108 protein-coding genes and 1 tRNA gene (2 of these 109 running past the window's edge) are annotated in these 115,343 nt (G+C 67.6%); 48 read left to right on the top strand and 61 right to left on the bottom strand.

The annotated features are described in order from the left end of the window. Positions 1-1,263: the 5' portion of a M36 family metallopeptidase gene (locus tag EV650_RS21720; RefSeq protein ID WP_134120872.1), read on the bottom strand. It extends 1,665 nt beyond the left edge of the window; 1,263 of the gene's 2,928 nt are visible here — the first part of the coding sequence; its start codon is at positions 1,261-1,263; the stop codon falls past the left edge of the window. 201 nt (positions 1,264-1,464) lie between these two features. Further along, the gene (locus tag EV650_RS21725; RefSeq protein WP_134120873.1) at positions 1,465-2,679 is read right to left on the bottom strand and encodes a S53 family peptidase; all 1,215 of its coding nucleotides are present in this window, start codon (positions 2,677-2,679) and stop codon (positions 1,465-1,467) included. Positions 2,680-3,010: 331 nt separating this feature from the next. Between EV650_RS21725 and EV650_RS21730 the strand changes: the two genes are divergently transcribed. From EV650_RS21730 to EV650_RS21750, 5 genes are all read left to right on the top strand, one after another. After that, complete coding sequence (locus EV650_RS21730; protein WP_134120874.1) at positions 3,011-4,309, top strand: ABC transporter substrate-binding protein; 1,299 nt, start codon at positions 3,011-3,013, stop codon at positions 4,307-4,309. Positions 4,310-4,416: 107 nt separating this feature from the next. Then, on the top strand, positions 4,417-5,172 hold the full coding sequence (locus EV650_RS21735; protein ID WP_238174365.1) for a carbohydrate ABC transporter permease: 756 nt from the start codon (positions 4,417-4,419) through the stop codon (positions 5,170-5,172). Beyond that, a complete protein-coding gene (locus tag EV650_RS21740) occupies positions 5,169-5,981 on the top strand; it encodes a carbohydrate ABC transporter permease (RefSeq protein ID WP_134120876.1) in 813 nt (270 codons plus the stop codon). Before EV650_RS21735 ends, EV650_RS21740 begins: the two co-directional genes overlap by 4 nt. After that, entirely contained in the window at positions 5,978-6,607 is a 630-nt protein-coding gene (locus EV650_RS21745; protein ID WP_134120877.1) for a hypothetical protein, read from the top strand. Before EV650_RS21740 ends, EV650_RS21745 begins: the two co-directional genes overlap by 4 nt. Further along, the gene (locus tag EV650_RS21750) at positions 6,591-9,065 is read left to right on the top strand and encodes a GH116 family glycosyl hydrolase (protein WP_134120878.1); all 2,475 of its coding nucleotides are present in this window, start codon (positions 6,591-6,593) and stop codon (positions 9,063-9,065) included. The genes EV650_RS21745 and EV650_RS21750 overlap by 17 nt, the downstream gene beginning before the upstream one ends. Before the next feature lie 107 nt (positions 9,066-9,172). Here EV650_RS21750 and EV650_RS21755 read toward each other — a convergent pair whose 3' ends face one another. Together EV650_RS21755 and adh are read right to left on the bottom strand one after the other, a co-directional pair. Then, positions 9,173-9,550, bottom strand: coding sequence for a DUF779 domain-containing protein (locus tag EV650_RS21755; protein ID WP_134120879.1), 378 nt, complete (start codon positions 9,548-9,550; stop codon positions 9,173-9,175). A gap of 2 nt (positions 9,551-9,552) precedes the next feature. Beyond that, on the bottom strand, positions 9,553-11,076 hold the full coding sequence (gene adh, locus EV650_RS21760; RefSeq protein ID WP_134120880.1) for an aldehyde dehydrogenase: 1,524 nt from the start codon (positions 11,074-11,076) through the stop codon (positions 9,553-9,555). Positions 11,077-11,164: 88 nt separating this feature from the next. Here adh and EV650_RS21765 point away from each other — a divergent pair, with 88 nt between their 5' ends. The 8 genes from EV650_RS21765 to EV650_RS21800 all read left to right on the top strand — a co-directional run bounded on the left by EV650_RS21765 (position 11,165) and on the right by EV650_RS21800 (position 21,033). Then, a complete protein-coding gene (locus EV650_RS21765) occupies positions 11,165-12,616 on the top strand; it encodes a GAF domain-containing protein (protein ID WP_134120881.1) in 1,452 nt (483 codons plus the stop codon). Between the two features lie 61 nt (positions 12,617-12,677). Continuing rightward, positions 12,678-13,610 (top strand): DUF4097 family beta strand repeat-containing protein, encoded by a 933-nt coding sequence (locus EV650_RS21770; RefSeq protein WP_134120882.1) that lies wholly within the window; start codon positions 12,678-12,680, stop codon positions 13,608-13,610. Between the two features lie 32 nt (positions 13,611-13,642). Continuing rightward, the gene (locus EV650_RS21775) at positions 13,643-14,605 is read left to right on the top strand and encodes a DUF4097 family beta strand repeat-containing protein (RefSeq protein ID WP_166678233.1); all 963 of its coding nucleotides are present in this window, start codon (positions 13,643-13,645) and stop codon (positions 14,603-14,605) included. An 81-nt stretch (positions 14,606-14,686) separates the two neighbouring features. Continuing rightward, positions 14,687-16,831, top strand: coding sequence for a (Fe-S)-binding protein (locus EV650_RS21780; protein ID WP_134120884.1), 2,145 nt, complete (start codon positions 14,687-14,689; stop codon positions 16,829-16,831). A gap of 105 nt (positions 16,832-16,936) precedes the next feature. Next, complete coding sequence (locus EV650_RS21785; RefSeq protein ID WP_134120885.1) at positions 16,937-17,719, top strand: SCO4651 family lipoprotein; 783 nt, start codon at positions 16,937-16,939, stop codon at positions 17,717-17,719. 126 nt (positions 17,720-17,845) lie between these two features. After that, a complete protein-coding gene (locus EV650_RS21790) occupies positions 17,846-19,387 on the top strand; it encodes an alkaline phosphatase D family protein (RefSeq protein WP_238174366.1) in 1,542 nt (513 codons plus the stop codon). After that, entirely contained in the window at positions 19,384-20,235 is an 852-nt protein-coding gene (locus EV650_RS21795) for a galactose-binding domain-containing protein (protein ID WP_202874800.1), read from the top strand. Before EV650_RS21790 ends, EV650_RS21795 begins: the two co-directional genes overlap by 4 nt. A gap of 84 nt (positions 20,236-20,319) precedes the next feature. Continuing rightward, complete coding sequence (locus EV650_RS21800) at positions 20,320-21,033, top strand: SDR family NAD(P)-dependent oxidoreductase (RefSeq protein WP_134120887.1); 714 nt, start codon at positions 20,320-20,322, stop codon at positions 21,031-21,033. Between the two features lie 116 nt (positions 21,034-21,149). On the opposite strand, the gene EV650_RS21805 is transcribed toward EV650_RS21800, so the two are convergent. After that, positions 21,150-21,223 (bottom strand) — tRNA-Gly (locus EV650_RS21805). Positions 21,224-21,569: 346 nt separating this feature from the next. On the opposite strand from EV650_RS21805, the gene EV650_RS21810 reads away from it, so the two are divergent. Together EV650_RS21810 and dcd are read left to right on the top strand one after the other, a co-directional pair. Then, positions 21,570-22,010, top strand: coding sequence for a MarR family winged helix-turn-helix transcriptional regulator (locus EV650_RS21810; protein WP_130442776.1), 441 nt, complete (start codon positions 21,570-21,572; stop codon positions 22,008-22,010). Between the two features lie 173 nt (positions 22,011-22,183). Further along, positions 22,184-22,759: a dCTP deaminase gene (gene dcd, locus EV650_RS21815; protein ID WP_134120888.1), complete on the top strand. Its 576-nt coding sequence runs from the start codon at positions 22,184-22,186 to the stop codon at positions 22,757-22,759. A 47-nt stretch (positions 22,760-22,806) separates the two neighbouring features. Here dcd and EV650_RS21820 read toward each other — a convergent pair whose 3' ends face one another. The 4 genes from EV650_RS21820 to EV650_RS21835 all read right to left on the bottom strand — a co-directional run bounded on the left by EV650_RS21820 (position 22,807) and on the right by EV650_RS21835 (position 26,512). Further along, positions 22,807-24,324 carry a hypothetical protein gene (locus EV650_RS21820; RefSeq protein ID WP_134120889.1) on the bottom strand — a complete coding sequence of 506 codons (1,518 nt, stop codon included), beginning with the start codon at positions 24,322-24,324 and terminating at the stop codon, positions 22,807-22,809. A gap of 193 nt (positions 24,325-24,517) precedes the next feature. Then, positions 24,518-24,769 carry a hypothetical protein gene (locus tag EV650_RS21825; protein ID WP_134120890.1) on the bottom strand — a complete coding sequence of 84 codons (252 nt, stop codon included), beginning with the start codon at positions 24,767-24,769 and terminating at the stop codon, positions 24,518-24,520. Positions 24,770-24,917: 148 nt separating this feature from the next. Then, a complete protein-coding gene (locus tag EV650_RS21830) occupies positions 24,918-25,754 on the bottom strand; it encodes a DUF4097 family beta strand repeat-containing protein (protein ID WP_134120891.1) in 837 nt (278 codons plus the stop codon). Further along, positions 25,751-26,512, bottom strand: coding sequence for a hypothetical protein (locus EV650_RS21835; protein WP_134120892.1), 762 nt, complete (start codon positions 26,510-26,512; stop codon positions 25,751-25,753). The genes EV650_RS21830 and EV650_RS21835 overlap by 4 nt, the downstream gene beginning before the upstream one ends. Before the next feature lie 87 nt (positions 26,513-26,599). Between EV650_RS21835 and EV650_RS21840 the strand changes: the two genes are divergently transcribed. Continuing rightward, on the top strand, positions 26,600-27,418 hold the full coding sequence (locus EV650_RS21840; RefSeq protein WP_238174367.1) for an SDR family NAD(P)-dependent oxidoreductase: 819 nt from the start codon (positions 26,600-26,602) through the stop codon (positions 27,416-27,418). Here EV650_RS21840 and EV650_RS21845 read toward each other — a convergent pair. After that, a complete protein-coding gene (locus EV650_RS21845; RefSeq protein ID WP_134120893.1) occupies positions 27,353-28,114 on the bottom strand; it encodes a CPBP family intramembrane glutamic endopeptidase in 762 nt (253 codons plus the stop codon). The genes EV650_RS21840 and EV650_RS21845 overlap by 66 nt on opposite strands. Positions 28,115-28,116: 2 nt before the next feature. Further along, entirely contained in the window at positions 28,117-28,707 is a 591-nt protein-coding gene (locus EV650_RS21850; protein WP_134120894.1) for a TetR/AcrR family transcriptional regulator, read from the bottom strand. Positions 28,708-28,892: 185 nt separating this feature from the next. Here EV650_RS21850 and EV650_RS21855 point away from each other — a divergent pair, with 185 nt between their 5' ends. Next, positions 28,893-30,872, top strand: coding sequence for a DUF8094 domain-containing protein (locus EV650_RS21855; RefSeq protein ID WP_134120895.1), 1,980 nt, complete (start codon positions 28,893-28,895; stop codon positions 30,870-30,872). A gap of 97 nt (positions 30,873-30,969) precedes the next feature. Continuing rightward, positions 30,970-33,462, top strand: a complete 2,493-nt coding sequence (locus EV650_RS21860; RefSeq protein WP_134120896.1) for a polysaccharide lyase family 8 super-sandwich domain-containing protein — start codon at positions 30,970-30,972, stop codon at positions 33,460-33,462. Here EV650_RS21860 and EV650_RS21865 read toward each other — a convergent pair. Both EV650_RS21865 and EV650_RS21870 read right to left on the bottom strand, forming a co-directional pair. Next, positions 33,440-33,916, bottom strand: a complete 477-nt coding sequence (locus tag EV650_RS21865) for a MarR family winged helix-turn-helix transcriptional regulator (RefSeq protein WP_134120897.1) — start codon at positions 33,914-33,916, stop codon at positions 33,440-33,442. The two genes, EV650_RS21860 and EV650_RS21865, sit on opposite strands and share 23 nt — an antisense overlap. Positions 33,917-34,012: 96 nt before the next feature. Beyond that, positions 34,013-34,612, bottom strand: a complete 600-nt coding sequence (locus EV650_RS21870) for a DJ-1/PfpI family protein (RefSeq protein WP_202874807.1) — start codon at positions 34,610-34,612, stop codon at positions 34,013-34,015. Between the two features lie 276 nt (positions 34,613-34,888). Here EV650_RS21870 and EV650_RS21875 point away from each other — a divergent pair, with 276 nt between their 5' ends. Beyond that, the gene (locus EV650_RS21875; protein ID WP_238174368.1) at positions 34,889-35,251 is read left to right on the top strand and encodes a GNAT family N-acetyltransferase; all 363 of its coding nucleotides are present in this window, start codon (positions 34,889-34,891) and stop codon (positions 35,249-35,251) included. On the opposite strand, the gene EV650_RS21880 is transcribed toward EV650_RS21875, so the two are convergent. From EV650_RS21880 to EV650_RS21900, 5 genes are all read right to left on the bottom strand, one after another. Next, positions 35,218-35,760 carry an AAA family ATPase gene (locus EV650_RS21880; RefSeq protein WP_134120900.1) on the bottom strand — a complete coding sequence of 181 codons (543 nt, stop codon included), beginning with the start codon at positions 35,758-35,760 and terminating at the stop codon, positions 35,218-35,220. The genes EV650_RS21875 and EV650_RS21880 overlap by 34 nt on opposite strands. Continuing rightward, positions 35,757-36,938 (bottom strand): MFS transporter, encoded by a 1,182-nt coding sequence (locus EV650_RS21885; RefSeq protein WP_166678234.1) that lies wholly within the window; start codon positions 36,936-36,938, stop codon positions 35,757-35,759. Before EV650_RS21885 ends, EV650_RS21880 begins: the two co-directional genes overlap by 4 nt. Next, positions 36,935-37,942, bottom strand: a complete 1,008-nt coding sequence (locus EV650_RS21890) for a DNA polymerase III subunit beta family protein (protein ID WP_134120902.1) — start codon at positions 37,940-37,942, stop codon at positions 36,935-36,937. The genes EV650_RS21885 and EV650_RS21890 overlap by 4 nt, the downstream gene beginning before the upstream one ends. 91 nt (positions 37,943-38,033) lie before the next feature. Next, the gene (locus EV650_RS21895) at positions 38,034-38,552 is read right to left on the bottom strand and encodes an AAA family ATPase (protein WP_238174369.1); all 519 of its coding nucleotides are present in this window, start codon (positions 38,550-38,552) and stop codon (positions 38,034-38,036) included. Positions 38,553-38,730: 178 nt separating this feature from the next. Then, complete coding sequence (locus EV650_RS21900; RefSeq protein WP_134120903.1) at positions 38,731-39,882, bottom strand: anhydro-N-acetylmuramic acid kinase; 1,152 nt, start codon at positions 39,880-39,882, stop codon at positions 38,731-38,733. A gap of 133 nt (positions 39,883-40,015) precedes the next feature. Here EV650_RS21900 and EV650_RS21905 point away from each other — a divergent pair, with 133 nt between their 5' ends. The 3 genes from EV650_RS21905 (at position 40,016) to EV650_RS21915 (ending at position 42,935) form a co-directional block, all read left to right on the top strand. Next, entirely contained in the window at positions 40,016-40,513 is a 498-nt protein-coding gene (locus tag EV650_RS21905) for a SigE family RNA polymerase sigma factor (RefSeq protein ID WP_134120904.1), read from the top strand. Beyond that, positions 40,510-41,874, top strand: coding sequence for a hypothetical protein (locus EV650_RS21910; protein WP_134120905.1), 1,365 nt, complete (start codon positions 40,510-40,512; stop codon positions 41,872-41,874). The genes EV650_RS21905 and EV650_RS21910 overlap by 4 nt, the downstream gene beginning before the upstream one ends. Positions 41,875-42,020: 146 nt before the next feature. Further along, positions 42,021-42,935 carry an endo-beta-N-acetylglucosaminidase H gene (locus EV650_RS21915; protein WP_134120906.1) on the top strand — a complete coding sequence of 305 codons (915 nt, stop codon included), beginning with the start codon at positions 42,021-42,023 and terminating at the stop codon, positions 42,933-42,935. Here the strand turns inward: EV650_RS21915 and EV650_RS21920 are convergent. After that, the gene (locus tag EV650_RS21920) at positions 42,932-43,447 is read right to left on the bottom strand and encodes a histidine phosphatase family protein (protein ID WP_134120907.1); all 516 of its coding nucleotides are present in this window, start codon (positions 43,445-43,447) and stop codon (positions 42,932-42,934) included. The genes EV650_RS21915 and EV650_RS21920 overlap by 4 nt on opposite strands. 84 nt (positions 43,448-43,531) lie before the next feature. Between EV650_RS21920 and EV650_RS21925 the strand changes: the two genes are divergently transcribed. The 5 genes from EV650_RS21925 to EV650_RS21945 all read left to right on the top strand — a co-directional run bounded on the left by EV650_RS21925 (position 43,532) and on the right by EV650_RS21945 (position 49,657). Beyond that, entirely contained in the window at positions 43,532-45,391 is a 1,860-nt protein-coding gene (locus EV650_RS21925) for an acyl-CoA dehydrogenase (protein WP_134120908.1), read from the top strand. A gap of 268 nt (positions 45,392-45,659) precedes the next feature. Next, complete coding sequence (locus tag EV650_RS40420) at positions 45,660-46,895, top strand: hypothetical protein (protein ID WP_166678235.1); 1,236 nt, start codon at positions 45,660-45,662, stop codon at positions 46,893-46,895. Continuing rightward, positions 46,892-47,536: a hypothetical protein gene (locus tag EV650_RS21935; protein ID WP_134120909.1), complete on the top strand. Its 645-nt coding sequence runs from the start codon at positions 46,892-46,894 to the stop codon at positions 47,534-47,536. The genes EV650_RS40420 and EV650_RS21935 overlap by 4 nt, the downstream gene beginning before the upstream one ends. Continuing rightward, positions 47,533-48,765, top strand: coding sequence for a hypothetical protein (locus tag EV650_RS21940; RefSeq protein ID WP_134120910.1), 1,233 nt, complete (start codon positions 47,533-47,535; stop codon positions 48,763-48,765). The genes EV650_RS21935 and EV650_RS21940 overlap by 4 nt, the downstream gene beginning before the upstream one ends. Positions 48,766-48,856: 91 nt before the next feature. Then, positions 48,857-49,657 (top strand): DUF4097 family beta strand repeat-containing protein, encoded by an 801-nt coding sequence (locus EV650_RS21945; protein WP_238174370.1) that lies wholly within the window; start codon positions 48,857-48,859, stop codon positions 49,655-49,657. Position 49,658: 1 nt separating this feature from the next. On the opposite strand, the gene EV650_RS21950 is transcribed toward EV650_RS21945, so the two are convergent. From EV650_RS21950 to paaN, 12 genes are all read right to left on the bottom strand, one after another. After that, a complete protein-coding gene (locus EV650_RS21950) occupies positions 49,659-49,907 on the bottom strand; it encodes a DUF6458 family protein (RefSeq protein ID WP_134120911.1) in 249 nt (82 codons plus the stop codon). A gap of 60 nt (positions 49,908-49,967) precedes the next feature. Next, entirely contained in the window at positions 49,968-51,746 is a 1,779-nt protein-coding gene (locus EV650_RS21955) for an NHL domain-containing thioredoxin family protein (protein WP_134120912.1), read from the bottom strand. A gap of 55 nt (positions 51,747-51,801) precedes the next feature. Further along, a complete protein-coding gene (locus tag EV650_RS21960) occupies positions 51,802-53,436 on the bottom strand; it encodes a hypothetical protein (protein WP_238174371.1) in 1,635 nt (544 codons plus the stop codon). A gap of 75 nt (positions 53,437-53,511) precedes the next feature. Continuing rightward, complete coding sequence (locus EV650_RS21965; protein WP_134120913.1) at positions 53,512-54,420, bottom strand: carbohydrate ABC transporter permease; 909 nt, start codon at positions 54,418-54,420, stop codon at positions 53,512-53,514. Continuing rightward, positions 54,417-55,316 (bottom strand): carbohydrate ABC transporter permease, encoded by a 900-nt coding sequence (locus EV650_RS21970; RefSeq protein ID WP_134120914.1) that lies wholly within the window; start codon positions 55,314-55,316, stop codon positions 54,417-54,419. Before EV650_RS21970 ends, EV650_RS21965 begins: the two co-directional genes overlap by 4 nt. A 44-nt stretch (positions 55,317-55,360) precedes the next feature. After that, the gene (locus tag EV650_RS21975) at positions 55,361-56,641 is read right to left on the bottom strand and encodes an ABC transporter substrate-binding protein (RefSeq protein WP_134120915.1); all 1,281 of its coding nucleotides are present in this window, start codon (positions 56,639-56,641) and stop codon (positions 55,361-55,363) included. A gap of 217 nt (positions 56,642-56,858) precedes the next feature. Then, complete coding sequence (locus tag EV650_RS21980) at positions 56,859-57,890, bottom strand: zinc-dependent alcohol dehydrogenase family protein (protein WP_134120916.1); 1,032 nt, start codon at positions 57,888-57,890, stop codon at positions 56,859-56,861. 10 nt (positions 57,891-57,900) lie between these two features. Further along, a complete protein-coding gene (locus tag EV650_RS21985) occupies positions 57,901-58,470 on the bottom strand; it encodes a hypothetical protein (RefSeq protein WP_134120917.1) in 570 nt (189 codons plus the stop codon). After that, positions 58,467-59,030, bottom strand: a complete 564-nt coding sequence (locus tag EV650_RS21990; RefSeq protein WP_134120918.1) for a TetR/AcrR family transcriptional regulator — start codon at positions 59,028-59,030, stop codon at positions 58,467-58,469. Before EV650_RS21990 ends, EV650_RS21985 begins: the two co-directional genes overlap by 4 nt. Positions 59,031-59,088: 58 nt before the next feature. Further along, a complete protein-coding gene (locus tag EV650_RS21995) occupies positions 59,089-59,607 on the bottom strand; it encodes a flavin reductase family protein (RefSeq protein WP_134120919.1) in 519 nt (172 codons plus the stop codon). Positions 59,608-59,620: 13 nt separating this feature from the next. After that, a complete protein-coding gene (locus EV650_RS22000; RefSeq protein ID WP_134120920.1) occupies positions 59,621-61,000 on the bottom strand; it encodes a serine hydrolase domain-containing protein in 1,380 nt (459 codons plus the stop codon). After that, positions 60,993-62,660, bottom strand: a complete 1,668-nt coding sequence (gene paaN, locus EV650_RS22005) for a phenylacetic acid degradation protein PaaN (protein ID WP_134120921.1) — start codon at positions 62,658-62,660, stop codon at positions 60,993-60,995. The genes EV650_RS22000 and paaN overlap by 8 nt, the downstream gene beginning before the upstream one ends. A gap of 72 nt (positions 62,661-62,732) precedes the next feature. Between paaN and paaI the strand changes: the two genes are divergently transcribed. Genes paaI through paaK form a run of 3 tightly spaced genes read left to right on the top strand, consistent with a single transcriptional unit; the run spans position 62,733 to position 65,678 of the window. Beyond that, on the top strand, positions 62,733-63,161 hold the full coding sequence (gene paaI, locus EV650_RS22010; RefSeq protein WP_202874809.1) for a hydroxyphenylacetyl-CoA thioesterase PaaI: 429 nt from the start codon (positions 62,733-62,735) through the stop codon (positions 63,159-63,161). After that, positions 63,158-64,360 carry a 3-oxoadipyl-CoA thiolase gene (gene pcaF, locus EV650_RS22015; protein ID WP_134120923.1) on the top strand — a complete coding sequence of 401 codons (1,203 nt, stop codon included), beginning with the start codon at positions 63,158-63,160 and terminating at the stop codon, positions 64,358-64,360. Before paaI ends, pcaF begins: the two co-directional genes overlap by 4 nt. Positions 64,361-64,379: 19 nt before the next feature. Beyond that, positions 64,380-65,678 carry a phenylacetate--CoA ligase PaaK gene (gene paaK, locus EV650_RS22020; RefSeq protein ID WP_134120924.1) on the top strand — a complete coding sequence of 433 codons (1,299 nt, stop codon included), beginning with the start codon at positions 64,380-64,382 and terminating at the stop codon, positions 65,676-65,678. 4 nt (positions 65,679-65,682) lie between these two features. Here paaK and EV650_RS22025 read toward each other — a convergent pair whose 3' ends face one another. Continuing rightward, on the bottom strand, positions 65,683-66,366 hold the full coding sequence (locus EV650_RS22025) for a MerR family transcriptional regulator (RefSeq protein ID WP_134120925.1): 684 nt from the start codon (positions 66,364-66,366) through the stop codon (positions 65,683-65,685). A gap of 254 nt (positions 66,367-66,620) precedes the next feature. Here EV650_RS22025 and EV650_RS22030 point away from each other — a divergent pair, with 254 nt between their 5' ends. The 3 genes from EV650_RS22030 to EV650_RS22040 all read left to right on the top strand — a co-directional run bounded on the left by EV650_RS22030 (position 66,621) and on the right by EV650_RS22040 (position 68,423). Next, a complete protein-coding gene (locus EV650_RS22030) occupies positions 66,621-67,154 on the top strand; it encodes a DinB family protein (protein WP_134120926.1) in 534 nt (177 codons plus the stop codon). Further along, positions 67,151-67,666 carry a DinB family protein gene (locus tag EV650_RS22035; protein WP_134120927.1) on the top strand — a complete coding sequence of 172 codons (516 nt, stop codon included), beginning with the start codon at positions 67,151-67,153 and terminating at the stop codon, positions 67,664-67,666. The genes EV650_RS22030 and EV650_RS22035 overlap by 4 nt, the downstream gene beginning before the upstream one ends. Before the next feature lie 130 nt (positions 67,667-67,796). Further along, a complete protein-coding gene (locus tag EV650_RS22040; RefSeq protein WP_134120928.1) occupies positions 67,797-68,423 on the top strand; it encodes a TetR/AcrR family transcriptional regulator in 627 nt (208 codons plus the stop codon). Here the strand turns inward: EV650_RS22040 and EV650_RS22045 are convergent. Then, positions 68,420-71,659, bottom strand: a complete 3,240-nt coding sequence (locus EV650_RS22045) for an ATP-binding protein (protein WP_166678236.1) — start codon at positions 71,657-71,659, stop codon at positions 68,420-68,422. The two genes, EV650_RS22040 and EV650_RS22045, sit on opposite strands and share 4 nt — an antisense overlap. An 85-nt stretch (positions 71,660-71,744) precedes the next feature. Here EV650_RS22045 and EV650_RS22050 point away from each other — a divergent pair, with 85 nt between their 5' ends. Continuing rightward, positions 71,745-73,097 carry a serine hydrolase domain-containing protein gene (locus EV650_RS22050; protein ID WP_134120930.1) on the top strand — a complete coding sequence of 451 codons (1,353 nt, stop codon included), beginning with the start codon at positions 71,745-71,747 and terminating at the stop codon, positions 73,095-73,097. A gap of 103 nt (positions 73,098-73,200) precedes the next feature. Here EV650_RS22050 and EV650_RS22055 read toward each other — a convergent pair whose 3' ends face one another. From EV650_RS22055 to EV650_RS22080, 6 genes are all read right to left on the bottom strand, one after another. Then, positions 73,201-73,830 (bottom strand): NYN domain-containing protein, encoded by a 630-nt coding sequence (locus tag EV650_RS22055; protein WP_134120931.1) that lies wholly within the window; start codon positions 73,828-73,830, stop codon positions 73,201-73,203. A gap of 105 nt (positions 73,831-73,935) precedes the next feature. Next, a complete protein-coding gene (locus tag EV650_RS22060) occupies positions 73,936-74,379 on the bottom strand; it encodes a VOC family protein (RefSeq protein WP_134120932.1) in 444 nt (147 codons plus the stop codon). A 109-nt stretch (positions 74,380-74,488) separates the two neighbouring features. Then, a complete protein-coding gene (locus EV650_RS22065) occupies positions 74,489-75,304 on the bottom strand; it encodes an ABC transporter permease (protein WP_134120933.1) in 816 nt (271 codons plus the stop codon). Beyond that, positions 75,301-76,290, bottom strand: a complete 990-nt coding sequence (locus EV650_RS22070; protein ID WP_134120934.1) for an ATP-binding cassette domain-containing protein — start codon at positions 76,288-76,290, stop codon at positions 75,301-75,303. Before EV650_RS22070 ends, EV650_RS22065 begins: the two co-directional genes overlap by 4 nt. A 97-nt stretch (positions 76,291-76,387) precedes the next feature. Next, the gene (locus EV650_RS22075) at positions 76,388-77,704 is read right to left on the bottom strand and encodes an MFS transporter (protein WP_134120935.1); all 1,317 of its coding nucleotides are present in this window, start codon (positions 77,702-77,704) and stop codon (positions 76,388-76,390) included. Beyond that, positions 77,701-78,435 (bottom strand): GntR family transcriptional regulator, encoded by a 735-nt coding sequence (locus EV650_RS22080; RefSeq protein ID WP_238174372.1) that lies wholly within the window; start codon positions 78,433-78,435, stop codon positions 77,701-77,703. Before EV650_RS22080 ends, EV650_RS22075 begins: the two co-directional genes overlap by 4 nt. A gap of 283 nt (positions 78,436-78,718) precedes the next feature. Between EV650_RS22080 and EV650_RS22085 the strand changes: the two genes are divergently transcribed. Beyond that, entirely contained in the window at positions 78,719-80,125 is a 1,407-nt protein-coding gene (locus EV650_RS22085) for a S8 family peptidase (protein WP_134120936.1), read from the top strand. Between the two features lie 661 nt (positions 80,126-80,786). Continuing rightward, a complete protein-coding gene (locus EV650_RS22090) occupies positions 80,787-81,494 on the top strand; it encodes a DUF6338 family protein (RefSeq protein ID WP_134120937.1) in 708 nt (235 codons plus the stop codon). A 201-nt stretch (positions 81,495-81,695) separates the two neighbouring features. Here EV650_RS22090 and cutA read toward each other — a convergent pair whose 3' ends face one another. The 7 genes from cutA to pdhA form a co-directional block, all read right to left on the bottom strand. After that, positions 81,696-82,016 (bottom strand): divalent-cation tolerance protein CutA, encoded by a 321-nt coding sequence (cutA, locus tag EV650_RS22095; protein ID WP_134120938.1) that lies wholly within the window; start codon positions 82,014-82,016, stop codon positions 81,696-81,698. A 227-nt stretch (positions 82,017-82,243) separates the two neighbouring features. Further along, positions 82,244-83,074 carry an EamA family transporter gene (locus EV650_RS22100; protein WP_202874811.1) on the bottom strand — a complete coding sequence of 277 codons (831 nt, stop codon included), beginning with the start codon at positions 83,072-83,074 and terminating at the stop codon, positions 82,244-82,246. Between the two features lie 72 nt (positions 83,075-83,146). Continuing rightward, on the bottom strand, positions 83,147-84,106 hold the full coding sequence (locus tag EV650_RS22105) for an NAD-dependent epimerase/dehydratase family protein (protein WP_134120939.1): 960 nt from the start codon (positions 84,104-84,106) through the stop codon (positions 83,147-83,149). After that, positions 84,103-84,531: a MerR family transcriptional regulator gene (locus tag EV650_RS22110; protein WP_134120940.1), complete on the bottom strand. Its 429-nt coding sequence runs from the start codon at positions 84,529-84,531 to the stop codon at positions 84,103-84,105. Before EV650_RS22110 ends, EV650_RS22105 begins: the two co-directional genes overlap by 4 nt. Before the next feature lie 95 nt (positions 84,532-84,626). Beyond that, complete coding sequence (locus EV650_RS22115; RefSeq protein WP_134120941.1) at positions 84,627-86,009, bottom strand: dihydrolipoamide acetyltransferase family protein; 1,383 nt, start codon at positions 86,007-86,009, stop codon at positions 84,627-84,629. After that, complete coding sequence (locus EV650_RS22120; protein WP_134120942.1) at positions 86,009-86,986, bottom strand: alpha-ketoacid dehydrogenase subunit beta; 978 nt, start codon at positions 86,984-86,986, stop codon at positions 86,009-86,011. Before EV650_RS22120 ends, EV650_RS22115 begins: the two co-directional genes overlap by 1 nt. A gap of 3 nt (positions 86,987-86,989) precedes the next feature. After that, on the bottom strand, positions 86,990-88,153 hold the full coding sequence (pdhA, locus tag EV650_RS22125; protein ID WP_134120943.1) for a pyruvate dehydrogenase (acetyl-transferring) E1 component subunit alpha: 1,164 nt from the start codon (positions 88,151-88,153) through the stop codon (positions 86,990-86,992). A gap of 462 nt (positions 88,154-88,615) precedes the next feature. On the opposite strand from pdhA, the gene EV650_RS22130 reads away from it, so the two are divergent. After that, on the top strand, positions 88,616-89,548 hold the full coding sequence (locus EV650_RS22130; RefSeq protein ID WP_134120944.1) for an EamA family transporter: 933 nt from the start codon (positions 88,616-88,618) through the stop codon (positions 89,546-89,548). Positions 89,549-90,057: 509 nt separating this feature from the next. Further along, positions 90,058-90,651: a hypothetical protein gene (locus EV650_RS22135; protein WP_134120945.1), complete on the top strand. Its 594-nt coding sequence runs from the start codon at positions 90,058-90,060 to the stop codon at positions 90,649-90,651. Between the two features lie 147 nt (positions 90,652-90,798). Here the strand turns inward: EV650_RS22135 and EV650_RS22140 are convergent, their stop codons facing one another. Then, on the bottom strand, positions 90,799-91,509 hold the full coding sequence (locus EV650_RS22140) for an SDR family NAD(P)-dependent oxidoreductase (protein ID WP_134120946.1): 711 nt from the start codon (positions 91,507-91,509) through the stop codon (positions 90,799-90,801). Further along, on the bottom strand, positions 91,510-92,589 hold the full coding sequence (gene hisC / locus EV650_RS22145) for a histidinol-phosphate transaminase (RefSeq protein WP_134120947.1): 1,080 nt from the start codon (positions 92,587-92,589) through the stop codon (positions 91,510-91,512). It lies immediately after the preceding gene. 155 nt (positions 92,590-92,744) lie between these two features. Here hisC and EV650_RS22150 point away from each other — a divergent pair, with 155 nt between their 5' ends. Then, positions 92,745-93,617 carry a dimethylarginine dimethylaminohydrolase family protein gene (locus EV650_RS22150; RefSeq protein ID WP_134120948.1) on the top strand — a complete coding sequence of 291 codons (873 nt, stop codon included), beginning with the start codon at positions 92,745-92,747 and terminating at the stop codon, positions 93,615-93,617. A gap of 3 nt (positions 93,618-93,620) precedes the next feature. On the opposite strand, the gene EV650_RS22155 is transcribed toward EV650_RS22150, so the two are convergent. Together EV650_RS22155 and EV650_RS22160 are read right to left on the bottom strand one after the other, a co-directional pair. Beyond that, a complete protein-coding gene (locus EV650_RS22155) occupies positions 93,621-94,241 on the bottom strand; it encodes a peptidase associated/transthyretin-like domain-containing protein (RefSeq protein WP_134120949.1) in 621 nt (206 codons plus the stop codon). A gap of 18 nt (positions 94,242-94,259) precedes the next feature. Then, entirely contained in the window at positions 94,260-95,885 is a 1,626-nt protein-coding gene (locus tag EV650_RS22160) for a phage tail tip lysozyme (protein WP_134120950.1), read from the bottom strand. A 172-nt stretch (positions 95,886-96,057) separates the two neighbouring features. Here EV650_RS22160 and EV650_RS22165 point away from each other — a divergent pair, with 172 nt between their 5' ends. After that, on the top strand, positions 96,058-96,726 hold the full coding sequence (locus tag EV650_RS22165) for a GntR family transcriptional regulator (RefSeq protein WP_134120951.1): 669 nt from the start codon (positions 96,058-96,060) through the stop codon (positions 96,724-96,726). Between the two features lies 1 nt (position 96,727). Here EV650_RS22165 and EV650_RS22170 read toward each other — a convergent pair whose 3' ends face one another. The 8 genes from EV650_RS22170 to EV650_RS22205 all read right to left on the bottom strand — a co-directional run bounded on the left by EV650_RS22170 (position 96,728) and on the right by EV650_RS22205 (position 105,582). Beyond that, positions 96,728-98,761 carry a glucosidase family protein gene (locus EV650_RS22170; protein WP_134120952.1) on the bottom strand — a complete coding sequence of 678 codons (2,034 nt, stop codon included), beginning with the start codon at positions 98,759-98,761 and terminating at the stop codon, positions 96,728-96,730. Positions 98,762-98,875: 114 nt separating this feature from the next. Beyond that, a complete protein-coding gene (locus EV650_RS22175; protein WP_134120953.1) occupies positions 98,876-100,090 on the bottom strand; it encodes an enolase C-terminal domain-like protein in 1,215 nt (404 codons plus the stop codon). Then, entirely contained in the window at positions 100,087-100,833 is a 747-nt protein-coding gene (locus EV650_RS22180) for an SDR family NAD(P)-dependent oxidoreductase (RefSeq protein WP_134120954.1), read from the bottom strand. The genes EV650_RS22175 and EV650_RS22180 overlap by 4 nt, the downstream gene beginning before the upstream one ends. Before the next feature lie 11 nt (positions 100,834-100,844). Beyond that, the gene (locus EV650_RS22185) at positions 100,845-101,654 is read right to left on the bottom strand and encodes a carbohydrate ABC transporter permease (RefSeq protein ID WP_134120955.1); all 810 of its coding nucleotides are present in this window, start codon (positions 101,652-101,654) and stop codon (positions 100,845-100,847) included. Beyond that, entirely contained in the window at positions 101,641-102,567 is a 927-nt protein-coding gene (locus EV650_RS22190; protein ID WP_238174373.1) for a carbohydrate ABC transporter permease, read from the bottom strand. Before EV650_RS22190 ends, EV650_RS22185 begins: the two co-directional genes overlap by 14 nt. Further along, on the bottom strand, positions 102,564-103,850 hold the full coding sequence (locus EV650_RS22195; RefSeq protein WP_134120956.1) for an ABC transporter substrate-binding protein: 1,287 nt from the start codon (positions 103,848-103,850) through the stop codon (positions 102,564-102,566). Before EV650_RS22195 ends, EV650_RS22190 begins: the two co-directional genes overlap by 4 nt. A gap of 17 nt (positions 103,851-103,867) precedes the next feature. Continuing rightward, a complete protein-coding gene (locus EV650_RS22200; RefSeq protein ID WP_202874813.1) occupies positions 103,868-104,575 on the bottom strand; it encodes a FadR/GntR family transcriptional regulator in 708 nt (235 codons plus the stop codon). Beyond that, on the bottom strand, positions 104,572-105,582 hold the full coding sequence (locus tag EV650_RS22205; protein ID WP_202874815.1) for a DUF5005 domain-containing protein: 1,011 nt from the start codon (positions 105,580-105,582) through the stop codon (positions 104,572-104,574). Before EV650_RS22205 ends, EV650_RS22200 begins: the two co-directional genes overlap by 4 nt. Before the next feature lie 198 nt (positions 105,583-105,780). On the opposite strand from EV650_RS22205, the gene EV650_RS22210 reads away from it, so the two are divergent. Both EV650_RS22210 and EV650_RS22215 read left to right on the top strand, forming a co-directional pair. After that, positions 105,781-106,167 carry a phage holin family protein gene (locus EV650_RS22210; RefSeq protein ID WP_134120957.1) on the top strand — a complete coding sequence of 129 codons (387 nt, stop codon included), beginning with the start codon at positions 105,781-105,783 and terminating at the stop codon, positions 106,165-106,167. Positions 106,168-106,201: 34 nt separating this feature from the next. After that, a complete protein-coding gene (locus tag EV650_RS22215; RefSeq protein WP_238174572.1) occupies positions 106,202-106,450 on the top strand; it encodes an arsenate reductase/protein-tyrosine-phosphatase family protein in 249 nt (82 codons plus the stop codon). On the opposite strand, the gene EV650_RS22220 is transcribed toward EV650_RS22215, so the two are convergent. Both EV650_RS22220 and EV650_RS22225 read right to left on the bottom strand, forming a co-directional pair. Continuing rightward, entirely contained in the window at positions 106,441-107,652 is a 1,212-nt protein-coding gene (locus EV650_RS22220; RefSeq protein WP_134120959.1) for a pyrophosphate--fructose-6-phosphate 1-phosphotransferase, read from the bottom strand. The genes EV650_RS22215 and EV650_RS22220 overlap by 10 nt on opposite strands. Positions 107,653-107,729: 77 nt before the next feature. After that, positions 107,730-108,167, bottom strand: coding sequence for an Lrp/AsnC family transcriptional regulator (locus EV650_RS22225; RefSeq protein ID WP_238174374.1), 438 nt, complete (start codon positions 108,165-108,167; stop codon positions 107,730-107,732). Positions 108,168-108,253: 86 nt separating this feature from the next. On the opposite strand from EV650_RS22225, the gene EV650_RS22230 reads away from it, so the two are divergent. Together EV650_RS22230 and EV650_RS22235 are read left to right on the top strand one after the other, a co-directional pair. After that, positions 108,254-109,153: a DMT family transporter gene (locus EV650_RS22230; RefSeq protein ID WP_134120961.1), complete on the top strand. Its 900-nt coding sequence runs from the start codon at positions 108,254-108,256 to the stop codon at positions 109,151-109,153. After that, positions 109,150-110,124: a TIGR03560 family F420-dependent LLM class oxidoreductase gene (locus EV650_RS22235; protein WP_134120962.1), complete on the top strand. Its 975-nt coding sequence runs from the start codon at positions 109,150-109,152 to the stop codon at positions 110,122-110,124. Before EV650_RS22230 ends, EV650_RS22235 begins: the two co-directional genes overlap by 4 nt. Here the strand turns inward: EV650_RS22235 and EV650_RS22240 are convergent. Continuing rightward, on the bottom strand, positions 110,117-111,106 hold the full coding sequence (locus EV650_RS22240) for an acetamidase/formamidase family protein (protein WP_134120963.1): 990 nt from the start codon (positions 111,104-111,106) through the stop codon (positions 110,117-110,119). The two genes, EV650_RS22235 and EV650_RS22240, sit on opposite strands and share 8 nt — an antisense overlap. 117 nt (positions 111,107-111,223) lie before the next feature. Here EV650_RS22240 and EV650_RS22245 point away from each other — a divergent pair, with 117 nt between their 5' ends. From EV650_RS22245 to EV650_RS22260, 4 genes are all read left to right on the top strand, one after another. Then, positions 111,224-111,916: a response regulator transcription factor gene (locus EV650_RS22245; RefSeq protein ID WP_130442918.1), complete on the top strand. Its 693-nt coding sequence runs from the start codon at positions 111,224-111,226 to the stop codon at positions 111,914-111,916. Beyond that, positions 111,913-113,505 (top strand): sensor histidine kinase, encoded by a 1,593-nt coding sequence (locus tag EV650_RS22250; RefSeq protein ID WP_238174375.1) that lies wholly within the window; start codon positions 111,913-111,915, stop codon positions 113,503-113,505. Before EV650_RS22245 ends, EV650_RS22250 begins: the two co-directional genes overlap by 4 nt. A gap of 101 nt (positions 113,506-113,606) precedes the next feature. Continuing rightward, the gene (locus tag EV650_RS22255; RefSeq protein ID WP_134120964.1) at positions 113,607-115,037 is read left to right on the top strand and encodes a S1C family serine protease; all 1,431 of its coding nucleotides are present in this window, start codon (positions 113,607-113,609) and stop codon (positions 115,035-115,037) included. A gap of 91 nt (positions 115,038-115,128) precedes the next feature. Further along, a protein-coding gene (locus tag EV650_RS22260) for a DinB family protein (protein ID WP_134120965.1) crosses the window boundary here: on the top strand, positions 115,129-115,343 show its 5' portion. 289 nt of this gene lie beyond the right edge of the window; the window shows 215 of its 504 coding nt (coding positions 1-215); its start codon is at positions 115,129-115,131; its stop codon lies beyond the right edge, outside the window.

Consider the following 115,343-nt stretch of genomic DNA (forward strand, 5'->3'; position numbering starts at 1 on the left):
GTAGTTGCTGGCCAGATAGAACGCGTTGGTGACGTCCTGGTTCATGTTGGTCTTCCAGGAGTCCGGCTTCGCCGGGTCCCAGGTGCAGATGAACGAGGTCGAGCAGAACGACGACGCGCTCTGGAAGGGGACGATCTTGTACTGACCGCCGGTCGGGGTGCCGGGCACCTTGACCGTCTCGCCCGCGTTCGGCTGGTTGTCGTCGTTGACGTCCGCCCAGGCCTGCACCGACGTACCGTCGAGGAGGGTCTTGGCGTTCTTCGGCAGCCACTTGTTGAAGATCAGGTTCTCCACCCGCTGCGTGCCGCCCTTGGCGGCACCCGGGTAGTAGTCCTGCACCAGCGCGTCGCCGTTGCCCTCGCTGACCAGGTCCTTGCGGTACAGCGTGGCACCGGTCTGGGCGTCGACCACGTGGCTGTAGATGTTCTGGCCACCGGAGTTGGTGTAGGTCAGCCAGCCCTTCTGCAGCCCGTCGGCGGTGTGGAACCACACCTGCTGGGCGGTGTCGCCGTTGCTCCACTTGGTGTTCACACCGGAGGTCTTGGCGGTCGCGGACTTCGCCGTACCGCCGACGTCCTCGATGGCCGCACTACGGGCGCTCGCGGCGGACACCTTCGGCGCGGCCGCGGCGGACCGGGTCTGGGCGGCCGAAGCGAGGCCGGAGACCGGGGAGCCCATCACGGAGATCAGCTCGCCGTGCTTGGTGACGTTGGCCTTCAGGCCGTTGCCGAAGACCTCGACGCCGTCGACAACCTGAGCCCAGAAGATGTGGTGGGTACCGAGGTCGTCGACGTAGTCCTTGCGCAGCTTCAGCGTGCCGAGGTCCGCGGCGGAGAGCTTGAAGACCTCCGGGTGGGCCTTGACGTAGCCGAGCGCGACGTCGGCGGCCTTCTTGCCGCTCTTGCCGGTCAGGAAGCCGTTCAGCTTGGTGACCTGCGCCGGGGTGCCGGTGTTCGGGTCGACCGAGACGACGCCTTGCGGGCCGAGCGAGTCGCTGAACTTCTTCGCCGCCGCCGTCTCCTTGCCCTCGACCTTGGCGGAGCGGGCGTAGGTGGTCTTCGCGTTCGGCGTCCGGGCGTCGTAGTTGCCCTTACGCTCCTTGCCAGAAGCCTGCTGCTTGTCGGCCTGCGCCGGCTTCTTGGCCTCAGGACCGGTCTTCTGCTGCGCGGCGTCCGCGCCACCGGCGGTCATGGCCAGCACGACGGCGGCCGCGGAGACGGCTGAGACTGCGAGGAGCCCCCGCCCTCTGCGTGATGTGGTCACTGCAAATCTCCATGGAGTTCGTATTAGCGGATCGCCCTCCACGACCCGTCCCGGGGGCTGACCCTAAGCCTGCGGATGCGTCCGGGGAAGAGAAATCGCCGGAATGGCGTGGAGTTGAGGGTTGTCCTTCGTGTCCGGAACAGTACTAGGAGCGACCGGGTGGTTGCACGTAGCCACTACCCGGTCGCTCCTGGTGCCGAATCAGAAGGCGCCGGCGCCGTTCGGAGTACCGAGGCCGGTCGGGCCGTCCCAGCCGGTCCGGGCGTTGCACCACTGGGTCGTGGGGCAGGAGCCGTTGCTGCCGCTGGTCACGTCGAACAGCGAGCCCGGGTGGGCGTACGGGAACGAGTTCGCGTACCCGCTGGTGTTGCCCGACAGCGCGTAGACCGACGCGATGATCGGCGCGGCCTCACTCGTCCCGCCGAACTGCGCCCAGGTCGACGCGGTCTTGCTGGTCGGGTAGTAGATCGCCATCCCGCCCTTGCCCGGGTCGGCGGCCGCGGACACGTCCGCCATCGCCCGCTTCGAGCAGCCGGTGCTGAACGACGCGGCACCCGGCAGCGCCGTGTTGTACGACGAGCAGCCCGAACCGGCTCCGCTCCACACGGTCTCGCTCCAGCCCCGAGAGTTGCTGGCGGCAACCAACGACGTACCGCCGACGGCCGTCGTGTACGACGACGAGGCCGGGTAGCTGCCGCCCTGGTAACCGTCGTCACCGGTGGATGCGGTGACCGCGATACCCGGGTGGTTGTAGTACGCGCCGTAGGTCGCGTCGTCGGCGTCGCCGCCGCCGTAGCTGTTCGAGATCGCGACCACGCCGGCCTGCTTGGCCGCCGTCTGGACCGCGGTACCGAGGTCGGCGAAGCTGGCCGAGTTGGCCTGCACGACCACGATCTTCGCGTCCGGCGCCGCGGCCGAGACCGCGTCGACGTCGAGCGCCTGCTCACCGGCCCAGCCGACGTCGAACGTCGGCAGCGTCGTACCGCCGGTCTGGTTGATGACCTTCAGGCAGCCGTTGGCCTTCGTGCACGCGGACAGGCCGAACTGGGAGCGGTAGACGCCGAGGTCGCGCTCCAGGTTCGGGTAGCCGTTGGCGTCGACGATGGCGACCGTGCGGCCGCCGGCGCTGAGGCCGTTGAGCTTGTAGGCGTCCCGCAGACCGGTGGGGGTCAGGCCGGTCGACGGCGGCGCGCTGGCCTTCGGTGCGAGCCCGTCTGCGTTCACGAGTTTCACTGCGTCGCAACTCGCCGTGTGCTTGGCCTTCGCGGTCGAGCAGACGCGGGCGGCGTGCTTACCGGCTGTGTAGGAAGGGCTTTGGGCCGCGTCGGCCCCGGTTGCGGTCAGTGTTTGGACGGTCAGTCCTGCGACGGCTAGTGCGCCGACACCCAGGGCGGACACGAGAATCCGTTGCCTCAACTGGACTCCTCGAGTTGGGCAGGCCTCCGCTCACAAAACCCTGATGGCCGGGGCGGAGGCCAGCATTAATTGGGGGGTGTTCGCATCGTCCGTCGGCCGAGCAGGCCGATGCCAGCGATCGCCCCCCTGACAAATGTCATAGGTGGACCCATGACAGCCGCCCCGATCGGGGCCGAATTTCCGCGTAATCACGGGCTCACGGAGGGTGCCCGAACCGGTGAAGGTTTCCCCCTGAACTTTCCCGGGGCTCCGCCCTTGACACCGTTTGGCCAGCCGGGACTATGCTGCCGGAACCTGCGAGAAATCGATTTCCCTGCCTGGAGGTCCGACCATGGATCAGCCCCTGCTCAGTCGGCGCCACCTGCTCCAGGCGACCGGCGGTACGGCGCTCGCCGCCGCGCTGGCCGCGTGTGGCGGAGGCGGCGGAAGTGGCGGCGGGTCGTCGTCGAAGGAGCTGTCGTTCGTCTACATGGGGACGGCCGAGCAGCAGGCGACCTGGAACAAGCTGTTCGCCAAGTTCACCGAGCAGCACCCGGAGATCAAGCTCAAGGCCGAGGGCATCCCGCTGTCGAACTGGGGCGACTTCTTCAACAAGCTCTCCACCCGGATCGCCGGCGGCCAGGTGCCGGACGTCATCCAGATCGCGACCGAGGGCCAGCGGCTGTTCGCGTCCAAGGGCCTGCTCGCGCCGCTCGACGACTACATCACCAAGGACAAGTCGACGATCGACGAGTACTACGCCGACATGGACCCGAACCTGGTCGAGTGGGACAAGAAGTACGCCTCCACCGACGGCAAGACGTACTACCTGCCGGGCGAGTTCAACACCATGTGCATGTGGTACTCGAAGGACCTGTTCGCGAAGGCCGGCGTACCCGAGCCGACGCCGAAGTGGACCTGGGACGACTTCCGGCACGCGTGCGAGCAGATCAAGGCCAAGACCGGGGCCTTCGGGTACGCCGCCGGCCCGGAGTACTTCGCGGCGATCATGCCGTGGCTGTTGACGAACGGGACCAGCAGCTTCAGCGACGACTGGTCGAAGCCGACGTACGACGACCCTCGCGTGATCGAGGCCGCCGACTTCAACCGGAAGCTGGTCGCGGACAAGCTGTCGCCGCCGCCCGGTGGCACGTTCGACGCGACGACCGCGGCCGCGCAGGGCAAGCTGGCGATGTTCGGCGGCGGTCGCTGGCCGATCATCAGCATCCGGAACCTGAAGGCCACCGCGAAGATGGGGATCGTGCCGTGGCCGGTCAAGGTGCAGCAGGGCTCACCGGTCGGCTGGAACGGGTACCCGATCCTGAAGGCGTCGAAGAAGAAGGACGACGCCTGGACGTTCATCAAGTTCCTGATCTCCAAGGAAGGCTCGTCGTTCTTCGCCCAGCTCGGCGGCACCATCGTCCCGGCGCGTAAGTCGGTCGCGAACAGCCAGTCCTTCCTCGAGGACGCGCCGAAGGGGACGGAGTACCTGTACCAGGCGCTCAGCTACGCGACCCCGATCCCGTCGCCGGACAAGGGCGCCGCGATCCAGAAGGCGATCGAGGACGGCTGGAAGCAGGTGCTGACCGGCAACGCCGCGCCGGCCGACGCGCTCGGCAAGGCCCAGACCGCTTTGGAGGGGTTGGTCTGAAACCGCAGCGGAGGGACTGGCTACCGGGCTACGTCTTCATCAGTCCTGCCGTCCTGCTCTTCGTCATCTTCGTCGCCGGCCCGCTGGTCGCGGCCTTCGGACTCAGCTTGTTCCACTGGGATCTGCTGAGTACGCCGGAGTTCGCCGGCCTGGACAACTTCAAGCAGCTGGTGAGCGACCGCGCGACGATCCGCGCGGTCGTCAACACCTTCGTCTTCGCGCTCGCGTCGGTGGTCACACACATCGGGCTTGGCATGCTGCTCGCCCTCGGCGTCCACCGGACGATGACTCGCGGAACGAAGTACTTCGTCAGGACGGCGTTCTTCTTTCCCTTCTTGGTCTCGTGGGCGGCGGTCGCGCTGATCTGGAAGTACGTTCTCGATCCAGCTTTCGGGTTGGCGAACTACTACCTCTCGTCGACGACGAACTGGCTGGCGTCGCCGACGTGGGCGCTGCCGACGCTGATCGTGGTCGACTGGTGGCACACGATCGGGTACACGTTCATCATCTTGCTGGCCGGGCTGCAGACCGTGCCGGCGCAACTGCACGAGGCCGCCCGAGTGGACGGCGCTAACGCGTGGTGGCGGTTCTGGAGCGTGACGCTGCCGGTGATGTCGCCGACGATCTTCTTCGCGACCGTGATCACGTTCATCGGCGCGTTCCAGATCTTCGATCCGATGGTGATCATGACCCAGGGCGGTCCGGACGGCGCGACCCGCAGCATCGTGCAGTACACGTATGAGAAGGGCTTCCAGTCCTTCGAGGTCGGGTACGCCGCCGCGCTGTCACTGGTCCTGTTCGTCGTGATCATGATCGTCACCGGTCTGCAGTTCCGGCTTGGTCGACGGTGGGTGCACCAATGAAGGGCAAGCTGCTCGACCTCGTGCTGGTGCTCAGCGGGCTGCTGATGATCGCGCCGTTGGTCTGGCTGATCGTGACCGCGTTGTCCGAGCCGATCAACGCGTTCCAGCTGCCACCGCAGTGGATCCCCCGACCGCCGACGTTGCAGAACTTCCAGCAGGTGCCGGACCTGATCCCGTTCGCGCGGATGGCCTGGAACAGTCTGCAGATCGCGGTCCTCACGACGGCCGGCGCGCTGTTCACCAGTGCGCTGGCGGCATACGCGTTCAACCGGCTGCGGTTCCCGGGACGCGATCAGATCTTCTCGGTGCTGCTCGCGGCGCTCGTCGTACCGGTGCAGCTGACGGTGGTGCCGATCTTCATCATGATGCGCTGGCTGCATCTAGTGGACTCGACGGTGGCGATCTGGCTGCCGGCGCTGGTCAACGTGTTCGGGATCTTCTTTCTGCGGCAGTACATCTCGTCGATCCCGCGGGAGCTGGACGAGGCGGCGATCATGGACGGCGCCGGGCACTTCTGGATCCTGTTCCGGGTGATCCTGCCGCTGGCCCGGCCGGGGCTGACCGCGTTGGGGATCTTCGTGTTCGAGGCGTCGTGGAACAACTTCTTCTGGCCGTACATCTTCCTGTCGTCGCCGGAGAAGATGACGCTGCCGGTCGGCCTGGTGTCGCTGCAGGGCGCGATGGGCGGCGGTCCGGCCGTCGTACTGTTCGCGGCGATCACGCTGGTTGTGCTGCCGATCCTGGTGCTGTTCCTGATCTTCCAGCGCTCGTTTATCGCCTCGATCGCATCGACGGGTCTGCGCGCATGACCTACTTACCTGCTGCTTTCAAGGCTTTGTGGCACGAATTGCCCTTCCTCGTCGCCGCAGGTGTCTTGGTCTGCGTGGCCTCTTTTATGGTCGTCCTCTTCTCCCCTGGCCTGTCGCCGGTCAGCGTCCTTCTCGGCGCCGCGCTGGTGGGACCAGCGTGGGCAGCCGTGGTCGCCACAACCGACTCGATCGTGCGGGATGATCGCGGCGGCGTCCTGCTCCTGCTGCGGAACCTCAAGCGCCACGCTCTGCCGGGGCTCGAGGTCGCCTGCCTGCCGGCCGTAATCACCGCGCTGGCACTGCTCAACTGGCAGCTGTACGCCGGGCCTGTCTTCGCGATCCCATTGGCCGTCAGTGGTTGCGCGAGCGTGCTTGTCTTGCTTGCCTCCTGCTTCGCATTCAGCCTCCGCGTGACCGCCGGGCTTCGCGGCAAGACGCTCTGGCTAGCCGCATTGCAACTAGTTGCACGTGCACCACTCGTTCCCCTCGGCGTATTGGCACTAGTTGTTGTGTCACTACTCCTCGGCACTTCCGTGACGGCTTCCTTGCTTCTACTCGCCCCGGGTCCGGTCGCGTTGTTCGCTTCCGCTGGTACATGGACGGAGAAATATGCGTTACACCGGTGACAAACTTCGACACTTCGCGTTGCCGCTCGGCGGAGTTGGGACCGGCACGGTCGCGCTGGCCGGCAACGGGGCGCTGCGCCAGTGGCAACTGCACAACGTCGGCAATCACGACGGTCACGTGCCGGACAGCTTCTTCGCGCTCCGGCTGTCGCGCGTCGAGCCGCCGCTGGACGAGATCCGTTTACTACAAGGACCTCCGCAGGAGCCGTCCCGCACTCCGCTCGTCACCGACGACTTGGTTCCACCTGGCGAATCAGAGTTGCACTCACTGCTCGCACCGATCGGCGAGCCGACCATCACGGCGACGTACCCGGGCGCGCACGTCGACTACGCGACGGATCTGCCGCTGGCTGTCAGCCTCGATGTCTTCAATCCGTTGGTGCCGTCCGACGCCGCTGCGAGCTCGCAGCCCGTTGTGGCCTTCACCTTCACGCTGCACAACCCCGGTGAGATCGCCCTGCACGGCAAGCTCGCGGCTGCGTTGCAGAACTCGGTTGGCTGGGACGGCGTCACCCCGATCGACGGCGTCAGGTGTAGTCAGTACGGCGGCAACACGAATCGCGTCCGTCGGTCGGACGGGTGGACTGCAGTGGTGTGTGAGAACGCGGGATTGTCCGAGGACCACCCTGGCGCGGGTCAGCTCGTGCTCACCACTGATGGCGTCGGCGCGTTGACACACGCCCAGTGGTCTCGGCCCGACGAGTTTGTTGCCTTCCTCAACGGTCCGGTGACTGCAGTGAGTGGCGCGAGTGCACCTGGGTCGACCTGGAACGGTGGGCTGGCTGTCCCGTTCAGCTTGGGTCCTGGTGAGTCGGCGCAGGTGCGGTTCCTGATCGCGTGGCATTTCCCGAACCGATATGTCGACTTCAATCAGTTCGGCCCACATCCGGAGTACGGCCATAGTCGCTTCTGGCTGGGTAATGCGTACACCCGTCGTACGCCGGACGCTGTCGCCGCGGCCGAGTCGTTCATCGCCCGCTGGTCCTCGCTGCAGGAGTTGACGTTGTCCTGGGCTGAGGCGTTCGAGTCGAGCAGTCTGCCCGGGGAGGCCGGATCACGGCTCGCTGCGCTCGTGGCCGACGTACGTAGTCCGACTGTCTTCCAGACGGCGGATGACGACGTACTGGGGTTCGAGGGTGTGCTCGGCGCGTCGACGGTGATGTGGGGCGGGCGGTACGGCGGGTCGTGTCCGCTCAACTGCACTCACGTGTGGAACTACGAGCAGACGCTGTCCCGGCTGTTCCCGTCGCTGGAGCGGAACATGCGGGACACGGAGTACGACGTAATGCAGGCACCGGAGGGGTACATCCCGCACCGGGTGCGCGCACCGCTGTATATGAAGCAGCTGTGGGACGTGGTGATCGGCGGTCCGGAAGAGCCGGCGCTGGACGGGATGCTCGGGACGGTGCTGAAGACATATAGAGAGGTACGGCAGGGTGCCGGACAGGAGTGGCTGGAGCGACGCTGGCCTCAGGTGGTCCGGTTGCTCGACCACATCCACGGCAAGTGGCTGCAGGACGGCGTACTGCGTGGCATCCAGCCCAGTACGCACGACATCGACCTGTGTGGGGTCAACTCATTCATGGGCACGCTGTGGTTGGCCGCGTTGCGTGCCGCCGAGGAGATGGCGCAGCTGCTCGGTGAGGACGGGACGGCGTACCGGAAGCTGTTTGAGGCTGGTAGCAAGGCGTACGACGAGTTGCTGTTCACCGGCGAGTACTACCGGCAGATCCTGTCGCCTGACGAAACCAGGGACTTCCAGTGGGGTGATGGCTGCCTCGCCGACCAGCTGATCGGGCAGTGGTGGGCGCATCAGCTCGACCTCGGCTACATCCTTCCGGCGGACCACGTGCGTACGGCGCTGCAGAACGTCGTACGGCACAACCTGCGGACCGGCTTCCACGACTTCGAGCACCCGTACCGCGTCTTCGCCGACGGAGACGACACGGGCCTCCTTATGTGTACCTGGCCGCACGGCGGACGCCCCGACGTACCCACCCGGTACTGCGACGAGGTCTGGACCGGCTCGGAGTACCAGGTAGCCGCCCACTGCCTCTACGAAGGCCTCACCGACGAAGGTATGTCCATCCTCCAAGGACTCTGGACCCGCTACGACGGCACCCGCCGCAACCCCTTCAACCCCATCGAATGCGGCGACCACTACATCCGCAACGCCGCCGGCTGGTCAACCCTAGAAGCCCTAACCGGCTACACCCACAACGCCCTAACCAAATCAGCCACCTTCGCCCCACTCCCCCTTGCCCGCTCAGGCCCGACCTGGCAATTCCCCTTCACCACCAACACCGGCTGGGCCATAGCCACCCAAACCGCCGACTCCCTAACCCTCACCTGCAAGTCCGGCCACCTAGACCTCCAAACCATCCAAGTCGACGGCACCACCCACACCATCAACACCCCCATCCACCCCGGAACCCCGTTGGTCATCCCAACTGCGTGAGCCTTACGTCAACTGCATGCCCTGGACCTCTTCGGGGGGCCGTTTTGTCGTTCGGGCAGGGAAGAGCGCCGGCCGTCCGGCAACGCCGCCGGACGGTCGGCGCTCGCTCAGAGGAGTCCCAGGTCGGCGGACTCCTGGTCGGTGAACAATCTCGACCTGATCAGGAAGCGGACGCCCTCGGGGGCCTCCACCGAGAAGCCGCTGCCACGGCCCTTCACCACGTCGACCGTCAGCTGGGTGTGCTTCCAGTACTCGTACTGGTTCGCGGACATCCAGAAACCGATCGGCTTGTCCACTCCATCCACCGCGAGATCACCGAGATGCACGTCCGCCGACCCCGTTTTGAATTCCCCGTCCGGGAAGCACATCGGCGAACTACCGTCGCAGCAGCCACCGGACTGGTGGAACATCAGCGGACCGTGCATGCCGGTGAGACGGCGGAGCAGGTCCGCCGCCTCGTCGGTGAGCATTACCTTGGCGGCCACCGTCAGAAGAACCCCAGCTTCGACGGGCTGTAGCTGACCAGCAGGTTCTTGGTCTGCTGGTAGTGGTCCAGCATCATCTTGTGGTTCTCCCGGCCGATGCCGGAGTTCTTGTAGCCACCGAACGCCGCGTGCGCGGGGTAGGAGTGGTAGTTGTTCGTCCAGACCCGGCCGGCCTGGATCTCCCGCCCGGCCCGGTACGCCGTGTTGATGTCCCGCGACCAGACCCCGGCCCCGAGGCCGTAGAGGGTGTCGTTGGCGATCTTCATCGCGTCGGCGTAGTCGTCGAACTTCGTCACGGAGACGACCGGCCCGAAGATCTCCTCCTGGAAGATCCGCATCTTGTTGTCGCCCTCGAAGATCGTCGGCTGGATGTAGTAGCCACCCGCGAGGTCGCCGTCGAGCTCCGCCTTCGCGCCGCCGGTGATCACCTTCGCGCCCTCGGCCTGACCGATGTCGATGTAGGCGAGGATCTTCTCGTACTGGTCGTTGCTGGCCTGGGCGCCCATCATCGTGTCGGTGTCGAGCGGGTTGCCCATCTTGATCGCCTGCGTCCGCGCGGTCGCGTCGGACAGGAAGCTGTCGTAGATGGACGACTGGATCAGCGCCCGCGACGGACACGTGCAGACCTCGCCCTGGTTCAGCGCGAACATCGTGAAGCCCTCGAGCGCCTTGTCGTAGAAGTCGTCCTTCGACGACGCGACGTCGGCGAAGAACACGTTCGGGCTCTTGCCGCCGAGCTCCAGCGTGACCGGGATGATGTTCTCCGACGCGTACTGCATGATCAGTCGCCCGGTCGTGGTCTCACCAGTGAACGCGATCTTGGCAACTCTGTTGCTTGAGGCAAGCGGTTTGCCGGCCTCGACGCCGAACCCGTTGACGATGTTCAGTACGCCGGGCGGGAGCAGGTCCTGGATCAGCTCCATCAGCACGTGGATCGACGCCGGAGTCTGCTCGGCCGGCTTCAGTACGACGGCATTGCCGGCCGCCAGCGCGGGCGCCAGCTTCCAGACCGCCATCAGGATCGGGAAGTTCCACGGGATGATCTGCCCGACCACGCCGAGCGGCTCGTGGAAGTGGTAGGCGATCGTGTCGTCGTCGATCACCGATACCGAGCCCTCCTGGGCCCGCAGCGCACCGGCGAAGTAGCGGAAGTGGTCGATCGCCAGCGGCATGTCGGCAGCGAGCGTCTCGCGGACGGCCTTGCCGTTGTCCCAGGCTTCGGCGACCGCGAGCAGCTCGAGGTTGGCCTCGATCCGGTCGGCGATCTTGTTCAGGATGTTGGCGCGCTCGGCCGGCGACGTACGTCCCCAGCCCGGCGCCGCACCATGCGCGGCATCCAGGGCGGCTTCGACATCTTCCGCCGTACCGCGAGCGATCTCGGTGAAGTTCTCACCAGTGACGGGAGTGGGATTCTCGAAGTACCCGCCTTTGACCGGCGGAACCCATTCGCCGCCGATGTAGTGGTCGTAGCGTGATTTGAACGCGACCGGGCTGCCATCCTGCCCGGGAGCTGCGAAGATCGTCATAGGTCCTCCTTCAGATCGGAAACCTGACGTTGGACCGAACGTAGGAGGATGGACGTTGCACGGACGTTGCAACGTGGAGTGAGGCGGCATGGACGCACAGGATCAGGCCCGCCGGTTGAGCGAGTTGTACGACGAGGTGCTCGGCGGAGGCCGGGTGCCGGGTGTGCCGCGCCCGCTGATCACCGCCTCCTGGGAGCGCTCCCTCGCGGCCGCGGTCGATCCCGAGCTGGACGCGCCGCCGGTGGTCGTCGACGCCGAAGTACTCGAGGCGATCCGGGCGAACCACCCGCTGCAGGCCGTCCTGCCGGTGCTGCGGCAGACGCTGACCACGATCGCCGACGAGGCGTCGCACATCATGATCATCACCGACGCCCAGGGGATGATCCTGTGGCGTGAAGGCGCCGCCGACGTGAAGCGGCAGGCCGACCGGATCGCTTTGTCCGAAGGCGCGGTGTGGTCCGAGGACCAGATCGGCACCAACGGCATGGGTACGTCGCTCGCGGTCGGGAAGCCGGTGCAGATCTACTCGGCCGAGCACCTGGTACGCCGGATTCACGAATGGACCTGTGCCGCCGCGCCGGTGCACGATCCCGACACCGGCAAGCTGATCGGCGCGGTCGACGTCTCCGGTCCGCTCCGCACGGTCCACCCCGCGATGGTCGCGTTGGTGACCGCGGCTGCCCAGTTGGCTGAGGGCCAGCTGAGAGTCCGGATGGCCGCGGCCGACGAGATGCTGCGTGCCCGCAACATGCGGCACCTGATGGCGCTCGGCGACGCACCCGGTGCGTTGCTGACCCCGAGCGGCCGCGTGCTCGCCGTACAACCGCTCGAGTGGCTGCCCGACCGCCTGATAGTCCCGGACGGCGCCGACCGCATCGACCTCGGCGACGGCCGCGAAGGTCTGCTCGAGCCACTCGACGAGGGCTACCTGCTCCGCATCCCCGGTACGGCGGTCCGCCGGTCGCGACCGTCACTGCGCCTCAAGCTGCTCGGCGCCGGTCAACCGATCGCGGTCGTCGGCGGCCGCGAGATCGCGCTGACGTTACGGCGGGCCGAAGTACTCGCACTCCTTCTTCTACATCCGTCCGGGCTCACCGCCGAGCAGTTGATGCTGCAGCTGTACGGCGACGAGGGCAATCCGACCACGGTCCGCTCGGAGATGCATCGCCTGCGGAACCTGCTCGGTGGCGGGGTGCTCGACACCAAGCCGTACCGAATCATCGCCGACGTCACCGGCGACGTCACCGACGTCCAGACGGCACTCGGCAACGGACAACTGCTCGCGGCCCTCGACCTCTACAACGGTCCTTTGCTGGCCAGGTCCGACGCCCCGGCCCTGCGAGCCGAGCGCGATGAGCTCGACGCGACGCTGCGCCGCGCGGCGATCGACTCCGCCGATCCCGAACTGCTGTGGCGATTCGCCCAGACCGCGACCGGCGCCGAAGACCTGGAGATCTTCGAGTCCCTGGACGCGGACCTGCCGGCCCACGATCCACGCCGCGCCGCCGTCGCCGCCCGCCTCGACCGCCTGGTGGACTAGGTCCGCGTGACCTTCGATCTCCCTACGCTCTGTCAGGACCTGACGCCGAGCGAGGAGAGCCATGACCGAGCAGAACTTCAAGGCGGCGGCCGGCGGACGCATCATTCTGAGCGTGCAACTGGACTGTCCCGGCATCGTGTACGTCGACGCCGACCCGATCTGCAGGCAGGCCACGATCCGCGCGACGACACTCGACGCAGAAGGCCCGACGGCTGATGCGGTCGACAATGCCGACGTCAGCTCGACCCCCGACGGACTCGGGCTCCGGATCAAGTCGCCGTACACCGACCGGAAGTCGGGCGGCCTCGTGGAGGTCCGGGCGACGGTCCCACCGGGCAGCTCGGCGGTGGTCCAGACCGACAGTGCCGATATCACCATGCTGGGAGCCGGGAGCCTCGACGACGCCCACGCTGACACCAAATCCGGCCAGGTCCGGATCCTCGCCGCCGGCTCGGCCACCGCCGTGACCGAGACGGGATCCATCTACGTCGGTTCGGCCGCCACGGTCGACGCGACCTCCCTGGGCGCCGAGGGGATTCCGGACGAGGTCCGGGTGCGAATCGACCGAGCCGACGCGGCCAAGGTCCAGACCGGGGCAGGCGACGTCCACGTCGGCTACGCCGCTAGCCGGCTGGAAGTGACCACAGGCGAGGGCTCCATCAAGGCCGACAACCTTGGCGGCGACAGCAAACTGCAGAGCCAGGGCGGGCAGATCACCGCCACCGTGACCGGCCCCGGCGACCACAGGATCACGTCGGCGACGGCGCCCGTCCGCGTCACCATCGAGCGGTCGGCACCACTCGACGGAGTGCGGGTCCAGGCCATCGACCCCCGCGGCCAGGCCCAGGTCGAAGACAATCGCCCGTACCCCGCCTCGACCGGTGGCGCCGCAGCCGGAGCCGCCGCGACCCAAAGCACTGGCGCCGGAGTTGCAGCGGGCCCGGCGGCAGTGTCACCTTCTAAATGGCGTCCGAACGGCACCATCGAACGCTGAGGAATGACCTCCACGCTTCCTACTCTCGAGGAATGGTCGAACGGAACATATCCGCCGAAACCGAAGGCGCTGTCCTGCTCGAGGCGCTCCTGCACGATCGGTACGGCGCGGTGTACGTCAACGTCAACCCCGACTGCAAGGTGGCGTCCGTCCGGGTGATGACCACGGACAGCGAAGGCGTGGCGGCGCAGGCGATCGCCGACGGGAAGCTGACCTGGGACGAGGAGGACCGTCGGCTGACCGTGGACATCGAAGCGCCGGGCGTGAACTCGAGAGACGGATGGCGGGTGGACGTCTGGGCCGAGCTCCCACCAGGCTCGACACTGGACGCCCATACCGACGAAGCCGACGTAGAGACCTCAGGCGAGGCGCCACTCGCTGATGCGATGATCGAAACGACGACCGGCGAGGTGCGGGTCGAGGATGCCGTCAAGGCCTACGTGAAGACAGTCTCAGGCCCGGTCCACGTCGGCTTCGCGGACGAGGCCGTCGTACGCACCGAAGGCGACGTCGCGCCGGATCGCGATCATGTGACGATCGGCGAGGTCGGCGCGCTGGACGTACAGACCACCGGCGGCAAGGTCCGGGTCGAACACGCCATCATTTCTCTCGCCGTCAAGACCAAGGACGGCGACGTCGAGATCGACTCCACCAGCAGCGACGGCACCGACGTGCGCAGCCAGAGTGGGCGGATCACGGCGACGGTCACCGGCGGGAAGAACCATCAGTTCAGTTCTCCGACCGGGGTCGTCGACATCACGGTCGAATACACAGCTCCGCCCGACGTCAAGATCCAGGCCAGCGACATCCGCGGCCCGGTGCGACCGACGCTGTCGGAAGGCTTCCTCGAGGTGAACCAGCACCGACCGCCGAGTGCCGCCGCGTCCGGTCTCGGGGCCGGCCAAGCCGCCGGTGGTGGGGCCGCCGGCGGGAGTGCTGCCGCCGGGGCGGCGGCAACTCGCGCCGGCGAACGCCGCGCAGCGATCGAGTGCTGAGGACGGTGACACGCAACACGCAGGCGTGATGATGACCGCAAGGACATGACTGACGAGTAACCAACCAATAACATCGCTGGTATGCAGATCCTCGCCATCGTCGTCTCGCTCGCGGTGACACTGGTCGCCGTCGCGCTGTTCGGCAAGACGATCGGGCACATCGTGTCCGTCATCAAGCTCGGTCAGCCGACGGCCCGGACCGACAACCCGGGCAAGCGGACCGCCACCCTGGCCAAGGAGACTCTCGGCCACACCCGGATGCTGCAGTGGAGCCACATCGGGGTGATGCACTGGTTCGTCGCATTCGGGTTCATCGGCTTGTTCCTGACGCTGGTGACGGCGTTCGGCCAGCTGTTCGACCCGCACTGGGCGCTGCCGGTGATCGGGCACTGGTTCGTGTTCGAGTGGGTGAGCGAGGCGCTCAGCTGGACCGGCCTGGTGTCGATCCTCGGGCTGATGGCGATCCGGTTGCGCAATCTGCCCAAGGGTCCGGAGGGCCGGTACAGCCGCTTCTACGGTTCGACCTCCTGGCAGGCGTACTACGTCGAGTACACGATTCTCGGCGTACTGATCTGCATCCTGTTGCTGCGCGGACTCGAGTATCAGCTCGGCGACGGTGACAAGTTCCACTTCCCGATGACGTTCTTCATCGGCACCGGACTTTTCGGCGGCCTGAGCGAGCACGGGCTGGAGAACGCGGTCTACCTGGTCGCGATGATCAAGATCCTGATCTCGTTCGCGTGGATGATCACGATCTCGCTGAACGCCACGATGGGCGTGGCCTGGCACCGGTTCACCGCGTGGCCGAACATCTGGTTCAAGCGCAAGGCCGACGGCGGTACGGCGCTTGGCGCGTTGCAGCCGATCATGGTCAAGGGCGAGCCGATCGATTTCGAGAACATCGAGGAGCTCGACGAGGACGCGGCGCTCGGCGTCGGCAAGGTCGAGGACTTCACCTGGAAGGGTCTGCTCGACTTCACCACCTGCACCGAGTGCGGTCGTTGCCAGTCGCAGTGCCCGGCCTGGAACACGGACAAGCCGTTGTCGCCGAAGCTGATCATGATGGGGCTGCGCGAGCACGCTTATGCGAAGGCGCCGTACCTGCTGGCTGCTGAGGACGACCGCAAGTCGTTGTCCCAGCTGGTGCTCGACGAGCAGGACAAGCCGTTGGTCGGTCCCGCGGATGTCGCGGTGATCGACGAGGAGGCGTTGTGGGCCTGCACGTCGTGTGGTGCGTGTGTGCAGCAGTGCCCGGTCGACATCGAGCACGTCGACGCGATCATGGACATGCGCCGGTACCAGGTGCTGATCGAGTCGTCGTTCCCGTCGGAGCTCAACGGACTGTTCAAAGGCCTGGAAAACAAGGGCAATCCGTGGAACATGAATCCGTCCGGCCGGATGGACTGGGCCAAGGACCTGCCGTTCGAGGTCAAGCAGGTCGGCACGGACGTCGAGACGCTGGCCGAGGTCGAATACCTGTTCTGGGTCGGTTGCGCCGGTGCCTACGAGGACCGGGCGAAGAAGACCACGCAGGCTGTCGCCGAACTGCTAAACATCGCCGGCGTCAGCTTCGCCGTACTGGGTGATGGCGAGACCTGCACGGGTGATCCAGCCCGGCGGGCCGGCAACGAGTTCGTCTTCCAGCAGCTCGCGATGCAGAACGCCGAGGTCTTCAAGGAGACCGGCGCGAAGAAGGTCGTCTCCACCTGCGCGCACTGCTTCAACACCTTGAAGAACGAGTACTCCCAGCTCGGCGTCGAGCTCGACGTCATCCACCACACCCAGCTGCTGAACCGCCTGGTCCGCGAGGGCAAGCTGACCCCGGTCGCGCCGGCCGACAGCTCACTCAACGGCCAGAAGATCACGTACCACGACCCGTGCTACCTCGGCCGCCACAACCAGGTGTACGACGCCCCGCGCGAACTGCTCGACATCATCCCGGGCGCGGAGTACGCCGAGATGCCGCGGAACCAGACGAAGTCGTTCTGCTGCGGCGCCGGCGGTGCGCGGATGTGGATGGAGGAGAAGCTCGGCACCCGGATCAACCTGAACCGCACCACCGAGGCGGTCGAGACCGGAGCCGACAAGATCGCCACCGGCTGCCCGTTCTGCCGCGTCATGCTGTCCGACGGCCTGACCGCGAAGCAGGCCGACGGCTCGGCTCGTGAATCGGTCGAGGTCCAGGACGTCGCCCAACTGCTGCTTGCCTCCGTCAAGCGCAGCTGAGCTCAAGTCACAGGATTCTGCAAGAAGCTGCAAGGACTCTTCCTCCCCGGGTGGTCCAGACCATAAGATCCGACGGCTGCGCATCACCTGGGGAGGACAAAGTCCATGAAGTACCGCGCTGCGGTGGCCACGCTTGCCGCCGTACCACTAGCTCTCGGCCTGACGGCCTGCGGCGGCCAGCCCGAAGCGACCGGGTACCGCCCGTCGGTCCCGGCCGAGACGCCGACGGCGGTCGTCAGCAAGACCGCCGTACCGCTCGAGAAGGTCGCCCGGCTGAACCGGGTCACGTTCGTGCCGGCGATGAACGCGGCGCTGACCAAGCAGAAGTCGTGGCACATCGTCGGCAAGGTGACGGCCAACGGCAGCACGCTGATGACCATGGATGGCTTCCAGACCGCCAAGCCGAACGCGATGTCGATGGTGATGGCCGGGGCGGCCTTCGGTGGCAAGACCGCGAAGATGATCCAGATCAAGAACGTCGCCTACGTGTCGATCCCGGGGACGACGCCGGGCGGCAAGTTCGTGCGGATCAAGGCATCCGACGGTGACCTCGGCCAGCTCATCGACAGCAGTGACCCGACCACGATCTTCAAGTCGTTCGGCTCGAACCTCGGCACGGTGAAGTTCGTCGGCGCGGAAACCGTCGGCGGTCAGGCGCTGGACCGCTACGACGTCACCGTCGACACTGCCAAGGCCCTGGCCCTGCAGCACAAGAAACTCCCGGCCGGTGCACCCAAGACGCTGACCTACAGCTTGTGGATGGACAAGTCGCACCTGGTCCGGCGGATGTCCTTCGACCTGGTCGGCGTCTCGATGCTGATGACGATGACCGACTACAACAAGCCGGTGCACATCACCGCGCCGCCGGCGAGCAAGATCGTGAAGTAGGCCGGAATCGGTCACATCTCACCCGATCGTGTGAACTTCTCGTAATCTCCCGTTACGGATGTGATCACCTCTGGATGATCGGGTGGGCTGGTGCCGATGTTGAGCAGTCGACGAAGCTTTCTCACAGTGACCGGAGCGGCGGCGGCGCTCGCGCTGACCGGCAGTCTCCCCGAGATCGAGACCGCGGCGGCGGGCTGGACCGGCCGGCCGGATCGGCGCGACCCGTTCACCCTCGGGGTCGCGTCCGGCGACCCGCTGCCGGACGCGGTCGTGATCTGGACCAGGCTCGCGCCGGATCCGCTGGCGCCGTTCGGCGGGATGGATCGCCGGCCGGTCGAGGTCGAGTGGCAGGTCGCGGAGGACGAGCAGTTCCGCCGGGTCGTTCGCCACGGGTCGGTGAAGGCCGGGCCGGAGGCGAGCCACTCCGTGCACGTCGACGTACGCGGGCTGCGTCCTTGGCGGCACTACTGGTACCGCTTCCGCGTGAACGGTCACCTCAGCCCCGTCGGGCGGACGAAGACGGCACCGACGGCCGACACACAGTTGAGCGAGCTTTCGCTGGCGTTCGCGTCCTGCCAGGCGATCTGGGAAGGCTGGTATACCGCGTACGCCGACATGGCGAAGCGGGACCACGATGTCGTCTTCTTCCTCGGTGACTACATCTACGAGTTCGGCATCGACCGCGGGATCCGGCCGGATTCGAAGGAGATCATCAACACCCAGCAGACCGTCACGCTGGACGAGTACCGGCTGCGGTACTCGCAGTACAAGCTGGACCCGGACCTGCAGCACGCCCATGCGGTCGCGCCGTGGATCGTGACGCTCGACGACCACGAGGTGGTCGACAACTGGGCCGACGAGGCCCACCCGAGCGCGCCGCCGGCGCAGTTCCTGGTACGTCGCGCCAACGCGTTCCGCGCGTACTGGGAACACATGCCGCTGCGGTTCGCGCAGTTGCCCAAGGGGCCGGACATGCAGCTCTACCGGCGGATCCGGTACGGACGGCTTGCGGAGTTCAACGTGCTCGACACGCGTCAGTACCGCTCGGACCAGGCGTACGGCGACGGGACGAAGGCACCCGGGCCGGAGACCGCGGACCCGACGCGCACGATTACCGGGGACGCGCAGGAGAAGTGGCTGCTCGACGGCTTCGCGGCGTCGCAGACGCGGTGGAACGTGCTGGCCAACCAGACCGCGATCGCCCGGCTGGACACGAAGGACGGGCCGGAAGTGCTGGTCCCGATGGACACCTGGGACGGGTACGAGGCGTCGCGGAACCGGATCCTCGGTGGCGCGGCCCAGCGGAAGGTCCGCAACCTGGTGGCGATCGCCGGCGACCTGCACCGCAGCGTCGCGTCGGACCTGAAGCTCGACTTCACCGACCCGGCGTCCGCGACGGTCGGCGCCGAGTTCGTCGGTACGTCGATCTCGTCCGGGATCGACGGCATGGACCTCGATCCCGGCGGCCAGACGCTGCTGAACGAGAACCCGCACATCAAGTTCGGCAACTTCCAGCGCGGCTACGTCAGCTGCACGATCACGCCGCAGCGGTGGGTCTCGGACTACCGCGTCGTCGACAAGGTGTCGGTCAAGAACGGCACCGTGAGTACCCGCGCCAAGCTCCTCGTCGAGGACGGCCGCCCCGGCATCTCGGAGGTCCAGGAATGAAGATCCCCAGGCAGACCGTCATCGCAGCCGGCACGGTGCTGGCGGCCGCGCTGCTCGGCTCGAGTTCGGTGCCTAAGGCAACCTCCGACGTGGCGGTCAGCGTCGCGCCGGAGCAGCTCAGCGTGGTCGGCCTCCCCTGCTTCCCGGCCACCCTGAACCTGACGATGACCAACACCAGCAGCAAGGATCGGTACGCCGACCTGACGCTCGACCCGACCGGTCCGCTGCAACTGTCGCGCACCCTGTTCTCCTCGTGGCTGCCGGCCGTCGATCCCGATCAGCCGGTGTCCGCACCTGTCGAGGTCCGCGTCCCGCGCGACGCCAAGCCCGGCTCCTACAAGATCGGCGTCGAGGTCGACCGGAAGCGCCTGACCGTGCCGGTGACCGTCAACCCGCTGCCACCGAAGGGCCCCGGCGACAACCTGGCACTCGGCGAGCAGGCGACGGCATCGTCCACCCACGGCAACTTCACCCTCTGCGGCGCCCTCGACGGCGACAAGGACTCCGAGCACTGGGACACGCTGACCGGCTGGAACGACGGCACCCGGGCAGTGTTCCCCGACACGTACGACGTCGCTCTCTCTACTCCCGCGACCGTCAACCGGGTCGAGCTCTACACCCTGGACTCGGCGAAGTACCCCGCCAAGACGAACGGCCTCCGCGACTGGGATGTCCAGGCCAAGGTCGGCGGGACTTGGCAGACCGTCGCCCAGGTCCGCGGCAACAGCGCGGGCCACGTCACGTCGACATTCGACCCCGTCCAGGCCGACGCCGTACGCATCCTCTGCCTCGACGGCAACGACCACACCTACTCCCGCATCGTCGAACTAGAGGTCTACGGCAGCTGAATCTCGCTGCTGACCGATCACTTCCTGGACCCGTCGGGGTCATTACAGGCAACTGGTCAACTCAGCAGAGAGGACGCCGTCTCCGTGACGAGCATCGAAGGAAAGTCAGTACTGATCACCGGAGCCAACCGTGGCATCGGGCAAGCGCTGGTCGAGGAAGTCTTGAGCCGGGGCGCCACCCGGGTGTACGCCGGTACGCGCCGGCCGATGGCGCACCCGGACAGCCGCGTCATCTCGGTCGCTCTCGACGTGACAGACGCCGAGCAGATTCGAGCGGCCGCCGAGAGCATCGAGTCCCTCGACATCCTGATCAACAACGCCGGCATCGGCCTGTACGCCGACCTCAGCGATCGCGCCGCCCTCGAACAGCACCTCGCCGTCAACCTGTTCGGCACCTACGACGTGACGCACGCGTTCTTGCCGGCCCTGATCCGCGCCCGCGGAGCCATCATCAACGTCGGGTCGCTGGCCGCCCTGGCTGCCGTACCACTCGATCCGACCTACGCGATCTCCAAAGCCGCCGCGTTCTCCCTCACCCAATCACTGCGCGCGGCCTTCGCGAGCAAAGGCGTGAGCGTGTACGCCGCACTCCCCGGCCCCGTCGACACCGCGATGGGACCCCCGGTCGACATCCCGAAAGCCACCCCGCAGTACGTCGCCGAAGCCATCCTCACCGCCGTCGAAAAGGGCGACGAAGACATCTTCCCCGACCCAACCTCCGACTCCATCGCCGACGGCTGGCACAACGGAGTAGCCAAGTCCCTCGAAATCCAGTTCGCGACCCTGGCACTCCCCTGAGCTCCGCACGGTTGACCAAGGCAACAATTCGGCCTCGATCAACCGTTTGATGAAGATCACGTCGTACGGAACACAACGAGGCCCCAGGTCATCACAAATGACCTGGGGCCTCGGCGTGGAGCGGGTGACGAGAATCGAACTCGCACTGTCAGCTTGGGAAGCTGATGTTCTGCCATTGAACTACACCCGCGGAGCCGGTCTCCCGGCAGCGGAGTAGAGCATATCTGATCGGTCAGGTCGCCCGCACTACGGGCCCGGCGCGCCGTTCCGGTCTGCACGGGTCCGTCGGCGTGTGGGACTTGTTGCCGGGTCAGGGGTTTGGGTGCCGGATGCATCGAAAAGAGGGGCGTGGACGGTTTGCGCGGGGGGTTCTTGGGCAGTTTTCCACAAAGGGCGCGTTCAGGACTGGGCAGGTTCGTCATCTTCTGGCAGATTAGAACGCGTTGCCGGGGGCAACATTCGACGCAACGTGAGGATGCGGTCCTCGCAGGGACCGGACAAGATGGTTGCGGGGCAACTGGATGAAGGGGTGAACAGTGGCAACAGACACAAGTGACGCGGTGGACAACCTCGAGAAGGAACTCGTCACGTTGGCACGGCGGCTGCGTGGTCTGCAGCGGACGCTGTCCGACGAGGCGCACCCGGACTTGGAGCCGGCGCAGTACGCGTTGCTGAACCACGTCGAAGAGCTGGCACCGGTGCGGATGGCCGACCTGGTGGCAGCGCTCGAGGTGGACAAGGGTCCGGTCAGCCGGGCCTGCGCGCGACTGGAGGAGGAGGGCCTGCTGAAGCGGGCGGCCGACAAGTCGGACGCGCGCGCGACCCTGCTGACTCTGACCGCGGCCGGCAAGCGCAAGCTGACGGCGGCCCGGAAGAAGCGGCACAAGGTGATCGAGGACCTGCTCAAGGACTGGTCTCCGGCCCAGGTCAAGACCTTCGCCACCCAGGTGTCGAAGTTCAACAAGCTGTCCGACTGAGGTTAGTTGCCTCAGGCCCGGGTTTCGGTCCGCCGAGACCACCCGCCACGGCCTGGTGGTGCAGTCCCGCCGGAGAGCTGAGGGCTCCGGACGATTCGCCACCAGCCGCTGGGAACAGGGCCTCGAGCGCACTGGAACTGTGCGGATGAGCAGCACGCTGCTAACGTGCGACCGTGCTGCTCTCCGACCGTGACATCTTGGCCGAGCTCGACGCGAAACGGGTCCAGCTGGATCCGTTCGATGCTGCGATGGTGCAGCCGTCGAGTGTCGACGTACGGCTGGACCGGTTCTTCCGGGTTTTCGAGAACCACCGGTACCCGCATATCGACCCGGCCGAGGAACAGCCGGATCTGACCCGGCTGGTCGAGCCGGACGGCGAGGAACCGTTCATCCTGCATCCCGGTGAGTTCGTCCTGGGATCGACGTACGAGCTGGTCACCCTGCCCGACGACGTCGCCGCCCGCCTCGAGGGCAAGTCGTCGCTGGGACGGCTCGGTCTGCTCACCCACTCGACGGCCGGCTTCATCGACCCCGGCTTCTCCGGCCACGTGACGCTCGAGCTGTCGAACGTCGCGACGCTGCCGATCAAGCTCTGGCCCGGGATGAAGATCGGCCAGCTGTGCTTCTTCCGGCTGTCCTCCCCGGCCGAGAACCCGTACGGCTCGGCGAAGTACGGCTCCCGGTACCAGGACCAGCGCGGCCCGACGCCGTCGCGCTCCTACATGAACTTCCACCGCACCGACATCTGACAAACGAAAGGCCCCGGGAATCCCGGGGCCTTGTCGTTTCAGCTGGGTCAGGCGGCCGGCTGCAGGTAGACGCAGATCGTCTCGATGTCCATCGAGCTGCCGTAGCCGCCCGTCGGCAGCTGCCGGTAGACACCGCCGTACGGCGAGACCGCGGCGGGCGACTCCTGCGTGCCGTTGTAGTCGCTCAGGTAACTGCCGCCGGGACCGTCAGACGGGGAGTCGCCGTCCGACGGAGTGCCGCCGGACGTCGGGGAGTCACTGTCCGAGGGTGTGTCGCCGGTCGACGGGGTGCTGCCCGAGCTCGGGCCACCGGACGGGGTCGGGGTCGGCAGGTCCTGGCCGGTCTTCGCATCCAGCAGCACCGGCTGCTTCTCGGTCTGCACATACACGACTCCGTGGAACGCCGCGGTCACGTTGGGCACGATGCGACCCCCGGAATTGGTGTTCCAGCCCCAGGCCTTCTTGCCGGTGGTGTCGTCGAGCCCGAGGATCTCCTTCGGACCACTGGGCTGGGTGCTGGCGCAGACGACCGAGCTCGCCTGGTCCCAGCTGCATTCGTAGCCACCCGAGTCGTCCGCCGACAGCCCGGGCGCCGACTTCACCACGGCCCCGGTCGACAGATCGACCGAGTAGAGCGAAACGATGTCGGTTCCCATGCCCCCGTTGGCGGTCGGCGAGTACACCGTGCCGTAGAAGAAGCCGTGCTTGGCACCGCCGGCGAGAGGCGAGAGCTCGCCCTGCTTCAGCGGGATCTGCTTCGTGACCTTCCCGCTCGCACCGTCGACGATCTCGACACTGGCGTCATTGGCGTTCTGCTGGCTCGCGGGCTTCGCGCCGGCGATCACGCCGTCGTGTACGGCGGACGGCTCGATGCCTGGCACGACCGTGGACTTCTTCGTCGCGGGATCCGCGTACACCGTCGCCGTCTCCGTCTTGACGGTCAGGTTGCCGCTGACGCCGATCGCGACCTGACCGGTCTCCGGGTCGACCTGCGCGTTCGTCAGGTTCGGCGTACTGGTCCCTTCCACCGTGCTCACCGGCGTGGACACCTCGGCGACCTTCTGCCCGGTCGCAACGTCGATCCACTGGATCAGCACCAGGCCCTGCGGCTTCTGGGTGCCGTTGCCCTTGTCGGCCTCCGCATACGCGACCACTGCGACGTCCTTGCCGTCGACCTTGACCGCCGTCGGCACGGTCACGTCGCTGACCGTCGTGGTCTCGGCCGCGGTCGACTTGACCACCCAGGACTTGCTCGGGTCGGCGACGTTGTTGCCGACCAGCCCGTCGTAGTGGCCGATCAGGGCCACCTGGCCGACCATTCCCAGCTGGGCCTCGTCGTAGGTGCTCCGCGTCTGAACCTTGGTCACTGGGAACGCCGCGGCGGCGGTGAAGGCCTTGGGCGGGTCGAAGGACGGGATGCTAGGGGCGGACGGGGTGGGCGAGCTGGTGGAATCGCCGCCGTTGTTGTCAGAGCCCGATTCGGACTTCTTGTCGTTGCCGCCGCAACCGGCGATCAGAATCAGGGCCGCGGTGACGGCTGTGGTTGCCACCATCGGACGCAACATCGTTGGTTTCTCCCCAGGGTCGACCGAGAATGATCGACTGAACGCTAGCAGTGTGCACGGGTCCGCCCGGCAGTTATCCACAGACACTGCATCAACCTGCAAGCATCTGGGCCTCAGCTCCCCCGGCTGATCAGGCCCAGACGCTCCAACAGGCTGCAGAGCGCGGCAGTCGCGCCGTTCATCGGTACGCCGTTCATCGGACGATCGAGAGCCCGGTCCCGCGGTGCCGCCCCTGCGGCTCGGTGAGAACCCGGGACGCGGGCTCGGCCAGCCGCCGGGAGGCGGGCTCCAGCCGGTCGGCCAGCCGGCGCAGCGCGCTGGCCAGTCCTTCCCGCGGGCTGGTGCGGGTCTCCTCCTTGCGGTCGTGCCGCTGGGCGCGGGCCTCGGCGGCGCGCAACTGCTCGGCGACCTGGTACCTGGCAACCTCGGTGTGTTCGGTGATCATGGTCGTGCTCCCCTCGGATAATCCCCGTGTGCTGGTGGTTTTCGGCAATGCTTCGCCTAGGTCCCGCCCTGCCGGCGGACCTGTGGATCGCTTACATCAACCCAACGAACCCGACCGCGTGATTTCGACGCGTGCGGTGTTGCTGGGGTCAGACCTTGACGACGGTGATGTCGCCGGAGACGGTGCGGGCCCGCAGTGTCAGCGCCCGCTCCCCCTCGGCCGGCTTCTCGCTGGGCTCGAGGTCGCACCGGATCTGCCCGGTGACCGTCTTCAGGTCGAGGAACGTCGGGAGTCCGTCGGGGACCCCGATCTGTACGTCGCCGCGGGCCGTCTCGGCCTGGACGCTCGGTGCGTCGGCGATCTCGACCTTGACGTCGCCGGAGCCGGAGGTGGCGACCGAGTGGTCGCGGATCCGCTCGATGGTGATGTCGCCCGAGCCGACCTTGACCGAGGTGGGACCGGCCACGTCGCCGACCGTGACGTCACCGGAGCCGGTGCTCAGGCCGAGCGCGTCGCCGGCCTCCTCGATGTCGATCGAGCCCGAGCCGGTGCTGGCCCGGACCGCGCCGGCCACCGACTCGACCTTGACGTCACCGCTGCCGGTGTTGACGCCGAGCTCGTGCTCGACCCGGGTCAGCCGGACGTCGCCGGAGCCGGTCGCGAGCCGCGCCGAGCCGAGCGGCACGTCCGCCACGATGTCACCCGAGCCGGTCTTGACCCGGGCGTCGAGCACCGCGGAGGTCGCGATCCGGACCTGGATCTCCGGGCCCCGGCGGACGTTCTGCGGGCTCTCGATGACGAGCTCGCCGTCGGTGACCTCGAAGATCACGCCGGTGTCGTCACCGTCGATCTCCATCGAGACCACGGTGCCCTCGCCGTCGGGGTTGGATCCGAGCTCGACCAGGCCGGAGCCGATCTCGATCCGGATCCGGTCGATCCGGTCGTTCTCGTCGTCAATGAACTGGGTCGCGCTGTGGTCGCTCATTCTGCCCATCCCGTCATTCGCTGTCCCGGTCCGTGTCCGCCCTTGCGCCGTTCCTTGTCCTCGCGCCGCCGGTCGCGGTCGTCCCGCCGCCGGTCACGGTCCCGCTTGCCGCCGCGGTCCGAGCCGAAGACACCCTCGTCACCGAAGGGTCCGTTCGGGCCGAACACGCCGTTCGGGCCGAAGACTCCGTCGGGGCCGAGCGGTCCGTTCGGGCCTAGCGGGCCTTCGGGACCGAACACCGGACCCCGCGGCGGGCGCGGCGGCCGGGGCGGACGCGGGCCACCACGGCGGCCACGGTCGCTGAGCTCGGTCATCACGGTGCGCATCAGCCACGCGTTCGAGGAGATGCCCTCGGCATTCGCGGCCTCGTCCACCTTGTTCTTGATCGACATCGGCAGCCGCAGCGTGATCCGTGCGGTCGGCTCGTCGGCGTCCAGCACGAGCTGCTCGGCAGCCTCGGCGTACGCCTCCTCGTCGATGTCGTCGTCGGTCTCGTCCGGACCGGTCAGCTGGCTGGGCGCCGGCGTGACCACGAACTGCGGACGGCCGCCGGCCATCCGGAGCTCGACCGAACCCGGGGACAGCTCGCGGCTGATCTCCCCGGCGGCGTCGGACAGGGCTGAGATGAGGGCCAGCCGGCCCGCGTCATCCAGCGTTGCCCCGAGGCGCTGAGCCACGGAGCGAGTCTGCTCGTCGGCCAGGGCGGTGGCGTTCTCAACGCTCCGCCGGACCGACTCGAGGTAGTGGTCAAGTTCCATGGCAGCAATCATGGCGTCATCGTGACGTCACTGTCAACCCCTTCTGATGTCACGTCGTCGTCAGAGTGGCGGCAAGGGCAGAATGGCGTGCAGTCAACCAAGGAGGACGAGTTGTCCAGAGGAGTGCTCATCACCGGCGCATCCAGGGGCGTCGGCGCGGCGGCCGCCCGTGCGTTCGCGCGGGCCGGCGACCGTGTCGTCCTGCACTGCCGCGGCGCGGTCGACCGCGCTGAGGAGATCCGCGCCGGACTGCCCGGCGACGGTCATGCGGTGGTCGCCGCGGATCTCGGTGATCCGGCCGCAATCCCTGCCCTGGTTGACGAAGCGGCGTCCGCGCTCGGCCGGATCGACGTACTCGTCAACAACGCCGCGATGTTCGTCGACGAGCCGGTCGCGGGCTCGCGTCGGATCGGTCACCCGCTGAGCGAGACGTCGTACGACGAATGGGTCGCGACCTGGCGCCGTACCCTGGCCGTCAACCTCGAGGGCGCGGCGCATGTGACCTGGTGCGTGGCCCGGCAGATGCTCGACACGGACCCCGCGGACGGCGTACGGCGAGGTGCTGTCGTGAACGTCGGATCGCGCGGCGCCTATCGAGGCGAGCCGGATGTGCCCGCGTACGGCGCCTCCAAGGCCGGACTGCACTCGCTCGGGCAGTCACTGGCGGCATCACTGGCCCCACATGACATCACCGTGACGTCGATCGCGCCCGGATTCATCGCCACCGACATGACCGAGTCGTTCCTGGCGGGTCCTGGCGGCGACGCGATCCGGGCGCAGAGCCCGTTCGACCGCGTCGCCACCGCCGAAGAGGTGGGCGACGCGATCTACTGGCTGGCCTCACCCCAGGCGAACTGGGCTAGCGGCGCGGTCCTCGACTTCAACGGGGCGTCGTACCTGCACTGAGGTGACGATGACGGCGGCGATCGCCCAGACCCCGGCGAGCACCGCCATCGGGAACAGGTCACCGTTCTCCTCGGTGAAGAGCAGGATCAGGCCGAGGTTGACCGCGGCATGGGCAGCGGTGGCGATGACGAGGTTGGTACGGCGGGAGCCGTTGACCACCGCACCCATCACCACCGCCAGCCCGGTCGCCATCACGACGAAGAGCCCCATGTACACCAGCCCGTGCGAGAACCCGCCGATGTGCCAGAAGCCCCAGAGCAGGCCGACGATGAGCGACGAACGCAGTACCGAGAAGCGCGTCTGCAGGTAGGGCTGCAGGTACGCGCGCCAGCCGAGCTCCTCGCCCGCGGCACCGACGATCATCGTGATCACCAGCGCCCAGAACGGGAACGGCAGGCTCTCGGCCCGCCACGGCCGGCCGGCGATCACGTGGACGAGCACCGACGCCAGCATCGCCGCGATCACGATCCCCACCACGAGCGCACTCCGGCCCGCGGCAACCGACACCGGCGTGAACCGCGCGTCGACCCGCGTCGTACGACGGAACAGCAGGAACATCACGCCGACCGCGAGAGCCGGCGCGAACTGGACGATCTGGATCAGGTCCGGACTCAGCCCGACAGCCGACTGCAACACGTTCAACAATCCGCTGAAGACCATCGTGACCAGATAGAAGACCGATACGCGTAGAAACACCGTTACTCCTGAGCGAGGTAGGGGGCGATCACCAGATCGAGCTGCTCGGCCAGGAACTCGGTCAGCGAGCCCCAGCCGTTCACCGCCCAGACCTGGAGCGCACCGTTGAAACAGACAAGGGTGTGGCGCGCGAGCGCCGGTACGTCGGTGTCCGCGCGGAGCTCGCCGGCTTCCACCGCGGCCCGGTAGAACCGGTCGCAGCTGTCCACGATCGCGGCCGAGTGCGCCAGCGCGTGCCGGCGGAACTCCGGGTCCGCGACGTCGAGCTGGACGAATCCGAGACCGTTGCCGAGCTCCTCGCGATGCTTGATGTGGGCAACGGCCGACAGTCCGAAGTCCCGGAGGGTCGCCAGCGGCGAAGTGTTCCGGGCGGCGGCCGCCTCGGCTTCACGCAGCACCATCAGCGGCGACCGGGCGGCGGACGCGAGCAGCAGCCCGCGCTTGGACCCGAACCGCTGCATCAGCGTCGGCGGCGCCAGCCCGACCCGCGCACCGACCGCGGCGAGGGTCAGTTTGACCGGTCCGAGCTCGGCCAGGACCTGGCGGGTGGCGTCCAGGATCACGTCGTCGCTCACCAGCCTCGGCCGCGCCATTGCCGCCTCCTAGTTTGTGAATGGCCATTCGTTAACTGACGAAATCGTAACAGATCCTTGTTGGCTCAGTTATTCAGTGACAACGGGTGAGCTTCCGGATACCTGGAGAGGGGTCCGGACCAGCGAGCCCCGCCGTCCGGTGCACCCGTCCGTCGCCGGGCTCGTCGTACAACGGGAGCCTCTTCATGCGTTTCGCCCGCATCACTCTGGGCCTGCTGCTGACGCCGGCAGGCCTGCTGGCCGCCGTCGCCGGAGCAGCCTCCGCCTTCTGGCTGGTCGGTCCGGACAACACGATCTCGACCCCCAGCCGTGAGCTCGCCAGCCACGGCCTCGCGGTGGTGACCGCGCCCACGCTGCTCGACCGGCACGGCCCGACGCTGCATGTCACCGCGTCCGGCGACAAGCCGCTGTTCGTCGGCGTCGGGCAGGACCTCGACGTCCGCGACTACCTCGCGGGGGCCGCGCACACCCGGCTGATCCGCTTCGATCCGCCGAGCACGTTCGGCACGCAGGACCTGCGCGGCAAGACCGGCAAGGTGACGCCGCCCGGCAACCTCGACTGGTGGGTCGCGCGGTCCGCGCCCGGCTCGCAGTCCGTCAGTTGGCCGATGCAGGACGGTCGGTACGACGTCGTGGTGATGAACGCTGACGGCACGCCCGCAGTTGGTGCGCAGGTCAGCTTCGGGGTGCAGGTGCACCGCCTCTTCGGCATCTGCTTGCTGGTGCTGGGTGCGGGCGTCGCGCTGCTGGCGCTCGGGTTGGCGCTGCTGTTCCGTCGCCGCCGGACCGCGGTGGTGGCCGACGCGGCGACGACGACCGAGATCCCGGTCCAGCCTGAGTCGCGTATCCCGGTCCTGGTCCCGACGGCTCCTCGCGCGGTCGAAGCAGACGACGCTGCGCCTGAGCCTGCTCCGGCGTACCGCGTCTCGCCGTTCGCACCGGAGCGGGTCAGCCCGTTCGCACCGACGCGGCCGGCCACGACCGTTCCGGCGGCGCCGATGTTCATGTCGGCCGCTGCGGTCGCTCGGGCCAAGTCGCCGGCGCTGATCGGAGCCGGATCGCCCCAGCGGTACGACGAACCCGTTGAGAGCACTGAGCCTGTCGAAGCTGTCGAGGCTGTTGAGTCGGCGACTGTTCCGCTGGCTGCTTCGCCTGAGTTCGAGAAGAGTGACGAAGCGGTCCGGCGGACCGCGGCGCTGCTCGCCAGCGGCGCCTTGTTGCTCACGACAACGAGCTGCGGCCTGATGCCGCCGAAGAACAGCCTGACCGCGCCGGACAGCCGCCCGGCCGTCACGCTCGCCGACGCGCAGGCCGTCGTCCAGCACTACAACCAGGTCAACAACCACGCGAACCAGACTCGTGACGCCAAGTTGTCCGGCACGGTCGAGGGCAATCCGACGCTCGCGCAGACCCAAGCGGGCTTCGTGATCGGGCGGAAGCTCGACGCGACCGGCAAGGCCAAGTCGAAGCCGTTCACCTATACCGACCCAGAGATCGGCGCTCCGCAGTTCGCGTCGTACCCGATGCGGTTCGTGGTCAGCTCCGGCGTCTCCAACGCCCCGGGCAACCGCCAGCTCGGCGTCTGGCAGCGGGAGAACGCCGGCAGCCCGTGGCTGTTGACGCACTCGGTCTACCCGCCGAAAGCGACGGAGCTGCCGCCGATCGACGGGCTGCGCACCGCGGCCACGAGCGACCTGAACAAGCTCCAGAGTCAGCCCGCGGCGGTTGCCAAGGATCTCGCGGCGTACCTGACCGGCGGCGAGAACGCGCCGCAGTCGAAGCTGTTCACGCCGTCGACCAGCCTGTCGAATTTCCTCAAGCTGCGGGCGACCTCGAAGGCCACCGACACCGCCGAGCCGTACATCGCGAGCGTGACCGACGCGTACCTCCCGTCCGGCGACCCGCTCACCTTCATCACGTCGTCGGGCGACGCCCTGGTGTTCCTGTCGATCACCGAGCAGTACCTGCAGCGGGTCGAGCCGGGCTCGAACGCGTACTGGACCAGCGGCGAGGCGACCGCCTTCAGCAGCATGGTCAAGTACACCCAGAGCCTGCACCAGGACTACCTCCACCAGGTAGCCCTCGTCATCCCCACCAAGACCAGCGGCGACGCGATCCGCGTCCTCTCCATCGACCCCCAACTAATCGGCGCCGGCGGCCTCTGACAACTTCGTTGAGAAGTCAGCGGTAAGCGGTTGCTGAAGGATAGTTTCTGCTGATCTACTTCCGGGGTTAGGTTTTCCCATCCGCCCGGGAGTACCAGTGGATCTCACGCGCCGCCGCCTGCTGTCTTTTGTCCCCGCGACCGCCCTGCTGACCGCGGTCAGACCTGCGCCAGCCGCAATGGCAGCAGTGGACGCCGACCCTAGTCAGCTGCTGGCCAATGCGATTGCGATTTACGCCGGTACGGCGGAGTCCAACGTGCGGCCCGAGGTCGCGGCCAAGGTTGCCTCGATCGACAGCACCGCGCGTACCTGGCTGGCCGCGCTCGACCGGGCCGGCGCCGGCGAGCTGTTCGCCGGCCTCCCCCTCGGGACCAGCGATCCGAATCTCAGTTCGTCGTACCAGCACCTCTACGAGATCGCCCTCGCGTTCCGCCGGCCCGGGCCGGCGTCGGACCTGCAGGGCAACGAGCAGGTGCGCGCCCGGATCGCGGAGAAGCTCGTCTGGCTGCACGAGAACTACTACGGCGACCAGTCGAAGGGGTACTACGGCAACTGGTTCACCTGGGAGATCGGCATCTCGACGTTCGTGTCGAAGACGCTCATGCTGATCGACGCCGACGCTGTCCTGATCACGCAGTACGTCGCTTCGATGGACGCCTACCTCCGCAACGGGAAGGACGGCGACGTCGATCTCGACTCGCGGTTCCACACCGGCGCGAACCTGGTCGACATCACGTCGAACCGGGTCCTTCAGGGTGCGCTGCTCAACGACGACGCGCGGATCCGGAAGGCGCTGACCGACCAGTTCACGGTCTTCGCGACGGTCGACCCGTACAACCTGCAGCACGGTGTCACGGACGGGTACTACGCGGACGGTTCGTTCATCCAGCACGCGTCGGTCGCGTACACGGGTTCGTACGGAAAGGCCCTGCTCAGCAGGGTCCTTCAGACGATCAAGGTGCTCGCCGGGACGGAGTACGCGCAGAGCGACGACCTGGTCGGGGTGGTGCAGGGCTGGGTCGAGCACGGGTTCGCGCCGTTGATCTTCGAGGGCTGGATGATGGAGACCGTCAAGGGTCGCGCGGTGTCCCGGACGGCGACCGGGTACGACGACGTGGCAGTCGTCGTCGAGGCGATCGTCGACCTGGCCGACTACGCAGTCGCGGCGGATGCGACGCGTTTGAAGGCCTTTGCGAAGTTCACGGCACGGCCGACGATCAACGTGAACAGCTTCGTCTCGCCGGTGAGCATCGGCCGGTTCGCGGACCTCAAGGCGGACGCGTCGATCGTCCCGGCGGATCTGAACCCGGCGGCGAGTACGACGGCGTTCAACGCGATGGACCGCACCGTGCATCGACGGCCCGGGTACGCGTTCGCGCTGGCGCGGAACTCGGAGCGGATCAGCAAGTACGAGTACATGAGCGGCGAGAACCTGATGCCGTGGTTCCAGGGCGACGGCGCGCACTACCTCTACCTGGCCGGCCAGGACCAGACGCAGTCGTTCGGCATCGACTACTTCACCGCGGTGTCGCCGTACGCGCTGGCAGGTGTGACGGCGCCGGTCGAGACCCGGAAGACGGTCCCGGAGCTCTACGGGACGCAGTACTACGACAATCCGCCGAGGTTCACCGCGTCGTCGGAAGACCAGAACACCTATGTCTACTTCCCGACCGGGGCCAACGTGCACTCCGGTGGCGCGACCCTCGACGCGTACGGCGCGGTCGGGTGGGTGCAGTCGGACGACTTCGCGTACGCGTCGCGCGCGAGCCTCCCCGACGACTTCGTGGTCTATCGGAACGCGTCGGCGACCAAGTCGTGGTTCCTCCTTGACGACGAGATCGTCGTACTCGCGGCCGGCGTCGGCGACGCGACCCGCGCCGTGACGACGACCCTCGACACTCGCATCGCCGGCGCTGGTGACGCGGTGGCCGTGACCGGCGTACGACGAGATGGGCGCGACTGGAGCGGCGCCGGAGCGGTCGATCCGCGCTGGCTGCGCTACGCCGACGGTCACGTGTCGGTCGGCTACCACTTCCTCCAGCCGACCACGCTGTCCGTCGACCTGCAGACAGTCATCCGAAGCCGTCGGGTGGTACGAACGTCGAACCCGGACACCGCCGTGACCAAACAGGTCTTCGGCCTGACCGTCAGCCAGGCCGCCGGCGCGACACGGTCACTGGCGTACGCATTGGTGCCTAACGCAACGGAATCCACACTGCGGTCGTACCAGCACGGCCGGATCGCCCTGCTGTCCAACACATCCAAGCTGCAGGCAATCCAGCATCTCGGCCTACGACTGACGGCCGCGAACACCTTCACATCCGGCGCACACAATCTGCCCGGGCTGACGATCGACGGGCCTGCTTCGGTTATCGTCCAGCGGAAGTCGAGTGGTGTCACGGTCGCCGTGTCGGATCCGACGACACGGCGGGACACGATCACCGTCAACCTGTGGGCGCAGTACCTGCGGGCAGCGACTCCGGTGCCCGGGGTTCAGGTGACGCGCACGATCACCGGGACGCGGCTGACGTTCACGACGCGGCAGCTTTACGGGAAGAGTCTGGCGGTCAAGCTTCTTCCAGCTTGGTGATCAGGGTCTGCATGGTGGCGAGCGTCGTACGAAGGTCGTCGAGGTCGACGGCCTTGCTGAGCTCGGTGGTCCACGGGTGCTGGGCGACCGCGATCTGACGGATCGCCCAGTGGCCGGCCTCGGTACAGGCGAGCAGTTTGGCGCGGCGGTGGGCCGGGTTCGGGCGGTACTCCGCGAGGCCGCGTTCGACCAGCAGGTCCGCGATCCGCTGCACGCCTTGCCGGCTGACGCCCATGATCCGCCCGACGTCGGCGACCGACCTAGGCTCGTCCAGTACGCCGCCGAGCACCTGCCACCACGCTGCCGTCAGACCGCCGTGCGCGGCGAGGCCCTGAGCGGCCTCCATCAGACGCGCGTTCAGCCGGAAGGTGGCGAGGACGACATCCGTCAACACCGCACCACCCTCCGACTGCTTGTCAGCCTTCGGCCACTTCTCCCGCGGTGGAACCGTCATCCGACCATCATCCGGTACGCCGGACGGCCGCCGCATGACCGTCATCGGGTACGCCGCGTTGTCGTCATCGGATAGCGGACCGAGGCCGCGCGATCGTCAGCCGACCAGCTGGGCGTAGGCCGCTGGGTCGGCGCGGTGGAAGACGCCCTCGTACGCATCCAGCTTCCGCTCGTCCGCGAGCTCGAGTCGCCGCAACACCGCCGCCGCGAACTGCACCGGCGAATCCGGCCCCGCCGTCACCACATCCCCACCAACAACCGCTCGCTCATCGACGTAGTTGCCAACGCCGTCGTACCCCGTCGCCTGCAGGTACTCCTTCGCCGCACTCGTGTGCTTCCGCTCGTCCAGCAACCCAGCCCGAGCCAGCCCCGCCGTCGCGCCACAGATCGCCGCCACCGGCACCGACGCCTCGAGGAACCGCGCCGCCAACTTCGCGAACGCATCCCCACCACCCGTATCCCAATGCGCCGACCCTGCCAGCACCAGCAGATCCCCCGCATCCGGCTCAACGTCCGCGATCGTCACATCCGGCACGACCCGCAGCCCGCCCATGGTCACCACCGGCTCCAACGACTCCCCCACCGTCACCACAGTCCACGGCACCCCGGTAAACCGCCCGGTCCGCAACTCCACGACCAGGTGCCCGATCTCCCAGTCCGCCAACGTCTCGTACATCCCCACATAAGCTGTCCTCATAGACAACATCCTGTCATAACGACAACATGCTGTCAAGAAGCCGCCGCTTGCGTAAGGACAGGAGGTGTCGGCTGCCGACTAGTACACCTGAGCGTCGTCGGGTCCGTGCGTACGGCGTATCGCGGGTGTACTACCTGTCCTTACGCAACAGCAAAACCACGTGCTGAGGGGATCGCGGGCTGGGAGGGTGGGGGGATGGGTGTGCGAGAGCTGGGGCTGGATGACTGGGTTGGGTTGTGGCCGTTGGTTGAGGGGTTTGGGACTGAGTTTTCGGAGGTGGAGTCGCGGGGGTTCTTCGAGGAGTTGGTGGGGGATCCGCGGTGGGTGGCCTTTGGGTACGACGACGGTGGTGAGCTGATCGGGTACGCCGCGGTGCAGAACTACGGGACGCATCTTCGGGCCGGGCGGAAGCACCACGCGCGGCTGCATGATCTGTACGTGCTGCCGGATCGGCGGCGTGGTGGGGTCGGGCGGGACTTGATGGTGGCGGTGGCTGAGTGGGCGTCTACTCGGGTGCGGTATCTCGAGTGGCAGGCGCATCACGAGCGGGCCGCGCCGTTCTACGAGCGGCTGGGGTATCGCGGCGAGCCGTGTCCGCAGCCGGACTACCCGACCTTCGAGATCGAGTTCGCCAAGTAGTCGCGGATCTGGGCGGCGACGGCGTCGGCCGGGTTGGTCGTGGTGTTGACGACCAGGTTGGCGGCGGCAGTTAGCCACGGGCGCGCGGTCAGGTAGCGGTCGACGTGTTCGTGGCGCCAGGGGCGGATATCGACGCCGTCCGGGTCGCCGTCGATGCGGGTGTGCAGGGAGTCCGCGTCGGCGTCGAGTACGACGTGAATGAGGTCGTGACCACGAGAACGCAGGCCGGACTCGAGCTCCTGCCAGTACGACTCGACCAGAACCGTCTGAACCGCGATCACGTCGTGCCCGGTGAAGCGGATGATCTCGTCCATGACGATCGGGACCAGCGTTCGCCACGGCAGGAGTTGCTGGAAGTCGGTGAACTGCTGGTCTTGGAGGTTCGCGCGCAGCAGGTAGCCGACGTGCTCGGGGTCGAAGAGGCGCGCGCCTTCGAGCAGGTTGACGAGGTTGCCGGCCGTCGTGGTCTTGCCTGCGCCGAAGGTTCCGTTGATCCAGATCACCGTCACGTTGCAGTACGACGCTCCGCCGCGACCACTGGTTCGAGCCGAAGCAACGTGAGCCCAGCGACCGCCGTCGCCGCGGCCGCAAGCACGAGCGCATGGCGGACGTCGATCGCGGCGAGCAGATTCGTCGACGCGATTAACGGCACGGTCTGGACCAGCGATAGCAGCGACTGCAACCGAGTCAGGTGCGATCGCGGCGTACTGCGGACAAACACCGGAGCCAGGTGCGATGTAAAGAGCCCAACGCCGACGCCCTGCACAAGAGTGGCACCGACCGCCATCGGGACGGACACCGAGAAAGCAAGCCCCGAGATTCCGCAAGCGGCCAGAAGGCAGCCCAGTCCACCGGTCAACCCCGCGCGATCGAACGTGCCGAAACGGGCGACCAGGATCGTCACGAGCAGCCCACCAGCCACACTCCCACCCACGACGAAGCCCGCCTGATTCGCCGCCCAGCCGTGGGAACGCGCGAGCAACGGCACGCACAACGACGTGACCGGCAGGACAAAGGCTGCGACCAACGCGACCACGCTCAGCACCATCCGCAGTACCGGATCCCCGACCGCGACCCGCAGACCGTCCAGAGCCTCACGCACCACGGATCGCCGATCACGTTGCGGAGTCACGTCGTACGGCGGTCTGAGCATCAGCAGTACGACGAACTGGACGGCGAACGTCAGCCCGTCGAGCACGAGCGCCCCGACCAGCCCGACGACCGCGACCAGCAGCCCGCTGAGTGGACCGCCGGCGAGGGTGATGAGCTGGGTGGCCGACGTACGCAACGCCATTGCCCTGGGCAACTGATCGTCGGGAACGAACAGTCGCGGCAGCACGCCCGCAGCCGGAAGCGCGAACGCATCGACCGTCCCGACCGCGACTGCCGTAGTCAGCAGCAGACCGGCCGAGACTCCACGGATCCCAACCGCGGCCGCCAGGAGGAAGCAGCACGTGCCGACGATCGCGCTGCAGACGAGCAGCAGTCGGCGCGGGCCGATGCGATCGCCGAGGACACCGCCGAGCAGGAGGAGTACGGCGCGCGGCAGGGTGAACCCGGTCAGCACCAGCGCCGCGACGTGCGGGCCGATGCCCGTCGCCGCCCAACCGAGCGCGAAGAACAGCGCGGTGTCGCCGAGGACCGAGAGTGTGGAGCCTGCCAGCCAGCCGTAGTACGCCCGATTCACCCGTCCAGCCGGACAGGCATGACGAGCGTGGTGAACGTGCCCTGATCGGCCGACCGTACGACGACCGGCCGGCTCGGCTCGCAGATCTCGAGCAGTACGTCCGGCCCGACACTCGCCTCCAGCACGCCGGCGAGCAGACTCGCGGTGAACCCGATCCGCACCGAACCGGACCCGATCGCGTCGAGCTTCACCTCGTCCCCGATCCGCAGCCCGTCCGGATCGATGTCAAAGGCAACAACATCCCGTCCGACCAGCACCTCGAGCAGCCCGACCCGATCGACGACCACCCGGCACACCGGCGGCGTCAACCCGTCGAGGATCTGCTGGTACGCCGGATACTCCGCAGCAACCACCGCCAGCTCACGCGACTCGTCTCCCCGCACGAACGTGAGCGACCCACCTAGTTCCACCCGTACGACGTCGCCGGCCGCAGCCCACCTGGTAATCCCCGCGAGCTCGTCCGCCCGAACCAGCACCTGCCCGCCGGCCCCGCCAAACTCCACCGGCCGAACCGAACGCACCGCCAACCGATACCTGTCCGTCGCCACGAACGTGAGCTCGTCAGCCGCCAACTCGATCAGCACACACCCCAACTCTGAGGGGTCGGAGGCTGCCGCAGGTGCGACCTGGCGGATCGCGCTGGCCAGCTCGGGCCCGCCAAGTACGGCGGTGGTCTGGTGGGAGAGGAGTTGGGTCAGCAGGCGGGTGGCAGCGGACCGGGTCGCGGTCGACTTGGCTTCCAGCGTGCGGAGGTGCGCGCGGACCAGGTCCGCCACCTCGGCCGGCTCGGCGTCCAGAGCCAGGCGGACCTCTGGGAGCGGGAGGTCGATCTCGCGGAGATCGCGGAGCAGGCGGGCCCGGGTCTGCTGCGACCTGTCGTAGTACCGATAGCCGTTGGTCGCGTCGACCTCGGCCGGCGGCAGCAGACCACAATCGTCGTAGAACCGCAGGGCACTCGGCGCCAGCCCAACAAGCCGGGCGAACTCACTGATCGTCAACCTCATACGCCCGACCCTGATCCCTCCACCAACTCGAAGGTCAACTCACCTTTCCGGAAGGAAACAGCCGCCAGGCGGCGAAAAGGTTCCGGAAAGGTCAACTGCGGAGCCGGCCCCACAGGCTGAGGGTCTTGCCGAAGCGCTCGCCCCGGATCCAGTCCAGGATGCTCTTCGCGGACCGCTCCGGCGCGACGTCCCCACGGACCGACCGCGGTACGTGCTTGCGGATCTCCGCCGCGTCCGCGAGCGCCTCCTCGATGTCCGCCTCCGGCCAACCCCGTCCGGCCAGCCGTTTCCGCCGTACCGCGTCCGGACAGTCCAGATGCAGCCAGCGTCCCTCCGGCAGCTCCGTCGGCAGCAGCGGAGACAACAGCAGCACCGGGATCCCGGACCGTCTGATCAGCTCCGTGATCCGCAACCACAGCGCGTTGTACGCCGGCCAGATCGGTGCAGCTGTCGGACTGGCGATGTCGATCTCGAGCAGCCGGCCGTTGTCGTCCAGCAGCTCGTCCATGTCCATCACAACCAGGTTCCACGGACTCAGCCGCACCAACTCAGGCACGACGGTCGACTTCCCCGACCCGGGCGCCCCCGTCACCACGAACAACCTCGTCACAGGACTAGTGTCGCGCGAGTGGTGTCGCTTGAGCGATGGTGGCGTCCAGGTGCGTGCATCGGGGTGCTTGAGGGGCGTCCTCGATGCGGAGCATCGTGGGCGCTCCTCAAGTGCCGCGAGGTGCGTGCCTGGGCGTCACCAGCGCCAAGCGTCACCACTCGCGCGACACTCAGTGCGGTCATTGCACCAGTAGGCGCACTGGTGGTCTTGGCTCGCCCGAAATCATCGGTAGTCCGCTCAGCCCTGGTGTGACCGAGCCGAGCACGCTGGAGTGCCCTGCGCCGGTGCAGCTCGGCACTGTGCCGCCGAGGCCGTGCACCGTGAGGAATCCGAGTACGGCGAACGTGTACGCCTCCTTCGCCGCTGACGGCATCCCCAGCTCATCTGTGGTCCGGACCGGAATCTCCAGCTCGTCCGCGAGCAGGTGCATCAGCACCGGGTTCCGGATCCCGCCGCCCGATGCGACCACCTCGGTCCCGCCGTACCGCCGTACCGCGTCGGCGACCGTCCGGGCGGTCAGCGTGGTCACCGTCGCGACCAGGTCCTCCGCAGGGATCTCCGGCAGCCCCTCCATCGCCTTGGCCAGGTACGCCAGGTGGAAGAGCTCCTTCCCGGTCGACTTCGGCGCCGGCCGCGCGTAGTACGGCTCCGCCAGCAATCGCTCGAGCAACTCCTCATGCACCTGGCCCCGCGCCGCCATCACACCCTCGGCGTCGAACGGCCGCCCGGTCAGCTCAGCAACCACCGCGTCGATCAGCGCATTCGCCGGACCGGTGTCGAAGGCAACCGGTTCGCCGTGGACGACCGTGATGTTCGCGATCCCACCAAGATTCAGAGCCACGGGTACGCCGGGACGCCCCCGCAACCACAGCACGTCGAGGATGCTGACCAGCGGCGCACCCTGCCCACCCGCCGCGACGTCCCGCGCCCGCAGATCCGACACCACCGAAACGCCGGTCGCCTCCGCGATCCAGGCCGGCTGCCCGAGCTGGAGCGTCCCGCGCACCGACCCGTCGTCGACCCAATGGAACAGCGTCTGCCCGTGCGACACGATCAGGTCGGCGTACCCGCCGCACAACTGCTCCACCGCTTGCCGGGCCACCGCGGCGAACGCCTGCCCGATCCCGGTGTCGAGCCGGCACACCTCCTCCATCGTCGTCGATGCCGGCGGCAACGAGGCCGCGATCGCGGCCCGCAACTCCTCCGGGTACGGCTGGCTCAGCATGCCCAGCGGCGTCAGTACCAGCTCGTCGCCGTCCAGCCGCAGGTCCGCGGCGGCGGCGTCGATCGCGTCGTACGACGTCCCGGACATCAGCCCGATCACTCGCATATCAACTCCCGTCGATGGCGTCGCAGCGTCCATCTTCATCCATGACGCGGCCACCCGCGACCCCGGCCGATGCAACCTTCGACACAGCACCGGTGTCTATCTGACTACGAGAACGATCACCGAGGAGGGGTGGATGGTCACGCGGGGTGATGACTTCGACGATTTCGTCCGCGGGAGTTCGACACGGTTGATGCGGACCGCCGTACTGCTCGTCGGCGACCCGGCCGCGGCCGAGGACCTGGTCCAGGAGATGTACGAGCGGATCTATGTCCACTGGCGGCGGATCCACAGCGCGCCGGACGCGTACGCCCGCAAGACCCTCGCCAACCTGGCCGCCAACCGATGGCGCAGTAAGGGCCGCAAGCCCGAGGTCGCGCTCGCCGACCACGACCGGCCGACCCCGGACGGGTCGGAGGACCACGCGGTCCGCGACCAGCTGATCACCGCCCTGCAGGAGCTCCCGCCGCGGCAGCGCGCCGTGATCGTCCTTCGGTACTACGAGGACCTGAGCGAAGCCCAGACCGCCGAAGCGCTCGGATGCTCGCTCGGCACCGTGAAGAGCCAGGCGTCCCGTGCCCTGGACCGGCTCCGCCTCATCACCGAACCCGCCATCCTGGAAGGACTGCGATGACCGAGACCGAACTCAAGCAGCGGCTGAGCGCCGATGTGGACGGCGTACAGGCGCCTCCCGACATGCTCGACCGGGCGCGGGCCGGCGGCGCGCGTCGGCTCCGGCGCCGCCGGTTCATCGCTGCTGGCGCGATCGCACTGACCACGGTCGCCGTTGGCGGGGTCGCGATCACCGCACCGACCCTCCTGAACCACCTGTCCGAACCACCGGCCGCGTCGACGCCCGGCCAGGGTGACCCGTACGCGTTCCTGATGAACGGTCCGACCCGTGGCGACCTGGCCGGCGACAAGGCGTACCTCGATCAGGTGCTGGCGGCCTGGCGGAGTTCGCACGCCACGTCGATCAACCACAGCCGCGGCATCTTCAACCACCTGCAGAACGACGCGATGGTCGCCTGGGCCGGCAACACGCCGGGCGGCCGGGCCGCGATCGTGGTCGAGAACTCCGATCTCCGCAACCACTCGGACGTGCAGCTGTACCACGAAGGCATCGCGGCCTTGGTCGGGTACGTCGGCGACGACAAGGACGGGAAGCCCGTCGTCATCGGCGACGACTACCCGGTCCCGGGCGCGCAGCAGCAGATCGGTTTCGTCGTCGAGAAGAACGACACCAAGGCACTCGTCGTCGTGCAACTGCCCGACCAGCCGATCGGCTGGTCGAAGGGGCGCACGTACGGAGCCGACGGTTCGGTCAAGCAGACGTTCACCCCGCTGACGTTCCGCGACCGGGTCAGCGTCGTACAACTTCCGTCCGGCCAGAAGCTCGGCGACCTGCGGCTCAACCGGATGCCGGGCACGGCCTTCTCGTACCTGTCGATCGTCAACGGCGACATCAACGCCGCGCCGCCCGAATCGACCGGCGACCAACGGCTGTGGGGAGATTTCGCGCCGGACGCCGACACCCTCTGGCCGATGACCAACGCCGGCGACCGGCTGCGGAAGGCGGCGAACGACGTGTTCAACGACACGGTCGGGAAGGTCAGCGACCCGAACGCGAACGGGGTCGCGATGTCGATCTGGACCGGGTACGGCGTGACCGCGAGCGGGACCTCGGTCTACCTCGGGGAGCAGTCGCTCGACGCCGACCCGACCCACGTCTACGCCGTACTCAAGCCGAAGTCCGGAAAGGCGCGGATCGTCAACGGCGGCGTACCGGACAAGGCCGCCGTACTGCCCGTCTCGATCAAGCTGCCCGACAGCCAGGGCTGGGCGGTCGCCCGCAAGGACGCGCAGCTGTCCTACCGGTACGACGGTGGCGCGTGGAGCGCAGCGCGGTCGAACGCGCTCCTGGTGCCGGCCGGCGCGAAGGCCGAGGTGCGGGTCGAGAGCGGCGGCAAGACGGACGTCGTACCGTTGCAGTGAACCCTTGACACCGGGTTTTCATCGATCGATGATCGGTGTCGCTATACCGGTTTATCTCTTGTCGCCGCCTGGGCTCTTGTGCAGGCGGCGACGGGTACTTAACCGATATAGCGACACCGCCCCATCTTTGACGAGGAGTCGATCGGATGAGTTCACAGCTCATGAAGCGAAGGACCCTGTTGTCAGCCCTGGCCGCCGGAACCGCCGCGGTCGCCACTGGCGCCACGCTGCCCGCCGAGGCCGCCGTGAAGTGCCGCCGGGCGCAGAAGACCGGCCCGGTCACCGTCGCGTACGTCGAAGTCAACGACCACAGCATGCTGAGCGCCGGCAAGTACACCCTGGCGAACGGCGGCGCACAGGTGATCGACGTGGCGGCGATCTTCGCCGCGAACATCAACTACGACGGCACGAAGGCGTACCTGTCCTTCAACCAGCAGGTGCAGAGCGTGCTCGACAACGTCGCCACCCAGGTCCGCCCGCTGCAGCAGAAGGGCATCAAGGTGGTGCTGTCGATCCTCGGCAACCACCAGGGCGCCGGCTTCGCGAACTTCCCGACCCAGGCCGCCGCCGACGCGTTCGCTCAGGAGCTCGCCGACGCGGTCAACCAGTACGGCCTGGACGGCATCGACTTCGACGACGAATACGCGGAGTACGGCAACAACGGCACCGGCCAGCCGAACGACTTCTCGTTTGTCTACCTGGTCCAGGCGCTCCGCGCCAAGCTTCCGAACAAGCTGATCACGCTCTACGACATCGGCCCGGCCGCGGACCGCCTGACCTACAACGGCCAGAGCATCGCCGAGACCTTCAACTACGCCTGGAACCCGTACTACGGCACCTGGGGCGTCCCCAGCGGCCCAAGCGAGAAGTCCCGCCTCTCACCGGCCGCCATCTCCTACACCGACACCAGCTCCAGTACGGCGGCCAGCCTCGCCCAACGCACCGTCGACGAAGGCTACGGCGTCTTCCTCACCTACAACCTCACCGAATCCGACACCTCGTCCTACATGACCGCCTTCACCCAAAAGCTCTACGGCAGCGCCACCGTCTACACGCCCTAGAGCTCGTACTCCCAGCCTGGCTGCCAGTTGAACGGCGAGACGATCAGGTCCTCCAGCGGAGCGCGACTGCCCAGGAGGTGCTCGAAGGCCCATCGGTTCGCCGAGTGCGCGACTACGAGCACCACCTGGCCGTCGTACCAGCGTTTGAGGTCTTCTAGGAATGAGCGGGTCAGTTCGACGACGTCGAAGTAGCTTTGGCCTCCGGGGAAAGGTTTGCGGACGCGTTCGACCCGTGGGTCGAGCGCGTCCACGGGGGCGCCGTTCAGGGTGCCGTAGTTGCATTCGCGGAGGCGCCAGTCCTGGAGATGCGGGACGGTCAGGCCGGACAGCTCGACGGTCTGGACCGCTCGGCGGAGGTCCGAGCTGAAGACGACGTCGACGTCCTGCCGTCTCGGCCCGATCTCGGCCGCCAGCCGGCGACCCTCTTCGGACAGGTCACCCGGCAGCCAGCCGGTCGCGATGCCGCGTTCGTTGTCGACCGTGATCGAGTGCGTCTCGTAAATCAGCTTCATACCTCACACTCAATCTCACTTTGCCTTCGTTACCGGCGGGTATATACTCAAGTTACTCGTGAGTACGACGCTTAGGGGAACCCTGTGAGTCACTACAAGTCGAATCTGCGGGACATCGAGTTCAACCTGCTCGAGGTACTGGGCCGGGGCGAGGTGCTCGGTCAGGGCCCGTACGCCGACATGGACGTCGATACCGCCCGCGAGGTGCTCGCGGAGATCGACCGGCTGGCCAAGCACGAGCTGGCCGAGTCCTTCGCGGAGGCCGACCGGAACCCGCCGGTCTTCGACCCGGAGGCGCACGAGGTCCGGATGCCCGAGGCGTTCAAGAAGAGCTACCACGCCTACATGGACGCCGAGTGGTTCAAGCTCGAGCTGCCCGCCGAGTTGGGCGGTCAGCCGACCCCGCCGTCGCTGCGCTGGGCCGCCGCCGAGCTGGTCCTGGGCGCCAACCCGCCGGTGCACATGTACGCCGCCGGCCCGAACTTCGCGCACGTCCTCTGGCGCAACGGCATCGAGCGGGACCAGAAGATCGCGCACCACATCATCGAGCGCGGCTGGGGCGCCACCATGGTGCTGACCGAGCCGGACGCCGGCTCCGACGTCGGCGCCGGTCGCACGAAGGCCACGCTGCAGGAAGACGGCAGCTGGCACATCGAGGGCGTCAAGCGGTTCATCACCTCGGGCGAGCACGACATGACCGAGAACATCATCCACCTGGTGCTGGCTCGGCCGCAGGGCATCGACGGTGTCGGTGGTCCGGGTACGAAGGGCCTGAGCCTGTTCGTGGTCCCGAAGTACGACTTCGACCTCGAGACCGGTGAGCTGACCGGCGAGCGCAACGGCGCCTTCGTCACGAACGTCGAGAAGAAGATGGGCATCAAGGTCTCGACCACCTGCGAGATCACCTTCGGCGACGGCGTACCCGCGAAGGGCTGGCTGCTCGGCGAGGTGCACGACGGCATCGCGCAGATGTTCCAGGTGATCGAGTACGCGCGGATGATGGTCGGCACCAAGGCGATCGCCACCCTGTCCACCGGCTACCTGAACGCGCTCGAGTACGCGAAGGAGCGGGTCCAGGGCGCCGACATGACCCAGCCGGCCAAGGACGCGCCGCGGGTCACGATCACCCACCACCCCGACGTACGCCGGTCGCTCTTGACGCAGAAGGCGTACGCCGAGGCGCTGCGGGCGCTCGTCCTCTTCACGGCGACGTACCAGGACCGGGCCGAGCAGGCGCGGTACGCCGGTGAGCACGACACGCTTGCCGAAGGCGTCAACGATCTGCTGCTGCCGCTGGTCAAGGGCTACGGCTCGGAGAAGTCGTGGACGCTGCTCGGCACCGAGTCGCTGCAGACGTTCGGCGGATCCGGCTTCCTGCAGGACTACCCGATCGAGCAGTACGTGCGGGATGCCAAGATCGACACGCTCTACGAGGGCACGACGGCCATCCAGGGGCAGGACCTGTTCTTCCGGAAGATCATCAAGGACCAGGGCAAGGCGCTGGGCCATCTGGCCGAGCAGGTCCAGGCGTTCGTCGCTTCCGAGGCAGGCAACGGCCGGCTGAAGGAGGAGCGCGGACTGCTCGCCAAGGGCCTCGAGGACACCCAGAAGATCCTGGGCATCATGGGGCAGGCCCTGATGGCCAGCAACCCGCAGGCGGAGAACGGCGACCCGCGCAACGTCTACAAGGTCGGCCTGAACACCTCGCGGCTGCTGTTCGTCCTCGGCGACGTGGTCTGCTCGTGGCTGATGCTCCGCCAGGCCGAGGTCGCGCTGGACCGGCTGGGCGGCGAGCTTTCCCCTGCTGACCAGGACTTTTACACCGGCAAGGTGGCGGCGGCCCAGTGGTTCGTCCGCAGCACGATGCCGTCGGTCCGGGCCGAGCGGGTCAAGGCTGAGCTCACCGATCTCGACGTGATGGACCTGCCCGAGTCGGCCTTCTGAGCACCTCCGGCTCGGGCGCTTGCGCGGCCCGAGCCGGGGGCTCCAACCCAGAGCAGATCAGTTCGGGGCAGATTGATCTGCCCCGGGATGCCCCGCGATCTGCCCTGTTGTAACGCGGGGTAATGAGGCAACGTTTCTGCCCTGCAACACCGTGACCCTGGCTTGGTCTCCCCTGTCCTAGCCAGGGTCGCGCCAATTCCGGAACCAACCAACGGGATCCCGCGTCCGTGTGAATGTGCCCAAGTCCGGTCGTCGTAGGCTGTCCGCGATGTCCGCCCGACTCCTCGCAGCCCTCGCCGCAACGCTGGCCTTCCTGCCGACGCTCCCGGCGCAGGCCGACACCCCTGAGCTGCCCGATCGCATCGCCGCGGCCTGGCGGACCGATCACCTCTCCGTCGATGACCGGCTCAAGGCAACGATCCCGGCCGCCGAGCTGGACCGGATCCGCACCGCGATGCGCACCGCCGGTCTCCCGGTGTACGTGGCTTTGGTGCCACAGTCGCCGTACATCCGGAAGAGCGGGTACGACCTGCCGACGCTGCTGCACGCGCGGATCGGCCAGCCCGGGGTGTACGTCGTCGCGGTCGTGTACGACACCTCCTGGTCGAACAATGCCGAGCTGTTCCGGCCGGCGGGGCTCCGTGGCCGCGAGCTCTCCAGCGTCGAGGCGGATGACAAGCAAGACTCGGACGTGGTCAGCGACCGTCCGGCGCCGCGGATCGTCCGTACGATCCAGCAGGCCTCGACGGCGTACGACGGCCGTCCGCTTCCGCAGGTCGCGGCCGTCGACCTGGATCCGCCGCACAGCGACAGCGGTATGTCGGTGACCGACAAGGAGGACCGGTCCGCGTACATCGGGCTCGGGGTCGGTGCGCTGCTCGGGTTCGCGCTGACGCTGGTCATCGGGCTGCGGCGGCGCCGGAACCGTCCGTCGAAGCGGACCAAGCGTCAGTCCACCGACGGGCCGCCGATCGAGGCGTGGGACGTCCAGCTCAAGGCGGACGACAAGATCAAGCAGGCCGAGCGGGCCCTCGCGCGACTCGACAAGCGCGGCGGCAAGTCGACGCAGCAGCTGGACCGGCGCGATGACGCCTACCGCCGGCTGGACGCAGCGCGCACACTGCGGGCAGACCAGCCCGAGGATCTGCTCGCGGCGGCCGGTGCGCTCGTTCTCGCCCGGCAGGCCGAGCGCGTCGCATCTGGCGCGGCCTTGCAGCCGCCGTGCTTCTTCAACCCCACGCACAATCCCGGGACGACGACGGTCGACTGGGAGGACGAGGTCGAAGTACCCGCGTGCCAAAGCTGCGTGAGCGTCATCCGCCGTGGGCGGACGCCGATCGGTTTGCGGGTGTGGACCAAGTCCGGGCTGCTGGGTCACGATCGCAAGCAGGTGCCGTACTGGACGCTCGACCCGGAGGACAACCCGATGGTCGCGACCGGTTTCGGCGCGTTGTCCGACGACCTGCCGGAGCGGATCGCAGCGTGGAAGGACGAGGTCCGATGAGGCGACTCATCCTGTTGCTGATGGCAACTGCCTTCGCGTTGACCAGCACCGCCTGGGCGGCCACGCCGACGGATCCCCGGATCGCCGCCGCGGTTGCGGCCTGGGCGAAGCAGCCGCTGTACGTCGACCCCGACTTCGTCTCCATTGCCGATGGCAACGAGATGCTGCGGGTGATCTCGGCGGCGAAGGTGCCGGTCTACGTTGCCGTCGTACCGACCGGAGAGTGGTTCCCCGAGAAGGACGACACCACGCTGCTCGCTGGGCGGCTGGCCGCCGCCAACGGGAAGCCGGGCGTGTACGTCGTGATGGACGAATACGAGTCTCATGGCGTAGCGAACGAGCTCGCGGCGTATGCGCCGGACAGCACCTGGGCGGACAAGGAGGAAGCCCTGAGCAAGGAGCTCGCGGGCTACCTCGACGAGGTGAAGGTGGACTCGCGCTACCCGGCCGAGGCGGCCCGGACCGAGCCGAAGCCGCCGTACCCGGAGCCGTCGTACCCGGAGGACCGGTTCACCGTCGGCAAGGCGCTCGGGAACGGTTTCGGCGGCGGCATCCTCGGGCTGATCGGCGGCAGCATCCTCGCCGGAATCGTGCTGGCGGTGGCCGCGATCGTCGCCCACCGACGGAAAGGACAAGCGTGAGGATCCGGATTCTCCTGAGCGGCCTGGTGGCGGCCCTGTTGCTGCTGATCACGGTCCCCGCTGAAGCGAGCACACCGGCGGAGCGGGCGCGGGAGATCGCGACCGCTCTGACCAAGGATCCGCTGTACGTCGACCCGGCGTACAAGACGGCGCTGCCGGAGAAGCTGCGGGCCGACGTACGGACCAAGGCGAAGGCGCTCGGGTATCCGGTCTACTCGATCATCCTGCCGCTGACGCCGAGCGACGAGTTCCAGGGTGAGGAGAGCACAGTGCTCACCCTGGTGATGGACGCGATGCGCAAGCCGGGGCTGTACGTCGTGGTCGACGGCGGCGACCGGTTCCCGTGGTACGAGACGCAGAACCTGCCGCAGGTCAGTGAGACCAAGCTGGACGCGGCCCGGGAGCGTGCGCTGGACGACGCCGGGTACGACGCGGGGCCGACCGACGTACTCGCCCGGATGTATGAGCTGCTGGCCGCGCCGGGGATTCCTTCGACGACACCTCGACCGACGTCCAGCTCGGGCTCCCCGTCGGACTCTTCCAACGAGGACGAGGGTGGGCACGGTTGGGTCGTCGGGCTGTCGATCGCCGGCGGCTTGGTCGTACTGATCCTGTTGGGTCTGGTGATCGGTCTGCGACGGCGGGGCTCGGCGCCGCGGCGGGAGAAGGCGTTCCGGATTCCGCCGCACGTCGCGGCGACGGTCGCGGCTGAGCGGCGCCGGCGCTTGGCTCGTGACACGGCCGCGGAGCTGACGACACTCGGCTCGCAGCTGGCGGCGTTGCCCACGACTGACGGTCCGGGGCTGCAGCATCAACAGGCCGCGCTCGACGACCACGCGGCGGCCGGCAAGGTTCTCGACTCCTCCACCAAGCTGGTGGATCTCGTGGGTGCGATGGTGCTGCTGGACAAGGCGCGGCGTGAGTACGGCGTTGCGGCGGCGATCGCGGGCGGTCGTACGGCGGACGCCGTACCGGAGTTGTGTGCGTTCAACCCGCTGCACGGACGGTCGTCTGGCAAGCCGACCCAGGTTGAGGCGGACGGCACGACTCTGACGCTTCCGCTGTGCGTCGAGTGCCGCCGTGCGCTGAAGCGTGGCAATGCCCCGGCGTCGCTGCCCGGCGACGACGGGCCGTACTGGTACGAGGACACGCTCTGGGCGCGGACGTTCTACGGCACGACCGGCGACGACCTGGCCGGGGCTGTCTCTCGGGGCGAGCTGCACAGATGACCCGGTCGTCCCTGAGAGCAGCTCAGGGGCACCACGGGGGATCTGCCTGATCCTGCGGCCGCACCTTGCCACCTACTGTCGAGGCGACAGCATGGGTGGGCTCGAGAAGAGGCGGACGATGGCGGAGAACAAGCAGCTCGGTGTGATCCTGCTGGTAGCGGCGGCCGGGCTGGCGTTCTGGCAGTTCGGGGACAAGGACTCCGACGACGCGCACAAGATCGACGACAAGATCACCACCGTCCAGCTCGCCGCCGACCACGCCGACATCACCATCAAGGTGTCCGACGACGACAAGACCACCGTGCAGGAGAAGCGCAAGTACTGGTTCTGGAAGCACGGCGACGCATACTCCGTGAACGACGGCGTACTCAAGCTGAACGGCGACTGCGGCTGGCAGTGCAGCGCGGACTTCGAGGTGACCGTCCCGCGTGGCACCAAGGTGACCGGTGAGAACGGCAGCGGCGACCTCGAGCTCACCGGGGTCGGCGGCGTGGACGCGAAGTCCCGCTCCGGCGAGGTCAAGCTCCGCGAGGTCGAGGGCGACGTCAACCTCGACGTCACGTCAGGCGACGTGACCGTCAGCGACCTGACCGGCAAACTCAGGGTCAAGGCCAACTCAGGCGACATCGAGGCCAAGGACCTGAAGGGCGGCCCGGTGGACGTCGAGACCACGTCCGGCGACATGGAGCTGCAGCTCGCCGAAGCCAACGACATCCAGGTCAAGGGCACCAGCGGCGACATCGAGATCACCGCCCCGAGCGGCGACTACAAGGTCTCCACCGATACCCGTCACGGTGACGTCGAGAACGACCTCGGCAACTCGCCGACCGGTTCGCACACCGTCAGCGCGACTACCACCTCCGGCGACATCGAACTCCACGCCGGCGGCTAGCTCACTCCTTGATGTCGCGGTGGTGTTCCTCGACGACGCGGTACTCCTCCTCGACGGCTGGGTCGATGGCGTCGGTCTCGACGCGACGGCGCCGGTTGGTGATGTAGAAGGACAGCAGGATCCCGGCGAGTCCGGCGAGCAGCAGGATGTAGCCGATGACTTGGAGGTTGACCGCGTCCCAGCTGTCCCGGACCGCAAACGCCAGCACGGCCCCCACCACCATCAAAAAGATCCCCACACCGATGCTCATCCGAGTCTCCCTGTGAGTCGTCTTATAGTCGAAGCTACCTCTCTGTACCCGCTGGCGAAACTATTTGCTACCAGAGAGCACCAGTTCGACGCGGTTGGAGCCGTCCGAGGTGATCTGAATCGGGACGCCCCAGTCCTGGCGGTGCATGTGGCAGGCGGGGAACTCGACCTCGGCGGCGTCGTCGCACGATGCGGCCTGTACGGCGACGTGCAGGACGCCGCTGCCGGCGTGTGGGTCGAGGACCAGGCGGCGTACCAGGTCGGTGGAGTCGCCGGCGCCTTCGCGGAGGAGGGTGTCCGGGGTGGCTGAGACCAGGAGACGGGTCGACGGACCGTAGCGGTTGTCGAGCTTCTGGCCGGGCGGCGGAGTGAAGACGACCTCCAGGGTGACCTCGCCCGCGGCCAGGTCCATCGGCGGGCGCTGCGTGCGGGTGCTGAACTCGTCAGCGGTGGCCGAGGCTCCCAATGGGACGCGAGTCAGGCGGTGGGCAGCCGATTCGACCACGACGAGCTCGTTGCCTACGACAACAGCACCGCTGGGCTCGGCCAGACCGGTCGCCATCGTCTCGACCAGCTCGGTACGCGGGTCATAGCGGCGTACGGCGCCGTTGTAGGTGTCGGCGATCGCGATCGAACCATCGGGCAGCGCGGTCACGCCGAGTGGGTGTTGGAGCAACGCCTCGCTCGCCTTCCCGTCACGCAGCCCGAAGTCGAACAGCCCGGTCCCGACAGCGGTGTGGACCTCGTCGTCGATCCACCGCAGCGCGGAGATCTCGGAGTCGGCCAGCCACAACCGATCGCCGTCCGCCGCGAGCCCGCTGGTCTGCGCAAACCACGCTTCGGCGAGCGGGCCGTCCTTCAGACCTTCGTTGGTCGTACCCGCAGAAACCTCAGTCACCTGTGTAAACGGGTCAAACGTCCACAGCTGATGTACGCCGGCCATCGCGATCCAGATCTTGTCCTGCCACCACGCGACGTCCCACGGCGAGCTCAACACGTCCGTGCCGTCGCCGTCCATCCACTGCTTGCCGGTGCCAACGAGTGTGGTGACCCGGCCGTCAGCCAGGTTGATCCCACGGAGCGCGTGGTTGACGGTGTCCGCGACGACGACGTCGTACCCGAGGCTGGCTGCGACGTCGGCCGGTAGGCGGGTGAGCCCGTTCGGCTCGGAGAAGCTGGCTTGATCAGCTGGCCCGTCCGCGAAACCACGGTCGCCCGTGCCGATCCGGCGTACGACGGTGGTCGCGTCCTCCGCGAGCTCGACGATGCTGTGGTTGCCGGCGTCCGCGACCAGGAAGCCGTTGTCCAGAGCAATCACCTTGGCGGGGAAACGAAGGTCCGTGGGCTCAGGCTTCGGGGCGACGTACGGCGACTTGCCGCGGGTGAGAGTGCCGGCCTGTTCGTGCTGAACGGTCAGCTCGGCCAGTAGGGCATCGAGTGCGTGCGCGTGCCCTTCACCGGAGTACTGCGCGACGATGTAGCCGTTCGGGTCGACCAGGACCAGCGTCGGCCAGGCGCGGGCCGTGTAGTTCTGCCAGGTGATCAACTCCGGGTCGTCCAGCACCGGATGCCCCACCTCGTACCGCTCGACGGCGGCCCGAACCGCGGCCTCTTCGCCTTCGTGCGCGAACTTCGGCGAATGCACGCCCACGATCACCAGCGCGTCGCCGTACTTCTCCTCCAACGGCCGCAACTCGTCCAGCACGTGCAGGCAGTTGATGCAGCAGAATGCCCAAAAATCCAACAACAGAAAGCGTCCCCGAAAGTCCGAGAGCGTCAACTCCCGCCCCCCGGTGTTCAACCATCCCCGACCCTTGAGCTCCGGCGCACGCACATGCATACCCCCATTCTCCGCCGCCACTCAACCGGATCCGTCACAGGCCCGGCGGCTGAGATCAGCGCGGCAGGACGAGGGTGTCGGTGAGGAGTTTGGCGGTTTTGCGGAGGGTGGCGGGGGATGACGAGAGGTCGGTGGCGAGGGCGTAGGGGGTGAGGGTTTCGCCGGGGCCGACGAGGCGGTGGCGGTGGGCGAGGAGCCAGACGATGGCTCGGGGCCAGGTGGAGAGGCGGGCCTTGGCGAGCAGGTCCGGGGCGTCGCGGACGAGGCGTTCGGCGATGTCGAAGGCGTCGGGGGCGTACGCCGTACCGAGGGTTTCGCCGGCCATCAGCCAGGCGTGCGGGGCCAGGACGGACAAGGTGGCGGCTTGGGAGTTGTCCAGGCCGGTGAGGTCAGGCTGCGGCGGTGAGCCAAGACCGGCCAGCGCGCGGTAAGCGTCTTCCAGGTCGTTGGTGGTGTCGTCGAGGAAGACTCGCTCGCCTGGCTTCGAACCGACCGGATCGAGCATCGCGGCGGCGTCCAGGGCGGGCTGCCAGATGTCCACCGCGTCGACGGCCTCGTCGACGGCGTCCAGTGGCAGCTGGGTCCGGTCGCCGGCGAACTCGAGCCAGGCCTTCACCACGGTCGGCACAGCGCCGAAGTACGTGCTGTCGGCAAGCACTTTGCGAGGCAACCAATGCGCCAGGAAGAGCTCGACGAGCACGGCGCTGACACGCAACGGACCGCCGACCGTGTGGTCCACGGCGTGGTCGATCCACAACCGGACGATGTCCGAAGCATCGTCCGGCAGCGCTGCGGCGTACTGCGATTCGAGGAACTCGTCGACCAGTTGATCGCGCTGTCGTGGCGACAGCAACGGCCGGATCGGTGGGCGGATCGGGCGCTCCGGCAGCTGGGTCAGGCGGTTCACCAACAATCCGGTGAAGAACTCGAAGTCCTCGCTGACCGGCGGATCGTCGTAGTCGCGGGTCTCCCCCAGCGCCTGCAGGATGATCCCGGCCGCGGTCGCGGGCCGCACGGTCCGGATCGTCACCCGGCCGCCGCGCTGGTACGCCTCGAGCACGCGGTCCACCGGTGGGCCGACGAACACGTCCTTCACGATCGCACCGAGATTGTTGTCGATGAACACCACCACGGTGTGCGGATGCTGCTCGTCGTCGTAATCCAGTACGACGCTCAGCCCGTCACCGGTGATGTCCTCAGAAACGATCGCGCTGGTCAGCCGGAACCCGGCGATCCGGGTCACCCACTCCGGCACGGATTCCTGCGTCCGTAAGCGGGAAACATGAGCCCGCTGCAACGGCAACCGTCCAGCCGGACCGACCGTCCGCGCCAGACTCGTCAGCAGGATGAAGGACTCGAGGTCACGCCGCTCGCCGAGCACCCGCGCGGCGTCGGCCCAGAAGAACCGCTCGACCTCACCGATCTCGTCCGGACGCCCGGCCGGCCACAGCTGGTCCGCGAGCATCGAGGCCGAGCGGGCCACCGACGCCTCCGCGATCACCGGGTGCAGCGCGGCCGGTACAGCGGCCAGGTCGAGGGTGAGTGTCTCGAGCAGGGTCTCCAGCACGGCGACACTCGGCGTGGTGTCGACATCGACACCCGCCGTCGGTCCGTGGAACTCGCCGGGCTCCGAGCCGACGAGCCGCAAATGGCTCCGCCGCCCGTCCCGCCCACGAGGAGACTTGGTCACATCCGTGAGATTACCGTCCGCCCCCACTCCCCCGCAGTCCAACCAGCGCGCCCTGTGGACAACTATGAGACCCCGTCAGCCCTTGAGCGCGCCGGCCATCAGGCCGCCGATGAACCAGCGGCCCAGGAGGATGTAGACGATCAGGGTCGGGAACGACGTGATCAGGGCGCCGGCCATGCTGGCGGCGTAGTCGACCTTTTGGCCGCCGGCCAGTGCGGCCAGGCCCAGGGTGACCGGGCCGTTGTTCTGCTGGGTCAGGAACAGGGCGAACAGGAAGTCGTTCCAGACCGAGGTGAACTGCCAGATCAGCGTGACCACGAAGCCGGAGATCGAGATCGGCAGGATGATCCGCAGGTACGTCTGGACCAGCCCGGCGCCGTCGACCCGGGCCGACTCGATGATCTCGTTCGGGACGATAGTGGCGTAGTAGTTCCGGAAGATCAGCGTGCAGATCGGGATGCCGTAGATGCAGTGCGCGAGGATCAGCGTCGGCACGCCCCGGGTCACGTCCAGGTTCGTGAACGTCGTTCGCAGCGGCAGCATGATCGCCTGGTACGGGATGAACATCCCGAACAGGATGAACGCGAACACGATGTTCGCGCCCGGGAACCGCCACCGCGCCAACACGAACCCGTTCATGGACCCGATCAGGGACGAGATGATCGCGGCCGGGATCGCCAGCGACAGCGACCGGACCATGTACGGCTGTAGGACGTCCCATGCCTTGCGCCACGGGTCCAGCGTCCAGGTCTTCGGCAGGTTCCACTGGCTGGCGGCCGTGGTGTCCGCGGAGGTCTTGAAGCTGGTGATCAGTACGACGTACACCGGGATCAGGACGAACAGCAGGAACAGCAGCAGCAACGCGTAGCGGACGGTCCGGCTGCGCCGGGTCGATCCGTCCGCGATCACGCCGCGCTTCTGCGGCTTCCGGCGGATCGCGGCGGCAGCCTGGCCAGTGGCGGCGGCTGCGGTGTCGGCGCTCATTCCTCATTCTCCTGCCGGACGGTGTACGCGATGTACGGGATGACGAGGACGGCGACGACGGCCAGTAGGACGATCGCGATCGCGGCCGACTTGGCCATGTCGCTGCGCAGCAAGGTGTTCCACATGTAGACCGCTGGTACTTCGGTACGGAACTGGTTCGGCCCCGTGATCGCGTAGATCAGGTCGAACAGCTTCAGCGACATGTGGCCGAGGATGATCAGCGCGGACAGCGCGATCGGCGACAACTGCGGGAACAGCACGTGCCGGTAGAGCTTGAACTCCGACGCACCGTCGACCCGGGCCGCCTCGCGCAACTCCGGCGGGATGCCTCTGAATCCGGCCAGGAACAGCGCCATGATGTAGCCGGACAGCTGCCAGACCGCGGGTAGCGCGATCGACGCCATCGTCGTCCATCTACTACCGGCGGTCCACCACGGATTCTCCAGGAAATGCAGATGGAGGATCTCGAACAACCGGTTCAAACCCCGTGCGTCCTCGCCCTGGGACGGGTTCAGCAACCAGCCCCAGACGACGCCCGAGGCGATCATCGAGATCGCCATCGGGAACAGGTAGATCGACCGGAAGATCGACTCGCCGGGCACGCCCTTCTCCAGCAGCAGTGCCCAGATCAGGCCGAAGATCAGCGTGCCCACGATGAACGCCACCGTGAGCACGCCGAGGTTCTTCAGCGAGTTGAGGAACCGATCCTCACCGAACAGGTGCCCGTAGTTCGCGAACCCGACGTACGACGCCGGGCCCTTGCGAGCGGTGTGCCGGTCAGTGAGAGAGGTGTTGAAGGACCACGCGATCAGCCCGTAGACGAAGTACCCGAGCAGGAGCACGGTCGGCAGCAGCACCAAGGCTCCAGGGCCCCAGGTGCGGATTCTTCCGTGCAACGCTCAGTCCTCCAACTCGAGATCGGTCCCCAACTCGCCGTACATCAGCTCGTCTTCATCGCGGTGCCGAAGGCCGCCTGCAGTTTGGCAACGTCCGGGCTACCGCTGAACTGACTCATCGCGGACAGGATGTCGTTGTTCTGACCCAGCGTGCACGCGGCACCGTGGGCACAGGACGGGACGATCGTCTTGCTCTTCCAGTCCGCCATCGCCGACTGCTGGTACTTCGGGTAGTCCGCCGGGTTGGCGTCCGAACGGGCCGGGATCGAGCCCTTCTTGGTGTTGAACGCCTTCTGGCCCTCGGCCGAACCGACCGTCTTCAGCCAGCACTTGGCGCCGTCGGGGTCCGCACCGTTGGTCGGCAGCGTGAACGAGTCCGACAGGAACTGGAAGTCGCCCTCGGTCCCCGGGGACGGCCAGTAGGTGTACGCCGTGTCCGCGATCTTGTCCGACACCTGCTGCGCGGCGACCCAGTCACCCATCAGCGTGTAGCCGGCCTTGCCGGTGTTCACGTAGCCCAGCGCGTCCGGCCAGTCGATCGCCTCGCGGTCGCTGTTGGTGAAAGTGAGCAGCGTCTTGTACTTGTTCAGCGCCGCGGTGACATCGCCACCGGCCCAGTCGGTCTTGCCGTCCCACAGACCCTTGAACTTGTCCGGGCCGAGCTCGGCCAGCAGTACCGCCTCGACCAGCATCTCCTGGGCGAAGCCCTTCGAGATCGCCAGCGGAGCGGCCACACCGGCTGCCTTCAGCTTGGTCAGGTCGGCGATCCAGGCGTCGACGCTGGCCGGGGCCTTGGTGCCGTCGATGTTCGCCTTCTTCAGCACCGTCGGGTTGGCCCAGACCATGTTCGCCCGGTGCACGTTCGCCGGGATCGAGTAGATCTTGCCGTCGACGGTCAGGTTGTCGATCAGGTTCTGCGGGAAGGCCTTGTCCAGCCCGAAGTCCTTGTACAGCTGGCTGATGTCGTCGACCTGGCCGGCGTTGATGTAGTCCTTCAGCTCCGCACCGGCGTGGGCCTGGAACGTGGACGGCGGCTTGCCGGCCTGCAGGTCGTTGGCCAGCACCTGCTTCGCGTTCGAGCCGGCACCACCGGCGACGGCCGAGTTGACGAACTTGTAGTCCTTGCAGTCGGTGGCGAACGTCGACACGAGACCGTCCAGGCCGGCCTTCTCACCACCGTCGGCCCACCAGGTGAAGACAGTGACGTCCTTGTTCGCGGAGCTCCCGCTACCGCCGCTGTTGTTGTCGCTGTTGCCGCAGGCGCTCACCGCGAGAAGACCCGCCGCACCCACCAGCGCCAGGGTCTTACTCAGACCACCACGCATGATTCACTCTCCGATCAGTAGATGGAGCCGCCCCATAATCAGTCTTCTTCTTTTCTGTTATCACCTGAAGTGACGGTGCAACTCTGGGACGGTCGGCAGCGGGTGTCAACGTTCCGCGCAGGCGCGTTGCGCAGCCGTGACCCCGCGCACCTTGACAGTGTGAGAGCGCGCACATTCTCGCCCGAACGGGTACTCCGAACACTCCGCTTGCGCGAAATCAGGGCCGAAGCAGCACCTTGATCGCGCGCCGTTCGTGCATCGCGGCGTACCCCGCCGCGACGTCGGCCAACGGGATCTCCGAGTCGAACACCTTGCCAGGGTTGATCTCCCCGGCCAGTACGTCGGCCATCAGGTCCGGAAGATAGGCCCGGCACGGTGCCGCGCCGCCGGCGAGTCCGACGTTGCGACTGAACATAGTCCCGATCGGCACCTCGACTCCGTGCGGCACGCCCACGAACCCGACCGTTGCCCCGGCCCGGGCGACGTCGAAGGCCGTCGTCATCGACTGTGCGGTGCCGACACATTCGAGTACGGCGTCGGCCCCAACCCCCTTGGTCAGTTCGAGTACGGCGTCCCGCGCAGCGTCGCCGCGTTCGGAAATGATGTCTGTGGCACCGAATTCGCGCGCGAGCTGCTGCCGTGGCGCATGCCGCGACAAGGCAACGACCCGCTCGGCTCCCATCCGCGACGCCGCGAGTACGCCGCAGAGCCCGACCGCACCGTCGCCCACGACAACGACCGTGTCGCCGGCCTTGACCCGCGCCGATCGGGCCGCGTGCCAGCCGGTTCCCATCACGTCGGACAGCGTGAGCAGCGAGGGTACGAGCGAGTCGTCCGGCACCTCTGGCGTCGCGACCAGCGTGCCATCGGCGTACGGGAGCTTCACGTACTCGCCCTGACCGCCGTCCGCCTGACCTCTGCCGTAGCCGACCACGTTCTGGCAGGCGCTCTGGTAGCCGGCCAGGCAGTTCGGGCAGGTGCCGTCGCTGACCAGGAACGGCGCGACCACGAAGTCGCCCGGCTTGACCGTGCGGACCTCGGCGCCGACCTCCTCGACGATGCCGACGAACTCGTGCCCGATCGGCCGCGGCGACGTCACCGGCGGCTCACCGCGGTACGGCCAGAGGTCGGACCCACAGATGCACGAGGCAACGACCTTGACGACCGCGTCCCCCGGCCCGTCGATCTTCGGATCCGGCAATTCCTCCAGCCGAACGTCGAACGGTGCGTGGATCACTGTGGCTCGCATGGAGCCAACACTAGATCGTCGCGTGCTGCTCCGGGGTGTGGACCGCCTCCGTACGCTTCGCAGTCCAGGCCAGCCATACGCAGCCGACGGCGAGGAGCACACCGTGGGCGATCCGCGCCACCGGCGGGCCGAAGAACTGCGGCAGGAACAGGACGAACCCGGCCCCGAACAGGATCGCGGGCACCGTACGCAGCCGGACCGCGACCAGGACGCCCGCCGCGGCTATGGTCAGCAGCCCGGCACCGAACAGGGTCATGGCGAACGGGTTGTAGCGCACCGACTCGGCCAGGTCCAGGAGGTTCGACTGGCCGGCGATCGCGTGCAGGCCGAAGTCCTCGGCGCCGTAGTACGGCAGGGTCAGCCCCGCACCGATCCAGAACACGATCGCGGCCGTCCGGTTGATCTGCAGCAGTGCGACCGCCACCAGGATGAAGCCGATCATCGCGCACAGGTGGGCGATGATCCAGGCGGTGGAACCCATCGCGGCGGAGGCACCGGCCGTGGTCGACTCGTCCTCCCAGGGACGAAGGGCGGGGTAGAGCAGGAACAGCAGGCCGGCGACGGACAGGGGGATTCTCATGACTCGTTCCTCAGGCTGGTCAGGTACATCTGGATGAGTTGGTCGTAGGTCTCGTCGAGGTCCTCCGGCAGGCCGAAGCCGCCCGCGGACTCGATGGAGGCGAAGCCGTGCACGAGCACCCGCAGGCGCCGGGTCGCTTGGATCGCCGCCGGGCCTTCCAGGCCGTAGCTGCGCAGGGTGGCCAACATGACGCCGATCAGCTTCTGACCCGCCGCCGCCTGGATCGGGTCGTGCATCGGATCCATCGGCAGTGCGGCGTACCGCTTCGGGTGGGCAGCGACGTACGCGCGGTAGGCGTGCATCAGCGTCGTCACCGCGTCATCACCACTACGGCCGAGTGCGGTGGCCGTGAACTGCTCGGTCATGTCCTCAAGGACTCGCACGCCGACCAGCGTCTTCAGTTCGCCGAGGCTCGCGACGTGCTTGTACAGCGACGGTGTGACGACTCCGCAGCGTTGCGCCACGGCGGCGAGCGTGAGGCCCTCCGGTCCGTGCTCGTCCACGACACCGAGCGCCACCTCGACGACAGCGGCCGGCGTCAGCGACTTTTTAACGACCATAGCTCATAGGCTAATGGCATTAGCCTATGGGCGTCAACGGATATCACCGCGGAAGGATTCAGATCGTCGAGTAGCGGCCGCGGCGATGGACCAGGGCGGGTACGGCGTCGTCGGCGAGCTCCACGTGGACGATCTCCAGCTGCACCTGTAGACCCCAGCCCACCTCGACCGGGTCCGGGCTGACCAGCGTGCAGCCGGCCCAGGTGGTGACGCCGACGGGAGCCGGGCCCCAGGCGGTGTCCGTCCAGTCGATCAACCGGAACGGTCCGCCCGGGGCGGGCGCGACGTACCCGAACGCGTCGGCCAGCTGCCGATGCGGCTCGCCGAGCAGCGACACCACCGCGGTCCTTGCCTCGCGCAACGTTTCCCACAGGTCCGAGTCCGGGTCGATCGACCCGATCACGTACCCGGGCTCACCGTCCGCGACCAGCATCGACGACACCGTGAGCCCGGCCCGCTTCCCGTCGTACGCCGTCGTCCACAAACTGACCGGCGACGGCAGCCGCCCACGGAACCGCCGTACCGGACTCCGCTCGGACTCCGGCGGGAGGAACGGGTGCTCACCGTGGATGGTCATACCTGCACGGTACTTAGGCCACCGTCACCCGGTCGGGGAGGGTGAAGTGGTCGATCGGGAAGTAGCGGACGCCTTGGGGGCCGAGGATGGTCTCGACTGCGCCGTTGGTGTCGAAGGTGTAGCGGTACGACTCGCCGTACGCACCGTCGTAACCGCCGGTGACGCGCAGGTTGTCGCCGTCCGCCTCGAGCGGCTGCGGCTCGTCGGCCGGGTTCGGCCCGGTGGGATCGGTCGCGTACAGGCGGCCGCCGAGCAGGACGATGTCGGCGACTCCCCAGAGGTTCGCGAAGCGGCCGGTGAACCGGTCGAGGCCGGCGGCGTCGCCGCGCTCCTTCGACTCGGCGAGATCGATCAGCTTCGACAGGGCTTCGGCCAACTGTCCCGCGGGGCCGTCGATCGCGTTGGTCAGCACCGACACGGCCAGACGGCGCTCGGGGTCGACCAGGCTCCGGGTGATGTGGCCCGGGTACCCGCCGCCGTGGCCGAACAGGTCCCGTTCGCCGACCTTGCCGATCGACATACCCAGGCCGTACCGGCCCTTGCCGTCGGTGGTGGTCGTCCAGAGCGGATGCTGCATCTCCCGCTTCGACTTGTCCGACAGCAGCCGGTCGTCGCCGGGCAGGTGCGCGGAGAAGTACGTCACGAGGTCGCGGGCGTTGCCGAAGAACCCGGTCGCCGCGGCCAGCGCCCCCGTGTTCACGTGCTCGATCGGCACGCGCGCATCGGCGTACGCCAGCGCGCTGTAACCGCCGGCGTACTCCGTCAGCCGGGCCGGATCCAGCTCCGGACCGAGGCCGGCCAGCCCGAGCTTGTCTACGATCGCGGTCTGCACGTAGGAGTTGTACGACGTACCGGACACCGCCTCGATGATGAGTCCGAGCAGGCCGTAGGCGATATTCGAGTACTTGAAATGTTCGTTCTCATCGATCACGGCCGACGAGTCCAGCCGCAGGATCTCGAGCAGCTGATCGCGGTCCGGGAAGCTCTTGGAGAGCTGCCACCAGTCCGCGTCGAGGCTGTCCCGGGTGACCCCGCCGGCGTGCGACAGCAGCTCCCGTACGGTGCGCGCGCCCAGCGGCGTACCGACGATCTCGGTGACGTGCTGCTCCGCCTTATCGTCCAGCCGCAGCCTGCCCTGCTCGACCAGCTGGAAGACCGCGGTACCGGTGAAGGTCTTCGAGTGCGACGCGATCCGGAACAGGTGCTGCTCGGTCAGCGGTACGCCGTTCTCCACGTCGGCGAGACCGTAGGCCGCCGAGAACGCGATCGCGTTCTCGGCGTACACCGCGACCTGGACGCCCGGCACCCGCTGGTACCGCTGGTTGAAGGCCAGCCAGCTGTCGTAGTAGGCGAGTGCTTCGGTCAGGTTTGTGGAATCCGGCGCATTAGACATGACGCCTAGATTGAATGACGCGGAAGCGACTCGCAACGTAGGCGCCGTCGGTGTACGTCGCGTTGGCCGCTGGGTTCGCGCCCGTGCCGTGGAAATCGCTGAACGCGGCCGACTGGTTCACGAACACCTGGCCGGTCAGGTTCTCCGACAGGGCGACGCCCGCGTCGAGAGCCGCGTCCCGGGCTCCGTCCAGGATCTTGGCGTCGGTCGAGTAGATCCCCGCCGTCATCGCGCCGTCCTCGGTGACGGTCTTCCGGAACAGGTCGATCGACTCGGCGGTGTCCGCGGTCCTGATCAGGAACGACACCGGCCCGAAGCACTCCCGCCCGTAGACCTCGGCGTCCTTGGCATCGATGGCGACCAGCAGCGGCGTCCGCACGACCGCGTCCGGGAACGCCGGGTGCTGGATCGCACGCGACTCCAGCACCACCTCGCCGTACTCCGGTGCGAGCTCGAGGCGACTGATCACGGCCTGGTTCACGATGCCGCCGAGGATCTCGACCGCGCGGGCGTCGTCACCGAGCAGCTTGCTGATCGCGGTCGCCAGCCCCTGGCCGACCTCCTCGAAGGACTTGTGGCCCTCGTCGGTCTCGATCCCGCCGGCCGGGACGAAGATGTTCTGGGTGGTCGTGCACATCTGGCCGGAGTACAGGGACAGAGTGAAGGCGAGGTTCCCGGTGAGTGCCTTGAACGAGTCGGTGGAGTCGATGATGACCGCGTTGACGCCGGCCTTCTCGGTGAAGACGGTCGCCTGGGTCGCGTTCTGCTCGAGCCACTCGCCGAACTCGCTGCCGCCGGTGAAGTCGATCAGTTTCACCTCGGGCCGCTGCGCCAGCGGCTTGGCCAGGCCGTCACCGGCCCGCTCAGTGGCGAGGGTGACGAGGTTCGGATCGAAGCCGGCCTCGGCGAGCACCTCACGGCACACGTCGACCGTGATCGCCAGCGGCAGCACAGCCAGCGGGTGCGGCTTCACGACGACCGCGTTGCCGGTGACCAGTGAGGCGAATAGGCCGGGCCAGGAGTTCCAGGTCGGGAACGTGTTGCAGCCGATCACCAGCGCGACGCCGCGACCGGTGACGGTGAACGTCTTCTCCATCCGGATCGGGTCGCCCTTGGCGGGCTTCTCCCAGGTCGCGGTGGCCGGGTAGCGGTTCATCTCCTCGTACGCGTACGCGACCGACTCGAGCGCCCGGTCCAGCGCGTGCGCGCCGCCGGCCTGGAACGCCATCACGAACGCCTGACCGCTGGTGTGCTGGACCGCGTTGGCCAGCTCGAACACCCGATTGTGCAGCCGGTCGAGGATCTCCAGCGTCACGCCGGTCCGTCCGTCGATCCCGGCCCGGCGCCAGTCCGCGAGACCGTGCTGCGCGGAGGCCAGCAGCTCGTCCAGACCCTCCTCGACGACCCGCGGGTACGAGACGTCCATGGTGATCCCGAACGGCGACTCCTCGGTGACGACCGTGCCGCGGGACCCGGGGATCTCCAGGCCGTACGTCGTACCCAGGTGGGCCTCGAAGGCCGCCTTGCCGTCGGCTGCCGCCGTCTCGCCGTAGACGCGCGGACTGGGCGACTCCGGGAAGGCAGAGTAGTAACCACGACTGTGGATCGCGGTCAGGGCAGCGTTGAGACGGTCACGATGAGCGGCGAGCAGATCGGTCATGACTGTGATGTTACAGTCGATGGCGCAACCGGCGATAGAGTGTCACAAACCTCTTCTCGATGGGGCAGACCTGTGGGCGATGAACTGGCGGCTCGAGTGGCCGCGGCGATGTGGGCGGAGGACACCGCCAGCGCCGGGCTGGGGATGCGGCTGGTGGACGTCGGCGAGGGCACGGCGCGGGTCGAACTGACCGTGCGCGACGACATGGTCAACGGGCACGCGATCGCGCATGGTGGATTCGTGTTCAGTCTGGCCGACTCGGCGTTCGCGTTCGCCTGCAACTCGCGCAACCAGGTGACGGTCGCGCAGGCCTGCGACATCGTCTTCGTCGCTCCGGCGTACCGCGGTGACGTGCTGGTCGCCGAGGCCCGGGAGCGGACCACGTTCGGCCGGAACGCGATCTACGACGTCACGGTCACCCGCGGCGACGAGGTGATCGCCGAGTTCCGCGGCCGCAGTCGCCGGCTCTCCGGCACAATCATTCCCCTGGAGGACCTATGAGTCGTGAGGCGTTTCTGGTCGACGGAGTCCGTACGCCGATCGGGCGGTACGGCGGTGCGCTCGCAGCCGTGCGGCCCGACGATCTCGCCGCGCACGTGATCTCCTCCCTGCTGAACCGGACCGCGCTCGACCCGGCGCAGATCGACGACGTGATCCTCGGCTGCGCGAACCAGGCCGGCGAGGACAACCGGAACGTCGCCCGGATGGCCGTGCTGCTCTCCGGCCTGCCCGACTCGGTGCCCGGTACGACGATCAACCGGCTGTGCGGATCCGGTCTGGACGCGGTCGCCTCCGCAGCCCGGTCGATCATTGCCGGGGACAACGATATCGTGGTTGCCGGTGGCGTCGAGTCGATGTCGCGGGCGCCGTTCGTGATGCCCAAGGCAACGACCGCGTTCTCCCGGCAGGCGGAGATCTACGACACCACGATCGGATGGCGGTTCGTCAATCCCGCACTGCAGGCGCAGTACGGGATCGACTCGATGCCGGAGACGGCGGAGAACGTGGCCGCCGACTTCAACATCTCCCGCGAGGACCAGGACCTGTTCGCGTTGCGTTCGCAGCAGCGGGCGGCGAAGGCACAGGCCAACGGGCGGTTGGCCGAGGAGATCGTGGCGGTCGACGTACCGGGCAAGCGCGGTGCGGTGACCGTGGTCGACACCGACGAGCATCCGCGGGAGACGTCGCTGGAAGCGCTGGCGGGGTTGAAGACTCCGTTCCGCTCGCCGGGGACCGTGACCGCGGGCAACGCGTCCGGGGTGAACGACGGCGCGGCCGCGCTGCTGGTGATGAGCGGTGAGGCGGTCGAGCGCCATGGCGCCACTCCGCTGGCCCGAGTCGTGGGTACGGCGGCTGCCGGCGTACCACCGCGGATCATGGGGATCGGGCCTGCTCCGGCGACCCGCAAGGTCCTGGATCGGACCGGCGTCGCGCTGTCCGACATCGAGGTGATCGAACTCAACGAGGCGTTCGCGTCACAGTCTCTCGCCGTACTGCGGCAGCTCGGCCTCCCCGACGACGCCGAGCACGTCAACCCGAACGGCGGCGCCATCGCCCTCGGTCACCCACTGGGGATGTCCGGTGCCCGCCTCGCTCTCACCGCGGCCCTGGAGCTTCGCCACCGCGACGCCCGGTACGCGCTGGCCACCATGTGCATCGGCGTCGGACAGGGCATCGCGACCCTGCTGGCTCGTCCCTAGCTCGGCTGAGGAGATTTCCATGCTCGGTGAGGCACTGCCCGAGGAACTGCGCGACCCCGGCGAACGGCTGTCGGTCGACGAGCTCCGCGCCCGTCAACTGTCGTTGCTCCAGGCAACGGTGACGCGCGCCTATGAGAACGTGCCGCACTATCGGGCCGCGCTGGACTCGGTCGGCTTCAAACCCGGCGACCTGCAGTCGCTCAAGGACCTGAGCCGGTTGCCGTTCACGGCCAAGAAGGATCTACGCGACAACTACCCGTTCGGCATGTTCGCCGTCCCGCGGTCCGAGGTGTCGCGGGTGCACGCCTCGTCCGGTACGACGGGACGCCCGACGGTGGTCGGGTACACCAAGCGGGACCTGGACACCTGGGCGGATCTGATGGCCAGGTCGATCCGGGCGGCTGGTGGCCGGGCCGGGGATGTCTGTCATGTTGCCTACGGCTACGGTCTGTTCACCGGCGGGCTGGGCGCGCACTACGGAGCCGAGCGGCTCGGGTGCACCGTCGTACCGATCTCTGGTGGGATGACCGAGCGGCAGGTGGATCTGATCCGCGACTTCGGGGCCCGGATCATCATGGTCACGCCGTCGTACTTCCTCTCGATCGTCGACGAGATGGAGCGGCGTGGACTCGATCCGCGCGACACCGAGCTGCGGATCGGGATCTTCGGCGCCGAGCCGTGGACCGAGCAGATGCGGACCGAGGTCGAGGAGCGGACCGGGATCCACGCGGTCGACATCTACGGGCTGTCCGAGGTGATGGGGCCGGGGGTCGCCCAGGAGTGCGTCGAGACCAAGGACGGTCTGCACATCTGGGAGGACCATTTCTACCCGGAGATCATCGACCCGATCACCGGTGAGGTCCTGCCGGACGGTTCCGAAGGTGAGCTCGTGTTCACGACACTCACCAAGGAGGCGTTCCCGGTACTGCGTTACCGCACGCGGGACCTCACTCGTCTGCTGCCCGGCACCGCGCGGCCGGGTCTGCGCCGGATGGAGAAGATCACCGGCCGTACCGACGACATGATGATCGTCCGTGGCGTGAACGTCTTCCCCACCCAGATCGAGGAACAGATCCTGCTGGTCGAGGGCCTCACCCCGCACTACCTGTGCGTGCTCACCCGCCCGCGCCACCTGGACGAACTCACCGTCCAGGTCGAAGCCGCCCCCGACCTCACCGACCGCACTGCCGCCGCGACCGCCCTCTCCCGCCGAATCAAGGACCGAGTAGGCGTCACCGCCGCCGTCGAAATCCTCGACCCCCACGCCCTAGAACGCTCCCTAGGCAAAGCCAAACGCATCAAAGACAACCGCAAGTAGGACGTCAGAGCAGGGACTCGGCTTGGGTTTCCAGGTGGCGGGCTTTGCGGAAGGCGGGTGGGCGGATGTGCGGGCGGACCATCGCCTCCACCTCGAAGTCCTCGAGGTTGAACTTGGCCGCGATCTCCCGGTACGACGCGCCGGTCCGGACGTGGTCGATGACGTCCTCGACCTGGACGTCGCCGACCATCGGGCGGCCGTACGAGCGCTCGGGGTCCACGATGACGTCGATGTCCTGGTAGATCACCAGCCGGAGAGTTCCGGCGTACCCGTCGTCGGACCAGCCGATCGCGGCCGAGCCACGGCGCAGTACGCCGGGGAAGCCGCCCTGGCTGTCCCGGATCCGTTCCCAGCCCGGCTCGCGCCCCTCGGCGGCGATCTCGACCAGCAGGTCGCGGCCGTCGTGAGCGAGACCGGACCACGCCAGCGGGTAGTGCCGGCCGGCCCGGGAGCGGAGCGCGACGGCGGCCTCACCGATCGCTTGCAGCGACAGTCCGGTACGGCGCAGATAGCGAAGCATGTGCGTCTCGACCAGGCCGGCGAACGTGATCGTCGGCTCGCCGCGCCCGCCAGTACCCGCCTCGAGCGCCCCGGACCGCAGCCAGTCCCCGAGCGTGGTGGCCGGCAGGCCGAGCTGCAGCGCAACCTCACCACGCGTGTACAGCGCCAGATCGAACCGTGGATCCACGTCTAACCCCTCAGCGAAAGGCGGTCGCCGAACACTCTGAGCATGCCACGTCCCAGCTCCCACTCCGGGCACCTCCGCCCCGGAAAAGTAGTTGGTGCGGGCCCAAACTGGAGGTGTACGGTGCTCGTGCCGACGGACGACACCGTCGGCGGCGGAGAGGAGGTGAGCGCGATGTCGGCAATGATCCTCGTGCTGCCCGTCCGCCGTACCCGCGGCTGAGACGGGTGGCTCCTCATCACCACAGGAGCTTTCGAATGACCGAAGTACACCGTCCGCCGCTGACCGCCGGAGAGCGCGAACAGCTGACCGGATGGCTCGACCTGCAACGTTCCTTCGTCCGAATGAAGTGCCAGGGCCTGACCGAGGAAGATGCCCACCGCAAGGTTCTCCCGAGTTCGCCGCTGATGTCGATCGCGTCGCTCGTGGCGCACCTGCGCTGGAACGAGTGGTCCTGGTTCCAGCTCAACCTGATGGGCGTCCCGGACACCGGCCAGTCCCCGTGGACCGAAGGCGGTCACCCCGACGCCGAGATGTTCGTCGACGACATCCCACTCGCCCAGCTCCTGGACGAGTACGACGCCGAGTGCGAGCGGTCCAACGAGACGATCGCACCGCTCGATCTCGACGTCGTGGAACAAGGCCAGTACGCCGCCAAGGGCGAGGCCGCATCACTTCGCTACATCCTTTGCCACATGATCGAGGAGACTGCACGCCACGTGGGACACATGGACATCATCAGAGAGCTTGTCGACGGTAAGACCGGCTACACGAAGTTGAGCGAAGCATGAGGCCGCCGCTGACCGCCGACGAGCGGACCCAGCTCACCGGCTGGCTCGACCACCTCCGGTCAATCGTCCGGACGAAGTGCGAAGGTCTGTCCGAGACCGATGCCCACCGCAAGGTTCTGCCGGCCTCGCCGCTGATGACGGTGGCTGGGCTGGTGGCTCACCTGCGCTGGGTCGAGTACTCCTGGTTCAGCATGAACCTTCTCGGTACGCCGGACGAGGGCCAGACTCCGTGGAAGGAGGGTGCTCATCCCGATGCGGAGATGTTCGTGGACGACGTACCGCTGGCGCAGCTGCTCGACGAGTACGACGCCGAGTGCAAGCGGTCCCGTGACATCGTGGCCGGCTTCGAACTCGACGAGGTCGAGCGGGCCGCCGGTCTTCGTGACAACGGTGCGGCGTCGACGCGGTACGTCCTGTGCCACCTGATCGAGGAGACCGCCCGGCACCTGGGTCACCTCGACATCATCCGGGAGCTTCTGGACGGCGCGACCGGCTACGAGGGGATGAACTGAGTCGGCGCCGGGACGGTCTTCGCGGTGCTGAGCTCCGTGAAGACCGTCCCACACCGGAACCCGGTTACGGCTGGGCCGAGTGGTGGATAGGATGTCCGGCATCTGGCACGGGGTAGCGACAAGAGGTGTGATGAGGGAACCCTCCGTACGCCGTTATTCCGGGAAGTCCGTCGAGGAGTGGAAGGCAGCACGCCGGGAGCGGTTGCTGGCCGCCGCACTCGAACTCTTCGGGACCGAGGGATATCCGGCGACATCCGTGGAACGCCTGTGTACACAGGCGAAAGTGTCCACCCGGCACTTCTACCACGAGTTCCAGAACAAGGAGGCCGTGCTACTCGCGGTGCACGCGCAGGTGATCGAACTGGCGATCCGGAGCACTGGCGACGCGCTCCGCCGGACCGCCGACCGCCCGGTCCGGGAGCGGCTGACCGCGGCCGTCGACTCGTACCTGCGGACCATCATGGCCGACCTCCGCCGGGCGCGGATCTCGTTCGTCGAGGTGGTCGGCACCAGCCCGGCGGTCGAGGAGCAGCGGATCGCGTTCCGGGAGCTGCTGATCGGCAACATCCGCGACCTCGGCGACACCGCGGTCGAGCGCGGCGAGATCAAGCGCAAGGACTTCCGGTTCCTCGCGCTGGCGTTCTTCGGCGCGGTGAACACCGTCGTCTACGACTGGATGCTGGCCGAACCACGGCCGCCGGAACAGAAGGTGCAGAAGTCGTTGCGGGATCTCGCAGTACAGCTGATGACTGCTTAGTTCGTGCTGTAGCGCTTGCGTAGTTCGGCGACCGCCTCGTCCTTGGTGAGAGCGGCGCCGGCTGCGTAGGTGGCGTCGTACTTTTCGTTGCCCAAGGCATCACGCAGGCGCTCGACCGATTGGCGTACGTCGGCGTCGGAGATGGACTGCATGCCCTTCATCGCGGCCGCCAGCCCGAGCGTCCGGGCGCCGAGCTCGGTCTCGCCGGCGGCCAGGTACACATCCACGGCCGTCTCGACGACCGCCGCCGCGAGCGGCATGTCCTCGGTGGTCAGCCCCAGCCGCACCGCCTCCTGGCTGTGCCGTCTGGCGGGCTCCAGCTCGCCCAGGGCGGCGTACATCCGGCTCAGGTACGCCAGCATCATCGCCTGCCCGTGCGGAGCCATCCGCTCCGCCTCGGGATCGAGCAGCGAGTACGCCAACTCGCCGTAGTCCTTGGCCTCTTCCAACTGGCCGTTCCGGTACGAGAGGCGTGCCATGCCCAGGTACGACATCGCCTGACTGGTTCGCGACCCGGTCTCCTCGGCCAGCTGCAGTGCGTGGTCCAGGTCGGCCCGGGCGCCGTCGAGGTCGCCCAGCTCGATCCGGCTCATCGCGGACGCGCCGAGCAACTGCGCGACGCCTTCGGTCGTGCCGAGCTCATCGATGAGCCGGAGCGCCTCGGTCAACGACGCCAGCGCCCCTTCGTGATCGCCCGAGTTGGCCTGGTAGCTCGACAGTCCGCGCAGCGCCATTGACGTACCCCAGCGTTCGCCGAGCGCTCGGAAGCCGTCCAGCGCGACGGTGAGATCGGCCGCCATCTGGTCGACCTCGCCTTCGTTCTCGCGGAACATCGCGGACATCATCACGCCCATGTTCCGGATCCACGGGTCCTGGTGCTCGCGGGCGGCCTCGAGCTCGCGGAAGGTGGTCGCCTTGTCCCGCCGGATCGCCGCCCACATCGCGTTGGTGAACAGGCCGACACCGGACTCGATGAGCTGGTGGTGCTTCCGGGTCATCCAGCGGACAGTGGCGAGCCCGCGGATCGCCTGCTGGAACGACTTGACCGTGTCTTCGCCACTGGACATCGTGCCGAGTGCCAGCAGGTACAGGGCGGTGGCCCGGTCCACCGGCGCGGTCTTCCCGGGTACGGCGAGGGCCGACTGCATCCAGCTGACCGCCTCGGCCGGGCGACCGCTCATGTTCCAGTACTCACCCAGTACGGCGACCATCTGGACGGCGACCCGGGCCGACCCGGTGTCGATCGCCGTACGCAGCGCGTCGAGCAGGTTCTCGTTGTCGGCGGTCAGGCGGGCGATCCATTGGATCTGCTCACCGGTCCGCAGCTTCGGCCGGGCCTGACGGAGCATGCGGCTGAAGTACGCCGTGTGCGCCTGCCGGAACTGGTCGTACTCACCCGAGGCCTTCAGCTGCTCAGCGCCGTACGCACGGACTGTCTCCAGCATCCGGTAGCGCACGGACCGCTGGTCGGACGCCGCTTCGACGAGCGACTTGTCGACCAGGGACGCGAGGACACCCAGCACGGACTCCGGCGGGATGCTGTCGTCGCTGCAGACCTGCTCGGCGGCGTCCAGCGTGGCGCCACCGGAGAACAGTGAGAGCCGTCTAGCGACCGCCTGCTCGTCCGGGTCGAGCAGGTCCCAGCTCCACTCGACCACGGCCCGCAGGGTCTGGTGTCTGGGCAGTGCGGTCCGGGAGCCGCTGGTGAGCAGCCGGAACCGGTCTGCGAGCCGGTCCACGATCTGTGGTGGGTTGAGTGCACGCAACCGGGCCGCGGCCAGCTCGATCGCCAGCGGCATCCCGTCCAGCCGTCGGCAGATCTCGGCGACCGCGTCCCGGTTGGCGTCGATCAGCATGAAGTCCGGTCGTACGGCGCGAGCGCGGTCGACGAACAGCTGCACCGCCGGGTAGTCGTCGGTGCTGAGGTTCGTGACCTCGGGCGGCAGGCCGAGTGGGCCGACCGGGTGCAGGTGCTCACCGGGGATGCTCAGCGGTTCGCGGCTCGTCGTCAGCACGCGGAGTCTTGGGCAGGAGGCGAGCAGGGAGTCGACCAGTCCGGCGACCTCCTGGACCAGGTGCTCGCAGTTGTCGAGGACAAGCAGGATCCGGCGGTCGCCGATCACCTCGACGAGCCGGAGGGTCGCGGCCCGGCTGGTGGGGAGGTGCTTCGGGGCGAAGCCGGTCGGCGGTAAGTCGACGTACTCGCTGGCGCCGAGGGCGGACAGGACTGCGGGCGCCACGTCGGCCGCGTCACCGAGTGGTGCGAGCTCGACGAACCAGATGCCGTCGCCACTCTGGTCAACGAGGGTCCTGCCGGTCTCGGTGGCCAGTCTGGTCTTGCCAGCGCCGCCGGGGCCGACCATCGTCACCAGTCGGGTGCCGTTGCTCAGCAGGCGGGTCAGCTCGGCCACGTCCTCCCGCCGGCCGACGAAGCTGGTCAGCGGCGCACGCAGGTTGCTGCGGGGAGCCGTCGGTGCAGGAGGTGCGGCCGAGGTCTTCGCAGCTGGGTCGACAGTGTCGCCACGCAGTACTGCGACGTGCAGGTCGCGGAGCCGGATGCCGGGGTCGGCACCGAGCTCATCGGCCAGAGTGGTCCGGACACGTTCGTACGCCGCCAGGGCCTCGGCTTGACGTCCGTCGGCGTACAGGGCGCGGATGAGGAGCTCGTGGACGCGCTCGCGGAGCGGGTGGGTGACAGCGAGGTGCTCAAGGTCGGAGATGCGGTCGCGGGCCTGACCGCAGCTGACGGCGGCCTCGGCGAGGTCCTCCGCGGCGGCCAGCTTGAGCTCGGCCAGACGGTCAGCCTCGACGCCGGCGAACGGGAGGTCACGCAGATCGGTCAGGGCTTCGCCGCGCCACAGCTTGTCGGCCTGGGTGAGCAGCGCGTGCGCCTGCCCGGGGTCGGACGTCAGCAATGCACGGCCGCGCCGTACCAGGTCCTCGAACTGGAGAGCGTCCACACAGTCCGGGCCGATGGTCAGCGTGTAGCCGGCGGGGCCTGATTGGACCGAGATGCTCGACTCGGTCGAGGGGAGGCTGGCTCGCAAGCGGGACACGAGCGATTGCAGTGCGTTGGCACTCGGTGGTTCAGTGCCCCACAGGCCGCCGACCAGAGTCTCGACGCTGACCGGCCGTCCGGCGCTGAGCGCGAGACGCGCCAGAAGTCCGCGCAGGCGAACGCCCCGGATGTCGAGCGGAGTCCCGTCAGCCGCCCACATCGCGAGAGGCCCAAGCACCGCTATGCGCACTCCACCAGCCTCGCACATCCCACCGACCAATCACCCTGCCTTTTGTCACTTCCCTCCCTTAAGCTCGCCACTCGTGACAGATATCGCCGCGCAGACGCAGAACGCACTCACAAACATCGTCGCCGAACGGCAGTCGAAGGGGCGGGTTCCCGGGGTGGTGGGCGCCGTCGCCCGCGCCGGGTCGCTGGCCTGGTCGACCGGTGCCGGATCGGCCGACCTGGGGAATCCCGGCGTACCGCCGACCGCGGACTCGCAGTTCCTGATCGCCTCGCAGAGCAAGACGCTGACCGCGGTGACGATCATGGCGCTGCGCGACGAGGGCAAGCTCAGCCTCGACGACACCGTCGACAAGCTGATCCCGGGCAGCAAGCACGAAGGCATCACCGTCCGGCAGATGCTCAGCCACGCCACCGGGATGCAACGCGAGCCGGTCGGCGACGTATGGGACCTGATGAAGTTCCCGTCCCGCGACGAGCTGGTCGCCGGGTGGGACGACGCCGAGCGGGTCGGCAAGCCGCACAACCGGTTCCACTACTCCAACCTGGTGTTCTCGATGCTCGGCGAGATCGTCGCCCGGCTGGACGGACGGCCCTGGTACGACGCGATCAAGGCGCGGATCCTGGACCCGCTGGAGATGCGCCGTACGACCGTCGGCATGGACGGCGGACCGGCGCAGACCGGGTACTACGTGCCGCCGTGGACCGACGTACCCGTGCAGGAGCCGCTGCTCGACATCGGCGCGATGGACGCCTGCGGCGGGCTGGCGTCGACGGCTGAGGACCTGGCCAAGTGGGCGATGTTCGTCGCGAACCCGATCGACGAGGTGCTATCGAAGGACACCCTCGACGAGATGTGCCAGGTGCAGATCATGGCCGACGTGGATCGGTGGCAGCTCGCGTTCGGGCTCGGGTTCATGCTGCTGCGGCGCGGTGACCGGCTGTTCGTCGGCCACGACGGCGGTATGCCGGGGCACATCACGTCGACCTTCGTCCACCGGGAGTCGGGCACGGCAGGTATCGCGCTGTTCGGCTCGACGTCGGCTCCGGCGCCGAGTGCGTTGGCCACCGACCTGATCATCAAGGTCCTCGAGGACGACCCGCTGCCGCCCGAGCCGTGGGTCCCGGGCACGGAGGTCCCGGCCGAGTTCGTCGGCGTACTCGGGACCTGGTTCACCGAGGGATCGCCGTTCGTGTTCTCGGTCAAGAACGGCGTACTGCAGGCGAAGTCTCCCGCCGCCGCGGAGTACCAGTCGCCTGCCGTCTTCGAACGCATCGCCGACGACACCTACCGAACCGTGTCCGGCCGCGAAACCGGCGAACTCCTCCAGATCACCCGAGACCCCGCCGGCACCCCCACAAAGTTGCACTGGGCAACCTACCTCTGCACCCGCCAACCCTTCGCCTTCGCCGAGCTCGGTAAGGCCTGATTCGGGCGTTTGCCGCGGAGAGGTCCGTCGGCTAGTCTCTGAATATCCCCCCAGTTGCTTAGGTGGCTGGGCGCGAAGCCCCACTTCGGTGGGGCTTCTGCTTTTACCACTCCCCAGGCTTCCTGATGACCGCTCCCGTGCCGTCGACCACCCGCGGCGGAAACTGGCTGGCCCCCAGCACCCCAGCTCGGATCTGCCGCGAAAAGGTCGGCCGACAGGTCAGCAAGCGCTGACTCTGCACCGGCTGCGGATTCAGCAACCCGACCACCTTCCCGAGCTCGTGCCGGACGATCCGGATCGGCTCGGTCAGGTCCGAGTCGTTGCTCACCACCGCGAACGCCTCGGCGTCGTCGCGGAACGCGTCCACCAAGAGGTACGTCGCGAGGTTGACGTCGGAGCCCTTCTCCTCAGTCTTGACCACCTCGACCGTCCGCGGCCCGGAGCTCGGTGGGTTGGCGAGCATCATCCGGGTCGGTTTCGTGAGAAAGCTGCCGTAATGCACCTCGACGCTCGGCAGCGTACCGAGCGCTCTCAGGTACGCCTGCTGCCGAACCGGAGCGTGCAGGTTGTCCGGCCGCTCCTTGACCAACGCCGTGAAATACCGGATCCGCTGGACGTCGAACCGCCCGAGCAACAGTTCGCACATCTTCTCCAGGTTCAGCCACTTGTACGGCCGGCCCTTGAGGGAGCCGTAGTAGAGGTTGAACCCGTCGACGTACACATTGATCCGCACTCCGTCAGGCTAGTCGTCGCCGGAACAGATTTCGGCGCCCCGAATGACCTTGTGGACAACGGATTCGAATCTGCCCCGGGATGCCCCGCGATGCCCCGTTCGGATTCAGACGACGCAGAAGTCGTTGCCTTCGGGGTCTTTTAGCCAGAGGTGGTCGAGGGTGGTGGTGTTGTCCATCGGGACCTCGCGGACCACGGTGGCGCCGGCTTCGGTCAGGGTTTGGGCGAAGGTGCGGATGCGTTGTTCGCGAAGGTGCTGGGGTTCAGCTCGGCCGCCGGCTACCTGGAGGTCCAGGTGGAGGCGGTTCTTCGACGTCCGCGGCTCGGGGACCTTGAGGAAGGAGATGGACGGGAGTACGCCGTTCGGGTCGGAGATCGAGGCGCCGTCGTTCCACTCGGCCTCGGGAACGTTCAGCGCGGTGAGCCAGTCGCCCCAGGTGTCCCAGCCTTCCGGCGGATCGGACTCCGTGTAGCCCAGCGCCGTACACCAGAAGCGCGCGACCAGAGCCGGGTCGGCGCAGTCGATCGTGATGGTCCACTTCGTCGTCATGCCGGCCAGTCTGGAAGGCGGCACCGACAAAAGTGAATCTCCACGCATGCAGAACCCGCCGAATCGGTCGTGATCCGACCGATTCGACGGGTTCTGCATGCGTGGCGGTTCAGGTACGGCGGCGGTAGGCGCGGATCGCCAGTGGGGCGAAGACCGCGACCAGGCCGACCATCCAGGCGATCGTGATCAACAGCGGTTTCTGGAGCGCGCCGCCGCCCATCAGGGCGCGCTCGGTGTCGACCAGATACGTGATCGGGCTGACCTTGGTGAAGGCCTGCAGGAAGCCCGGCAGCGTGCTGGCCGGGACGAAGATGTTGCTGCCGAAGGTGAGAGGGAACATCACCAGGAAGGCGACACCCTGGACACCTTGCGCGGTCTTCATCGTCAGGCCGAGCCAGACCCAGATCCAGCACATCGACAGCGCGAACAAGAGCACGATGAACATGCCCAGCACGCCGTTCCCGACCCCGTTGTGGAAGCGGAACCCGAGCGCGAACCCGCTCGCCATCAGGATCACGATCGACAGCGAGTACCGGACCGCGTCGCCGAGGACCGCGCCGATCAGCGGTGAGATCCGGGCGATCGGCAGACTGCGGAACCGGTCGAAGACGCCCTTGGCGAAGTCGTCGTTCAGGCCGACCCCGGTGCCCATCGTCGCGAACACCACGGTCTGCACCAGCAGGCCGGGCAGCAGCACCGGCAGGTAGCCCCGCCAGCCGCCGCCCTGCGAGATCGCACCTCCGAAGACGAACAGGAACAGCGCCAGGAAGATGATCGGCTGGAACGTCACGTCCGCCAGGGCTTCCGGGTTCTGCCGGATCCGGACGATGTTGCGCCAGGCCAGCGTCAGGCTCTGCGGCACCCAGGCGAACGGCCGAGACCGGTAGGCCTGATGCGCAGGCGGTTCAAGAGTTGCGGTGGTCATCGGCCCACTCCTTCCAGGACAGCTTCGGGCTTCTTCTCTTCGGCGGTGTGACCGGTCAGGGCGAGGAAGACCTCGTCCAGGCTGGGCAGTCGCAGCGACAGCTCGGTGACCGCGATCCCGGCCTCGTCCAGCCGCCGTACGACGACCGGCATCGACGTACCGTCGCTCACCGGGACACTCACGAGCGTGTTCACCACGTCGACCGACGGACGGGTACCGACCGACTCGGCGACGATCGCGGCGACCCGCTCGAGGTGCGCCGGCTCGGCCGGGCGAACGGCCAGCGACTGCTTGCCGGCCTGCGCCTTCAGCTCGGCCGGACGCCCGGAGGCGACCACCGCGCCCTTGTCGAACACCACGATCGAGTCGGCCAGCGCGTCGGCCTCTTCCAGGTACTGCGTGGTGAGCAGCACCGTGGTCCCGTCGAGGACCAGGTTGCGGATCGTCTCCCAGACGCCGTTACGGGCGTGCGGGTCCAGACCAGTGGTGGGCTCGTCCAGGTACAGGATGCTCGGGTTGCCGACCAGGCTCGAGGCCAGGTCGAGCCGGCGGCGCATACCGCCGGAGTACGTCTTCGCGATCCGCTCACCGGCGTCGGTCAGCTCGAACCGCTCCAGCAGTTCGTCCGCCCGGGCCCGGGACTGCTCCCGGGAGAACCCGAGCAGCCGGCCGATCATGATCAGGTTCCGGCGGCCGGACATGTCCTCGTCGACCGAGGCGTACTGCCCGGTCAGCCCGATGATGCTCCGGACCTTGCCGGCCTCCCGTACGACGTCGTACCCGCCGACGGTGGCGTGGCCGGCGTCCGGCCGGAGCAGGGTGCCGAGAATGCGGACCGCGGTCGTCTTGCCGGCGCCGTTCGGGCCGAGGACCCCCAGGACCGTGCCGGTGGGCACGCTCAGGTCGACGCCGGCAAGCGCGGTCGTGTTGCCATATTTCTTGACCAGACCGACCGCCTCGATGGCGACCTGGTTCGTTGTGGTCATGGTTCCTCCCAGTGGACTTCTCAACTGGGACTACCGTGCCTGGCTGCCCTGGCACCGCTCTGTCACTCGGCTGACAGGCCGTGACAGCCCGCTGGCATCAGCCTTTCAGCGGGACGATCTCGTTGGCCAGCAGAGCCTGGTACGCCTCGGGGTTGTAGCGGGCCAGATGACCACGGGCCTTCCGGCGGTACTTCAGGATCTGCCGCGTGCCGATCGCCCACAGCACGTACTGGAACGCCAGTGCGATCTTGAAGTCCTGGATCGTCTGCGGCGCCCCACCGGACGAGGCATCGAGCAGGATGCCGACCATGCCGATGCACAGCAGCGTCGCAATGAACCCACCGGTGTTGACCATCCCGTTGGCCGCACCGAACCGGGTAGTGGGGTTGAACGTCCGCGCATAGTCCAGTCCGAGCATCGAACCCGGACCACCAGCAGCCTGTACGACGATCAGCAGCAGGAGCACCGTCATCGGCGCACGACCCGGCCAGAGCAGTACGACGGTCCACATCACCACCGAGCTCGCGATCACCGCCAGCACGATCCACGAGCGGTAGAACGGGAACTTGGCGGCGTACCGCCCGACCAGTGGCCCGTAGCAGAGCCCAGCGAGCACAGGGACGATCAGCATCGCCGCAGCGGTCGTCGGCGCGACGCCCTGGCCCTGCACGAGGAACGGGTAGCCCCAGAGCAGACCGAACGTACTGCCGGAGAAGCTGGTGGTGAAGTGCGTCCACAGACCCAGCCGGGTGCCCGGCTCCTTCCAGGCACGGCGCAGGTTCTTTTTGACCTCGTGGAACGGCTGCTTGGCCCGGCGGAGCGGTTCGTCGTACGGCGTGTCCTTGATGAGGAACAACACCGCCACGCCGGCCACCAGGCTCAGCACGCTCGCACCGGCGAACGTCGGCGTCCAACCGAAAGCATGGAAGGCCGCAGCCATCGGCACGGTCGACATGATCGCGCCGAGACCACCGAGCATTCCGGTTGCCTGTGACATCACCGGCTGCCGCAGCGCGGGGAACCAGGACATGACGACACGCAGCACGCTGATGAACACCAGTGCGTCACCGACACCTAGTACTGCGCGTGCAGCGAGCGCAGCGGGGTACGAATCGACCAGGCTGAACGCGGACTGCGCTACGAACAGCAGTCCGGACGCAGCGATCAGCAGACGCTTCGAGCCGTACCGATCCAGCAGGACACCGACCGGCACCTGCATAGCGGCGTACACAGTGAGCTGTACGACGGTGAAGCTGGCCAGCGCGGATGCGGAGATGTGGAAGCGGTCTGCGGCCTGGAGGCCGGCCACGCTCATCGAACCGCGGTGCAGCACGGTCACGAGGTACGTCAGGACAGCAGTGGCCCACACCGCCCAGGCTCGCCGACCGCCCAGGGGGAAAAGGAGTTCGGTCACCGAGTGCCTCGCAGATCGCTTGCAGCTTCGGCAATGTGGGCGACGACGAGTTCACGGAAGCGCTTGACGCTGTTGGCGCCGAGGGCGTCGATCATCTCCTGGTGCGCGGTGATCGACTTGTCCATCCGGGCCGGCTGCACCTGGATGCCGGGCACGCCCATCCGGACCTGCCGGTCGCGGAGGCTGTTGTAGAGCCTGGCCAGGATTTGGTTGCCAGCGGCATCGACGATCGCCTCGTGGAAGGCGCGGTCGGCCTCCAGGAAGGTCTTCGCATCGCCTGCCTTGCGGTGCGCGCGCATCTCGTCGACGCGCTGCGTCAGGATTTCGATCAGCTGCTTGCGCCGCGGCCAGACCTTGGCGGCGGCGTGCGTCTCGATCAGCTCGCGAGCCTCGAGTACGTCGTCGATCTCCTGAGGCAGCACCGGCAGGACGAGGGCGCCGCGCTTCGGGTACAGCTTGACGAGGCCGGATGCCTCCAGGCGGAGCAGTGCCTCGCGCACCGGCGTACGGGAGACGCCGACGGCCGTGGCCAACTCGCCCTCGGTGAGCAGGTCACCGCCGGGGTACGCCCGGTCGAGAATCGCGGCCTTCACATACGCGTACACACGCTCGGCCGCGGGGATCTTCTCCACCCCCGGCGCCGCCTCGACCACCACCCGCGCGATCTCCGCGGTCTCGTCACCCAACACCAACGCGTCACTCGCCGGCACCTGCTCCGGCTCCCCGCTCACCACTGAACTCCCCACCCATACGTCCGGTATCTCTGTTGTATCTATGCTACACGCACAGCAAATCCACCGCGAACCGCGACGGATCCCCAGCTTTTCCACGAGTTATCCACAGGCGAATCCACAGATGTGGGCAACTGAGCGTGATCTGCCGGACGCTAGGTAGTGACAAGCGCAGGGTTTCCCCTGCGTTGTGGATGAGCAACTCCGTCGTTCCGCAATCCGCTCTAGAGTCTCGGGATACCGGTCCGGGCCCGTCCGCCCGGGCCTAGCCCGAGGAGGCATCGTGTCCCGAAGTTCCCGTCCGCGTCGGCTGTCCGCCAGCCTGGCCGCGGCCGCGCTGGCGCTGACGTCCCTCAGCGCCGCGACGGCGTACGCCGCACCGCTCGACGACCCCACGCCCGGGCCCTTGATGAACTACGTGATCAACACGAAGGCCTCGCCGGGACATGTCCGGAAGGTCGAGGACGCGGTGAAGCACGCCGGCGGGACAGTGCTCTCGTCGTACCGGCAGTTCGGGGTCGTCGTCGCCCAATCGACGAACGCGAACTTCAAGGTCGACGTGCGCGCCGGACGCAACGGCCGCGAGGTGCAGTCCGTCGGCGCCACCCGGACCGCAGTGGTCAGCGAGGGAGCGAGCGGGCTGAGCTCGGTCGACGACACCGCGGCGACGCCCGTGCTCGATCCGCGCGAGAGCGAGCAGTGGGACATGGTCCAGATCAAGGCGGACCAGGCACACAACGTGACCGACGGCTCGCGCCGCGTGCTGGTCGGCATCAACGACAGCGGTGTCGACGACACTCACCCCGATCTCGCGCCGAACTTCGATGCGCGCGACTCGGTGAGCTGCATCAAGAACGGCGTACCGGATCAGACGCCCGGCATCTGGCGGCCGACCACCAGCCCGCACGGGACGCACGTCGCGGGCACCGTTGCCGCAGCTCGGAACGGCGTGGGCATCGTCGGTGTCGCGCCCGGTGTGCGGATCGCGTCGGTCAAGGTCGTGAATGACGACGGATTCATCTACCCGGAGTACTCGATCTGCGGGATCGTCTGGGCCGCCGAGCACCACATGGACGTGACGAACCACAGCTACTTCATCGACCCGTTCCAGTTCTGGTGCAAGGACAACGGCGACCAGGGCGCGGTGCAGGAAGCAGTACGACGCGCCTACGCGTGGGCCGCTGACCACGGGACGCTATCGGTCGCCGCAGCCGGCAACTCGAACTACGACCTGTCCAACAAGACCACGGACACCACCAGCCCGAACGACTCGACCCCGGTCAGCCGGACGATCGACAACAACTGCCTCGACATGCCGACCGAACTCCCCGGCGTGATCACCGTCGCCAGTACCACCCAGGCGCGCGTGAAGAGCAGCTTCTCGAACTTCGGCCTGAACAAGATCGACGTCGCCGCACCCGGCAGCACGATCCTGTCCACACTTCCCGGCGGCGGCTACGGCACGATGAGCGGTACGTCGATGGCATCGCCGCACGTCACCGGCATCGCGGCCCTGCTCAAGTCCACGCACCCGTCCTGGGGACCGCGCGAACTCGAACGCGCCCTCCAAAAGGAAGCCGACGACACCGCCTGCCCGACCACTCCGGACGCCCGCTGCACCGGCACGACGGCCAACAACTCCTTCTACGGCGAAGGCATCGCCGACGCCCTCGACGCCGTCCACCGCTAAGCCGAGTGGGGGTCCACCGCCCGGGACCCCCACTCATTCACCAACTGTGTTCCGGGGAACTGTGGTCAGCCCGCGCGACACTACGCACGGCTCCTCCGTCGCCGCACTACGCGCCGCTCCCACCCACCCCCGGCTTATCGCCGTACATCCTTTCCGGCTACCGCCGGACCCTGCCGGCTACCGCCGGCGCCTGGCGGGCTGCCGCCCGCCTTCTGCTCGCTACCGCTCGCATGCGACCACTAGGCCACCGCCGACCTTCTGATCCGTAGGAGCCTGCGCCATCAGCCCGCAGACCTGCCGCCCGCCGGGCCTCCGTGCCAGAGGTAGCGCCGGGGATCCGTTCGTACGGAGCCGTTGAGGTACGACTGAGGTACGACTAGGTACAGAATCGCCTGAGTCCCCGGTCGCCGGCGCAGAACTGTCGACGTAGACGGCCATACTGCTCGTATGGAAGATCGCAACCGCGTCGAACTCAACATCGTCTCCGATCCCACCTCGATCCGTGGGAGTGCCGGAGTCGTCACCACCACTGGCGTGCCGGACGGCGTCGTGCCTCCCTCGGGATCGTTGACGCCCCCTCCCGCGTCCTCGCTGACCCCTCCGCCTCCGACTTCTCAGGCTGGCGGCTCCGGCTCCGGCTCCGGGGAATCGAAGTAGTCCGATGGTCCCGTCCGGACTCGCAGCGCTTCTCGTCGTGCTGGCACTCGTTCCGGGCTGGTACTACATACGCCTGACTAGCCGTCTTCGCGCTCGCACGAAGACAACCGGCCTACAGGAACTGCTGGAGTTCGTCTCCGTCGGCGCGTTGACGACCGGGACGGCCGTTCTGATCGTCGTACTACTTCCGCATCGGTGGCACCCGTGGACACTGGACGTTGATCGGTGGACGAGCGGCGGAGCAACCTACCTTCGCGCCCATCCGCGCAACGCGGGCTGGTCAGTCGTGACGGTCCTACTCCTCGCGCTCGTGATCGCCACCCTTTTGTACGCCGTCCAGCGGCTGTGGAAAGGTTCGGAGTTTCGTCCCGACGGGAATGTCTGGGTCTATTCGCTCGGGACCCGCCCCAAGGGCATGTACCCATGGGTTGCCGTACAACTACAGAACGGTCAGCTGGTAGAGGGTGTGCTTCACTCGTACACCATCGAGGATCTTGGCAGCGATCGGGATATCGCCTTGCGCCGGCCGATCCGCGTCTCGGCCGGAGGCTTCTCTATTCCGGAATGGCTGGGCTTGGATCGGTTCATCGTGTCGCGAGACAAGATCGACTACATCTCGGTAACCCATCTCCCCGAGGAACCGAAGGCACCCGAGGCTGCAGGGAAGCCAGCAGCCCCGCCACCGACCGCCACACCTGCTCCGTCCTCCTGATCGCTGCAAACTCAGGGCAGCGCGGCGCGGGTCAAGAGTCGGCTTGCCGATCTGCATGACGCGTGGCGTCGTGACCGGACAATCGAGCGACCCGGGGAAGGGGGCGGCGGGCTCCGTTCGTCCCGGCGAACGACTACGGGCCGTCCTCAGCCGCTTGTCCCGCGACGGCGGGCCTGAGGTCGCAGCCGTGTGGGCCTGCGGCTAGCCCTTCGTCGTCTGATCGAGCCAGTCCAGGTAGCCGGCGGAACCCGACGTGATCAGCACGGCGCTTACTTCAGGGTTGCTCCAGGAGTGGTTCGCCAACAGGTGGGCCTCAAGCTCGGTGTAGCGGCGCTCTGTGGTCTTCAACAGGACCTGCCACTCTTCGCCTTCGCCGTATTGGCCTTCATGCCAGAAGACCGAGACGACCGGGCCCACAACCTGCGCTCCTGCCGCGAGGCCCGCACCGACTGCCGAGGCTGCGAGCTGCACCGCCTCTTCACGTGTCGCCGTCGCTGTCGAGACTTGTAAGTAGCCAGACATTCCGCCGAGTCTAGGTGCGGTCCGCTGGCCGACGGAGTTGGTGCCGTGCTCAGGTCAGCTAGGCACCACGGCGAGGACGTGTCCTGCTCGCTGACCACGGTTGCCCAGTGGCGCGGGGCGGTCGGGGGCGCGCGCGGTAGCGCGCAGGGTCCGGCGGTAGCCGGGAAGGATACGCCGGCGGTAGCCGGGGGTGGTGGGAGTGGCGTAGCACCGCGCGGGCTGACTACTTAGCCCGTGGTGATGAGGATTATGCCGGCGACTACGACGGCTGCGGCGGCGGCGCGTTTGGGGCCGAAGCGTTCGTGGAAGAAGAGGGCGCCGATGATCGCGCCGAAGATGATGCTGGTTTCGCGGAGGGCGGCGATCGCGGCCAGGGTGCCTCGGGTTTGGGCCCACAGGACCAGGCCGTACGCCGCCATCGAGACCACGCCGCCCGCCAGGCCGGAGAGGATGGCGGGACGAGGCATGTCGAACGTTCGCGGCCCACGCCAGAACAGCACCGCCAGCGGGACCGCGAAGCCCTGGAGCATGAAGACCCAGCCCATATAAGTTGCCACCGGCATCTTGTGTACGGCGACCCCGTCAACCACTGTGTACGACGCGATCATCAAGCCCGTGCCGATCGCGGCGAACAGTGCCGGAGCCTGACCGCGTCCGGGGCGCCCGATGAAGACGAGACCGATCAGGCCGGCCGAGATCAGCAGTACGCCGGTCAACTCGAGAACGGCCAGGTGCTGGTGCAGTACGACGATCGACACCACGGCCACGACCCACGGCGACGTACCGCGGGCCAGTGGGTACATCTGGCTGAACTGACCCAGCTGGTACGACGCCAGCAGTCCACCCAGGTACGCCAGGTGCAGCAGCGCCGACGCGATGATGTAGCCCCACGTGCCCGCCGGCGGTAGCCCCATCACCAGTACGGCGACGAGTCCGATCACTCCGGCCGCGAGCTCGAACAGGGCCAGGCTGGCGACCCGGTCCGGTGCGCCGTGCGCCATCGCGTTCCACGTCGCATGCAGTACCGCGGCCCCGAGCACCACCAAGATCACCAGCACCAGCACACCCTCTCACCGGCGCACTGGCCACCGCAGGTGGATTATGCGCAGGTGACGGTGTGAGGCGATGGTTCAGGTGGCAGGACTGACGAGCAGACCGAGGTCGCGGAGGCTTTCGGCGGTTTCGACGATCGTGGTCTCCACGTCGCGCGGCCGCCAGCCGAGTTCGTTCCGGGCGCGGTCGTTGTGGATGATCGGCTGTGGCAGCTCCGGACCGGGCGCCTCCTCGGTGGGCACGTCGGCGCCTAGTCGGCTGCGAAGGATCTCCGCGATCTTCAGGAAGCTCAGGGTCGGTCCGTCCGCCACGGCCAGATAACGCTTGCCAGCGGCATCGGGTGCGGCCATCGCGCGACGGTGCAGGTCGGCGACGTCGCGAACGTCGACCACCCCGAACCGCGCCCGCGGCACAACGCTCATCGTCCCGTCGAGCATCATCATGATCAGCTGGGTCGAGGACCGCAGCTCGGCGGTGAGCGTCGGCCCGAAAATGCCGGTCGGGTTGACCACGACCAACTCCGTGTCAGAGTCCTTCATCAGCTCCCACGCGGCCCGCTCGGCGATCGCCTTCGAGCGCGGGTACGGCGCGAGTCCGGGCGTATCGGGATCCGTCCAGTCGTCCTCGGTGAACTCGGCACCCGGCTTCGGTGTGTACCCGACGGCGGCGAACGACGACGTCAGTACGACGCGCCGCACACCGGCCGAGCTTGCTGCCCGCAGTACTCGCAGCGTGCCCTCGCGAGCCGGGACGATCAGTTCATCGGGATCCTCCGGCTGTGCGACCGGGATCGGCGAAGCGACGTGATGAATCTCCGAGCAGCCTGCGACCGCGGCGGACCAGCCGTCGTCGGACATCAGGTCTGCGGTGACGATCTCCAGGCCGGCGTCGTCCGCACCACCGCGGCGAACGGCTGCCCGCAGTTCGGCGGACCTCGCCGTTGAGCGCACCGTCGTACGCACGTCTTGTCTATCGCGGAGCAGAGTGGCGATCAGGTGGGTAGCTAGATAGCCCGAGCCTCCAGTGACCAGGATCATCGCAGGTCCCCGATCACGCCGACGACTCGTTCGGTCGCCTCGGCCTCGGCGGCGGCGTCACCGCGATCGCGGGCGTCCCACAGCGCGGCCTTCGCGCGCAGGTACGCGAGCCGCACGCGCTGCGCCACGATCTCGGCCTCGATCCGCTCCGCGTGCCGCAACAGCAGGTCCCGCTGCTCGCCCGCCGCCTCCCGCCCGCGGCTGCGATTGGCCAGATAAGTCCGCATGTCATCGATACCGACACCGGCTGCCCGCAGGCACGCCAGGGCTTCGAGTGCGTCGACATCCGCGTCGCCGTACCGTCGATGCCCGCTGCTCGTGTCCCGGCCGATCGGGCCGACGAGGCCGACGTCCTCGTAGTACCGCAGCGTGGGTTCGCTCAGGCCGCTGCGGCGCGCGACCTGCTGGATGGTGAAGCTTGTCATGTCACCCACGGTCACATACCTCAAGCGCTTGAGGTCAAACGATGTGGGGAGGATTTCGTACCCGGATCGGGCCGAAATCCTCCCCACATCCGCGACTAGAACATCAGGGCGCGAGCTGGGTCCTCGAGGATGCTTGCTACGTCGGCGAGGAAGGTGGAGCCCTTTTCGCCGTCGATCAGGCGGTGGTCGAAGGACAGGGCGAGCGTGGTGATCCAGCGTGGGACGATCTCGTCGTCCACCACCCACGGCTGCTTGCGGACCGCGCCGAACGCGAGGATCGCGGCCTCGCCCGGGTTGATGATCGGCGTACCGGCGTCGACGCCGAAGACGCCGACGTTGGTGATCGTGAACGAACCGCCGGCCTGGTCCGCCGGTTGGGTCTTGCCCTCGCGGGCGACGGCGACCAGGTCGTTCAGCGCCCTGCACAGGTCGGGCAGGGTGAGGGTGTCGGCGCCCTTGATGTTCGGGACGATCAGCCCGCGCGGGGTGGCCGCGGCGATGCCGAGGTTGACCGCGCCCTTGTAGACGATCTCCTGCGCCTGCTCGTCCCAGGCCGCGTTGATGATCGGCGTACGACGGGCTGCCAGGGTGACCGCTTTTGCGACGATCAGTAGCGGGGAGACTCGGAGGTCGCGGAACGCCTTGTCTGCCTTCAACCGCTCGACCAGGTCCATCGTGGCGCTGACGTCGACGGTGATCCACTCGGTGACATGCGGTGCGGTGAACGCACTGGCAACCATCGCCTGCGCCATCACCTTCTGCACACCCTTGACCGGCACGCGGGTGTCGCCGCGACCGCTCACTACCGGCGCAGGCTCGTAGGCAACCTCCGCCACCGGAGCAGCAGTCGAATGCCCTTCGACGTCAGCCCGGGTGATGATCCCACCCGGCCCGGTCGCCGTCACGGTCGCCAGATCGATCCCCAGATCCTTGGCCAACTTCCGCACCGGCGGCTTGGCCAACACATGCACACCGTTGCCCCCAGCAACTTCCCCAGCAATAGGAGCATGCTGCACCGCAGCCATGGGCGCGGAAGGAGCGGGCGCGACGACTGCCGCCACCGGAGCAGGAGCCGGCGGCGCCGAGGCAGGAGCCGCACCTGCGGGAGCCTTACGAGCCCGCCGCTTGGCTTCTGTGGTTTTCGGGCCGTAGCCAACAAGCACAGCAGTCCGACCGCCGGTCTTGTCTTCCTCGGGGACGACCGGGACCAGATCCTCCGGCGAACCCTCCGCCGACGACTCAGTCTCCACCGAGATGATCGGCGTACCGACCGGCACCGTCTCACCCTCAGGCACCAACAACTCAGTAATCGTCCCAGCGAACGGAACCGGCAGCTCAACGAGCGACTTAGCCGTCTCGATCTCGACCACGGTGTCGTTGAGCTTGACGGTGTCGCCCGGCTTGACCTTCCAGCTGACGATCTCGGCCTCGACCAGGCCCTCTCCCACGTCCGGGAGGCGGAACTGCTGGATGCCCATCAGTACCCCATCACCCGGTCGACGCCGTCCAGCACCCGGTCCAGGTCGGGGAGGTAGTCTTCCTCGGTCCGCGACGCGGGGTAGGGCATGTCGTATCCGGTAACGCGCAGTACCGGCGCCTCGAGGTGGTAGAAGCACTCCTCGGTCACCCGCGCCGCGATCTCCGAACCCGGGCCGAGCGACAGCGGCGCCTCGTGCACCACGACCGCCCGCCGAGTCTTCTTGACGGACGCGAAGATCGTCGCCAGGTCCAGCGGCGCGATCGTCCGCAGGTCGATGACCTCGAGCTGCCGGCCGTCCTCGACCGCAGCCTCGGCGGCCTGCAGGCACGTCTTCACCATCGGGCCGTAACAGAACAGTGTGGCGTCGGTGCCCTCGCGGACCACCTTCGCCTGGTGCAGCGGCAGCGTCGGCTGGACGGACTCGTCCAGCTCGGCCTTCTCGTGGTACCGGCGCTTCGGCTCGAAGAAGACGACCGGGTCGTCCGAGGCGATCGCCTGCTGGATCATCCAGTACGCGTCGACCGGGTCGCCGCAGGCAACCACCTTGAGACCCGGGACGTGCGCGAACAGCGTCTCCGGCGACTCCGAGTGGTGCTCGACCGCGCCGATGCCGCCGCCGAACGGGATCCGGATGACGACCGGCATCTTGATCCGCCCAGCCGACCGGTAGTGCATCTTCGCGACCTGGTTGATGATCTGGTCGTACGCCGGGAACACGAAACCGTCGAACTGGATCTCGCAGACCGGCCGGTACCCGCGCAGCGCCAGGCCGACCGCGGTCCCGATGATGCCGGACTCGGCCAGCGGGGTGTCGATCACCCGGTCCTCGCCGAAGTCCTTCTGCAGTCCTTCAGTAACTCGGAAAACACCGCCGAGCTTGCCGATGTCCTCACCCATGATGATGACCTTGGGGTCGGCCTCCATCGCGGCCCGCAGGCCGGCGTTGATGCCCTTGCCGAGAGTGATCTTCGTCATCGCTCAGCCCTCGCCTTCGAACGAAGCGGCGTACGCGGTGAACTGGTCCCGTTGCTCGGCCAGCTGCGGCGTCTCCTCGACGTACACGTGCTGGAAGAAGTCGGTCAGCTCCGGATCCGGCAGCGCCAGGCAGCCGGCCCGCAGCTCCGCGGCGATCTTGTCGGCCTCGGCGTCGACCTGGTCGAAGAAGTCGTGCTCGACCCCGGCGTGCCGGGACAGGTAGGCGTGCACCCGCTCGATCGGGTCCTTGAGCTTCCAGTGCTCGAGGTCCTCGTTCAACCGGTACTTCGTCGGGTCGTCGGACGTGGTGTGGGCACCCATCCGGTACGTGTAGGCCTCGATCAGGGTCGGGCCGCTGCCCTCGCGGGCCCGCTTCAGCGCCTGCTGCGTGACGGCGTACGTCGCGAGTACGTCGTTACCGTCGACGCGGACGCCGGGGAATCCGAAGCCGGCCGCGCGCTGGTAGAGCGGGATCCGGGTCTGCCGGTCGATCGGCTCCGAGATGGCCCACTGGTTGTTCTGGCAGAAGAACACGACCGGCGCGTTGAAGACGGAGGCCCAGATGAACGCCTCGTTCACGTCGCCCTGGCTGCTGGCGCCGTCACCGAAGTACGCGATCGTCGCCTCGCCGTCCTCGGCGTCGCCGATCGCGTGGTCGCGCTGCTGACCCATCGCATACCCGGTCGCGTGCAGCGTCTGGGCGCCGATCACGATCGTGTACAGGTGGAAGTTGTTGTCCTTCGGGTCCCAGCCGCCCTGGTCGACGCCGCGGAACAGGCCGAGCAGCCGCAGCGGGTCGACGCCCTGGCACCACGCGACGCCGTGCTCGCGGTACGTCGGGAAGACCATGTCCTTCTTGTTCAGCGCACGGGCGGAGCCGATCTGCGCGGCCTCCTGACCGAGCAGGGACGCCCACAGGCCGAGCTCACCCTGACGCTGCAGGGCGGTCGCCTCGGTGTCGATCCGGCGGACCAGGGTCATGTCCCGGTAGAAGCTCTTGACGACGTCGTCGTCGAGGGCGAACGAGTAGTCCGGGTGCTCGACGCGCTCACCTTCAGGCGTCAGCAGCTGGACGAACTCGACCTCTTCCAAGGCCTGGGGCGGACTGACCGGCGCCTCGACGGACGCGAACACTTCCGGGGCAAGGCCCGGTACCGACTCACTCACATGCACTCCTCGGGTTCGAGCGCGGGATCGCCGCGACCGCAACGTTGCACGGGGCCGGCCCGTTGCGCCGGATGAGGCTTTCGCAGGCTGGTCCGCGTGATTCCAGGGGTTGATGCACTGCTGGCAGTGGACCACCTCACCGGTCTCACTCCCATCTTGCCGGACACCGTACCTAGCAGGTGCCTGATCCGCTAACTGTCTGGACGCTGGCGGGTACGGCGGTACCGAAAAGGGTCCTGGGGTGAGACACCAGTCCATCCACTGGTCCCATCTTCGCGCTCATATTACAGAGATCAAGCGTACCGACGGCATCTGTCACAAATTCATCTCGATCACCGCGACCACCCGCCTGGCGGGAAACGGTGGGCGGCTGGCCGGAAACCGGCTTGCGCGGCGGATCGCCGAAGCCTAGCGTAAGGATCGTTCTTGCATGACACCCCTGACATCCCTCAAGGAGCCACCATGGTCGCCTCTGCTCCGGCGCGAGTACCGGAGTCCCGGACGGCCTCGGGCGCGATGATCTGGACCGCGCTGGTGGTCGTGTACGTCGTCTGGGGTTCGACGTACCTGGCGATCCGGGTGGTCGTGGACGCCAAGATCCCGCCGATGCTCGGGATGGCGACCCGCTTCCTGACCGCCGCGGTGCTGATGGCCATTGGCCTGACCATCAAGTCGGGCTGGCGGCGGCTGCGGATCACCCGGCGGGAGGCGGTCGGCGCGGCCACGGTCGGCGTACTGCTTCTTGCCTTTGGCAACGGCGCGGTGGCGATCGCGGAGCAGACCGTCCCGTCCGGCTTGGCTGCTCTATTAGTGGCCGCGATCCCGCTGTGGCTGATGCTGCTGCGCGTCGGAGGCGGTGAACGGCCGCGCGGGATGACCTGGGTCGGCGTGCTGATCGGCTTCGGCGGGGCGGCATTGCTCGCGTTGTCAGGGGGCAACACGAGCGCGAAGCCGCTGTCGGTCGCGGTCCTGGTGGTCGGCACGATCTGCTGGGCAACCGGCTCCCGGTTCGCTCCCCAGCTCGGTCTGCCACGGGACCCACTGGTGACCGCGCTCTACGAAATGGTCTTCGGCGGTACGGCGATGGTGCTGCTCGGCGTACTGCGGGGTGAGCCGGCGCGTCTGCATCTGGACCGAATCGACGGCTCGGGGTGGATCGGGCTGGCGTACCTGGTGGTGTTCGGGTCGCTGCTGGCCTACACGGCGTACTCGTATCTGCTGGCCAACGCGCCGATCTCACTGGTCGGGACGTACGCGTACGTGAACCCGGCGGTCGCCGTCTTCCTCGGCTGGCTGATCCTGAACGAGAGCCTGACCTGGCAGATCCTGCTCGGCGGCGCGGTGATCATCGTCGGGGTCGCGCTCGTGGTCACGTCGGAACGCCGCCGCACCTGACCATCGGGGCCGTCAGGGCCGTCGGCACGTCGGGCAAAAGGAAAGACCCGAGCCCACGAGGGACCCGGGTCTCCCACCGCTGCCGATGCGCGCGGCAGCGGGTCCGGCGCCGGTCGCGCCTTGCCCCGAAAAAACATGGCGCGAATCTCCGGCAATGGTTCCAACGATATTCCGATGTATCGTGGTATTGCCAATTCGGCGACCACCGAGCCCACCGACAACAATGTTCCGATTCACCGGGCATCCGTCACCCGCGCTGACTCAACGACGTACCCGGAGCTCGGTTACGGGTGCTTCTGTCTCAATTTCCGCTCGCTCTCCGCACCGTGCCGTTGCCGGTAAGTTGCCTGGTCAGCACGGTTTTCGTTGCTCTGTCAGGAAACTCATCACCAGGAAACTATGCGAGCCAACATGAGCGAAAAAAGTTGACGAAAAAGTTTGTAACCGGCCGTGCCAGGTGTCGTTAGCACTAAGACGAATCCGTCAAACCCGAAAGGAAACCTGGCATAATGCAGGTAACTCGCAAGATCGTCGCCGCCGCGGCGGTGGCGACCATCGCCACCCTCGGTCTGGCGACTGTCGTGAGCGCCAACGTTCTCGACGACACCCAGAAGAAGGCTCAGGACGCGGGCCTGGCTGACGCGGCGTCTGCGGCCAGCGGCGCTTACGGCGGCAACCACGGCTGGTACGGCGTGAAGCGCGACGGCAAGCTCGTCGCCCTCGACGACAACAACATCGGCCCGTTCCAGGCCTGCCACCTGTTCGGCTCGGGCACCGGCATCGGCGGCAACGTGCCGGCCGATGACATCACCGGCGTCGTGGGCTTCTTCAACAACGGCAACTCGGTCACCGCGGTCAAGACCTGCGAGCAGGGCAACGCGCAGACCAACCGCAAGTTCTACAAGATGGGTGACGACGGCGTCGTCTCCATGAGCCGCAACAACGTCGGCCCGTTCCAGGCCTGCCACAACGAGCTGTCGGCCACCGGCATCGGCGGCAACGTCCCGCTGACCAGCCTGGCCGGCGTTCTGGGCGCGTTCAACGACGGCAACTCCGTTGACACGCTGAAGACCTGCGAGCAGGACTCCGAGCAGAACAACTGACCCTCCCTGGTCAGTGATGCAGGACCCGAAAGAGCCACCTCGGTGGGGTGACTGACTTCGGAGCAACACGCAACAACCGCGGCGCCGGGAGCAAGCCTCACTCCTCCCGGCGCCGCTTCACGTCTGCCGCCGTCTATCTGGCGCCGTTCAGAGGTCGCGGAGGTCGACGCAGGAGCCGTTGGGAAGGTCGCGAGACAGCAGCGACCAGATGCCGGCGGCTGCGTCCTCTGGCGTCGTCAGGGCACCGGACTCTTCAAGAGCGTGGAAGCGGGCTACGGCGGGGAACGACTCCTCGTCGGTGGCGCGGATTTCCGCCTGCATGCCGGTGTCTACTACGCCTGGGGCCACCGCGATGACGCGGCAACCATCGACGGGCTGTTCCTGACCTACGGTGCGGACCCACTGCTCTACGGCTGCTTTGCCGGCGTTGTACGACGACCAGCCGGCGTACGCGGTCTTGGCCGCGCCGGAGGAGAGCATCACGAGGTGACGCTCGCAGGCGAGGTGGGCGGAGGCACGCAGGAACGCCGCACCCAGGACCTGCGGGGCGGCCGAGTTCAGCAGGACTGCTCTCGCATAGGCGTCCGGGTCGGTGCCGCCAGCGGGCCCGATGGGGGTGATGGTGCCCGCATTGTGGATGAAGACGACCCGCTCTCCGTCGTACGCCGCCAACTCCTGGGTGAAGTGGTCCTCGACACGGATCCAATCGGCGGGGTCCGAGAGGTCCGCCTTGAGGTGGTTCGGCGTACCACCTCGGCGGGAGATGTCGATGACTCTGGCGTCCGGGAACGGCACTGCCGCAGCGAGGGCGGCGCCGATCCCAGCCGAGGCTCCAGAGATCCAGACGAGTGCACTCACTCAGCGGGACCAGGTGCGGGCGACCTTGAGGAAGAGGTTGTTGGCTTCGGGTTCGCCGATGGTGACGCGGACGCCTTCGCCGGGGAACGCGCGGACGGAGACGCCCTCGGCCTGGACGGCCTCGGCGAACTTCACGGTGTCCTCGCCCAGGTCGAGCCAGACGAAGTTGGTCTCCGACTCGGGTACGTCCCAGCCGGCCGCACGCAGTTCGCCGACCACGCGGGTCCGCTCGACGATCAGCGCGTCGACCCGCTCGAGGAGCTCGTCCTCGACGGCCAGGGACGCGATCGCGGCCGCCTGCGCGACGTAGCTGACCCCGAACGGCAGCGCGCACTTCCGGATCGCGGCGACCACGTCCGGGTGCCCGATCGCGTACCCGACCCGGAACCCGGCCAGACCGTAGGCCTTCGAGAACGTCCGCAGTACCAGCACGTTCGGCCGGTCGCGGTACAGGTCGACACCGTCGACGACGTCGGTCTCCCGGACGAACTCGCGGTACGCCTCGTCGATCACGACCAGGACATTGCGCGGTACGGCGTCCAGGAAGGCGATCAACTCGTCCCGGCGGACGACCGGTCCGGTCGGGTTGTTCGGCGTACAGACCACCACGACCTTGGTGCGGTCGATGATCGCGGCCTCCATCGCCTTGAGGTCGTGGCGGGCGTCGGCGGTCAGCGGCACCTGGACGGACGTGGCGCCGGTCAGCTGCACCGCGATCGGGTACGCCTCGAACGATCGCCAGGCGTAGATCACCTCGTCACCGGCCGTAACCGTCGCCTGCAGCAGGTGGTAGAGCAGCGCGACCGATCCGGTCCCGACCGCGAGATCGCTCACCGGTACGCCGAACCGGTCCGACAGCGCCTCGAGCAGGTCGACGGCACCCATGTCCGGGTACCGGTTCATCTCGGCCGCGGCCGCGGTCGCGGCGGCGAGCACACCCGGGAGCGGCGGGTACGGGTTCTCGTTGCTGGACAACTTGTACGTCGGTCGGCCGTCGGTGCGCGCCGGCGGACGGCCCGGCTTGTAAGCCGCGACGTCGTCCAGGCAGGCGCGAAATCGAACCTCGTTGTCAGGGGTCATGTCCGCAGGTTAGTCCTTACCCCAACCCCAGAACCACCCTCGCCGGAGCGACCTCGCGCACATCGTTTGACTCCGAGTACGTCGAGCCTCAAACTGACTGATTGTCGGACAATCAGGAGATCTACACTGGGTCTCAACGGGTCAGGGAGGGTGTCATGGGACAGCCGCTGGAGTGGGGTCGTCGCTATCTGATGGTCCGGCCGGACCACTTCCGGATCGACTACGTGATCAACCCGTACATGTCGACGCAGGACCAGCCCGACCCGGCGCTGGCGCTGAAGCAGTGGGACTCACTGCGGCAGGCGATCATCGACGCCGGCGGCATGGTCGACGTACTGGCGCAGCGCCCGGACTCACCCGACATGGTCTACGCGATGAACCTCGGGCTGGCCGCCGCGGACGGTCGCGCGATGCTCTCGCACATGCGCTTCGAACCTCGCCGCAAGGAGTCGGTGAGCGCGGCGGAGTGGTTCACCGGGAACGGGTTCCGGCTCGACCGGACCGGCGGCGAGGGCGTCGGTCCGCACTTCGAGTCCGGCGACGCGTTCGTGTACGGCGACAGCCTGGTCGTCGGGTACGGACCGCGGACGGAGGCTGACGCGCTCAAGCACCTGGCGACCGGGTGGGACATCCGGGTCCGTGGGCTGCGGATCGCGCACGAGGGGATGTACCACCTCGACCTGCCGTTCTGCCCGGTGGACAGCACGCACGCGATGGTCTACCCGCCGGCGTTCGACGCCGCCAGCCAGGCGGAGCTGTCCGGGATCGTCCCGGAGCCGATCGTGCTGACCGACGAGGAGGCGTTCGCGTTCAGCGCGAACTCGATCGTGGTCGGCGAGACGATCATCATGCCGGCCTGCTCACCGCGGCTGCGGGACATCTTCACCGGTCTCGGCCTGCGGGTCGTCGTCCTGGACCTGACCGAGTTCCACAAGGGCGGCGGCTCGGCCCGCTGCCTCACGAACCCACTGGACTTCCCACTGGCTCCGATCACCGTCCCAGGCGGAGAGCTGGTCCTCCCCGCCTGACGACTACTTGCCAGTGGTCCAGATCAGGTCGAGGGTGTCAGGGTCCCAGCCGTTGCTCTGGATCCATTGCAGGGCTTTCTCTTTACCCGTGGCGGCGTAGACCTCCACGGCGACCGAGATGGCTTCGGGGTTCTTCGGGTCGGTCTTGGATGCGGCCTGGGTCGCCTCGAAGCCGTCGCCGATGTACGGAAGCTGGCTGATGACCGGGTACTTGGCCCGCAGCCGGTCGTTCATCTCGTCGAAGCGTTTACCGGCCTCCTGCTCCAGTTGCAGCTCCTGCTCGGGGTTCGTCTTGGCCCACTGCCGGCCCTCCGCGCTGTTGGCGTAGAGGTACATGTTGTAGCTGACCGCGTCGCCGGCCGCAGTGATCGTCGTGGAGTAGCTCTGGAAACCCCGGCGCGAGCCCGCCAGGGTGTGCTCGCCGGGCTTGACGTTGACCTCGCCGTTCGCCGGGATCTCGTGTCCGTCCAGGGTCAGCGTCAGGTCGCCCGGGATCGACTGCACGACGAGCTTCGTCTGGTCGCCGCCCGCGCCGCGGAGGAGCAGGATGCCGCCGATCAGTACGACGATCACCGCGAGCGCGACTGCGCCGATCAGGAACGATCGCCGGTTCTCCTCAAGCATGCCTGCAACCGTCCTTACTCAGTTCGCCGTCGTCGTCGGTGTGGTCCCGCCCTTGACCCGGAACACCCAGAAACCACTGGGTCCCACGCCGTACAGATTGTCCGCGGTCGGGACGTGCTGGCCGAGCGACCCGGCCGCCGAGTTCCACCCGTTGCCGTCGCCCCACGGACCGACATACAGGTACGTGTGGCCCGGTCCGTTCAGGATGTCACCTGGCTTCATCCCGCCCGGTGGCGTCGACTCCCAATGGTCGTAGATCTCCGGGTGGTCCAGCATGTACTGCCGCTGGGTGGGCGTGTACACGTTCGGGAACTTCGGGTCGGCGCCGCTCATGTGCAGCACGGTCGCGACGAAGCGCCCGCAGTCACTGTACGGAGTCTGACCGTTGGGGCCGTCGTTGTACTTCGCCATCGCTTCCACGTACTCGGGCTTGGCCGCGCTCGCATCGACGCTCCAGTGCGCATGCGGCCCCTGCGGCCACGCGAGGTTCTTGGCGACCATGGCGATGTTGCCGCTACCGGCACCGCAGCCGCTCGTGTCACCCGGCTTGCCCTGCGCCGGGGCCGAAGCCGCGAACGTGTCGAACACGTGCCTCGCGTTCGCCCTCCGCCGGTCGTACTCGGGGTCGTTCGGATTGAGGGTGAACCGCTCGAACTTCGAGGCGAACGTGAAGGCGGCGTCCTCGGGCGTCTTCGTCGCGCGCAGAGCGGGCCCGACGGCCGGCTCCGGCAGCGGACCCTTGCCGTTGATCTGCTTGTTGACGAAGTCGAGCTGATACGCCAGGGAACCGATGGTCTTGTCGTCGACGCCGGCGTCGCGGGACGGCTGGATCATCTTCTTGCCCGGATACCACTGGACGAGACCCCAGGCCCCCGGCTTGCTGATCGCATCGGCCGGTTGGGTCTTGGTTCCGGTGGGTGTGCCGTCGTTCAGCTTCAGCGGATCGACGCCCGACTCGCTGATCATGTTGCCGACGATGCCGGCGGCCTGTTCCTTGCTCCATCCGTTCTGGACGAAGTAGTTGAAGGCCTGCTGCTGGGCGTTGGCGCCGTCGAGGTCGGTGGTAGCGCAACTGCAGCCGCCGCCCCCGGAGTCGGAGGTGTCGGCTTCGAACGGGTTGCTCTCGGGCTTCTGGGTGGACCAGTCGCCGTTGCTCTCCTTGTCGACCCACATCTCGAAGTGCACGTGGGCGCCGCTCAGACCAGGCAGACTCTCGTCGCCGGAGCCCGAGGTGCCGATCTGGTCGCCGCGCTTGACCGTGTCGCCGAGCCCGCGGAAGAAATGGATGAACTTGTACCGGACCTCGACGTTCTCGTTCCGGATCCGGATGTCATCGCCCTTGGCGTACGAGATCTTGCCGTCGATGGACGCGTAGACCTTGCTCTCCTCGGGCACCTTGAAGTCCCACGCGTGGTGCGCCTCGGTGCCCGCATCCGGGTCTGCCTCGGCCCAGTCCTGGTCGATCTTGTGCTGGTCGGTCGGCCAGCCGAACATCGCCTGGTCCGGAGCGCTGGTCGTGCACTGCGCCGCGGCCTCGGAGGTGCCGGACAGCACGCCGAGCAGGAGCACCAGGACGATCAGCAGCGGGAGGAACAGCAACAACAGGAATCCGCCGACGATCGGCAGCACTTTGCTGGCTCCCACAATCGTGCTCCTCGCTCATTCGAGTGGACTCCCGCGCCGGTCCGCGGAGAGGGGCGGCCACTGAGCAAATGTTGCCCGAAAACCGGGTCATCATGTCGGAAGTTATCCACAGGCCGGGCAGCCAGGGCGGGGCGGGCGCGACAACGGGGCGGGACTGGACGAGAATCAGCCCATGTACGAACGGCTGCGGGTGGACCGCTCGACCACGGTGGACCGGGTGGTCGACGCGCTTCGTGCCGCCCTGTTCGCGGGTGACCTGGAGCCGGGTACGCCGCTCCGGGAGCAGCCGCTGGCCGAGGCACTGGGGGTCGCCCGGAGCACGATCCGTGAGGCGATGACCATGCTGGTCACCGAGGGCCTCGCGGTCCGCGAGCCGAACAAGGGTGTCAGCGTCGCGATCCTGCACCCCGACGCGGTGGCGGACATCTGCAGGGCCAGGTTCGTCCTGGAGTCGGCCGGTATCCGGGCCTGGTTCGATGCCGACGAGGCGGCCCGAGAGCGGGTCCGGGAGGCGATGCGGGTGTTCGCCGCCACCGCCAAGGACGGCGCCGACCCGGAGGCCTTGACCGAGACGCACCTCACCATCCACCGCAGCCTGGTCGCGTTGACCGGCAGCGAGCGGCTGATCGCCACCGCCGACTCGATCACCGGCGAGGCGCGGCTCGCCCTGGCGCGGGTGGACGCGCTGCGGCAGGACGCGCGCCAACAGGTCGCGTCCCACCGCAAGCTCATCCGCCTCCTCGAGCGCGGCGAGCTCGACGAATGCGTCGAGGAGCTCCGCCGTCACCTGGCCGGCGCCGAGGAGTCCCTCCTCGAAGCCATCGCGATGCCCCCGAGCTGACTCAGACCAGTCCGTCGGCGGTGACGTCGTACGTCGTTGTGCCGACTCGGAGACCGGTCAGTCGGGCGTCTGGGTCTAGGGCTGCGACCTGGGGGTTTGCGGTGACGGTGCCGTCGAGGGCTACCTCGATGCCGAAGATGCCCTCCAGGACCAGGCTGACCCATGCGCCGGACGACGAGCAGGACCAGTCGATCAGGTAGGGGAACTGCGGCGGAGACTTGCGTGCTCCCCCGGCCATCGCCGGCTGCGCCTCCTCGACGAAGTGCGCCTGCCCGCACGGACCCTGGTTAGCAGTACGCGCCAGACCGGGCAGCCAGTCCAGTAGTACGTCGCCCCGGCCAAGTGCGAAGAGGGCACGACCAGCGTCCGCCGGCCAGGCCGGGTACGCACCGTTCCACTGGTGGTCCGGACGGACGCTGAAGGCTGCATCAGCGTCGTACGGCGACAATGCGCGCATCCAGGTGGGCGTCTGCAGCTCCCGCTGGAAGAACGACACCATCTCGGCACACTGCGACTCCGACAGGTCGTCGGGCATCGTCGTACCAATGATGTTGAAGTCGTAGCAGTGCCGGACCGGGACTAGTGACCCGTCTGGTTGCCGCGCGTGCCAGAAGCCCTTGCCCTCGGCGTACAGCTCGTTGACATGGCCGGCTTGCGCGGACGCCTCCTTGCGCAGCAGGGCGGCACGGTCGGAGTCACCGGAGCGGTCTGCGATCTCGGCGGCGACTCGCATGCACCACACGTTGGCGGCGTTGAAGCTGGCAACCTCGTGCACGTAGCTGCTGACGCACTCCAGCAGGTTGTCGATGCCGCCGTAGTCGGCCAGCGCGTGCTCGCCGCGCAGGCCGCGCCACGCGGTCGCCCAGTCGTACACGTGCTCCCCGACCTGCTTCGGTCCCACCGGAGCGTCCAGGAACCCAGCGTCGCCGGTGAAGCGCACGTAGTCCCGCACCAGCCGGGTCATCGCGAAGTCGTTCACCGAGTACCACTGCCCGACCGGTCCGCCGGTCAGCCACTCGGTACCGAAGTGCTCGTGGATGTCCAGGTCGATCCAGTGCTCGATGTGCTTCCGCATCGGCTCCGGGTCCAGCAGGGCATGGGTCAGCGACGACAGGCTGTAGTCCCAGATGAACGTCGTGGTCTGCCAGTACCGCGGCATCAACGTGTCGTACGTCCGCCCGAGCACGCTGGCCGGGTTGTCCCGCCGGAACCAGATGACCCCGAGCACACCCCACCAATACAGCTTCTGCAGCGCCTCGTTAGACGTCTCCAGAACAGGCAGAGACCCACTAAACCCTTCACTAGAAGGGTCGAAGGCGTCGGCCAGCGCCATGTCCCACACGCCCTCCGCCACTGCGAGCACCGCGGGTACGTCGGCCACGCAGACGTCGAAGTGCTCGGTCGCCTCCTCCAGCGACCCGGCGAGCACATGCACGTAGTTCAGTCGCGCGTGCCCGGAGTCGTCCAGCTCGACAGTTGCCTCCAGCATCGCCCGGTCGACGACGGCCGGCACGTCCAGGCCCTGCACACTCACTGCGGACCCGGACTCCCCCGTTCCGACGACACGGCCGTCGACGGCACGCAACGTGTTCGGCTCCGACGGCGGCTCCGGCCGGAGCCAGCCCTTGTCCGACCGGGTCGCCGTGCTCTCGAGAGCAAGCCCGAGCCGAACAGTGCGTCCGGGAGTGCCAGAGACCTCCAGCTGTACGACGACCGCCGGGCGGCCCGGTGCGCACGCAGTGGTCGTCCGCAGGTGCAGGCCGTCCACCGTGGTCGACCGGACGACGCAGTCCGGGCGCCACACCACTTCCACAGTCCCGCCGTACGAGCGGGCCAGCCGGCCGTCGACGTACAGCTGGCCGGTGATGGTGTCGCCGTGTGAGTACGGCGGGAAGTTCACACTGCGGATCGCGAGGACGTCGTGGTCGACCTGCGCCGTACCCAGGAAGTTGGTCAGCCCGGGCGGGTTGAACATGTCGTCGTAGGTATGAGTGAGGACGTCGCTGGCCAGGTCGGCGCTGCGAGGGATGGTCATGGGGCCTCCCGGCCTGGACTGAGGAGTGGAGGAGCGAAGCGACTGGAACGACGAGGGAAGGCCGGGAGTTACAGCCCCATGACCCGCCGCGCCGGAGGCGCGGCATGAGCACTGTCATGAGGGGTCGGCCCAATCGGTGTTCGGGAGCAGGGGATACCAGTCCGGGCGAGCCGGATCGCGGTCGTAGGGATAGGGGCCGAGCTCGCGGAACAGTTCGGCGTACTCGGCCAGCTTGTCGCGGTCCAGCTCGACACCCAGCCCGGGTGCGTCCGGTACGGCGATCGCGCCGTCGACGTACGGAAGCTTGCCGCCGGCAATGATGTCGTCACGCAGGTGGTGGTAGTGCGCGTCCGCCGCGAACGACAGGTTCGGTACGACGGCGCCGAGCTGCAGCATCGTCGCGAGCTGGATCCCCAGCTCGCCGGACGAGTGCACGGCGACGCCGAGCTGGAACGTCTCGCAGACGCCGGCCGCCTTGATACACGGCCGGATGCCACCCCAGAAGGTGGTGTCGAGCAGGATCACGTCGACGGCCGGATCACGAACGTTGGCGGCGAGCTGCTCGAAGTTCACCACGACGGTGTTGGTGGCGAGCGGGATCGGAGTGTTCTCGCGGACCCGGCGCATCCCGTTCAGACCCCAGGTCGGATCCTCGAGGTAGTCGTTGTCGAGGTCGTCGATACCGCGGGCGAACCGGATCGCCTCCTCGACACTGAACGCGCCGTTCGGGTCGAACCGGACGCGGTGCCCGGGGAACGCCTCGGCCAAGGCACGAAAGACCTCGCGCTCGTAGTCCGGCGGGAACACGCCGCCCTTCAGCTTGTGCACGCTGAACCCGTGCTCGTCGACCAACTCCCGAGCATGCGCGACCAACTGCTCCGCGGTCCGGATCTCACCGGTCCCGTCGTCGTTCGGATGCCGGAAGAACAAGTAGCTCGCGAACGGCACCCGATCGCGAACCCTGCCGCCGAGCAGCTCGTGCACCGGTACGCCGAGTTCGCGCCCCTGCAGGTCGAGGCAGGCGAACTCGATTGCCGCCAGCAACTGAGTGCGGTTGTTGTACAGGCTCGCGGTCGGGTTGGCGAGCATCCAGCGCAACGCCTCGGTGCGCGCCGGGTCGTGACCGAGCAGGTACGGCTTCAGCCCGGTGACGGCGGCCTCGGCGCTCTGGCCGCCGCCACCCATTTCGCCGAGGCCGATCAGCCCGTTGTCCGCCTCGACCTCTACGACAGTCCGTACGAAGCGTCCCCAGTGCGCTCCGTTGCTGTGCCGTAGCGGCGCCTCGAGTGGGACAGTGACCGTGGTGGCGCGGATATCGACGATCTTCACTTCGCGTCCTCCGGCAGTACGACGGCCAGCCCGGCGGTCAGCCCGCCGTCGACCTTCACATCCGCACCGGTCACGAACGACGCGGCCGGCGAGGACAGGAAGTAGATGACCTCGGCAACTTCTCCGGGCGTCGCCACCCGGCCGAGCGGATGCGACCGGCCCCATTCGGCGACCACCTCGTCGGTCGACCGCCCGCCACCGAACTGCGCGGCGGACGTTCGCAGCATTGGCGTGTCGACGGAGCCCGGGCAGACCGCGTTCACCCGGATCCCGTCCGCGGCGTGATCGACGGCCATCGCCCGGACGAGGCTCAGCAAGGCGCCCTTTCCCATCGAGTACGCCGCGACGCTCGTCTGCGCGGCGTACGCCTGGACGGACGAGACCACTACGACACTGCCACCGCGCGGGAGCTTCGGGATGAACGCCTGGCAGGCGAAGAACACGCCGCCGACGTTGATCGCCATCACCTCGTCGAAGATCTCCGGTGAGGTGTCGACAACAGTCCCGTACCGCTGGACTCCCGCAGCACAAACCAGCGCATCCACCGCGCCGATCTCGGCCGCTGCAGATGCCAGCGCAGCCCGATCCGAAACATCTACCTGAACGCTGGTCACCCCATCACCAAGGTCTGCAGCATCACGATCGAGCGCAAACACCCGATCCCCCGCGGCGACAAATCGTTCGACAGCACCACGCCCGATCCCGGCAGCACCACCGGTGATCACGACTGTGCGGCTACTCATATACGTCCCTTTCAGAACTGACCGAGGGCTAGGCCTCGGGAGAAGAAGCGTTGGGCGGCAAGGAACAAGATCACGGTGGGAAGCGACACCAGCAGACCGCCGGCCAGCACAGTCGGCAGAGCGGCGCCGCCGTACGTGCTCTGCAAACCCGTCAGCGCAGGCATGATCGGCCGGACCGAATCCGACTGACTCAGCGTCAGCCCCAGCAGCAGGTCGTTCCACACGAAGGTCGCCTGCAGGATGAAGATCGCGGCCAGCGCCGCGCCCGCCATCGGCAGGTAGATGCTGCGGAAGATCCGGAACAACCCGCCGCCGTCCACCACGGCCGCCTCAAAGACGCTGCGCGCGATCCCGGTGAAGAAGTTCCGCATCACGAACGCCGAGAACGGCACGCTGATCGCGGTGTACACGATGATCATCCCGGCCCGCGTGTCGTAAAGCCCCGAGTTCGCATACCCCGAGAACAACGGCATCAGGATCATCTGCAACGGAAAGATCGTCCCGCCGAAGATGAACACGAACCACAGGAAGCCTCGCTTCAACCGCAGTACGACGATCGCGTACCCGGCCGCCGCACCGATCAGCACCGCGAGCACCGGCGCGATCACGCTGTACATCGTGGTCGCGACCAGCGTGTCGCCGAGCGAGGCCTTGCTCCACGCGTCCCCGAAGTTCGTGAACAGCGAGAATCCTGCTGGCTTCCACACCGTCTTGGCGTCGTACGAGTCGATCGGCTTGGACGCGTTCACCACCAGCAGGTAGACCGGCGCGAGCCAGATCAGTCCCAGTACGACGAGAACCGCGGTCTTAACCCTGCTCACGCGATTCCCCCAACTGGTAGCGCAGATAGAGGATCGAGGCCGCGAAGGTGACCAGGCTCAGGAACAGCGCGATCGCCGCACCCTGGCCGTAGTCGTTCAGCACGAACGTCTCCTTGTACATCGACAGCGCCAACGTCTCGGACGACGTACCCGGGCCGCCCTGCGTCATCACCCACACCACGTCGAACGTCTTCAGGCTGCCCACGATCGACAGTCCGATGACCACTGTGGTGATCGGCCGGAGCTGCGGCCACAGGTGATGCCGGAAGAGACTGAACCCTTCCGCTCCATCCAGCTTGGCCGCCTCGAGCGGCTCAGCCGGGATCGACTGCAGCCCGACGACGAACAGCAGCGCGTTCACGCCGGCCGCCTGCCAGGTGACCGCCACGATCATCATCAGCGTGTTGCCCGGACCAGCCTGCAGCCATCCGGTGTGCGCACCCGGCAGCCCGAAGAACCCGAGCGCCTGACCCAGTGCGCCGTCCGGCTGCAGGACAAAGCCCCAGATGACGCCGACGGCCACACCGGAGATCGCATACGGCAGCAGGAACGGCAGCCGCAACCACGTGCCCCACTTGTGTCCATACGTCAGTACGGCGACCAGTAGGCCGAGCGCTACCGGCAGCGTGACCATTCCGACGACCCACAGCAGCGTGTTGACCAGTGCCCCGACCAGATCGGGGTCGCTGAACATCGCCTTGTAGTTGGCCAGCCCGGACCACGCCGGCGACGCCAACCCGTCGTACTGCGTGAAGCTGACGTACGTCGTCCACAGGAACGGCAGGTACAGCAGCAGTGCGACCACCGCGGCGGCAGGCAGCCCGAACAGCGGCGCCATCCGGGCGCCGGTCCGATCCGGGCGCTGACTGCTCGCCCGGACCTTGACCGGCGGCCGCTCGATCGTGGAAGTCACTTCTGCTTGGCCCAGTACGCGTCCGCCTCGGCCTGGATCTTCTGCAGGCCCGGCATCGGGTCACCCGGCTTGGTCACGAACGCGCCGAACACCTCGAGTGCCTTGTTCGCAACGGGTACGGGCGTCGCTTCGAACCACCTGTTGATCAGCCGGTACCCGTCGCCGCCGACGTCCTTGTTCAGCGTCGCCAGGCCCGGGTCCTTGACCTCGGCCTTCGGGTTGAACGACAGGTCGCCGCGGGAGTTCGCCCAGGCGGTCTGCGCCTGCGGCGTGACCCACCAGTCGGTCCACTTCTTCACCGTCGAGGCGTGGTCACTCGCCGCAGCCGAGCAGACCGGGCCGGTCTCGAAGATCATCGACGTCTTCGGCAGGGCCGGGTTCACGTTCGGGATCACGAAGAAGTCGTAGTCGGTGCCGGCCTTCATCTTCAGCGTGTTCAGGTTGCCGCTGAACCAGGTGCCGAAGTTGATCATCGCGACGTCGCCGTTCTTCAGCTGCGCCTGCGGCTCGGTCTTCGACCCCGGGTCACTGAAGTACCCGGCGTCGATCATCTTCTTCCACTCGTTCATCACGTCGACCACGCCAGGATCGGTGTACTTCGCCTTGCCGGCCGCGAGCCGGTCGTAGAGGTCCGGGTCCTTGCCGGCCAGCAGCGTCTCGAACCAGACGAACGAGAACAGGATGTTGGTCTGGTAGAACGGCTTCACGCCGATCGCCTTGACCTTGTCGGCGGCCTGGGTCAGCTCGGCCCACGTCTTCGGCTTCTCGGTGATGCCGGCCTTCTTGAAGACGGCCTTGTTGTAGTACATCACCCAGTAGCCGGCGTTCAGCGGGACGCAGTACTGCTTGTCGTCGTAGGTGAAGTACTGCTTCAGCTGGGCCGGGACGTTGCCGTCGGCAATCGCCTTGGTCCACTGGTCGGTGGTCTCGGCGACGAGCTTCTGGTCCACCAGATCCTGAAGCTCCTTGCCGGTGTGCCAGCTGAACAGGTCCGCCTTCTCCTTGGTCCGGAACGAGGACCGGATGAACGCGGTGTAGGTGTTCGAGTCGGAGTACCCGACCGGCTCCATCCCGACGCCGATGTCCTTCTTACTCGCCGCACCGACCTGGGTGAACGCGTCCTTCCAACCACCCTTGTCGTTGTAGAACTTCAGCGAGTCGACCGGCTTGTCAGCGCCGCTCTTGGCGGCACCCGCTGCGCCGCCGCCTCCACAGGCGGACAGTGCAAGCGTGCCGGCGATCACCAGGGCAGCCAGCGCCTTGCGGTTGATATTGCGTTGCATTGGTGCGTCCTTCCAGCTCAGGGATGCTGAAGTCGTTGGTTGATGACGGCCAGTACGCCGTCGAGGTGCTCGCGGGTGAGCAGTTCGGCGAGGTCTGAGTCGCCGGACTGGACTGCGTCGTAGATCGCGCGGTGCTCGTCCAGGTCGGCCTGCCGGTCGCCGTGGATGTGCAGGATCTCCAGCTGCTCCCGTGCGTTCACGACGGTCACCGACTCGACCACCTCGGCCAGGGTGGCGTTGCCGGACGCCTGTGCCAGTGAGCGGTGGAAGTCCATGTTCACCTCGGCCAGCCGGGCATGGTCGCCGGAAGCGATCAGCTCGGCCGCAGTGGCAAGGTCCCGCGCCATCTGCTCGAGTGCGGCCGCATCGCGCGTGTTGGCGGCCAGTGCTGCAACAGGTGGCTCGATCAGTGCGCGTGCCTGCAGTAGCTCGACCAAACGGTCCGCACTCGGTGCCAGCGCCAGGGGGTTCGCCAGGACGAGCCGGCCGACGTTAGGACCGACGTACACCCCAGAGCCGTGCCGGAGCTCCACAGCACCGGTTGCCTCCAGTCGACGGAGCGCCTCCCGGACGGTGGGTACGGCGACCTTGAACCGCTCGGCCAGCGACCGTACGGACTCGAACTGGTCGCCGACCGACAGCTTCCGGTCGGCGATCAACGCGAGCATCGATGTCGCCAGATCGTCCAGCAGACTCCGGCGTACGACGCCACCCGACGTACTCACTTGGCAGCCGCCAGAGTGACCGACAGGAACCGCGGCCGGTAGATGCTCACGTCGCCGTACAGATCGTCGCTGACGAGGCTGTTGACGTTGTAGCTGACCAGGAGCTCGTTGCCGCGACGCAGCTCCGGGTGCTCGTGGGAGTTGTAGGTGATGATGTTCCCGCTGGTCTCCGGCGTCTGGTACATCTCGACCGGCTTCACCCACGGACCTGTCGGCGAGCAGGAGAAGTACCCGACGACGCGCTTGCTGAACAGCTCTGTGGTGTCGTGCGTGACCAGCAGATAGCCGTCCTTGAAGTTGGTAACGCTGTGCTCGTTGGCCACGCCCTCGAGCACCCGGGCCGACGCGGCCTCGTCGGACGACCAACTGGAGCCGGTCCAGTACTCCCACGGCTTCGCGGTCAGGTCGTCACCACGAACCCTGGCGACGTGCTGGTACTTCGAGGAGCCCAGGTCCTCGACGCCGTAGATGTAGGTGTACCCGTGGTCCCGCAGCAGCCAGCCGGACCACTGCACGTTCGCCGCGGACGGGATCGGCGTGAGGCTCTTGAGCTTGAAGGTCTTGCTGTCGAACCGGGCGAGGTAGTTGCTGGCCCAGTGCCAGTCCCACTGACCTGTCCCGGTCTTCACGAAGCGGAGCGCCGTCACGTCGAGGTCGCGGCCGCCGTGGCTGGTCTGGGCGGCTCCGATCCAGTACCAGCCGTCGGACGGCGGCGGGATGAGTGCCGTCGGGCTGGTCGCCGTACCGCCGGTGACCGTCTTCAGCTGACTGCCGTGCTGGACCACGATCGAGTTGTTGACGAACGGCGCTGTCGTCGGGCGACTGCCGTCCGGGTTCACCGGGCCGAGGAACGTGTCGGAGAAGATCCACGCCGTACGCCCACCGCTGAGCGAGACGGAGTAGGTGCTGTCCGCTCCCGTCCACCCCTTCCCGGTGTTGCTGTACGCGTTCAGGAGCCCCTCGGGCGCGACGTGCGGCGTCGTCTGAGCGGTCCAATTGGTCCGCACGGCGCTGCAGCTCGAAGGGGTGGCGGAGGCGGCAGGAACACCAAGACCTGCTGCCGTGAGAGACAACGCGACAACCGCAACCAGTGGGCGTGACATGAAAATGATCAGATCACTTGGTCATTTTCCCTGTCAAGTGCCAGGGTTGGATCAGGGTGTGTACCGAGCTTGGTGCTACCGGGTGAGTGGGAGGATCGGGGCATGAAGAACTTGATCATCAGGTTGCTGGCCAACGCGGTCGCGCTGGCGGCGGCGAGCTGGCTCGTCTCCGGCATCACCCTGCAGGGCGCGACCACCAGCCGACGGGTGCTCACGCTGCTGATCGTGGCCGCGATCTTCGGGATCGTGAACGCGATCGTGAAGCCAGTCGTGAAGGTGCTGTCCTTCCCGCTGCTGATCCTCACCCTCGGTCTGCTGACCTTCGTGATCAACGCCCTGATGCTGTGGCTGACGTCCTGGATCACCGGCAAGCTCGACGTCCAGTTCCACGTCGCCGGCTTCTGGGCCGCGCTGTTCGGCGCGCTGATCATCACCGTCGTCGGCATGATCATCAACGCCGTCCTCCCGGAGAAGGCCGAAGTCCACTAGTGCAGCACGTCGAGATCGTCTGCACCGGGAACATCTGGCGCCCCGACGCGGGTACGACGGCAGCACGCACCGGGCCCGTCAGTTCCGGCGGAACTGGGACCGGGACCTGGTCCTGGCGATGGACTCGGGTCACCTTGCGACGCTCGGCGGCGAGGCGCGGCTGTTCGCGGCAGACGACGTACCGGATCCGTACTACGGCGGGGACGACGGCTTCGACGAAGTCCTTGCGCAGATAGAGAAGGCGGCCGACCAGTGGGTCGGCCGCCTCAGTTCTCAGGCCTGACCGATCTCCGACTTCAGGCCGGTGAACCAGTCGACGGTCGGGTCGAACTCCTTGCCGCCGGCGATCCGCGGGAACTCGATCGCGCGCAGCTCGTCGCCGCGCTCCTCGTCGTGGCCGACGACACCGCTCTCACCGCGCAGCGCCGCGTCGACGGCGTAGTCGGTGCACTCCTTGATCAGGGCGAGGTCGCGGTCGTTGGACGCGGCCGAGCGGCTGAAGTACCCGCTCTTCTGCACCATCGTCTTCTCGGCGCCGATCCGCTCCGCGAACTGCTTCGCGAACCAGGCGCCCGGGTTGATCGTGTCCAGCTTGACGTGCCCGAACGGGTCGCGCGGGACGTCCTCACCGCGAGCCTCCAGCTCGGCCACGATCGACGGCACGCCGGCGCCCTCGGACAGGAAGATGTTGACGCAGTCCTCCTCGTCCATCACCTTCCGCAGCCGCTCCGCCTCCGCGTCCAGATCGATCGTTGCCTCCGGCACGTACACCGCGTGCACCGACCAGCCGCCCTTGTCCAGGCCGATGCCCGGGTTCCACTCCTGCTCGTCGACCCACTGCTGGTACGCCTGGGCCGTTGCCGCGGTCAACCATCCGCAGTTCCGGCCCATCACCTCGTGGACGATCAGCATCCGCGGATTCGAGCTGTGCTCGCCGATGATGTTGCGGGCGAACAGCGCGCCCTGCTCGGCCGCGGTCCACGCGCCCAGGCTCTGCCGGATCGGGATCACGTCGTTGTCGATGGTCTTCGGCAGGCCGACCACGGTCAGGTCGTAGTCGTGCTCGTGCAGGTACGCCGCCAGGTCCGCAGCGGTCGTATTCGTGTCGTCACCGCCGATGGTGTGCAGTACGTCGACACCGTCCGCGACCAGCCGCTCGGCGGCGACCTGGAGGGCGTTCTGCCCGTCCTGGATCAGGCCGCGCTTGACCAGGTCCGCGGTGTTGGTCAGCTTCACCCGGCTGTTGCCGATCGGGCTGCCGCCGAACTTGTGCAGCAGGGACGCCTTCTCCCGCACCTCCGGCGTCACCTCGAGGAACCGGCCGCTGAGCAGACCGTGGTACCCGTTCAGGTAGGCGATGATCTCGACGTCGGGCGCCACCTCCGTGTAGCGCTCGATCAGCCCGCCGACGGCGGATGACAGGCAGGGCGCGAGCCCGCCGGCGGTGAGCAGGGCAACTCTGCGGACAGACGAGTCGGCAGCCATGGTCCAGGTCCTTCCGGGAGCGTCGCTGAAGTCGCCCCCAGACTAGTGATGGAGACCACCATGGGGAGTGGTCGGGGCTACCTGAGCGGGACTGATCGCGGCGGCACCGGTGTGGAGACGATGAACGAACTCGTCGTCTGCCCGTGCACCAAGAACTTGTCCAGGACGTCCTCGAGGGCAGCGATCTCGGCGACCTGGACGCGCATCAGGAAGCAGTCCTCACCGGAGATCCGGTGGCACTCGACGACCTCCGGCGTACGGCCGGCCAGCTCGATGATCTTCGGGATCTGGTTCGGTCCGGGACGCAGCCGCACCCAGGCCGCAACCGGCAGGCCGAGCGCAGCCGGGTCGACGTCGAGGCGGTACCCACGGATCACGCCCGACTCCTCCAGCCGCGTAACCCGCTCCCGAACCGTCGGCGTGGACACCCCGAGCCGGCGGGCGAGCTCGGTGGTCCGCAGCCGAGGATCCGCAGTCAGCTCATCCAGGATCCGATTATTGAGATCATCCAGCACTTGGCTTTTCGTTTCGGTAAGCAAAATGCCTCCTAGGCTCCGATCTGCCATGGAAACTCGCAGACTCCGTTCCTACTGTAGTGACCGTGACAACCCTCGCAGAAGCTCCGCCCCGAACCGGCCTCGCCACCGGCGCCGCCGCGATCACGGTCGTCCTGTGGGCCTCGTCGTTCGTCGCAATCCGCCACGTCGGCACCGAGATCTCCGCAGGCGCCCTGTCGCTGGCCCGGCTCGGGCTGGGCAGCATCTTCCTCGGCGCCCTCCTCTTCACCCGTCCGCGGCCGGCAGCGACCGTACGCCGATGGCCCGCCCGGCGGGACTGGCTTCCGCTGATCGCGTGCGGCGTGCTCTGGTTCGGCGTCTACAACCTGACCCTCAACGAGGCCGAGCGTCGTCTCGACGCCGGTACGTCGGCCATGCTCGTCCACATCGCCCCGCTCCTTATCGCCGTACTCGCGGGCCTCGGCCTCGGCGAGGGCTTCCCGCGGCAACTGGTGATCGGCAGCCTGGTCGCGTTCGCCGGCATCGTCGTGATCGGTACGTCGACCTCCAGCGGACGCGCCGAGACCTGGGGCGTCGTCCTCTGCATCATCGCCGCGATCTCGTACGCCGTCGGCGTGGTCACGCAGAAGCCACTGCTGAGCCGGCTGCCTGCCGCTGAGGTCACCTGGCTCGCCTGCACGATCGGTGCGGTCGTTTGCCTCCCCTTCGCGCCCACGCTGGTCGAGGAGCTCCGTACTGCGGACGCGGCGACCATCTGGTGGGTCGTGTACCTGGCCGCGTTCCCCACCGCTCTTGGCTTCACCACGTGGGCCTTTGCACTCCGGCGTACCAGCGCGGGCCGGATGGGCGTGACGGTGTACGCCGTGCCGGTTATCGCGATCGCGCTCGGCTGGCTGTTCCTAGGTGAGACCCCTGCCGTCCTTGCGTTGGCCGGCGGGGCGCTGTGCTTGATCGGAGTAGCAATCTCTCGGAGGACCGCATGAAATTCGGAGTGTTCGTACCGCAGGGCTGGCGGATGGATCTGGTCGAGCTCGCCGACCCTGTCGAGCAGTGGGAGGCCATGACCGCCGTGGCCAAGGCAGCCGACGCAGGGCCGTGGGATTCGATCTGGCTGTTCGACCACTTCCACACGGTGCCTGAGGAGGTCCGGTCGACTGTCTTCGAGGTGTGGACGACGACGGCCGCTCTGGCTCGTGACACGTCGCGGGTCAAGCTCGGCCAGCTGGTCGGCTGCAACGGGTACCGCAACCCGGCACTGCTCGCCAAGATGGCCGCCACGGTGGACGTGGCCAGCCACGGGCGCGTGTACGCCGGGATTGGAGCCGGCTGGTCGGAGACCGAGTGGAAGGCCTACGGCTACCCCTGGGCGAGTCAGCGGGAGCGGATGGGTTCGTTCGCCGAGTCTGTCGAGCTGCTCCACCGGTTGTGGACCGAGGACGACGTGGTGTTCAACGGGAAGTACCACTCGGTCGACAAGCCGTTCGTCGAGCCGCGTCGCAAGCCGAAGCTCTGGATCGGTGGCGGCGGTGAACGCGTCACATTGCGACTAGTTGCAAAGTACGGCGACGCCTGCAACTTCGGCACCGGGCGTGTCGACGTGATCAAACGGAAGCTCGACATCCTCCGTCAGCATTGCGAGGAGGTCGGCCGCGACTACGACGAGATCACCAAATCGACCAGCCTGAACGTGTTCCCGATCGAGGCCGGTGCTGATCCGGAGACTGCGACTGCCAAGGCACGCGGGCGGTACAGCCTGGATGAGTTCAGGGACATCGGCTCCGGCGGGACGTCCCACGTGCAGGCGGACGTCATCACGACGAAGGAGCTCAGCGAGCACGTGGAGCAGCTGGCCGAGGCCGGGGTCGACTACGTGATCTCTTACATCCCCGGGGTCGCGTACGACCACGAGCCGATGCAGCGGTTCGCGGAGGACGTCGTACGGCAGTTCAGCTGATTGATCGCAGGTGCTGGTGGATCCCGTCGTACGCCGTGACCGGTGGGAGTAGCCGCTTCGGGATCTTGGTGACCACGCTGTAGTTGGCGTCGACCACGTTGGCCAGTGGGACCTCGCTGATCTGGCTGAGCAGCTGGTACGCGTCCAGCTTGTCCAGGCCGTAGAGCGAGCCGAGCCAGTTGACCATGTCGACCTGGCCGGCTCGCCACGCGTCTTCGAGCGGTCGGCTGGACCCGACGACAGCCAGGTAGTCGTCGTTCTCCAGCCGCGGCCAAACCGGTCCGGGCGTCTTGAGCAGGTCGACGATCAGTACTACGTTCATCGCGCCCTCGACCGCGGTCCCGCAGGACTCACCTTCGCCCTGGCGGTAGTGACCGTCGCCGACCGAGAACAATGCGCCCTCGACGTTGACCCTGAGGTAGCACGTCGTACCAGCGCGCATCTCTGGCGTGTCCATGTTGCCGCCGAACACATCCGGCACCAGCGCTGACCGGACCTCACCTGCGGCCGGCGCGACCCCGACCGTGCCCAGCATCGGCTCCAGCGGCAGGGCGACCTCCAGGTCGCTGCCCTGTGCCTGGAATCCGACGGTCTGCCGAGCGGTGTCCACCTCGTAGATCCAGGTCCGCTCCGGCAGCGGGTCCTGCAGCGTGGCGGTCCGGTCGGTGCTGGTGAGTCCACCGAAGAACGGGATGGTCGCCGAGGCGCCCCAGCTCCGGGCAGGCGTCAGCTCGACGAAGTGCAGCACCAGGGTGTCCCCCGGCTCGGCGCCCTCCACGTAGAACGGCCCGGTCTGCGGGTTGACGAACGGCATCGTCAGCGAGGCGCTCGCCAGGTCCGTCGTACTGCGGAGGCTGCCGACGAACGCGTCCTCGGTCCACAGCCGCAGCAGGGTCCCTGGCTTGACCCGGCGTACCGGTGGGACACCACCGAAGGTCCAGGCGAGATCGGCGGGTTCCGGGGTGAATTCGAGGACGTCCACGAACTGCAACTTAAGGTGTGCAGGAGGTGTTGTGCGAGCGATCAGCGGGTTCTCAGGCGATTCTCACAGAAGCGACTTACTCTCGGTTGCGGAACTTCGAGCGGAGCGGGGCAGACGATGCGGGTACTGGTGGTGGACGACGACCGGGCGGTCCGGGACTCGCTGCGCCGTTCGCTGGAGTTCAACGACTTCGAGGTGGTGACCGCGTCCGACGGCGCCGAGGCGCTCGCGGTGATCGGCAACGTCGAGCCGGACGTCGTGGTGATGGACGTGATGATGCCGCGGCTGGACGGGCTCGAGACCACCAAGGCCTTGCGGGCTGCGGGCAACAATGTGCCGATCCTGGTGCTGACCGCGCGGGACGCGGTCGCGGACCGGGTGGACGGCCTCGACGCCGGCGGCGACGACTACCTGACCAAGCCGTTCGCGCTGGAGGAGCTGCTGGCCCGGCTCCGCGCGCTCCTGCGCCGCAGTACGACGCCTGGCGAGGGCGGCCAGCGCGGCGAGGTGCTGCAGTACGCCGACCTCGTGGTTGACGTGGACGCGCACGAGGTGCACCGGGGAGACGTCGCGATGCAACTCACCCGGACCGAGTTCTCGCTGCTCGAGCTGCTCATCCGCAACCCGCGCCGCGTGCTCGAGCGCGCGGTCATCCTGGACGCGGTCTGGGGCTACGACTTCCCGACGACGGCGAACTCGCTCGAGGTCTACATCGGCTACCTGCGCCGCAAGACCGAGGTCAACGGTCTGCCGCGCCTGATCCACACCGTCCGCGGCATCGGGTACGTGCTGAGAGACACCCCACCGTGAGCGAGCAACACCCCGACGGCTTCCCGTCGTACGCCGGACGACCGCAACCGCAACAACCCGCAGAACCTGTTGTCAAGAGCAACGGAAACCGGGTGGCGGCGACTGCTGCCCGCACCCAGAGCTGGTGGAACGAATCCCTCCACAAGCTCAGCCTGCATGCCCGCGTGACGCTGCTCGCCGCGGTCGCGGTCGGTCTGGCAGTGGCGATCGTGAGCATCGCGGCGTACATGACTGTGCGGCAGCAGATGTACCAGAACCTCGACAACAGCCTCACCGAGCGCGCTGCCTCGGCGGCGAAGAAGGGCGTGCTGACCGACCTCACGATCCTGCAGGGTGTTCCCTCCGACGCTCTCGGTCTGAGTGACATCCGCGTGGGCGTGATCAGTGCGGACGGGCAGCAGTTCGGGCCGCCGAACAGCCTGCTGCCGCCGATGGGCCAGGACGAGCTCCAGGTAGCGCGAGAGCAGGGCAACGAGGCAAACCTGCGGACTGTCGGCGTACGCAACGGCGGCTCGCACTTCCGCGTGGTCGCTGTCCCCGCGAGCTACTGTCCGGCGACACTGAGCCGGGCCTGTCAGGCAGAACCGGAGAACTACCTGCAGCCCGGGGCTTTGGTCGTGGCTCAGTCGCTGGGACCGATCGACGAGACGCTTCACAACCTGGGCGTAGTGCTGTGGGCGTTCGGGCTGATCGGTGTCATCGGTGCCGCGTTGGCCGGCAACGCGGTTGCGCGATCCGGTCTGCGCCCGTTGGCGCGGCTGACCGGTGCAGCTGAGCACGTCGCGCGGACCGAGGACCTGAAACCGATCCCGGTAGGCGGCACGGACGAGATCTCCCGCCTGGCCGTGGCATTCAACGCGATGCTTGGAGCCCTCGCACAGTCCCGCGACCGGCAGCGCCGGCTCGTAGGTGACGCCGGGCACGAGCTGCGGACTCCGCTCACCAGCGTCCGTACCAACCTCGATTTGCTCGCCCAGGCGGACAAACGCGGCGGACTGCGGCCTGAGGACCGTCAGCAGCTACTGGACGACGTACGCGCGCAGATGGACGAGCTGACCACGCTGATCGGTGACCTGACAGAGCTGGCCCGCGACACCCCGCAGGTGCGCAACGCCGAGCTCATCGAGGTCTCCAACCTCGTTGAGGACGCGGTGATGAAGGTACGCCGCCGCGCACCCGGACTGGAGTGGGACGTCCAGATCACGCCGTTCCCGGTCTGGGGTGACGAGCGCCTCCTCGGGCGTGCCGTCACCAACCTGCTCGACAACGCGGCGAAGTACAGCGTCCCTGAGGGCGCGGAGCAGCGCAGCGACGGACAGCCGGTAGGGCACGTGACAGTACGTCTGCTGGACGGCGTACTCACGGTCACAGACTCCGGCCCCGGCATAGCTGAGGCCGACCTGCCACATGTCTTCGAGCGCTTCTACCGCTCCAGCGAGGCCCGCAGCCGTCCTGGATCGGGCCTGGGGCTGGCCATCGTCAAGCACGCGGCCGAGCAGCACGGCGGCATGATCTACGCCCGCAACGTCCCCGGCGCAGGAGCCCAGTTCACCCTCTGGCTCCCCCACGCCGCCACGCAGACCCGTTGACAGCGACCTGACAGGTCCTTCAGGGGATCTTCACGGAGTTCTTCGGTCACTCCGAGCGGATCTTCAGGGCCCTCTCAGGTCCGGCGGACAAAGTACCTGCCATGACCGAGAACCAGCCGCCGCAGCAGCCGCAGAACCAGCCCGGCCAGAACCCCCAGGGTCCGCAGAACCCGCTGGGTTCACAGGGGCCGGAGCGGACGCAGCAGTTGCCGATGTATGGGCAGCATCAGCAGCAGCAGTTCGCGCCGCAGGGTGGTCAGCCGGGTGGGCAGCACGGGCAGGACTCGGGGCGGCAAGGGCAGTACCCCTCAGGTGGTGGTACTTACCCGCAGTTCGGGCCGGGGACGCATCAGGGGACGTCTCCGGGCCCGAACTGGCCCTTCGGCCCGCAGCCGCCCACTGGGGCTACAGCGACCAAGGAGAAGCCGAAGCGGCGTGCAGGGCTGGCAGTGGTGGCGCTGGTGGCGCTGCTGGTCGGCACCGCGGGTGGCGTCGGCGGCGCGGCGGTCTACTCGGCCACCAACGACCACAGCACGAACACCCCGTCGGTGACCGCACCGCTGAACGGCAACCAGGCGGCTCCCGCCTCGGCGCCGGACGGCTCGGTGCAGGCCGCCGCGGCGAAGGTGCTGCCGAGCGTCGTCAAGATCGCGGTCGCGACGTCGCAGGGCGCGGCGACCGGGTCCGGCATCGTGATCAGCAAGGACGGCCTGATCGTCACCAACAACCACGTGGTCACCGGCGCCGGGCAGGGCGCGTCGATCAGCGTGATGCTGAACGACGGCCGGACCGTAACAGCCACGGTCAAGGGCACCGACCCACTCACCGACCTCGCCGTGATCCACGCCAACGCGACCGACCTGACCCCGGCCTCACTCGGCCAGAGTGGGAAGCTCGCGGTCGGGCAGGGCGTGGTCGCGATCGGCTCGCCGTTCGGCCTGGAGGCGACCGTGACCAGCGGAATCGTCTCGGCGCTGAACCGCCCGGTGACGTCCGGCGACGAGCAGCAGGACAGTACGACGGTCTTCCCAGCAATCCAGACGGACGCCGCGATCAATCCGGGGAACTCCGGCGGCGCCCTGATCGACCTCGCCGGCCAGGTGGTCGGTATCAACAGCGCGATCAAAACCGCCGGCGGATCGGGACAATCCGAGGGCGGCAACATCGGCCTGGGCTTCGCTATCCCGATCGACCAGGCCAAGCCGATCATCGACGAGCTGGTGGCCAAGGGCAAGGCCACGCATGCGCGGCTCGGTGTGACGGTCGGCGACGCGCAGTCCTCCGACGGGCTCACCAACGGAGCACGCCTAGGCGAGGTCACGTCCGGCGGTGCGGCGGACAAAGCCGGTCTGCAGTCAGGTGATGTGGTCACCGCTGTGGACGGCAAGGCGATCGCGTCAGGGGACGCGTTGGTCGCCGCAGTCCGTTCGCACCGCCCGGGCGACCAGGTGAAACTCACCGTCACCCGCAGCGGCAAGTCCCAGACCATCGACGCCACCCTGGGCTCCGACAACGGGAACCCCACCGGCTGACCAAGCGTCTACCCCAAACCGGGACTGCGCCGCCCACCGAGCGGCGCAGTCCCCTTTGTCTGTGGCCCGACGGCTGGGCTAGGTTCCGGGCATGGATCTCTACGCGGCGCGGCCGCCCATCGCGGCGGACGAGCGGACGCAGTTGATCGGCTGGCTCGACCTGCAACGGATGCTGGTACGCCGGAAACTCGAAGGGCTGGCGTCCGCCGACGAGCATCGGTCCGTATTCCCCACGTCGCCGCTGATGACCCCGGCTGGGCTGGTGTCGCACCTGCGGTGGAACGAGCATCTCTGGTTCCACGCCGT

Source organism: Kribbella kalugense (assembly GCF_004365875.1).
Lineage (GTDB): Bacteria > Actinomycetota > Actinomycetes > Propionibacteriales > Kribbellaceae > Kribbella > Kribbella kalugense.

Bases quoted from the DNA above. Each gene is read 5' to 3' on its own strand.
- EV650_RS21745 (WP_134120877.1), top strand. From the start codon at position 5,978: ATGACCTACTTACCTGCTGCTTTCAAGGCTTTGTGGCACGAATTGCCC.
- EV650_RS22195 (WP_134120956.1), bottom strand. From the start codon at position 103,850: ATGCAACGCAATATCAACCGCAAGGCGCTGGCTGCCCTGGTGATCGCC.
- EV650_RS21910 (WP_134120905.1), top strand. From the start codon at position 40,510: ATGACCGAGACCGAACTCAAGCAGCGGCTGAGCGCCGATGTGGACGGC.
- paaK (WP_134120924.1), top strand. From the start codon at position 64,380: ATGCTCGGTGAGGCACTGCCCGAGGAACTGCGCGACCCCGGCGAACGG.
- EV650_RS22040 (WP_134120928.1), top strand. From the start codon at position 67,797: ATGAGGGAACCCTCCGTACGCCGTTATTCCGGGAAGTCCGTCGAGGAG.
- EV650_RS21980 (WP_134120916.1), bottom strand. From the start codon at position 57,890: ATGCGAGCCACAGTGATCCACGCACCGTTCGACGTTCGGCTGGAGGAA.
- EV650_RS22245 (WP_130442918.1), top strand. From the start codon at position 111,224: ATGCGGGTACTGGTGGTGGACGACGACCGGGCGGTCCGGGACTCGCTG.
- EV650_RS22000 (WP_134120920.1), bottom strand. From the start codon at position 61,000: ATGTCTAATGCGCCGGATTCCACAAACCTGACCGAAGCACTCGCCTAC.
- EV650_RS22255 (WP_134120964.1), top strand. From the start codon at position 113,607: ATGACCGAGAACCAGCCGCCGCAGCAGCCGCAGAACCAGCCCGGCCAG.
- EV650_RS22150 (WP_134120948.1), top strand. From the start codon at position 92,745: ATGGGACAGCCGCTGGAGTGGGGTCGTCGCTATCTGATGGTCCGGCCG.
- EV650_RS22065 (WP_134120933.1), bottom strand. From the start codon at position 75,304: ATGACCACCGCAACTCTTGAACCGCCTGCGCATCAGGCCTACCGGTCT.
- EV650_RS21900 (WP_134120903.1), bottom strand. From the start codon at position 39,882: ATGCGAGTGATCGGGCTGATGTCCGGGACGTCGTACGACGCGATCGAC.
- EV650_RS21730 (WP_134120874.1), top strand. From the start codon at position 3,011: ATGGATCAGCCCCTGCTCAGTCGGCGCCACCTGCTCCAGGCGACCGGC.
- EV650_RS21850 (WP_134120894.1), bottom strand. From the start codon at position 28,707: ATGGCGCGGCCGAGGCTGGTGAGCGACGACGTGATCCTGGACGCCACC.
- EV650_RS21945 (WP_238174370.1), top strand. From the start codon at position 48,857: ATGGGTGGGCTCGAGAAGAGGCGGACGATGGCGGAGAACAAGCAGCTC.
- EV650_RS21975 (WP_134120915.1), bottom strand. From the start codon at position 56,641: ATGCGTGGTGGTCTGAGTAAGACCCTGGCGCTGGTGGGTGCGGCGGGT.
- cutA (WP_134120938.1), bottom strand. From the start codon at position 82,016: ATGTCTGGCTACTTACAAGTCTCGACAGCGACGGCGACACGTGAAGAG.
- EV650_RS21740 (WP_134120876.1), top strand. From the start codon at position 5,169: ATGAAGGGCAAGCTGCTCGACCTCGTGCTGGTGCTCAGCGGGCTGCTG.
- hisC (WP_134120947.1), bottom strand. From the start codon at position 92,589: ATGACCCCTGACAACGAGGTTCGATTTCGCGCCTGCCTGGACGACGTC.
- EV650_RS22030 (WP_134120926.1), top strand. From the start codon at position 66,621: ATGACCGAAGTACACCGTCCGCCGCTGACCGCCGGAGAGCGCGAACAG.
- EV650_RS40420 (WP_166678235.1), top strand. From the start codon at position 45,660: ATGTCCGCCCGACTCCTCGCAGCCCTCGCCGCAACGCTGGCCTTCCTG.
- EV650_RS21750 (WP_134120878.1), top strand. From the start codon at position 6,591: ATGCGTTACACCGGTGACAAACTTCGACACTTCGCGTTGCCGCTCGGC.
- EV650_RS22180 (WP_134120954.1), bottom strand. From the start codon at position 100,833: ATGAGTAGCCGCACAGTCGTGATCACCGGTGGTGCTGCCGGGATCGGG.
- EV650_RS21905 (WP_134120904.1), top strand. From the start codon at position 40,016: ATGGTCACGCGGGGTGATGACTTCGACGATTTCGTCCGCGGGAGTTCG.
- EV650_RS21865 (WP_134120897.1), bottom strand. From the start codon at position 33,916: ATGACGGTTCCACCGCGGGAGAAGTGGCCGAAGGCTGACAAGCAGTCG.
- EV650_RS21950 (WP_134120911.1), bottom strand. From the start codon at position 49,907: ATGAGCATCGGTGTGGGGATCTTTTTGATGGTGGTGGGGGCCGTGCTG.
- EV650_RS21825 (WP_134120890.1), bottom strand. From the start codon at position 24,769: ATGATCACCGAACACACCGAGGTTGCCAGGTACCAGGTCGCCGAGCAG.
- EV650_RS22110 (WP_134120940.1), bottom strand. From the start codon at position 84,531: ATGACAAGCTTCACCATCCAGCAGGTCGCGCGCCGCAGCGGCCTGAGC.
- EV650_RS22105 (WP_134120939.1), bottom strand. From the start codon at position 84,106: ATGATCCTGGTCACTGGAGGCTCGGGCTATCTAGCTACCCACCTGATC.
- EV650_RS21785 (WP_134120885.1), top strand. From the start codon at position 16,937: ATGAAGTACCGCGCTGCGGTGGCCACGCTTGCCGCCGTACCACTAGCT.
- EV650_RS21830 (WP_134120891.1), bottom strand. From the start codon at position 25,754: ATGAGCGACCACAGCGCGACCCAGTTCATTGACGACGAGAACGACCGG.
- EV650_RS21765 (WP_134120881.1), top strand. From the start codon at position 11,165: ATGGACGCACAGGATCAGGCCCGCCGGTTGAGCGAGTTGTACGACGAG.
- EV650_RS22130 (WP_134120944.1), top strand. From the start codon at position 88,616: ATGGTCGCCTCTGCTCCGGCGCGAGTACCGGAGTCCCGGACGGCCTCG.
- EV650_RS22070 (WP_134120934.1), bottom strand. From the start codon at position 76,290: ATGACCACAACGAACCAGGTCGCCATCGAGGCGGTCGGTCTGGTCAAG.
- EV650_RS21985 (WP_134120917.1), bottom strand. From the start codon at position 58,470: ATGAGAATCCCCCTGTCCGTCGCCGGCCTGCTGTTCCTGCTCTACCCC.
- adh (WP_134120880.1), bottom strand. From the start codon at position 11,076: ATGACGATCTTCGCAGCTCCCGGGCAGGATGGCAGCCCGGTCGCGTTC.
- EV650_RS22155 (WP_134120949.1), bottom strand. From the start codon at position 94,241: ATGCTTGAGGAGAACCGGCGATCGTTCCTGATCGGCGCAGTCGCGCTC.
- EV650_RS21995 (WP_134120919.1), bottom strand. From the start codon at position 59,607: ATGACCATCCACGGTGAGCACCCGTTCCTCCCGCCGGAGTCCGAGCGG.
- EV650_RS22090 (WP_134120937.1), top strand. From the start codon at position 80,787: ATGGTCCCGTCCGGACTCGCAGCGCTTCTCGTCGTGCTGGCACTCGTT.
- EV650_RS22035 (WP_134120927.1), top strand. From the start codon at position 67,151: ATGAGGCCGCCGCTGACCGCCGACGAGCGGACCCAGCTCACCGGCTGG.
- EV650_RS21990 (WP_134120918.1), bottom strand. From the start codon at position 59,030: ATGGTCGTTAAAAAGTCGCTGACGCCGGCCGCTGTCGTCGAGGTGGCG.
- EV650_RS22235 (WP_134120962.1), top strand. From the start codon at position 109,150: ATGAAATTCGGAGTGTTCGTACCGCAGGGCTGGCGGATGGATCTGGTC.
- EV650_RS21965 (WP_134120913.1), bottom strand. From the start codon at position 54,420: ATGAGCGCCGACACCGCAGCCGCCGCCACTGGCCAGGCTGCCGCCGCG.
- EV650_RS21955 (WP_134120912.1), bottom strand. From the start codon at position 51,746: ATGCATGTGCGTGCGCCGGAGCTCAAGGGTCGGGGATGGTTGAACACC.
- EV650_RS21855 (WP_134120895.1), top strand. From the start codon at position 28,893: ATGCGTTTCGCCCGCATCACTCTGGGCCTGCTGCTGACGCCGGCAGGC.
- EV650_RS22165 (WP_134120951.1), top strand. From the start codon at position 96,058: ATGTACGAACGGCTGCGGGTGGACCGCTCGACCACGGTGGACCGGGTG.
- EV650_RS21775 (WP_166678233.1), top strand. From the start codon at position 13,643: ATGGTCGAACGGAACATATCCGCCGAAACCGAAGGCGCTGTCCTGCTC.
- EV650_RS22135 (WP_134120945.1), top strand. From the start codon at position 90,058: ATGCAGGTAACTCGCAAGATCGTCGCCGCCGCGGCGGTGGCGACCATC.
- pcaF (WP_134120923.1), top strand. From the start codon at position 63,158: ATGAGTCGTGAGGCGTTTCTGGTCGACGGAGTCCGTACGCCGATCGGG.
- EV650_RS21780 (WP_134120884.1), top strand. From the start codon at position 14,687: ATGCAGATCCTCGCCATCGTCGTCTCGCTCGCGGTGACACTGGTCGCC.
- EV650_RS21820 (WP_134120889.1), bottom strand. From the start codon at position 24,324: ATGTTGCGTCCGATGGTGGCAACCACAGCCGTCACCGCGGCCCTGATT.
- EV650_RS22220 (WP_134120959.1), bottom strand. From the start codon at position 107,652: ATGGCTGCCGACTCGTCTGTCCGCAGAGTTGCCCTGCTCACCGCCGGC.
- paaN (WP_134120921.1), bottom strand. From the start codon at position 62,660: ATGACCGATCTGCTCGCCGCTCATCGTGACCGTCTCAACGCTGCCCTG.
- EV650_RS21835 (WP_134120892.1), bottom strand. From the start codon at position 26,512: ATGGAACTTGACCACTACCTCGAGTCGGTCCGGCGGAGCGTTGAGAAC.
- EV650_RS21870 (WP_202874807.1), bottom strand. From the start codon at position 34,612: ATGAGGACAGCTTATGTGGGGATGTACGAGACGTTGGCGGACTGGGAG.
- EV650_RS22115 (WP_134120941.1), bottom strand. From the start codon at position 86,009: ATGGGCATCCAGCAGTTCCGCCTCCCGGACGTGGGAGAGGGCCTGGTC.
- EV650_RS22060 (WP_134120932.1), bottom strand. From the start codon at position 74,379: ATGACGACGAAGTGGACCATCACGATCGACTGCGCCGACCCGGCTCTG.
- EV650_RS22170 (WP_134120952.1), bottom strand. From the start codon at position 98,761: ATGACCATCCCTCGCAGCGCCGACCTGGCCAGCGACGTCCTCACTCAT.
- EV650_RS21890 (WP_134120902.1), bottom strand. From the start codon at position 37,942: ATGAGGTTGACGATCAGTGAGTTCGCCCGGCTTGTTGGGCTGGCGCCG.
- EV650_RS21770 (WP_134120882.1), top strand. From the start codon at position 12,678: ATGACCGAGCAGAACTTCAAGGCGGCGGCCGGCGGACGCATCATTCTG.
- EV650_RS21920 (WP_134120907.1), bottom strand. From the start codon at position 43,447: ATGAAGCTGATTTACGAGACGCACTCGATCACGGTCGACAACGAACGC.
- EV650_RS21795 (WP_202874800.1), top strand. From the start codon at position 19,384: ATGAAGATCCCCAGGCAGACCGTCATCGCAGCCGGCACGGTGCTGGCG.
- EV650_RS22210 (WP_134120957.1), top strand. From the start codon at position 105,781: ATGAAGAACTTGATCATCAGGTTGCTGGCCAACGCGGTCGCGCTGGCG.
- EV650_RS21915 (WP_134120906.1), top strand. From the start codon at position 42,021: ATGAGTTCACAGCTCATGAAGCGAAGGACCCTGTTGTCAGCCCTGGCC.
- EV650_RS21935 (WP_134120909.1), top strand. From the start codon at position 46,892: ATGAGGCGACTCATCCTGTTGCTGATGGCAACTGCCTTCGCGTTGACC.
- EV650_RS22120 (WP_134120942.1), bottom strand. From the start codon at position 86,986: ATGACGAAGATCACTCTCGGCAAGGGCATCAACGCCGGCCTGCGGGCC.